General features: G+C 70.2%; 85 protein-coding genes, 1 tRNA gene, 3 rRNA genes and 2 pseudogenes (2 of these 91 only partly in view). 27 read left to right on the top strand and 64 right to left on the bottom strand.

What is annotated here, in order from left to right:
- From CGL27_RS34225 to CGL27_RS34215, 3 genes are all read right to left on the bottom strand, one after another.
- Window positions 1-257, bottom strand: the 5' end (the start) of a protein-coding gene (locus CGL27_RS34225; RefSeq protein WP_119991723.1) for an ATP-binding cassette domain-containing protein. It extends 1,942 nt beyond the left edge of the window; only the first 257 of its 2,199 coding nucleotides appear in the window; it begins with the start codon at window positions 255-257; its stop codon lies off the left edge, out of view.
- Window positions 258-387: 130 nt separating this feature from the next.
- Window positions 388-1,149: an NUDIX domain-containing protein gene (locus tag CGL27_RS34220; RefSeq protein ID WP_014055381.1), complete on the bottom strand. Its 762-nt coding sequence runs from the start codon at window positions 1,147-1,149 to the stop codon at window positions 388-390.
- A gap of 256 nt (window positions 1,150-1,405) precedes the next feature.
- A complete protein-coding gene (locus CGL27_RS34215) occupies window positions 1,406-2,938 on the bottom strand; it encodes a DUF4192 domain-containing protein (RefSeq protein ID WP_119991722.1) in 1,533 nt (510 codons plus the stop codon).
- A gap of 110 nt (window positions 2,939-3,048) precedes the next feature.
- Between CGL27_RS34215 and CGL27_RS34210 the strand changes: the two genes are divergently transcribed.
- Window positions 3,049-5,214: a RecQ family ATP-dependent DNA helicase gene (locus tag CGL27_RS34210; RefSeq protein ID WP_119991721.1), complete on the top strand. Its 2,166-nt coding sequence runs from the start codon at window positions 3,049-3,051 to the stop codon at window positions 5,212-5,214.
- Between the two features lie 228 nt (window positions 5,215-5,442).
- Entirely contained in the window at window positions 5,443-6,060 is a 618-nt protein-coding gene (locus tag CGL27_RS34205; protein WP_119991720.1) for a hypothetical protein, read from the top strand.
- A 130-nt stretch (window positions 6,061-6,190) separates the two neighbouring features.
- On the opposite strand, the gene CGL27_RS34200 is transcribed toward CGL27_RS34205, so the two are convergent.
- The 5 genes from CGL27_RS34200 to abc-f form a co-directional block, all read right to left on the bottom strand.
- Window positions 6,191-6,850: a hypothetical protein gene (locus CGL27_RS34200; protein WP_119991719.1), complete on the bottom strand. Its 660-nt coding sequence runs from the start codon at window positions 6,848-6,850 to the stop codon at window positions 6,191-6,193.
- A gap of 68 nt (window positions 6,851-6,918) precedes the next feature.
- Complete coding sequence (locus tag CGL27_RS34195; RefSeq protein ID WP_119991718.1) at window positions 6,919-7,620, bottom strand: ribonuclease HII; 702 nt, start codon at window positions 7,618-7,620, stop codon at window positions 6,919-6,921.
- Window positions 7,621-7,810: 190 nt separating this feature from the next.
- The gene (locus CGL27_RS34190; RefSeq protein ID WP_078644200.1) at window positions 7,811-8,704 is read right to left on the bottom strand and encodes an ADP-ribosylglycohydrolase family protein; all 894 of its coding nucleotides are present in this window, start codon (window positions 8,702-8,704) and stop codon (window positions 7,811-7,813) included.
- Between the two features lie 11 nt (window positions 8,705-8,715).
- On the bottom strand, window positions 8,716-9,375 hold the full coding sequence (locus CGL27_RS34185; RefSeq protein WP_078644198.1) for a histidine phosphatase family protein: 660 nt from the start codon (window positions 9,373-9,375) through the stop codon (window positions 8,716-8,718).
- A gap of 9 nt (window positions 9,376-9,384) precedes the next feature.
- The gene (gene abc-f, locus CGL27_RS34180; RefSeq protein WP_119991717.1) at window positions 9,385-11,031 is read right to left on the bottom strand and encodes a ribosomal protection-like ABC-F family protein; all 1,647 of its coding nucleotides are present in this window, start codon (window positions 11,029-11,031) and stop codon (window positions 9,385-9,387) included.
- A 121-nt stretch (window positions 11,032-11,152) separates the two neighbouring features.
- On the opposite strand from abc-f, the gene CGL27_RS34175 reads away from it, so the two are divergent.
- On the top strand, window positions 11,153-11,779 hold the full coding sequence (locus CGL27_RS34175; RefSeq protein WP_119991716.1) for a TetR/AcrR family transcriptional regulator: 627 nt from the start codon (window positions 11,153-11,155) through the stop codon (window positions 11,777-11,779).
- 95 nt (window positions 11,780-11,874) lie between these two features.
- Here CGL27_RS34175 and CGL27_RS34170 read toward each other — a convergent pair whose 3' ends face one another.
- From CGL27_RS34170 to nrdR, 3 genes are all read right to left on the bottom strand, one after another.
- Window positions 11,875-12,483 carry a YdbC family protein gene (locus CGL27_RS34170; RefSeq protein WP_078644192.1) on the bottom strand — a complete coding sequence of 203 codons (609 nt, stop codon included), beginning with the start codon at window positions 12,481-12,483 and terminating at the stop codon, window positions 11,875-11,877.
- A 156-nt stretch (window positions 12,484-12,639) separates the two neighbouring features.
- A complete protein-coding gene (locus tag CGL27_RS34165; protein ID WP_119991715.1) occupies window positions 12,640-15,501 on the bottom strand; it encodes a vitamin B12-dependent ribonucleotide reductase in 2,862 nt (953 codons plus the stop codon).
- Between the two features lie 114 nt (window positions 15,502-15,615).
- A complete protein-coding gene (gene nrdR, locus CGL27_RS34160; RefSeq protein ID WP_059141612.1) occupies window positions 15,616-16,137 on the bottom strand; it encodes a transcriptional regulator NrdR in 522 nt (173 codons plus the stop codon).
- 442 nt (window positions 16,138-16,579) lie between these two features.
- Here nrdR and lexA point away from each other — a divergent pair, with 442 nt between their 5' ends.
- Complete coding sequence (gene lexA / locus CGL27_RS34155) at window positions 16,580-17,383, top strand: transcriptional repressor LexA (protein WP_078644189.1); 804 nt, start codon at window positions 16,580-16,582, stop codon at window positions 17,381-17,383.
- A 176-nt stretch (window positions 17,384-17,559) separates the two neighbouring features.
- On the opposite strand, the gene CGL27_RS34150 is transcribed toward lexA, so the two are convergent.
- From CGL27_RS34150 to CGL27_RS34135, 4 genes are all read right to left on the bottom strand, one after another.
- Window positions 17,560-19,560, bottom strand: a complete 2,001-nt coding sequence (locus CGL27_RS34150; protein ID WP_119991714.1) for an ATP-dependent DNA helicase — start codon at window positions 19,558-19,560, stop codon at window positions 17,560-17,562.
- Between the two features lie 237 nt (window positions 19,561-19,797).
- Window positions 19,798-20,496 (bottom strand): GNAT family N-acetyltransferase, encoded by a 699-nt coding sequence (locus CGL27_RS34145; protein ID WP_119991713.1) that lies wholly within the window; start codon window positions 20,494-20,496, stop codon window positions 19,798-19,800.
- A gap of 77 nt (window positions 20,497-20,573) precedes the next feature.
- Entirely contained in the window at window positions 20,574-22,448 is a 1,875-nt protein-coding gene (locus CGL27_RS34140; protein ID WP_240451029.1) for an IucA/IucC family protein, read from the bottom strand.
- A 651-nt stretch (window positions 22,449-23,099) separates the two neighbouring features.
- Complete coding sequence (locus CGL27_RS34135) at window positions 23,100-24,821, bottom strand: diaminobutyrate--2-oxoglutarate transaminase family protein (RefSeq protein ID WP_119994685.1); 1,722 nt, start codon at window positions 24,819-24,821, stop codon at window positions 23,100-23,102.
- Between the two features lie 260 nt (window positions 24,822-25,081).
- On the opposite strand from CGL27_RS34135, the gene CGL27_RS34130 reads away from it, so the two are divergent.
- Complete coding sequence (locus tag CGL27_RS34130; protein WP_078644183.1) at window positions 25,082-26,254, top strand: hypothetical protein; 1,173 nt, start codon at window positions 25,082-25,084, stop codon at window positions 26,252-26,254.
- A gap of 135 nt (window positions 26,255-26,389) precedes the next feature.
- On the opposite strand, the gene hflX is transcribed toward CGL27_RS34130, so the two are convergent.
- The 6 genes from hflX to miaA all read right to left on the bottom strand — a co-directional run bounded on the left by hflX (window position 26,390) and on the right by miaA (window position 34,702).
- The gene (gene hflX, locus CGL27_RS34125) at window positions 26,390-27,892 is read right to left on the bottom strand and encodes a GTPase HflX (RefSeq protein ID WP_078644181.1); all 1,503 of its coding nucleotides are present in this window, start codon (window positions 27,890-27,892) and stop codon (window positions 26,390-26,392) included.
- Between the two features lie 120 nt (window positions 27,893-28,012).
- On the bottom strand, window positions 28,013-29,593 hold the full coding sequence (locus tag CGL27_RS34120; protein ID WP_240450728.1) for a M1 family metallopeptidase: 1,581 nt from the start codon (window positions 29,591-29,593) through the stop codon (window positions 28,013-28,015).
- 85 nt (window positions 29,594-29,678) lie between these two features.
- Window positions 29,679-31,931: an HD domain-containing protein gene (locus CGL27_RS34115; RefSeq protein ID WP_119991711.1), complete on the bottom strand. Its 2,253-nt coding sequence runs from the start codon at window positions 31,929-31,931 to the stop codon at window positions 29,679-29,681.
- Window positions 31,932-32,068: 137 nt separating this feature from the next.
- Complete coding sequence (gene dapF / locus CGL27_RS34110; protein ID WP_119991710.1) at window positions 32,069-33,001, bottom strand: diaminopimelate epimerase; 933 nt, start codon at window positions 32,999-33,001, stop codon at window positions 32,069-32,071.
- 156 nt (window positions 33,002-33,157) lie between these two features.
- Window positions 33,158-33,655 carry a hypothetical protein gene (locus CGL27_RS34105; RefSeq protein WP_119994683.1) on the bottom strand — a complete coding sequence of 166 codons (498 nt, stop codon included), beginning with the start codon at window positions 33,653-33,655 and terminating at the stop codon, window positions 33,158-33,160.
- Between the two features lie 108 nt (window positions 33,656-33,763).
- Window positions 33,764-34,702 (bottom strand): tRNA (adenosine(37)-N6)-dimethylallyltransferase MiaA, encoded by a 939-nt coding sequence (miaA, locus tag CGL27_RS34100; protein ID WP_078644173.1) that lies wholly within the window; start codon window positions 34,700-34,702, stop codon window positions 33,764-33,766.
- Between the two features lie 183 nt (window positions 34,703-34,885).
- Here miaA and CGL27_RS34095 point away from each other — a divergent pair, with 183 nt between their 5' ends.
- Complete coding sequence (locus CGL27_RS34095) at window positions 34,886-35,146, top strand: hypothetical protein (protein ID WP_078644171.1); 261 nt, start codon at window positions 34,886-34,888, stop codon at window positions 35,144-35,146.
- A 24-nt stretch (window positions 35,147-35,170) separates the two neighbouring features.
- Window positions 35,171-35,413, top strand: coding sequence for an antitoxin (locus CGL27_RS34090; protein WP_078644170.1), 243 nt, complete (start codon window positions 35,171-35,173; stop codon window positions 35,411-35,413).
- A gap of 112 nt (window positions 35,414-35,525) precedes the next feature.
- Here CGL27_RS34090 and CGL27_RS34085 read toward each other — a convergent pair whose 3' ends face one another.
- Window positions 35,526-36,284: a class III extradiol dioxygenase subunit B-like domain-containing protein gene (locus CGL27_RS34085; protein WP_119991709.1), complete on the bottom strand. Its 759-nt coding sequence runs from the start codon at window positions 36,282-36,284 to the stop codon at window positions 35,526-35,528.
- 22 nt (window positions 36,285-36,306) lie between these two features.
- Window positions 36,307-37,758, bottom strand: coding sequence for a tRNA (N6-isopentenyl adenosine(37)-C2)-methylthiotransferase MiaB (gene miaB / locus CGL27_RS34080; protein ID WP_237299984.1), 1,452 nt, complete (start codon window positions 37,756-37,758; stop codon window positions 36,307-36,309).
- Window positions 37,759-37,940: 182 nt separating this feature from the next.
- Here miaB and CGL27_RS34075 point away from each other — a divergent pair, with 182 nt between their 5' ends.
- The 3 genes from CGL27_RS34075 (at window position 37,941) to CGL27_RS34065 (ending at window position 40,428) form a co-directional block, all read left to right on the top strand.
- Window positions 37,941-38,663: an IclR family transcriptional regulator gene (locus CGL27_RS34075; RefSeq protein WP_119994682.1), complete on the top strand. Its 723-nt coding sequence runs from the start codon at window positions 37,941-37,943 to the stop codon at window positions 38,661-38,663.
- A 106-nt stretch (window positions 38,664-38,769) separates the two neighbouring features.
- A complete protein-coding gene (locus CGL27_RS34070; protein WP_119991708.1) occupies window positions 38,770-39,759 on the top strand; it encodes a TAXI family TRAP transporter solute-binding subunit in 990 nt (329 codons plus the stop codon).
- A gap of 66 nt (window positions 39,760-39,825) precedes the next feature.
- Window positions 39,826-40,428, top strand: coding sequence for a class I SAM-dependent methyltransferase (locus CGL27_RS34065; protein ID WP_119991707.1), 603 nt, complete (start codon window positions 39,826-39,828; stop codon window positions 40,426-40,428).
- Between the two features lie 56 nt (window positions 40,429-40,484).
- On the opposite strand, the pseudogene CGL27_RS34060 reads toward CGL27_RS34065, so the two are convergent.
- Window positions 40,485-41,929 (bottom strand): annotated as a pseudogene (locus CGL27_RS34060) (HAMP domain-containing sensor histidine kinase).
- Between the two features lie 19 nt (window positions 41,930-41,948).
- Window positions 41,949-42,659 carry a response regulator transcription factor gene (locus tag CGL27_RS34055; RefSeq protein WP_078647705.1) on the bottom strand — a complete coding sequence of 237 codons (711 nt, stop codon included), beginning with the start codon at window positions 42,657-42,659 and terminating at the stop codon, window positions 41,949-41,951.
- Window positions 42,660-42,965: 306 nt separating this feature from the next.
- Between CGL27_RS34055 and CGL27_RS34050 the strand changes: the two genes are divergently transcribed.
- From CGL27_RS34050 to CGL27_RS34020, 8 genes are all read left to right on the top strand, one after another.
- A complete protein-coding gene (locus CGL27_RS34050) occupies window positions 42,966-43,742 on the top strand; it encodes an amino acid ABC transporter ATP-binding protein (protein WP_078644159.1) in 777 nt (258 codons plus the stop codon).
- Window positions 43,743-43,823: 81 nt separating this feature from the next.
- Window positions 43,824-44,735: a glutamate ABC transporter substrate-binding protein gene (locus tag CGL27_RS34045; protein ID WP_078647704.1), complete on the top strand. Its 912-nt coding sequence runs from the start codon at window positions 43,824-43,826 to the stop codon at window positions 44,733-44,735.
- Window positions 44,736-44,808: 73 nt separating this feature from the next.
- On the top strand, window positions 44,809-45,456 hold the full coding sequence (locus CGL27_RS34040; protein WP_078644157.1) for an amino acid ABC transporter permease: 648 nt from the start codon (window positions 44,809-44,811) through the stop codon (window positions 45,454-45,456).
- Entirely contained in the window at window positions 45,453-46,397 is a 945-nt protein-coding gene (locus tag CGL27_RS34035; RefSeq protein ID WP_078644156.1) for an amino acid ABC transporter permease, read from the top strand. The genes CGL27_RS34040 and CGL27_RS34035 overlap by 4 nt, the downstream gene beginning before the upstream one ends.
- Window positions 46,398-46,632: 235 nt before the next feature.
- On the top strand, window positions 46,633-48,381 hold the full coding sequence (locus CGL27_RS34030; protein WP_119991706.1) for an FAD-dependent monooxygenase: 1,749 nt from the start codon (window positions 46,633-46,635) through the stop codon (window positions 48,379-48,381).
- Between the two features lie 147 nt (window positions 48,382-48,528).
- A complete protein-coding gene (locus CGL27_RS53625; RefSeq protein ID WP_309471148.1) occupies window positions 48,529-48,618 on the top strand; it encodes a putative leader peptide in 90 nt (29 codons plus the stop codon).
- Window positions 48,619-48,712: 94 nt separating this feature from the next.
- Window positions 48,713-49,255 (top strand): cysteine dioxygenase, encoded by a 543-nt coding sequence (locus CGL27_RS34025; protein WP_119994681.1) that lies wholly within the window; start codon window positions 48,713-48,715, stop codon window positions 49,253-49,255.
- 5 nt (window positions 49,256-49,260) lie between these two features.
- Entirely contained in the window at window positions 49,261-49,647 is a 387-nt protein-coding gene (locus CGL27_RS34020; protein ID WP_078644152.1) for a rhodanese-like domain-containing protein, read from the top strand.
- Between the two features lie 188 nt (window positions 49,648-49,835).
- On the opposite strand, the gene recX is transcribed toward CGL27_RS34020, so the two are convergent.
- The 4 genes from recX to CGL27_RS34000 all read right to left on the bottom strand — a co-directional run bounded on the left by recX (window position 49,836) and on the right by CGL27_RS34000 (window position 53,206).
- On the bottom strand, window positions 49,836-50,447 hold the full coding sequence (gene recX / locus CGL27_RS34015; RefSeq protein WP_078644151.1) for a recombination regulator RecX: 612 nt from the start codon (window positions 50,445-50,447) through the stop codon (window positions 49,836-49,838).
- A 3-nt stretch (window positions 50,448-50,450) separates the two neighbouring features.
- On the bottom strand, window positions 50,451-51,590 hold the full coding sequence (gene recA / locus CGL27_RS34010) for a recombinase RecA (protein ID WP_078644150.1): 1,140 nt from the start codon (window positions 51,588-51,590) through the stop codon (window positions 50,451-50,453).
- 136 nt (window positions 51,591-51,726) lie between these two features.
- Window positions 51,727-52,932: an AI-2E family transporter gene (locus CGL27_RS34005; protein WP_119991705.1), complete on the bottom strand. Its 1,206-nt coding sequence runs from the start codon at window positions 52,930-52,932 to the stop codon at window positions 51,727-51,729.
- A gap of 79 nt (window positions 52,933-53,011) precedes the next feature.
- Window positions 53,012-53,206: a DUF3046 domain-containing protein gene (locus CGL27_RS34000; RefSeq protein ID WP_078644148.1), complete on the bottom strand. Its 195-nt coding sequence runs from the start codon at window positions 53,204-53,206 to the stop codon at window positions 53,012-53,014.
- Window positions 53,207-53,285: 79 nt separating this feature from the next.
- On the opposite strand from CGL27_RS34000, the gene CGL27_RS33995 reads away from it, so the two are divergent.
- Window positions 53,286-54,278, top strand: a complete 993-nt coding sequence (locus tag CGL27_RS33995; RefSeq protein WP_119991704.1) for a hypothetical protein — start codon at window positions 53,286-53,288, stop codon at window positions 54,276-54,278.
- A 19-nt stretch (window positions 54,279-54,297) separates the two neighbouring features.
- On the opposite strand, the gene CGL27_RS33990 is transcribed toward CGL27_RS33995, so the two are convergent.
- Genes CGL27_RS33990 through CGL27_RS33980 form a run of 3 tightly spaced genes read right to left on the bottom strand, consistent with a single transcriptional unit; the run spans window position 54,298 to window position 56,190 of the window.
- Window positions 54,298-54,600 carry an AzlD domain-containing protein gene (locus CGL27_RS33990; protein WP_059146753.1) on the bottom strand — a complete coding sequence of 101 codons (303 nt, stop codon included), beginning with the start codon at window positions 54,598-54,600 and terminating at the stop codon, window positions 54,298-54,300.
- The gene (locus CGL27_RS33985) at window positions 54,597-55,310 is read right to left on the bottom strand and encodes an AzlC family ABC transporter permease (protein ID WP_107439157.1); all 714 of its coding nucleotides are present in this window, start codon (window positions 55,308-55,310) and stop codon (window positions 54,597-54,599) included. The genes CGL27_RS33990 and CGL27_RS33985 overlap by 4 nt, the downstream gene beginning before the upstream one ends.
- Window positions 55,311-55,338: 28 nt before the next feature.
- Window positions 55,339-56,190, bottom strand: coding sequence for an AraC family transcriptional regulator (locus tag CGL27_RS33980; protein ID WP_119991703.1), 852 nt, complete (start codon window positions 56,188-56,190; stop codon window positions 55,339-55,341).
- A gap of 80 nt (window positions 56,191-56,270) precedes the next feature.
- Here CGL27_RS33980 and CGL27_RS33975 point away from each other — a divergent pair, with 80 nt between their 5' ends.
- The gene (locus CGL27_RS33975; protein WP_119994680.1) at window positions 56,271-60,935 is read left to right on the top strand and encodes an ATP-dependent helicase; all 4,665 of its coding nucleotides are present in this window, start codon (window positions 56,271-56,273) and stop codon (window positions 60,933-60,935) included.
- A 120-nt stretch (window positions 60,936-61,055) separates the two neighbouring features.
- Entirely contained in the window at window positions 61,056-61,862 is an 807-nt protein-coding gene (locus CGL27_RS33970; RefSeq protein WP_119994679.1) for a DNA-formamidopyrimidine glycosylase family protein, read from the top strand.
- Here the strand turns inward: CGL27_RS33970 and CGL27_RS52415 are convergent.
- The 10 genes from CGL27_RS52415 to CGL27_RS33920 all read right to left on the bottom strand — a co-directional run bounded on the left by CGL27_RS52415 (window position 61,796) and on the right by CGL27_RS33920 (window position 76,795).
- On the bottom strand, window positions 61,796-62,095 hold the full coding sequence (locus CGL27_RS52415) for a hypothetical protein (protein ID WP_014055329.1): 300 nt from the start codon (window positions 62,093-62,095) through the stop codon (window positions 61,796-61,798). The two genes, CGL27_RS33970 and CGL27_RS52415, sit on opposite strands and share 67 nt — an antisense overlap.
- A 351-nt stretch (window positions 62,096-62,446) precedes the next feature.
- Window positions 62,447-62,929 carry a DNA starvation/stationary phase protection protein gene (locus CGL27_RS33960; protein ID WP_119991702.1) on the bottom strand — a complete coding sequence of 161 codons (483 nt, stop codon included), beginning with the start codon at window positions 62,927-62,929 and terminating at the stop codon, window positions 62,447-62,449.
- 139 nt (window positions 62,930-63,068) lie between these two features.
- Window positions 63,069-63,455: a helix-turn-helix transcriptional regulator gene (locus CGL27_RS33955; RefSeq protein WP_014055327.1), complete on the bottom strand. Its 387-nt coding sequence runs from the start codon at window positions 63,453-63,455 to the stop codon at window positions 63,069-63,071.
- A 109-nt stretch (window positions 63,456-63,564) separates the two neighbouring features.
- The gene (locus tag CGL27_RS33950; RefSeq protein WP_078644139.1) at window positions 63,565-64,083 is read right to left on the bottom strand and encodes a CinA family protein; all 519 of its coding nucleotides are present in this window, start codon (window positions 64,081-64,083) and stop codon (window positions 63,565-63,567) included.
- Complete coding sequence (gene pgsA / locus CGL27_RS33945) at window positions 64,080-64,712, bottom strand: CDP-diacylglycerol--glycerol-3-phosphate 3-phosphatidyltransferase (protein WP_078644137.1); 633 nt, start codon at window positions 64,710-64,712, stop codon at window positions 64,080-64,082. Before pgsA ends, CGL27_RS33950 begins: the two co-directional genes overlap by 4 nt.
- On the bottom strand, window positions 64,709-66,205 hold the full coding sequence (gene rimO, locus CGL27_RS33940; protein WP_119991701.1) for a 30S ribosomal protein S12 methylthiotransferase RimO: 1,497 nt from the start codon (window positions 66,203-66,205) through the stop codon (window positions 64,709-64,711). The genes pgsA and rimO overlap by 4 nt, the downstream gene beginning before the upstream one ends.
- Window positions 66,206-66,268: 63 nt before the next feature.
- Window positions 66,269-67,099, bottom strand: coding sequence for a helix-turn-helix domain-containing protein (locus CGL27_RS33935; RefSeq protein WP_078644134.1), 831 nt, complete (start codon window positions 67,097-67,099; stop codon window positions 66,269-66,271).
- 189 nt (window positions 67,100-67,288) lie between these two features.
- Complete coding sequence (locus CGL27_RS33930; RefSeq protein WP_119994678.1) at window positions 67,289-70,111, bottom strand: DNA translocase FtsK; 2,823 nt, start codon at window positions 70,109-70,111, stop codon at window positions 67,289-67,291.
- Between the two features lie 176 nt (window positions 70,112-70,287).
- On the bottom strand, window positions 70,288-70,965 hold the full coding sequence (locus tag CGL27_RS33925) for a response regulator (protein WP_020868040.1): 678 nt from the start codon (window positions 70,963-70,965) through the stop codon (window positions 70,288-70,290).
- 274 nt (window positions 70,966-71,239) lie between these two features.
- Window positions 71,240-76,795 (bottom strand): HAMP domain-containing protein, encoded by a 5,556-nt coding sequence (locus tag CGL27_RS33920; protein WP_119991700.1) that lies wholly within the window; start codon window positions 76,793-76,795, stop codon window positions 71,240-71,242.
- A 250-nt stretch (window positions 76,796-77,045) separates the two neighbouring features.
- Here CGL27_RS33920 and CGL27_RS33915 point away from each other — a divergent pair, with 250 nt between their 5' ends.
- Entirely contained in the window at window positions 77,046-79,673 is a 2,628-nt protein-coding gene (locus tag CGL27_RS33915; RefSeq protein WP_119991699.1) for a SpoIIE family protein phosphatase, read from the top strand.
- Between the two features lie 89 nt (window positions 79,674-79,762).
- Here CGL27_RS33915 and CGL27_RS33910 read toward each other — a convergent pair.
- From CGL27_RS33910 to thyX, 8 genes are all read right to left on the bottom strand, one after another.
- Window positions 79,763-79,835, bottom strand: a tRNA-Thr gene (locus tag CGL27_RS33910).
- Window positions 79,836-79,896: 61 nt separating this feature from the next.
- Window positions 79,897-80,595, bottom strand: coding sequence for a DegT/DnrJ/EryC1/StrS family aminotransferase (locus tag CGL27_RS33905; protein WP_078647700.1), 699 nt, complete (start codon window positions 80,593-80,595; stop codon window positions 79,897-79,899).
- A 105-nt stretch (window positions 80,596-80,700) separates the two neighbouring features.
- Window positions 80,701-80,817: ribosomal RNA gene (rrf, locus tag CGL27_RS33900) — 5S ribosomal RNA — on the bottom strand.
- Between the two features lie 95 nt (window positions 80,818-80,912).
- A 23S ribosomal RNA gene (locus CGL27_RS33895) occupies window positions 80,913-84,034 on the bottom strand.
- Window positions 84,035-84,318: 284 nt separating this feature from the next.
- Window positions 84,319-85,845, bottom strand: a 16S ribosomal RNA gene (locus CGL27_RS33890).
- The 16S, 23S and 5S rRNA genes sit together here, the layout of an rRNA operon.
- A gap of 510 nt (window positions 85,846-86,355) precedes the next feature.
- Window positions 86,356-88,041 carry a ribonuclease J gene (locus CGL27_RS33880; protein ID WP_078644128.1) on the bottom strand — a complete coding sequence of 562 codons (1,686 nt, stop codon included), beginning with the start codon at window positions 88,039-88,041 and terminating at the stop codon, window positions 86,356-86,358.
- 124 nt (window positions 88,042-88,165) lie between these two features.
- Window positions 88,166-89,065: a 4-hydroxy-tetrahydrodipicolinate synthase gene (dapA, locus tag CGL27_RS33875; RefSeq protein ID WP_078644127.1), complete on the bottom strand. Its 900-nt coding sequence runs from the start codon at window positions 89,063-89,065 to the stop codon at window positions 88,166-88,168.
- A 198-nt stretch (window positions 89,066-89,263) separates the two neighbouring features.
- A complete protein-coding gene (gene thyX, locus CGL27_RS33870; RefSeq protein ID WP_078644125.1) occupies window positions 89,264-90,004 on the bottom strand; it encodes an FAD-dependent thymidylate synthase in 741 nt (246 codons plus the stop codon).
- A gap of 178 nt (window positions 90,005-90,182) precedes the next feature.
- Between thyX and CGL27_RS33865 the strand changes: the two genes are divergently transcribed.
- A complete protein-coding gene (locus CGL27_RS33865; RefSeq protein WP_078644124.1) occupies window positions 90,183-90,425 on the top strand; it encodes a hypothetical protein in 243 nt (80 codons plus the stop codon).
- Between the two features lie 65 nt (window positions 90,426-90,490).
- On the top strand, window positions 90,491-91,042 hold the full coding sequence (locus CGL27_RS33860) for a PH domain-containing protein (protein ID WP_119991698.1): 552 nt from the start codon (window positions 90,491-90,493) through the stop codon (window positions 91,040-91,042).
- 27 nt (window positions 91,043-91,069) lie between these two features.
- On the opposite strand, the gene CGL27_RS33855 is transcribed toward CGL27_RS33860, so the two are convergent.
- The 9 genes from CGL27_RS33855 to CGL27_RS33815 all read right to left on the bottom strand — a co-directional run bounded on the left by CGL27_RS33855 (window position 91,070) and on the right by CGL27_RS33815 (window position 105,866).
- Window positions 91,070-91,531, bottom strand: a complete 462-nt coding sequence (locus CGL27_RS33855; protein ID WP_078644121.1) for a tetratricopeptide repeat protein — start codon at window positions 91,529-91,531, stop codon at window positions 91,070-91,072.
- A gap of 10 nt (window positions 91,532-91,541) precedes the next feature.
- Window positions 91,542-92,294, bottom strand: a complete 753-nt coding sequence (gene dapB, locus CGL27_RS33850) for a 4-hydroxy-tetrahydrodipicolinate reductase (protein ID WP_078644119.1) — start codon at window positions 92,292-92,294, stop codon at window positions 91,542-91,544.
- Between the two features lie 39 nt (window positions 92,295-92,333).
- Complete coding sequence (locus tag CGL27_RS33845; protein WP_078644117.1) at window positions 92,334-93,713, bottom strand: pitrilysin family protein; 1,380 nt, start codon at window positions 93,711-93,713, stop codon at window positions 92,334-92,336.
- Complete coding sequence (locus tag CGL27_RS33840; protein WP_119991697.1) at window positions 93,710-95,965, bottom strand: polyribonucleotide nucleotidyltransferase; 2,256 nt, start codon at window positions 95,963-95,965, stop codon at window positions 93,710-93,712. Before CGL27_RS33840 ends, CGL27_RS33845 begins: the two co-directional genes overlap by 4 nt.
- Before the next feature lie 394 nt (window positions 95,966-96,359).
- Window positions 96,360-96,647, bottom strand: coding sequence for a 30S ribosomal protein S15 (rpsO, locus tag CGL27_RS33835; protein WP_014055308.1), 288 nt, complete (start codon window positions 96,645-96,647; stop codon window positions 96,360-96,362).
- Window positions 96,648-96,875: 228 nt separating this feature from the next.
- Window positions 96,876-98,933, bottom strand: coding sequence for a PQQ-binding-like beta-propeller repeat protein (locus CGL27_RS33830; RefSeq protein ID WP_119991696.1), 2,058 nt, complete (start codon window positions 98,931-98,933; stop codon window positions 96,876-96,878).
- Window positions 98,934-98,988: 55 nt separating this feature from the next.
- Window positions 98,989-101,157 (bottom strand): serine/threonine-protein kinase, encoded by a 2,169-nt coding sequence (locus CGL27_RS33825; protein ID WP_119991695.1) that lies wholly within the window; start codon window positions 101,155-101,157, stop codon window positions 98,989-98,991.
- Between the two features lie 5 nt (window positions 101,158-101,162).
- Window positions 101,163-103,358, bottom strand: a complete 2,196-nt coding sequence (locus CGL27_RS33820) for a PQQ-binding-like beta-propeller repeat protein (protein WP_119991694.1) — start codon at window positions 103,356-103,358, stop codon at window positions 101,163-101,165.
- 9 nt (window positions 103,359-103,367) lie between these two features.
- Window positions 103,368-105,866 (bottom strand): PQQ-binding-like beta-propeller repeat protein, encoded by a 2,499-nt coding sequence (locus CGL27_RS33815; RefSeq protein WP_119991693.1) that lies wholly within the window; start codon window positions 105,864-105,866, stop codon window positions 103,368-103,370.
- A gap of 318 nt (window positions 105,867-106,184) precedes the next feature.
- Here CGL27_RS33815 and CGL27_RS33810 point away from each other — a divergent pair, with 318 nt between their 5' ends.
- Window positions 106,185-106,415: a DUF397 domain-containing protein gene (locus tag CGL27_RS33810; RefSeq protein ID WP_119991692.1), complete on the top strand. Its 231-nt coding sequence runs from the start codon at window positions 106,185-106,187 to the stop codon at window positions 106,413-106,415.
- Window positions 106,416-106,487: 72 nt separating this feature from the next.
- Here CGL27_RS33810 and CGL27_RS33805 read toward each other — a convergent pair whose 3' ends face one another.
- The 3 genes from CGL27_RS33805 to CGL27_RS33795 are packed head-to-tail and all read right to left on the bottom strand — an operon-like array spanning window position 106,488 to window position 109,302.
- The gene (locus CGL27_RS33805; protein ID WP_119994677.1) at window positions 106,488-107,297 is read right to left on the bottom strand and encodes a hypothetical protein; all 810 of its coding nucleotides are present in this window, start codon (window positions 107,295-107,297) and stop codon (window positions 106,488-106,490) included.
- 44 nt (window positions 107,298-107,341) lie between these two features.
- Window positions 107,342-108,751: a putative T7SS-secreted protein gene (locus CGL27_RS33800; protein WP_119991691.1), complete on the bottom strand. Its 1,410-nt coding sequence runs from the start codon at window positions 108,749-108,751 to the stop codon at window positions 107,342-107,344.
- Window positions 108,751-109,302: a hypothetical protein gene (locus CGL27_RS33795; RefSeq protein ID WP_119991690.1), complete on the bottom strand. Its 552-nt coding sequence runs from the start codon at window positions 109,300-109,302 to the stop codon at window positions 108,751-108,753. Before CGL27_RS33795 ends, CGL27_RS33800 begins: the two co-directional genes overlap by 1 nt.
- 305 nt (window positions 109,303-109,607) lie before the next feature.
- Here CGL27_RS33795 and CGL27_RS33790 point away from each other — a divergent pair, with 305 nt between their 5' ends.
- Window positions 109,608-110,081 (top strand): hypothetical protein, encoded by a 474-nt coding sequence (locus CGL27_RS33790; protein ID WP_119991689.1) that lies wholly within the window; start codon window positions 109,608-109,610, stop codon window positions 110,079-110,081.
- A 79-nt stretch (window positions 110,082-110,160) separates the two neighbouring features.
- On the opposite strand, the pseudogene CGL27_RS33785 reads toward CGL27_RS33790, so the two are convergent.
- A pseudogene (locus tag CGL27_RS33785) lies at window positions 110,161-110,256 on the bottom strand (DUF397 domain-containing protein); the annotation flags it as partial.
- A 62-nt stretch (window positions 110,257-110,318) separates the two neighbouring features.
- Window positions 110,319-111,788: a type VII secretion integral membrane protein EccD gene (gene eccD, locus CGL27_RS33780; RefSeq protein ID WP_119991688.1), complete on the bottom strand. Its 1,470-nt coding sequence runs from the start codon at window positions 111,786-111,788 to the stop codon at window positions 110,319-110,321.
- 165 nt (window positions 111,789-111,953) lie between these two features.
- On the opposite strand from eccD, the gene eccCa reads away from it, so the two are divergent.
- Window positions 111,954-115,343, top strand: the 5' portion of a protein-coding gene (eccCa, locus tag CGL27_RS33775) for a type VII secretion protein EccCa (protein ID WP_119991687.1). The gene runs 561 nt beyond the window's last position; the window shows 3,390 of its 3,951 coding nt (coding positions 1-3,390); it begins with the start codon at window positions 111,954-111,956; the stop codon falls past the right edge of the window.

Below are 115,343 nucleotides of genomic sequence, written 5' to 3'. Positions count from 1 at the left end.
TGGCCGGGGACGTCCTCGAGGAGAACGCCGATCTCATGAGCCGGGCGCCGGATGCGGTGCAGGGGGCGGCCCCGGAAGAAGGCGGAGCCATGGCCCCGGTCGAGCTGCAGCAGAAGCCGCAGCACGGTGGTCTTGCCCGCGCCTGGGCCGCCGAGCAGTGCGGTGACCCGGCCCGCCGGGGCCTCGAAGGTGAGGTCGTCGACAACGGGCGGCTGGTTGCGGCGGGGGGTGCTGGTCAGTCCGGTGGCCTGGATCATGGCTTCTCCCGCGGGGCATGGAACCGCTCGATGGCACGTGGGGACTGGTGGCGTACCGGAGCACGTTAACCCGCTATGTCCTATTTCTTCGGGACATAGCCCTCCCGTGGGTTCGTCGTGTCACGGCTCGTCACACCTCGGGACGGAGCATGGGCGGATTGAGCAGCGTCGCTCCTCCGGCCCGGAACAGCTGGGCGGGACGGCCGCCCTGACGGGTCGTCGTACCGCCCGTGGGCACCAGGAATCCCGGGGTGCCGGTGACCTTGCGGTGGAAGTTGCGCGGGTCCAGGGCCACGCCCCACACCGCCTCGTACACCCGGCGCAGCTCGCCGACCGTGAACTCCTGCGGGCAGAAGGCGGTGGCCAGCGAGGAGTACTCAATCTTGGAGCGGGCGCGCTCGACCCCGTCCGCGAGGATGCGGGCATGGTCGAAGGCGAGCGGGGCGGCCAAATCGCCGTCGCGGCCGAAGGCCCCGTCCTGGTCGAGCAGCGATCCGACCGGGGCCCAGCGCACACTGTGCGCGTCGCCTCCGGCCCGAGGCGCGGGCAGATCGGGCGCCAGCGCGAGGTGCGCCACGCTGACCACGCGCATGCGGGGGTCCCGCTTCGGATCGCCGTATGTGGCGAGCTGCTCGAGATGGGCAGCGTTCGGAGGGACCGGAAGCGTGGGGTCATGGGCGAGCAGCCCGGTCTCCTCGGCCAGCTCCCTGGCAGCGGCGGCGGCGAGATCCTCATCGGCCCGCACGAAACCGCCGGGTAGCGCCCACCGCCCCTTGAAGGGCGCCTCCCCGCGTCGGACGGCCAGCGCACACAACGAATGCCGCCGCACGGTGAGCACGACCAGATCAACGGTGACGGCGAACGCCGGAAAGGCCGACGGGTCGTAGGGCATGACGCGATCATAGTCGTCTGCCTGACGATAATCAGGCCCTTGAGCATGATCACCAATGTTCGGGAAATCGCTCTCTCAAGCGCTCGCCTGCACGAATCCCGTACCTCCTTCCGAACGCCTCCGAGCCGCCCCACGCCCCGGACCACCGCCCCCGACCCACCCACCGGCCGTCCACCGGCCGTCCACCCCAGGCCACGCTCCAGGGCTCCCCCATCGCCCCTGGCCCCCGCCCCACGGCTCTCCTCGCCGGTCCGGGTCAGCGGCGGCTGCGCGTCCCCCGTCCACCGGTCCGGCGCCGGGCGCGCGGCCGCCCTTCCGGACGACGCCTGCCACTTGGGGCGGCCGCTCCGGCCGGGCCGCTCTTCCCACCCGAGCCCACGGTCCCGCCCGGCCACTCCCTTGCAGACTGCCGCTCTTCCTTGGCTTCTGCTTCAGCCAGTTCCTCCGTCTCCGCTGGCTCCTCCGTCTCCTCGGCCTCCTCGGCCTCCTCGGCCTCCTCGGCCTCCTCGCGGGTGGCCCGCTCGGCGGGCTCAGCCGACTCGACCGCTCCGGCCGTCTCCAACGGCTCGGCGTCCGCCGGGTCGCCGAGCCTCTCCAACTCCGCGTGCACTGCCGCGTGCACAGCGCGGTCGGCACGGTCGGCACGCTCGGCGGGGTCGGCCCCGTCGGAGTCCTCCCGGCGCAGGCACTGGCGCAGCAGCTTCGGATGGACCCCCTCATTGCACGCCTGATGCAGCAGCCTGGCGAAGAGGTAGTCGGGATCGACCCGCAGGGCACGGCCGAGCGCCACTCGCGCAGTGAGCTCATCACCCGCCGACCAGGCGACCCACCCCGCCAGGGTGAGCGGCGCCGCCGCATGCTCCCCGTACGAGCCGACGCAGCGACGGGCCAGCGCGCGCCACAGCCGCAGCGCCGCGTCGGCGTCCACTTCCTCCATGCACCCGGCCGCCCGGTCCCGAGTCCGTCGGTCCTGCAGTCCGATGATCACCACGGCCGCTTCCCGATCGTCGAGCAGCCGGTCATCGTGAAGATCGGCCGCACACGCGTCGGCGGCCGACGGCGCGGACTGGAAGGTGTCCAGCATCCGGCCCACCAGACCGAGGGTTTGCGCACATACCGTCGTGGATTCAGCACCGTCCAGAATCCTCGGCACGAGCTCGGCCCCGGCCGCGTCCAGCGCCCGCTCCTGCCCGTCGGCCCGGGGTGCGCCGAGCGGGGCGAGCCTGGCCTCCATCTCGCGCAGCGAGCCGCGCACCTGGACCCCCGCGAACGTCGCCGCCGCGGCCATGACCGAGGTGCCGGGCAGGGCGAGGGGAACGCCTTCCGGCGGGCAGCAGCGCCGGTCGGGACAGACATACGACCAGAACCGGCCACCGGAGATGCACAGCGCCTCGAACACCGGCACCTCCAACCCGCCGCACGCGGTGCGCAGCCGCTGCGCGAGTGGCCGCAGCCGCTCCATCGCCTCCTCCCCCGACTCGCCCTCGGCCGGCTCCTGGCACAGGAACAGAACGACTCCGTCCGGCCGCCCGCCACGCCGCTCGCTGCCGCTGATCAGGCATTCGGCGAGCTGGTCGCAGACTTCGGGCCACTCCTCCGGGATCCGGGGAATGCCGAGCCTCAGCCTGCCGCCGAACCGGCCGCGGGAGCCGTGCAGCGCGATCATCACGATGCTGTCGTCAGGCTGAAAGCCCAGGACATAGGGCAGGGCATCGGCGAGCTCGGCCGGGCTGCGGAGGGTGACCTGCTCTTCGCCGGGCAGACCGGCCGCTTCGTTGTGTCGAGTCATGGCCCGACGGTCCCTCAGCCCCGTCGACCCCGCCACCCCTGTGGATAACGTTATCCACAGGCTGCCCGGACCATTGGCGCGATGTCGGCGGGATCGGGTTGCATGGGGGCATGAGCCACGAAGATCTGCGTACCTCGGCCGACCGCGTCCTGGCCCGCCTCGTAGGGGACACCACCGGCTCCGCCCGGCTCCGGGAGGATCAATGGCGGGCGATCGAGGCGCTGGTCGCCGAGCGCCGCCGGGCGCTGGTCGTGCAGCGCACCGGCTGGGGCAAGTCGGCGGTGTATTTCGTCGCCACCGCGCTGCTGCGCGAGCGCGGCAGCGGTCCGACCGTGATCGTCTCCCCGCTGCTCGCGCTGATGCGCAACCAGGTCGAGGCCGCCGCGCGCGCCGGTATCCAGGCCCGCACCATCAATTCCGCCAACACCGAGGAGTGGGACACCATCCAGGCGGAGGTGGCCGAGGGCGGGGTGGATGTGCTGCTGGTGAGCCCGGAGCGGCTCAACAACCCCGATTTCCGCGACACGGTGCTGCCACAGCTGGCCGCCGCCACCGGCCTGCTGGTCGTGGACGAGGCACACTGCATCTCCGACTGGGGCCATGACTTCCGGCCCGACTACCGCAGGCTGCGCACCATGCTCGCCGATCTGCCCCAGGGCGTGCCCGTACTCGCCACGACCGCGACCGCGAACGCACGGGTCACGGCCGATGTGGCCGAGCAGTTGGGCACCGGTGAAGGGACGGCGAGGGCGCTGGTGCTGCGCGGGCCGCTGGATCGGGAGAGCCTGCGGCTGGGCGTGCTGCCGCTGCCGGACGCCGCGCATCGGCTCGCCTGGCTCGCCGAGCACCTCGATGAGCTGCCGGACTCCGGGATCATCTACACCCTCACCGTCGCCGCGGCCGAGGAGGTGACCGCGTTCCTGCGGCAGCGCGGCCACACCGTCACCTCCTACACCGGCAAGACGGAGAACGCGGATCGCCAGCAGGCCGAGGAGGACCTGCTGGCCAACCGGGTCAAGGCGCTGGTCGCCACCTCCGCGCTGGGCATGGGCTTCGACAAGCCGGACCTCGGCTTCGTGGTGCATCTCGGTTCGCCGTCCTCCCCCATCGCCTACTACCAGCAGGTCGGGCGTGCCGGGCGCGGTGTGGAGCACGCCGAGGTGCTGCTCCTGCCCGGCCGCGAGGACGAGGCGATCTGGCGGTATTTCGCCTCGCTCGCCTTCCCGCCCGAGGAGCAGGTGCGCCGCACCCTCGAGGTGCTGGCGGCGTCGGACCGGCCGGTGTCCCTGCCCGCGCTCGAGCCCCAGGTCGAGCTGCGGCGGTCACGTCTGGAGATCATGCTCAAGGTGCTCGATGTGGACGGCGCGGTGCGGCGTGTGCGCGGCGGCTGGACCGCGACCGGGCAGCCCTGGGCGTATGACGCGGAGCGGTATGCGTGGGTGGCGCGCCAGCGGGAGGCCGAGCAGCAGGCCATGCGGGAGTACGCCTCGACGGGCGACTGCCGGATGGAGTTCCTGCGGCGGCAGCTGGACGACGAGAAGGCGGCACCCTGTGGCCGCTGTGACAACTGCGCGGGGGCCCGGTTCACCACCGAGGTGTCCGACGCCTCGCTGGACGCGGCGCGCGGCGAGCTGGGGCGGCCCGGTGTCGAGGTGGAGCCGCGCCGTATGTGGCCGACCGGGCTGCCCGCCGTGGGCGTCGACCTCAAGGGCCGCATTCCGGCGGATGAGCAGGCCGCCCCGGGCCGGGCCCTGGGCCGTCTCTCCGACATCGGCTGGGGAAACCGGCTGCGGCCGCTGCTGGCCCCGCAGAGCCCGGACGCCCCGGTGCCCGACGATGTGGCCGGTGCGGTGGTGACGGTGCTCGCCGACTGGGCCAAGGGCCCCGGCGGCTGGGCCTCGGGCGCGCCGGACGCCGCGAACCGCCCGGTGGGAGTTGTCACGGTCGCCTCGCGCACCCGCCCGCAGCTGATCCGGACACTTGGCGAACGGATCGCCACCGTCGGCCGGTTGCCCCTGCTCGGGAGCATCGCGTACCACGACGGCGAATTCGACACCCGGGTGCCGCGTACCAACAGCGCCCAGCGGCTGCGAGCGCTGCACGGCGCGCTGACCGTGCCTCCCCCGCTGGCCGCGGCCCTTGCCGAGGCGGGTGGGCCGGTGCTGCTGGTGGACGACATGGCAGACACCGGCTGGACCTTGGCCGTCGCCTCCCGGCTGCTCCGCCGGGCCGGAGCGGCTGGAGTGTTTCCGCTGGTCCTGGCCGTGCAGGGGTAGGGGCGGCCGGGGCCGCGGCGGGGCATGAACCGGTCAGGAATATAGAAGGCACATCCAGGTAAAACGGTCAGTGGGACCAACTGCTCATTGCCGCACGCGGGCGCGACCGCAAGAATTGTCCGTAGCTCCCCCGCCCCCGGTCCGTCCGTGGTCCGACGGGGCTGTGTCGTGGCCCGCGCCCGTGCCCGACCCTTCGCACGGACCGTGGGCGCAGACGAAGGGAGGACCGTGACCTTCGGCTTCGCTCCGCCACCGTCCGCCGATTCCGTTTCCCGGGTCGGCCGGATGCTCCAGCCCGCCGAGTGGGCGGCAGCGGGGATCCCGCTGCTGCGCAATCCACGCGAGGTGGTCACCGGACTGCACAGCCGTCATCTGCCGACGCCCTCAACCGTCGTCGTCGCGGTCCTCGATCCGGACGAACGGCTCACGGCGAGCGCCTCGTTCGTCCGCCGCACCGCCGCCGTCGACGGCTGGGACTTCCGGAACGCGCTGCTGGCACAGTTGCGCCGGGTGATCCCACACGATCTGCGGCGCCGCACACCGATCCGCACCGCCGTGCTGCTCTACTGCCGCGAGGGCGAGAGCCGGTGGACGGACGAGGACGGTGCCTGGATGTGGGGGTTGCGCGACGCCTGCACCCTGCACGGCCTGCGCTGCGGCGCGTACATCACGCTGACCCGTGACGGATGGCGGGTCCTCGGGGAGGGGCGGGGCGGCCGTCGGCCGCACTCCGCTTCGCTGCCCACCGAATTGGACGTGGCCGTCGAGGGCGGCGGTGACCCGAAGGCGCTGCCACGGCCCCACCTCGGAGCGCGTACGGCGCTGAGTCACTCCGCCGCCGTCTGACCGGTCGCCGGGCACCCGCGTCCGACCGGTCGCGGGGTGCCCGTGGCCACCGCCGTCCGTCCGGACGCCGGACAGCTCCGCCACGGGGGACAGAGCCTGCCGGACACCGGGCGTTCGGGGACGTGCGGCCTCAGGCGCCCGGACCGATGAGGGCGTTGATGCGCTTCGGGTCGCCGCAGACGATCAGCAGCATCCCGGCACGTCCCATCGCCTCGGGCAGCACGCGGGCCACGACGTCGTTCGCACCGCCGTTGACGGCGACGACCACGACCGGGCGGCCCTTGACGCGGTCGGCATCCGCACCGGCGTAGAAGACATCGTCTCCGGCGTCGTGCTGCGCCCAGTACGACGCCTCGCCGAAGGACAACTCATGCGCCGCCCACGGATGCTGCTCCCCGGTGGTCAGCACCAGGATGTCAGTGGGGGCCCGGCCGGAATCCAGCAGCAGGTCGACCGCCTCGTCGGCCGCGTCCAGCGCGCCGTCCACCGTGGCGGGGATCAGCTGGAGCTGGGGACCGGCCTTCGCGGCGGCGGGTGCGGCCTTGGCAGCCGAAGCCGCCGGGGCGGTCGGCAGGGGCTTCGTCGCATCGCTCGTGGTGCGCTGCGACTGAGCCGACGAGGTTCCGGCGGAGCCACGGTTGGGACCGGGGCTTCCGGGCCGCCGCGGTGCGGGCCGGGGGCCGGGACCAGGGACAGGACGAGGGGTCGGCGCGGTACGGCCTGCGGCCGGTGTCGCGCGGGGACCCGGGACACTCTCGTGAATCTGAGGCTCCTCGGGGATGAGAGGCATGGGCTGATGTCTATCAAACGTCGGTGCGAGTCGCATCGGCGGGTGGCGGTTTTGACCGCTTGGTCTGCTCAGAAGTCGAAGCCGAGTTGGCCTTCGTCCTCCAGCCCGACCGGTTCGGGGGTGCTGCGGACCCGCTTCAGGTGCCGCCAGCGGGGCAGCCCGTCCATATAGGCCCAGGACAGCCGGTGGTGGGGCGTGGGCCCCAGTTCCCGCAGGGCGGCGCGGTGCACGGGGGACGGATATCCGGCGTTGTCCTCGAAGCAGAAGTCCATGTGCTCGGCTCCCAGTTCGGCCATCATCGCATCCCGGCGCACCTTGGCGATCACCGAGGCGGCGGCGACGGACACGCAGGACTGATCGCCCTTGATGACCGTACGGACCGCCCAGGGAGCGCCGAGGTAGTCGTACTTCCCATCGAGGATCACCGCGTCCGGCCGGACCGGCAGCGCGTCCAGCGCACGCGTGGCGGCGAGCCGGAGGGCGGCCGTCATCCCCAGGCCGTCGATCTCCTCGGGGGAGGAGTGACCCAGGGCGTGCGCGGTGACCCACGAGTGCAACTCCTGGGCCAGGGTCGTGCGCTTCTTGGGGCTCAGCAGCTTGGAGTCGGTGAGCCCGGTCGGCGGACGGCGCAGACCGGTGACCGCCGCGCAGACCGTCACCGGACCGGCCCATGCCCCGCGCCCGACCTCGTCGATACCGACGACGATCTTGGCTCCCGTCGTGGCGCGAAGCGAGCGCTCGACACTGTGAGTGGGCGGTTCATATGCCATGGCGAGGACAACATTACGCCGCTCTTACCTGCGTTCGGAACCCGGATCCTCGGCAGCGGTCCCCGGCTCATCCGGGCGGCCCCGTCCCCGAAGATTCGGGTGGCCGATTCGCCTCAACACAGCGCGGCGGAGGGCCGGTTCACCGGTGGGGCAAACCGGGCGACGCACCGCATCACGCCCGCGGGAGGGGTCAGTCGGCCTGCGCCGGGACCCACTCCGGCAGCGCCTCGGTGCGGTCCTGCCAGTCGGCGGGCGGCGCACCGGCGGCAGCGGCCGCGACCACTCCCCCGACGATGGCGCAGGTGGTGTCCACGTCCCCGCCGGCCGAGGCCGTCCTCCAGAACGCCTCCTCGAAGGAGCCCAGGTGGCGGGCGGCCGCCCACAGGGCGAACGGCACGGTGTCATGGGCGCTGGTGCGCCGGCCGCAGCCGAGCACCGCGGCGACGGTCCCGGCGTCCGCGTAGTCGAGCATGTCGCGGGCGCGGCGCAGCCCCGCCTGGACCGCGCTGCGCGGCACCACCTCGACCACCCGGTCCAACAGCTCCTCCGGCCCGCCGTGGCCCGCCGGATCCGCCACCAGCGCCGCGGCCGCGGCCACCGCCATGGCTCCCGCCACGGCCTCGCGGTGCTGATGCGTGGTGTACGCCGAGATCTCCGCCTGATGCGTCGCCTGCTCCACATCGCCCGCGTACCAGGCTCCCAGCGGGGCGATCCGCATGGCGGCGCCGTTGCCCCACGACCCCTGCCCCTGGAACAACCCGGCGGCCAGGTCACGCCAGTCGCCGCCCTCCCTGATCAGGCGAAGCATCCGGTTCACGGCGGGGCCGTAGCCCCGGTCGAAATCATGGTGGTCGGCGAAGGACCGGGCGAGATGGTCCTGGTCGATCCGGCCGTGGTTCACCAGGATTGCCAGGATCGAACAGGCCATCTCGGTGTCGTCGGTCCACTGCCAGTGGTCGGGCGGCAGCTCGCGACGCTTGAGGAACGGATAGTTGGCGGGGACGAAGAACTGGGAACCGAGGGCGTCGCCCACGGCCAGCCCGCGCAGACTCCGAAGAGCCCGATGGAAACGGTCAGCGGTCATCGCTGCGCACTCTAACCGGTGCGGCCGTAGGGCTTGGGGGTGCACCAGCGTTCGAAGGGCCGGTCCAGGTGGTAGCGCCCGTCGGAGCCGAGCAGCAGGGCCCGTGATTCGCCGTTGCCGGGGTTCGACAGCGACTCGAATTCGGCGACGTTCCAGTGCAGCCACCGCATGCAGAACAGCCGCATGGTCAGCCCATGGGTCACCAGCAGGACGTTCGGCGGATGTGCCGGGTCCTGGAAGCTGCGCCACAGACTCTCCAGGAACGCGTCCACCCGGTCGTAGACGTCGGCGCCCGACTCACCCTGCGCGAACCGGTAGAAGAAGTGCCCGTAGGCGTCGCGGTACGCCATCTGTTTCCGCACGTCCTCGCGGTCCTGCCAGTTTCCCCAGTCCTGCTCCCGCAGCCGCGGCTCCTCCCTGACCCGGGTGCGCGTGGGGTCGAGATCGAGCAGCCTCAGGGTCTGGTGGGTGCGGCGGTACGGCGACACATAGATCGACACGCGCTCGTCGCCGAAAGCGGCGCGCAGTCGCTCGCCCGCCTCCGTCGCCTGCCGACGCCCGGTCTCGGTCAGCTTCAGAGCATGGTCGGGCACCCTTTCGTACACCGAGTCATCAGCATTCCCCTCTGATTCTCCGTGCCGCAGGAGGACGATGCGCCGGGGTCGTGCCATGGCGCCACCCTAGATCGAGGCCGCGGCCGGTGCCGCATCCCCCTCCAAGGCCATGGGCCGACCTCCTCGTATTTCGCACCGGCGCCCGGTGAAGCGGCTGCGCAGTAGCCGGTCGTGCGACACCACCACCAGCGCCCCGGTCCACTGGGCCAGCGCCTCCTCCAGCTCCTCCACCAGGCCGAGGGCGAGATGGTTGGTCGGCTCGTCGAGCAACAGCAGATCGGCGGGACGGGCCAGCAGCCGGGCGAGCGCCAGCCGGCGGCGCTGGCCCGCGGAGAGCGATCCCACCGGGACGTGGAGATCATCCGTGCGGAACAGTCCGTACGACAGCAGAAGGGCGCCCTGCTCCTCCGGTGTCCCCGGCAGCCCACGGCCGAAGGCCGACAGCAGCCGCTCCCGGGGCCTGGCAACCGGTATCTCCTGGGCGAGATAGCCGATCCTGCCCCGGCGGGTCGCCCGGCCCGCATCGGGTGTCTCCCATCCCGCCATGACCCGCAGCAGTGTGGATTTGCCCGCGCCATTGGCGCCGTGGACGAGCAGTCTCTCCCCGGTCGCCACAGTGAGCCGGTCGACCGCCAGCCGCTCCCCCACGCGGACGTCGTGGAGGTCGATGAGCACACCGTCCGCCGTACCCGCGGCGGGGAGCGCAGAGAACCGCAGCGGCTCCGGCGGGCGCGGCACCGGGTCCTCCTGGAGTCTGCGCAGTCTCTCCCTGGCGTTGCGCACCCTGCTGGACACCGAGGACTGCACACGTCCCCTGTCCCGGTCGTAGGCCAGCTTGTTGCCGTCCTTCATGCCGCGGCCCGGGGCGACCCGCCGTGCGACGGTGGTGGCGGCCTCCGTCAGCGCGGCCGTCTCCGCGCACCACTCCTCGTACGCCTGCTCCCAGCGGCGGCGCGCGGCGGTCTGCTCGGCGACGAATCCGGCGTACCCCCCGCCGTACCGCACCAATTCTCGCCGGTCGGCGTCCACCTCGACGATCGCGGTCGCCACCCGCTCCAGGAAGACCCGGTCGTGGGAGACCGCGAGGACGGTGCCCGAATGCCCCCGCAGCGCCTCCTCCAGCCAGCTGAGCGCGGCACCGTCGAGGTGGTTCGTCGGCTCGTCCAGCAGCATCACCTCAGGGGCAGCGGCGATCAGGCAGGCGAGCCCGAGCCGGGCCTGCTCACCGCCCGACAGACTGCCGAGCCGCCGCTCGTACCCGATGCCTCCGAGCCCCAGACCGTGCAGGGCCTTCTCCACTCGGGCGTCCGCCTCATAGCCGCCGCGGGCCTCGAACGCGGTCAGCAGATCGCCGTACGCCGCGAGCGTGCCGGGGGCGCCACCGCCGAGATCCGCCTCCAGCTCGCGCAGCCCGCGCTCCATCGCGCGCACCTCGGCAAGGGCCGCGTCCACCGCGTCGCGCACCGTGTGGTCCGGGGGCAGCTCGGACGTCTGGCCGAGGTGACCGATGCCGCCATCGGCCACCGTCACCACGGCGCCGTCGTCCGGTGACTCGCTCCCGGCCAGCAGCCGCAGGAGGGTGGATTTGCCCGCCCCGTTCTCCCCCACCACGCCGACCCGCTCCCCGGGCCGGACCGCGAAGGACACGTCGTCGAGCAGCAGCCGGTCGCCCCGGGACAGCGCGACGCCTCGGAGTGAGATCTGCGTGGGCACAGGGGCGCACCTCCAAGCACGCGAGCACGTGGGCCATCCGGACCGCACGCTCCAAACACAACTACAGTTGCGTTACCCTCATCATGACACAGGAAACTCGCTAACACAACTGGAGTTGCACTTGTCCGCAGAGAGCGCCGCCCCGACACCGGGCACCGTCCGCCCCGGCGGGCGCACCGCGCGCACCCGCTCGGCGGTGCGCGACGCCGTGCTCACCGGCCTCGCCGCGCACGGCTATCCCGGCCTGACCGTGGAGTACGTGGCCGAACGCTCCGGCATCCACAAGACGACCGTCTACCGGCGCTGGGGCAGCGTCGAGGGGCTTGTTGCGGACGCGCTCGACCTCGCGGGCGAGGACGCCTGGACACCGCCCGACACCGGAAGCCTGGAGGGCGATCTGCGCGCCCTCGCCCGCGAGGTGACCGAGACCTTCGGCAGCGCGCCGACCGCCGCCGCGCCGACCGCCTTCATCGCGGCCGCGTTCCAGTCGGAGCGCGCGGCCGAGGCGCTGCGCGACTTCTACACCGAGCGCTTCGCCCGCTGCGAGTCCGTGGTGCGGCGGGCCGTCGACCGCGGTGAGGCCCCGTCCGGCACCGACGCCGCGGCGGTCGTACGCGCCGTCTCCGCGCCCCTGTTCTTCCGGGCGCTCATCACCCGTGAGCCCATCGACGCGCCGCTCGCCGACCAGACTGCGGCCGCCGTCGCCGCCGCGATCCGGGCCGGGGCGTATTCCCCTGCCCGCCGGTGATCAGGCCACCTCCTGAGCGAAGGCCCGCCTCCTGAGCGCATAGCCACCTCTTGAGCGCAGGACCGCCTCTCGCCGGCCGAGGGCTCATCCCGTCCTCACACCACCGTCCAGGCGGACTCGACCCGTACGACATCGCCGGCGATCGCCGCCACATCCGCCTCCGTCTGCGCGCGCAGGCCGAGCCGCTCGACCCGCTCCACGCGGTACTTCCCGTGCTCGGCCGCCGAATCCCACATCGACAGCACCAGGAACTCGTTCCCCGGCGCCTCGCCGAACACCCCGCGCAGCATCCCGGGCGACCCGGCCATAGCCGGATTCCACACCTTCTCCTGCACCAGCGTGAAGTGATCCACCCGGTCGGGGCGCACACGGCAGTGCGCGACGCGCACCACGTCCGCGTCGGAGAACCGCGGCTCGAAGCCGACCTTCACATCGAATCGGTGCTCGAACAGCCGGACTTGCATATCCCGGTACGTGCCCGACTGCGCGGCCGCCAGCCGGTCGTGCGAACGCGCCATGAAGGAGTCGTAGAACGCCCGGCTCTCCCAGAACGCGAAGACATGCGCCACATCCGGGCGCCCCCGGCTCCAGCCACCGCCCTGCCCCCGGAATCCCGGTTCGCCGGGCAACCCCGCCCACTTCCGCTGCCCCCGCTCGAAACCCGGGCGGTCCACCACGGTGCAGCGAATCCACTTGACCAGCACCGCGCCATCCTACGGCCGTACGGTGGCCCCCATCACATACCGGAGAGTCCGCCCCCGGTTCGGCATCGCACCGTACGACGCCCGGAGACGACGGCGGCGGGGCGCGAGCCCGAAGGCCCGCGCCCCGCCGCTGATGTCATCCGTAAGGATCTGCGATCAGCTGCAGCCGCTCGTCGAACCGCAGCCCTCGCACAGGTAGCAGCTACCCGCGCGGCGCATCTTGGTGCCGCAGGAGAAGCAGAGCGGCGCGTCCGCGTTCATCCCCAGCTGGATCTCGACCAGTTCGGTCGAGCTGTGGGCCTCCCTCGCCGACTCGGGCGTGGTCCGCGGCTGGGACGTGCTGCTCTTCTGAGCCTCCACATGGCGCGGCGCCGACTGGGCCAGGCCCTCGACATCCATCTCGTCGTCGCTGGACTCGTAGGACCCCGTCTCCAGGTGGCGCTGGCGCTCCTCGGCGGAGTGGATGCCGAGCGCCGAGCGGGTCTCGAAGGGCAGGAAGTCCAGCGCCAGCCGGCGGAAGATGTAGTCGACGATCGACTGCGCCATCCGCAGGTCCGGGTCGTCCGTCATACCGGCCGGCTCGAAGCGCATGTTGGTGAACTTCGAGACGTAGGTCTCCAGCGGCACGCCGTACTGCAGACCGACCGAGACGGCGATCGAGAAGGCGTCCATCATGCCCGCCAGGGTCGAGCCCTGCTTGGACATCTTCAGGAAGACCTCACCGAGACCGTCGTCCGGGTAGGAGTTGGCGGTCATGTAGCCCTCGGCGCCGCCCACCGTGAAGGAGGTGGTGATGCCGGGACGGCCCTTGGGGAGCCGCTTGCGGACCGGGCGGTACTCGACGACCTTCTCGACCTCGGGCTCGGCCTGTGCCTTCTCCTCCTTCTTCTTGGCGGAGAGCGGCTGGCCGACCTTGCAGTTGTCGCGGTAGATCGCCAGCGCCTTGATGCCGAGCTTCCAGCCCTCGAAGTAGATCTCCTCGATCTCCTCGACGGTGGCCGACTCCGGCATGTTGACCGTCTTGGAGATCGCGCCGGACAGGAACGGCTGGGCGGCCGCCATCATCCGCACATGCCCCATCGGCGAGATGGAGCGCTCGCCCATCGCGCAGTCGAAGACCTCGTAGTGCTCGGGCTTCAGCCCCGGCGCGTCGATCACATTGCCGTGGTCGGCGATGTGGGCGACGATCGCCTCAACCTGCTCCTCCTGGTAGCCGAGCCGCTTGAGCGCCTTGGGGACCGTGTTGTTCACGATCTGCATGGAGCCGCCGCCGACCAGCTTCTTGAACTTGACCAGGGCCAGGTCCGGTTCGACGCCCGTGGTGTCGCAGTCCATCATCAGGCCGATGGTGCCGGTCGGCGCGAGCACCGACGCCTGGGCGTTGCGGAAGCCGCTCTTCTCGCCGAGGCGCAGCACGTCCTGCCATGCCTCGGTGGCCGCGGCCCAGACCGGGGTGTCCAGGTCGTCCATGCGCTTGGCGATGGCGTTGGCGTCCGAGTGCTGCTTCATGACGCGCTGGTGGGCGTCCGCGTTACGGGCGTAGCCGTCGTACGGGCCGACCACGGCGGCGAGCTCCGCGGAACGCTTGTACGAGGTGCCGGTCATCAGGGAGGTGATGGCTCCGGCCAGGGCCCGGCCGCCTTCGCTGTCGTAGGCGTGGCCGGTGGCCATCAGCAGGGCGCCCAGGTTGGCGTAGCCGATGCCCAGCTGGCGGAAGGCGCGAGTGGTCTCGCCGATCTTCTCGGTCGGGAAGTCCGCGAAGCAGATGGAGATGTCCATCGCGGTGATGACCAGCTCGACGACCTTGGCGAAGCGCTCGGCGTCAAAGCGCTGGTTGCCCGCGTCGTCGTCCTGGAGGAACTTCATCAGGTTGAGCGAGGCGAGGTTGCACGAGGAGTTGTCCAGGTGCATGTACTCGCTGCACGGGTTGGAGGCGGTGATCCGGCCCGATTCCGGCGAGGTGTGCCAGTGGTTGATGGTGTCGTCGTACTGGATGCCCGGGTCGGCGCAGGCCCAGGCCGCCTCGGCCATCTTGCGGAAGAGGGACTTGGCGTCGACCTCTTCGATGGGCTCACCGGTCAGCCGGCTGCGCAGCCCGAACGAGGAGCCGGACTCCACCGCCTTCATGAACGTGTCGTTCACGCGGACGGAGTTGTTGGCGTTCTGGTACTGGACGGACGTGATGTCGTCGCCGCCCAGGTCCATGTCGAAGCCCGCGTCGCGCAGGGCGCGGATCTTCTCCTCCTCCTTGACCTTGGCCTCGATGAACGCCTCGACATCCGGGTGATCGACGTCGAGCACGACCATCTTGGCGGCCCGGCGGGTGGCGCCGCCCGACTTGATCGTTCCGGCGGAGGCATCGGCGCCGCGCATGAAGGAGACGGGGCCGGAGGCGTTGCCGCCCGAGGAGAGCAGCTCCTTGGAGGAGCGGATACGGGAGAGGTTCAGGCCGGCGCCGGAGCCGCCCTTGAAGATCATCCCCTCTTCCTTGTACCAGTCCAGGATCGACTCCATCGAGTCGTCCACGGAGAGGATGAAGCAGGCGCTGACCTGCTGCGGCTGCTTGGTACCGACGTTGAACCAGACAGGCGAGTTGAAGCTGAAGACCTGGTGCAGCAGCGCATAGGTGAGCTCGTGGTCGAAGATCTCGGCGTCCGCGGGCGAGGCGAAGTAACCATTGTCCTCACCGGCCTTGCGGTAGCTGCGCACCACGCGGTCGATGAGCTGCTTAAGGCTCGCCTCGCGCTCCGGGGAACCCACCGCGCCACGGAAGTACTTGCTCGTGACGATGTTGACCGCGTTCACCGACCAGAAGTCGGGGAACTCCACGCCGCGCTGCTCGAAGTTGACCGAACCGTCGCGCCAGTTGGTCATGACGACGTCACGACGCTCCCAGACCACCTCGTCGTACGGATGCACGCCGGGGGTGGTGTGGATGCGCTCGATGCGCAGACCCTTGTTCGCCTTGCTTCCCTTGGAGCGGGAGCCTCGTGCCGGGCCGCTCGTCGTCTCTGTCATTCCGCCTCCCTGGTACGGGCGAAAACGCCCTGATGTGCCCATTTCTTCCCCGGGCACGTATCTGTCTTTCACCCGGATGCGGCAAGCGCCCCGGGTAGGTGTGTGGGTCGCCGGTCAGTCGGCGGCGACGGCCGGCGCGGGGGCCTCCGCGGCCCCTTCGGCGCCGGACCCGCGGTCGTGCGCGGGAGGCCGTTGCTGGTCACGCAGCTCCGCCACGGCCGCCTCGAAGTCCTCGAGGGAATCGAAGGCGCGGTAGACGGAGGCGAAGCGGAGGTAGGCGACGAGGTCGAGCTTCTGAAGCGGGCCGAGTATGGCGAGCCCGACGTCATGGGTGGACAGCTCGGCGCTGCCGGTGGCCCGGACCGCCTCCTCCACCTGCTGACCGAGCTTGGCGAGGGCGTCCTCGGTGACCGGACGGCCCTGGCACGCCTTGCGCACACCCGAGATGACCTTGTCGCGACTGAAGGGCTCGGTGACCCCGCTGCGCTTGATCACCATCAGTGACGCGGTCTCCACGGTCGTGAAGCGACGCGAGCAGTCGGGGCACTGGCGGCGCCTGCGGATCGAGCAGCCGTCGTCGGTGGTGCGGCTGTCGACGACACGGCTGTCGGGGTGCCTGCAGAAGGGGCAGTGCATGACTCCGAACCCTCCCTCACCCTCAAGAACGGCGCATGCCTGAACATGCCTGACTAGCCCCGATCGGGCCGGGAGGCCCGCCGGGACGGCCACAAGCATAGGCGAAAACCTTGGCAGCGAATCCACCAGGGACCACAACTTGTGGGTGGCTTGCATCCATCAAACCACTAGATCTGGTGGCTGGCACTCAACCGAGCCGGATGGCGTGTCACGGCTGGGGAGCAGGCACGAGACTACGCGAGCCCCACGCGTCCCGGATTCACGGGGGTCGGGATGCAAGACTGGGGCCGTCCCCACGGCGGCCGGATCAAACGGTCCATACACCTAACCCTGTGATCACGTCAGCCCATCTGCGAAATTTCACTCGAACGTGTGTTTGGCGCAACCTTTCGAAAGCAACTACCGTTGTCCAACTAGGGAGAACATCTCGAGAGGGGCCGTCGTGACCACCACCGCAGAGAGCGCCACCGTTACCGCCCAGGAGCGCTCCCAGAGCCGACTCGAACAGACACACTCGATGAACCAGACCCACCCGATGAACGACGACGCCACGAACCCGGAAGGACAGAAGCCCACGCGCTCGCTACCAGGGCGACCTCCAGGCATCCGGGCGGACAGCTCAGGGCTGACCGACCGGCAGCGGCGCGTCATCGAGGTCATTCGCGACTCTGTGCAGCGGCGTGGTTACCCGCCGTCCATGCGGGAGATCGGCCAGGCGGTGGGCCTCTCCAGCACCTCGTCCGTCGCCCATCAGCTGATGGCTCTGGAGCGGAAGGGCTTTCTGCGGCGCGACCCCCATCGGCCCCGGGCCTACGAGGTCCGCGGCTCCGACCAGCCCAGCGCCCAGCCCACGGACACCGCAGGCAAGCCCGCCGCCTCCTATGTGCCGCTCGTCGGCCGGATCGCGGCCGGTGGGCCGATCCTCGCCGAGGAGTCGGTCGAGGATGTTTTCCCGCTCCCCCGGCAGTTGGTCGGCGACGGTGAGCTCTTCGTGCTGAAGGTGGTCGGCGACTCCATGATCGAGGCCGCCATCTGCGACGGGGACTGGGTGACGGTGCGCCGTCAGCCCGTCGCCGAGAACGGTGACATCGTCGCCGCGATGCTCGACGGCGAGGCCACAGTGAAGCGCTTCAAGCGTGAGGACGGCCATGTGTGGCTGCTCCCGCACAACGCCGCCTACCAGCCGATTCCCGGCGACGAGGCCACCATTCTGGGCAAGGTGGTCGCGGTGCTGCGGCGCGTCTGAGCGCACCGGATCGAGGTGCGCCCTGAGCGTGCCCCACGACCGGGCCCCGGGACCACTGCGCCGGTTCCGGGGCCCTGCTGTATGTGCCGACCATCGGGGCGGGCCGCCCTGTCGCATGTGGCGACCGTGGCGGCCTTGGGGCGCGACGCCCCGCCGGCCGCCCGGTCCTTGGCCCGCTAGGCCCCCTGGGCCTTGGCCGCCGCGTCGATGGCGGCCAGCGAGCGGCGCACCTGGTTGCGGTCGGTCGTGTACCAGAAGTCCGGCATGGACTTACGGAGGAACGAGCCGTAGCGGGCCCGCTCGACCCGCGGATCCAGGACGGCGACGATCCCCCGGTCGTCCGAAGCGCGCACGAGCCGGCCCGCGCCCTGCGCCATCAGCAGCGCGGCATGGGTCGCGGCGACGGCCATGAAGCCATTACCCCCGGCCTCCTCCACCGCCTTCTGGCGGGCACTCATCAGAGGGTCGTCGGGGCGGGGGAAGGGCACCCGGTCCATCACCACCAACTGACAGCTGGGCCCCGGCACATCGACGCCCTGCCAGAGGGACAGCGTGCCGAACAGGCAGGTCCGGGCATCGGCGGCGAAGGCACGGATCAGCCCGCCCAGCGTCTCCTCGCCCTGGAGGAGGATGGGCGCATCGAGACGCCCGCGCAGCTCCTCCGCGGCCGCCTGGGCGGCACGCATGGACGAGAACAGCCCGAGTGTGCGACCGCCCGCGGCCTCGACCAGCTCGGCGAGCTCATCGAGCATATCGGCGCGGCTGCCTTCGCGGCCGGGCTGGGCGAGATGCTTGGCGACGTAGAGGATCCCCTGCTTCGAGTAGTCGAAGGGCGAGCCGACGTCGAGGCCCTGCCAGCGCGGCGCGGTCTCCTCCCCGCCCTCCGGATCCTGCGGGCTCTCCGGGGCGAGACCGAGTGAGGCCGCCACCCCGTTGAAATCCCCGCCCAGCTTGAGCGTGGCGGAGGTGAGGACGACGGACCGGTCCTCGAACAGCTTCTCGCGCAGCAGCCCCGACACGGAGAGCGGGGCGACCCGCAGCGAGGCGCCGAAGCGGTCGTGCCGCTCGTACCAGACCACGTCGTACTCGGAGCCCTCGACGATCCGCTCGGCCACCTGGTGGATGTTCTCCACGGAGCCCAGGGCCTGCTTGCGGATCGCGTCCTCGTCCTTGACCGAGGCGTCCCGCGTGGCGCCGAGCGCCGAGATCACCGTGCGGGCCGCGTCGCGCAGCGCCATCAGTGCATAGCCGAGGTCCTCGGGGATCTTCTCGAGGCGGCCGGGCAGCGCGAGCTCCATCAGCCGCTCGAAGCCCTCCGAGGCGGTCTGGAGGGCGTCCGCCGCCTGCTCGTTGACCAGCTTCGCGGCACGCCGCACGGCGCGGTTGACCTGGCCGGGGGTGAGCTCCCCGCTGGCAACGCCGGTGACCCGGGAGACCAGCTCATGAGCCTCGTCGACGATCAGCACCTCATGGCTGGGCAGCACGGGGGCGCCCTCGATGGCGTCGATGGCGAGCAGCGCGTGATTGGTGACGACGACGTCGGCGAGCTTGGCCCGCTCGCGGGCGGCCTCGGCGAAGCACTCCGCGCCATAGGCGCATTTGGACGCGCCGAGGCACTCCCGGGAGGTGACCGACACCTGGGACCAGGCGCGGTCCGAGACACCGGGGCTCAGATCGTCCCGATCGCCCGTCTCGGTCTCGTCCGACCAGTCGCGCAACCGCAGCAGGTCCTTGCCGAGCTTGCTGGTGGGCGTGGCGGCCTCGAACGGGTCGAAAAGGCCGGCTTCATCGGCGTCCTCCTGCGGGACGCCCTCGTGGAGCCGGTGCAGGCACAGATAGTTGGAGCGGCCCTTGAGCATGGCGAACTCGGGGCGGCGGCGCAGCAGCGGGTGCAGGGCCTCCACGGTGCGGGGCAGGTCTCGCTCGACGAGCTGCCGCTGCAGGGCAAGGGTCGCCGTGGCGACGACGACACGCTCGCCGTGGGCGAGGGCGGGCACCAGATAGCCGAGGGACTTCCCGGTGCCGGTCCCGGCCTGAACCAGCAGGTGGGAGCTGTCGTCGATCGCCTCCGCCACGGCTTGGGCCATGGCGGTCTGACCAGGGCGCTCGGTGCCGCCGACGGTGGTTACGGCGGCCTGCAGCAGATCGGCGAGTGGAGGCGAGGACGATTCAGTCATAGGGCTGCCAGCCTACGGGGCGGCACCGACATCACTCCCGTCGGTGTGGTCGGTGACGGACGGTTTCGGCGAGCGCGGGGCTCGGGCGGATCCCCGTCTCCTGGGACGGACGGACCCCGCTTTCGTGGGACGGCCATCCTCGCTGCGTGGGAACCGGGACCGGGCGAGCGGTGTATCAACAGTGAAGTCTCGCATCGAAGCAGGCACATCACCGGGGGCACGGATGGTTGCGGAGGATCACAGGACGTGTCGCAGGGCACGGTCGCGCAGCATCAGCGCGGCGCGTTTGCCGGGGGGTTCGACTTCCGCGGAGAAGCGGAATCCGGCGCCGAGGAAGGCGGCGACGGAGGGGGTGTTGCGAAGATCCGGTTCGGCCACGACCCGTGTGCAGGACGGACGGTGCTCGAGGACGAGGTCGGCGGCGGCGCGGAGCAGGATCGTCCCCAGGCCACGGCCACGATCGCCGACCCGGCCGATGAGCAGGTGGATACCCGTGTCGTGCGGCCGGGCCGGGTAGTGCCGTGCGAGCGGGTCCAGATCGGCGCGGTACACCTCCCAATAGCTCATCGGGGCGCCGTCCAGGACGCCCAGACAGGGCACGCTGCGGCCATCGCCGTCGAGCTGATCCCCGAGGTGGCTCGCGGTGGTCTCATCGGGGCCGTCGAGCTCCCAGAAGGCGGCGACGGAGGGGTCGTTCATCCATTGGGCGATGAGCCGCAGATCGCGCCCGATGCGGACCGGGACGAGCTGGAAGGTGCCCAACGGGGTGCTGGTGGGCCGCCATTCGACGATGTGGTCGAGCAGATCCGCCCGGCCGTCGGCCTCCCGTCCGGTGGCGTCCAGGCCGATGAGTCGTGCGATGTCCTCTTCCTGGCGCAGCCGCATGTCGATGGTGTCGTCGGTGCTGGAGCTCGTACTGGAGTCGGTGTGCGGCACGGCGACGCTCTCCTCTCAGGGGACTCGGCACGTCGTGAGGGATGTGGGGGTGAGGGGCGTGATCGCGGGTCGCGGAGTCAAGCCATGGGGGTGACAGCTGGGATGCCGTAAGGAGAGACAGAAGTGACGAGGGGGTTGGCGATGGTCACATAGACGGACTGGGTGTCCACTGGTCCCACGAGTTCGTCCAGGCCGCGCAGCCGCGTGAGCAGGTTGGCCTTGCAGCGCAGAGTGGGCGTCTCCAGGAGCCGGGCGGGAAGCGGTGAGCGGGTCCTGCCGGGGCCGGACGCGGCCTCGGTGAGAAAGCGGCGGAACGCGGCCAGCAGGACGCGCTCGTCGACGAGTCGCTGGGACCCGAAGGCGCCGATCATTCCGAGGACGTTGTTGACACCCAGGTAGTAGGCGAACCGCTCGTCGGTGACCTCGTCGGGGACGAAGGTGTCGCTGCGGCCGCCGATACCGGGCAGTCGGCGCTGGAGTTCGGCGTGCCGGGACGCGCGGAAGTAGTAGCCCTGGTTGTCCCGGTAGCGGCCGCCGATCGGCCAGCCGTCGGGGTCCAGCAGCACCAGGGTGTTCTGCTGGTGCGCCTCGAGCGCGATACCGGCTTCTCCGTCCAGCCAGAGCACGGGGCGTACGACCGTGTGCAGATAGCGCAGGAACCACTCCGCGCCGACGGCCGCGGTGGAACGGCCGGTGCGAGCGGCGAGCCGGGCGACGAGGTGGGCGAGACGGGAGCGCATCACGGGCTGTCCGCGCCAGGGGCGCAACGCGAGGAGTCCGGCGACGCAGACGGCGTCGTCGCCGGGGCCGAACGGATTGTGCCGGATGACGACGTCGAGGCCGGAAACGGGTTCGCCATCCGGTCCGTCGACGGCCAGCCAGGCCGGGTCCCGGACGATGTCGAAGCCCGGGAATCCGGGGAAGGCCGCCCGCCACTGCTCGGCCAGTCCGCTGCGGAGCAGCCGGTGCACCTCGACACCGCGGCGGAGTTCCTTACGGAGGTTCTCACGACGGGAGTTGGTGATCCGCAGAGCGAGGGAGAGTTTCAGCATGGCAGGAGCGCCGGGCCGGTAGACGGTGCGGACCGAGGAGGTGGGGTGCCAGTGTCCGCCGGACGGCCCGAGGTCGTGCAACAGGCCGGAGTCGAAGAGCGCGGCTGCGTCCGGACGGTGCCGGATCTCGCGAGCCTGCCAGGGATGCAGCGGCAAGGGGACGGTCCCGTCCGGCAGTTGGAGGCCGCTGCCCGCCAGGGAGAGGGCGAGCCGCTCGGCGGGCACGGTCCGGCCGCGCTCCGTCCAGGCCGACTCGCAGGCCAGCACGGACCGGGCGACCGCGATCCAGTGAAGGGAGAAGGAGCCACGCGATTCCGGTGAGCAGACGGTGGATTCGCTGTCGGAGAGGCCCTCGCGGCTCTTCGGCGTGGGATGCAGGGGGTGACCGAAGAGGAGGGACTGCTCCGCGTTGAGAAACGGGGTGCTCGTGCTGGGATCGGCGGGCGCCGCACGGCGGTGGGCGAGGAAGAGGGCGGTGCGTCGTACGGAGTCCGCGACACGGCCGACGAGTTCGGTGGCGTCCGCGTCGGGGTCGTCCCGCCGTGCGCTGTAGGCCGCCTCGCGGGTGAGGAGGGCCGCGAGGGTGACCGCCCCGACGGCGGGCGCGTCGTGGGGGCCGTGCTCCAGCAGCGGCGGGCCGAAGCGGTGCCAGCCGGTGGGCGACCAATAGCGCACCGGGACGAGGAGGACGGTTCCGCTGGCGGCGAGGGGGATACGCAGGGTGTCCCCGTCGGGGTGCGCGAGGCCGCTCTCCCGTACCCAGCAGCGCAGCAGGTTCTCGACGGCCGCACCATCGGCCGCGATCTGCGGGTCGGGGTCGTCGAGTGGATCCACGCCGACCACACGGGCACGGTCGGCGGGCGCTTCATAGCTGTCGCGGTCCTGCCGAGGGACGGCCATCGCGGGGAGGGGCAGCCCCTGGGTGGGCAGTTGCGGCACGGACGGCTCCTCCGCCAATGGCTCTGGGACGGAGAGCCGGGGTGCTCTCGCTTCCGGACTCGCTTCCGCCGCGCTGACGAGCGGCGCCGTGGCGGGCGACCCTGCCAGGGGCAGTGGCTCCACCGCAGAGCGTGGCGGCACCGCCGCCGGGGATGGCGGCACCGCCGCCGGGGGAAGTGGCCCTGCCGCCGCCGGTGATGGCACCGCCGACCGGGGTGGCACTGCCGCCAGGGGTGGTGGCGCCGCAGCGAGGGTTGGTCGCGGTGCTGGGGGCTCCGCCTGGTCTCCGGCGGCCGTCATGGCGGTGGACGGTGCCCTGACCGTCGGGACCGCCGCGGGTGGGACAGGCGGGGCGGGCGGTCTGGTCGTCCCGGCCGGGGGAGGCGCCGTGTGGGGCGGGTACGGGAGGGGCGGCGGGGGCCCGGGGTGGGCGGATTCGCCGGAGTCGGTCAGGGCGCCGGGCACGGGCTGCGGTCGGGGAGACAAGGGGGCTCCCCCGGGGGTGTGCGGCATGGTGGGTGTGGCGCGGGCATCACGGCGTTCACGTCCTGGGCCCGGCGCCTGCCTCCTTCGGTGGTGCGATGGCGGTGCGGTCGTACGGTGCGGGGCACGTCAGCGTCGGTTTCCGGCGGACGGTGGGGCGAACGGGGCAGCGGTGGGCGGGAGTTCACCGGAGCGGGTTCCGGAGGTGCGGATCGCCGCGTCCAGGGCGTCGGCAAGCCGGTCCAGAACGGCCTCTGTCTGCTCGTCGGTGATGGTGAGTGGAGGGAGGAGGCGGATCACCGCGTTGTGGCGTCCGCCGAGTTCGACGATGAGCCCGCGCCGCAGGCACTCCTGCTGGACCGCCGCCGCGAGCGCGGGAGCGGCGGGCGGAGCGGCCGTACGCGCGACACCGGCGTACGACGCTTCCCCGCCCGGGGTTTGGCGCACACCCCCGCCCAGGGCTCCGCGCGCGCCCTCGCCCTCGGCGCCCGTCGGCCAGGCTCCTTCGCACGGGGTCACTTCGTCCAGGGCCACCTCGCTCTGGGATGCCCCGTACGGGGTTGCACCGCCCGGGACCCCCTCCCAGGCTGCGTCCACGACAGGCCCGACCCGCGCTGCGGGCCCGACCCGCGCTACAGCCCCGGCCTGCCCGGCCTCCGCCATGGCCCCCGCCTCTGCGATGGGTCCCGTCTCCGCGATGGGTCCCGTCTCCGCGATGGGCCCGGTCTCCGGGGCGACCAGTTCCAGGCCGATCATGAGGCCGCGGCCGCGTACCTCCCCGATCTGCGGGCGCCCGGCGGCGAATCGGCGCAGCCGCTCCAGCATCCGTCGGCCGACGACCGCCGCCCGCTGGGAGAGGTGGTTCTCCCGGACGTACGCGAGGGTGGCCGTGCCCGCGGCCATCGCCAGCTGGTTGCCGCGGAAGGTGCCCGCGTGGGCTCCGGGGGGCCAGATGTCGAGCTCCTCCCGGTAGACCACGACGGCCAGCGGCAGGCCGCCACCGATGGCCTTCGAGAGCACCATCACATCGGGCACCACCCCGCTGTGGTCGACCGCCCAGAAGGCCCCGGTGCGCCCGACGCCGGTCTGCACCTCGTCCGCGATGAGCGGGATGGAGCGGGCCGCGGTGATCTCGCGCATCCGGCGCAGCCAGCCGTCCGGGGCCGGGATCACCCCTCCCTCGCCCTGTACGGGTTCGAGGATCATCCCGGCCGGGTCGGGCACCCCGCCCTTCGGGTCGTCGAGCAGCGTCTCGGCCCAGCGCGCGGAGAGTTCGGCACCGCGCTCCCCGTCGACCCCGAACGGGCAGCGGTAGTCATACGGAAAGGGCAGCCGGGTCACCCCGGCCGCAGAGGCCCCGCCGGAGGCGGCCAGCGCACCGGCCGTCATCCCGTGGTAGGCCCCGGAGAAGGCGAGCAGGCCATCGCGCCCCGTGGCGATCCGCACCAGCTTGAGCGCGGCCTCGACCGCGTCCGTGCCCGCCGGTCCGCAGAACTGCACCCGCGCGCGGGCGGCGAGTCCGGGCGGAAGAGTCGCGAACAGCTCATCCGTGAAGGCGTCCTTGACCGGTGTCGCCAAATCCAGGACCTGCAGCGGCGCTTCCGAGTCCAGAACGGCCCGGATCGCGTCCAGCACCACCGGGTGGTTGTGCCCCAGGGCCAGCGCCCCGGCCCCGGAGAGGCAGTCGAGATAACGGCGGCCGTCGGCCCCTTCGACCGTCATCCCCCGGGCGCGCACCGGAACGATGGGCAGCGCCCGGGCATAGGTGCGGGCGGCCGACTCACGCAGCGCCTGGCGCCGCAGAATTCCCTGGGTGGCGCCACCGTCGTCGGAGACGGCGGACAGGGCCATCGGCGGGAGCTGGGTCACGGCCACGAGTCTCGGTCCTCCTGCTGCTGAACGCCCTCCGGCTGTCCCCCGTACGTACCAACGACGCGTGACGCTCTGGATCACGGGCTGAGCGAAGATCCTTGCGGCCGGGAACCAAGGACCCGCTCGCAGCCGTCGTAGGCGGCACCGGCATAGTGGGATACCACCCCATTGCCGGGGCGGTGCATGACAATTCCAGATAGGCCGTAGAGCAGATCAGTACCTCAGGGGGAGTTCCGCCCATGCCATCCTCACGCCGACCCGCACTGGCCGTGGCCGTCATAGCCTCGGTTCTGGCGCTCACCGCCACCGCGTGCGATTCCTCGGACGACAACACCGACGCCAGGCCGACCGCGTCGTCGGAGCAGGGCGTGGACGACATCAAGCTGCCCGACAACCTCAACGACAAGTTGAAGAACCTCGGCATCGATCTGGACCAGTGGAAGAACGGTGCCTGGAACAAGTGGGACCGGGACGACTGGCTGCGCGAGGCCGGTGACTTCATCAACCCGATCATCAAGGGTCTGTGGAAGCCGGACCGGATGCGCGACGCGCAGGAGCCCGACAAGCCGGTCGACGACAGCGACATCGCGGACGACCAGGGTGTGACCGACCCCGATCCGCAGCCTGTCCCGGCCAAGGAGGTCACCAGCCCGTACAGCTCCAAGGTCCCCTACGCGGGCAAGGTCTTCTTCGACGGCCCCGAGGGTTCGATGGTCTGCTCCGCGACCGTGGTCGAGGACCCGGCGCACCCCGGCAAGTCCAACCTGGTGTGGACGGCGGGCCACTGCGTCCACGCGGGCAAGGGCGGCGGCTGGTACAAGAACCTGATGTTCGTCCCCTCCTACAACGACGCGGGCAAGTCGCAGGCGGAGCTGGAGAACGCCACCAAGGAGGAGCTGGCTCCCAAGGGTGTCTGGTGGGCCGACTGGGCGCAGACCTCCTCGCAGTGGATCGACAGGGGCGCGGCCGTGGGCGGCAAGGGCGCTCCGTACGACTTCGCGGTGATGCATGTGAAGCCGGAGGTCAGCGGCGGCAAGTCGCTCGAGGAGATGGTGGGCGGCGCGCTGCCGGTCGACTTCAACGCCCCGGCGGTGAAGTCCATCGACGAGATCACGGCCACCGGCTACCCGGCCGCCCCGCCGTTCGACGGCCAGAAGATGAACCAGTGCGCGGACAAGCCGGGCCGGCTCTCCCTGGACGCCAAGCAGCCCACGATGTACCGCATCGGCTGCACCATGACCGCGGGTTCCTCCGGCGGTGGCTGGGTCGCCGAGGGTGCGGACGGCAAGCCCGCGCTGGTGTCCAACACATCGATCGGCCCATCCAACGCGACCTGGCTGGCGGGCCCGCACCTGGGCCCCGAGGCGAAGGGCGTCTACAACGCCGTCAGCAAGAAGTTCGCGAGCCAGTGACCGGCTGAGCCGGTAGCCGTCAGGCAACCACAACGGCGAGGGCCCGCCCCCGGAAGTCCGGGGGCGGGCCCTCGCCTTATGCCTGTCGTGCCCTCGCCGTGTGACCGTCGTGCCCTCGCCGTGTGCCGGTCGTGGCTAGTGCTGTCCGGCGGCCGCGGCCGGGACGAAACGCCGCAGCTCCGCCGCGAGCTCCTCGTGCACCCGTGCCTTGAGCAGCGTGCCCTCGGGGGTGTGCTCCTCGGAGAGCACCTCACCCTCGACGTGGGTACGCGCGACCAGCTTGCCGTGGGTGTACGGCAGCAGGACCTCGATCTCGACCTGGGGCCGGGGCAGCTCCTCGTCGATCACCGCGAGCAGCTCGTCGATGCCCAGTCCGCTGCGGGCCGACACCGCCATGGCGCGCCGCTCCATGCGCAGCAGCCGCTGCACGACCAGCGGATCGGCCAGATCCGCCTTGTTGATCACGACGATCTCGGGCACGTCGACCGCGCCCACATCGCGGATCACCTCACGCACGGCGGCCAACTGCTCCTCCGGCGCCGGATGCGAGCCGTCCACCACATGGACGATCAGATCGGCGTCGCCGACCTCCTCCATCGTGGAGCGGAACGCCTCCACCAGGTGGTGCGGCAGGTGCCGGACGAACCCGACGGTGTCCGCCAGTGTGTAGAGGCGCCCGCTGGGGGTCTCGGCCCGGCGCACGGTCGGGTCCAGGGTGGCGAACAGTGCGTTCTCCACCAGGACGCCCGCACCGGTGAGCCGGTTGAGCAGCGAGGACTTGCCCGCGTTGGTGTATCCGGCGATGGCGACGGAGGGGACCTTGTGGCGTCGGCGCTCCTGCCGCTTGATGTCGCGGCCGGTCTTCATCTCGGCGATCTCGCGGCGCATCTTCGCCATCTTCTCGCGGATGCGGCGCCGGTCCGTCTCGATCTTGGTCTCACCGGGACCACGGGTGGCCATACCGCCGCCCGAGGATCCGGAGCCACCGCCACCCATCTGCCGGGACAGCGACTGACCCCAGCCTCGCAGCCGCGGCAGCATGTACTGCATCTGGGCGAGCGAGACCTGTGCCTTGCCCTCTCGGGACTTGGCGTGCTGGGCGAAGATGTCGAGGATCAGGGCGGTCCGGTCGACCACCTTCACCTTGACGACGTCCTCGAGATGGATCAGCTGGCCGGGGCTCAGCTCACCGTCGCAGACCACGGTGTCGGCACCGGACTCGACCACGATGTCGCGCAGTTCCTCGGCCTTGCCGGAGCCGATGTAGGTGGCGGGATCCGGCTTGTTGCGCCGCTGGATCACGCCGTCGAGCACCAGGGCACCGGCGGTCTCGGCGAGCGCGGCCAGCTCCGCCAGGGAGTTCTCCGCGTCCTGCGCCGTACCGGAGGTCCATACGCCGACCAGCACCACGCGCTCCAGGCGCAACTGCCGGTACTCGACCTCGGTGATGTCCTCGAGCTCGGTGGACAGCCCTCCCACACGCCGCAGCGCGGCACGGTCGGAGCGGTCGTACTGGTCGCCGTCACGCTCCTCGTCGATCTCGTGACTCCAGGCGACGTCCTCTTCCATCAGGGCGTCGGCCCGAAGGCTCTCGGCGGGTCGCTGCCGGTCCTGCGGAAGGGAAGAGGAGTGGGTCAAAGGAATCCTTACGTCGTGGAATACCGTCACTGTCGACAACGCGTGGCGAGCCCGCGGGATTCCCCGCCGGGGCCGGCCGCGACGCCGACTCCTTGATGGTCGCACGCGGCGGCCGGGCCGTCACCCTGGTTTCACGGCCCATGGCACCGCGTAACGCACCGCATGCCGCCCCGCCCGGGCGCCCGGCAGCGCGGCGCCCTTCGTGCTCTCCTTCGCCGTCGGCCGCCAGTCGGGGTGTCCCGGCATCGGCGGCATCTTCTTGCCGTACAGCCAGGGGTGGAGGAATCCGCTCAGATCGCGCCCTGCCACCTGGGAGGCCAGCCGGATGAAGTCGGCGGTCGAGGCCACACTGTCGCGGTGGCGGACCACCCATTCCCGCTCCAGGCGGTCGAAGGCGGCGCGGCCGATCCGCTGCCGCAGTGCGTACAGCACCAGCGCGCTGCCGTCGTAGACGACCGGGCGAAAGATGCCGATCTGCTGGCCGGAGTCGGCCGGCTTGGGGGCCGCGGGCGGCCCTCCCTCGGCCCGCCAGGCGTCGGACTGCTCGTATGCCTTGCGCATCCGCCGCTTCAGGCTCGCCTTACCGCGCTCATCGGCGTACAGCGCCTCGTACCAGGTGGCGTGGCCCTCGTTGAGCCACAGATCCGACCAGCGGCGCGGGCTGACGCTGTCGCCGAACCACTGGTGCGCCAGCTCGTGCACCATGATCGATTCGATGTACCACCGGGGCAGCTCCTTGCTGGTGAACAGATCGCGCTCGAAGAGGGAGAGCGTCTGTGTCTCCAGCTCGAAGCCGGTGGTGGCGTGGGCGATCAGGACGCCGTAGTTCTCGAAGGGGTAGCGTCCGGCCTTCTTCTCCATCCAGGCCAGCTGTCCGGGAGTGCGCGCGAGCCACTTCTCCAGCCGTGCGCGGTCCGCCACGGGTACGACGTCGCGCACCGGCAGCCCATGGGGCCCGGTCCGGCGCGGCACGGCGGAGCGGCCGATGGAGACCTGCGCCAGCTCGGTGGCCATGGGATGGGCGAGGCGGTACGTCCAGGTGGTCCGCGATCCCTTGTGGACGCGCTGTCCGGGAAGTCCGCCCGCGACGACCGTAAGGGTCTTCGGGGCCGTGATCCGGAAGGTGAAGCGGGCCTTGTCGGCGGGGTGATCGTTGCAGGGGAAGACCCGGTGGGCGGCGTTGGCCTGGTTGGCCATGACCAGCCCGTCGCTGGTGCGAACCCAGCCGCCGTTGGTGCCGCCCCGCGGATCGCTGGTGTGGTGGACGGTGACCCGGAAGGCGGCGCCCTTACGGAGCGGGTCGGACGGCGTGACCACCAGGTCCTCACCGGCCCTCACGAACCGGGCCCGCGCTCCGTCGACCCGCACCGAGTCCACGACGCCCTGGGCGAAGTCGAGATTGACGGTGCGCAGGGGGGCGGTGGCGCGGGCGTCGATGGTGGTGACGGCGTCGAGCGGCCGGTCCTGACGGCGGTAGTCGAACGCGATGTCGTACGCCGTGACGTCGTACCCGGGGTTGCCGAGCTCCGGGAAGAGGGGGTCGCCGATGCCCAGCGGCCTGGGGTGCGTGGACGATACCGTCCCCGCGGCGGAGGAGGGGCCGACCGCGAGGAAGACGGCGGCCATGGCCGCGGCCACCAGCGCGGTCCTGCGGCGCCCGGTGCGCGGCGGCCAGGGGCGGCGCCCCGAAGAAAACGTCATGACCTACGGCTACCAGCGCCCCGGCGCCGGCGCAGTCGCTCCCGGCTTTGATCCACCCGAAGGAGTTCACGCGGCCCGGCTGCGTTCAGGAACGCGCCGCGGCCATGCTGCGGCCCTCGCGTGTCACGTCGTAGACCCCGGGGACGTTGCGCATGGCCCGCATCAGCGCCGGCAGCCTGCCCGCGTCGGGCAGCTGGAGCGTGTAGGTGTGCCGGACGCGCTGCTCACGGGGCGGTTCGACGGCGGCCGCGACCACCTCCGCGCCCTCGGCGGCGATGGCCTCGGTGAGATCCGCGAGCAGATGCGGCCTGCTGAACGCCTCCGCGAAGAGGGTCACGCGATATTCGCCGCCCCCGTCCCCGTCGTCCTCGTCCGCCCAGCGCACCGCGACGGCCGTGCGCCCGGCCGCGGTCATCCGCGCCACCCCGGGGCACCGCTCACGGTGCACGGTGACGGCCCCGCCGCGCACCGCGAAGCCGGTGACCGCGTCGGGCGGCACGGGGGTGCAGCAGCGGGCCAGCCGTACGGTCGCGCCGGGCCGGTCGACGACGATGCCCGCCTCGGGGCGGACCGCCCCGGCCGCGGGGACGGAAGCTTCGCCACCCTGCGAAGCCTGCGCGTCCTGCCCGTCCTGCCCGTCCTGCCCGTCCTGCCCGTCCTGTCCGTCCTGTCCGTCCTGTCCGGAGAGGGTGGAGGCGGACTCCGCCTCCGGCTCCCGGACCGCGTCCCGGGACTCCTGCGGGGAAGGCTGCGGCGCCGGGTGGGCGGCCAGCCAGCGGTTGATGGCGATGCGGGCGGCCGGGGTGCGGGCGTGGTCGAGCCACTCGGGCGAGGGGCCGTGCGAGGCGGCGTCCCGGGTGTCGCCGGCCATCAGGAGCTGCAGGGTGTCGCCGTCGCGCAGCACCGTGCTCAGGGTCGCGATCCGGCCGTTGACCCGGGCGCCGATACAGGAGTGCGCGTCCTCGCCGTACAGGGCGTACGCGGCGTCCACGCAGCTCGCGCCCGCGGGCAGGCCGAGCGTCCCGCCGTCGGAGCGGAAGACCGTGATCTCGCGGTCCTGGGCGAGGTCGTCGCGGAGCGAGGTCCAGAAGAGGTCGGGGTCGGGGGTGGCGCTCTGCCAGTCGAGCAGCCGGGACAGCCAGCCGGGGCGGGTCGGGTCGGCCCGCTCGCCCTCAGGGGCGTCGGCGCCCTCCGTCGGGGTGTACGGATTGCCGAGGGCGATCACTCCGGCCTCCGCGACCCGGTGCATCTGATGAGTGCGGATGAGGACCTCGGTGACCTCGCCGTCGCGCCCGGCCACGGCCGTGTGCAGCGACTGGTAGAGGTTGAACTTGGGGACCGCGATGAAGTCCTTGAACTCCGAGATCACCGGGGTGAAGCAGGTGTGCAGTTCGCCCAGGACCGCGTAGCAGTCCGCGTCGTCGGAGACGAGGACGAGGAGGCGGCCGAGGTCGGTACCGGTCAGCTCGCCGCGCTTGAGCCCGACCCGGTGGACGGAGACGAAGTGCCGCGGCCGGACCAGGACTTCGGCGGTGATGCCCGCCTCGTGGAGCACGCCCCGTACGTCCTCGGCGGCGCGGGCCAGCGGGTCGGGGCGCCCGGCGTGGGCCTGGAGGAGCTCGCGGGTCCGCGCGTACTCATCGGGGTGGAGGATGGCGAAGACCAGGTCCTCCAGCTCGGTCTTGAGCGCCTGCACGCCCAGCCGCTCGGCGAGCGGGATCAGCACATCGCGGGTGACCTTGGCGATGCGCACCTGTTTCTCGGGGCGCATCACGCCGAGGGTGCGCATGTTGTGCAGCCGGTCGGCGAGTTTGATCGACATCACCCGGACGTCGTTGCCCGTGGCGACGAGCATCTTGCGGAAGGTCTCGGGCTCGGCCGCCGCGCCGTAGTCGACCTTCTCCAACTTGGTGACGCCGTCGACGAGATAGCGGACCTCCTCGCCGAACTCCTCGCCCACCTGGTCGAGGGTCACCTCGGTGTCCTCGACGGTGTCGTGGAGCAGCGAGGCGGTCAACGTCGTGGTCTCGGCGCCCAGTTCGGCGAGGATCAGCGTGACGGCCAGCGGATGGGTGATGTACGGCTCACCGCTCTTGCGCATCTGGCCGCGGTGGGAGGACTCGGCCAGCACATACGCCTTGCGGAGCACATCCAGATCGGCTCCGGGATGGTGTGCGCGGTGGACCTTGGCCACATGCTCGATCGCGTCCGGCAGCCGACCGCGGGAGGTCGGCCCGAGCAGGGCCGCCCGGCTGAACCTGCGGAGATTGCGCAGGTCGATGCGGGGGATGCCGCGCCTGCGGCCGAACGGGGCCTGGTCGGTGGCCTCTGCGCTCATGGGCAACCTCCGGCGGCGTCGAGCGTCAACCGGCGTGGGTACTCCCCCGGGGCCGGTGCTTGATGCTATCGAGCCCATCACGCACGGCCGACCGGCTCTCGCCCAGAGTGAAACGGATCACCCATTCGAGGGAAGTGTCAGCCGAGGTCCGTGCCCAGCCAAGCGGAATCCAGTTCCCCCTCGGCCACGATCACGGCAGGGCCGGTCATCTCCACCGTACCGTCTGGCCGTTCACTGATCACAAGGCGCCCTCCGGGAACGTCCACGGTGTACGTGACGGGATGGCCGGTGACCGCCGGGTCGGCCCCGTCACGGCGCGCGGCGGCCACCATCACGGCGCAGGCTCCGGTGCCGCAGGAGCGGGTCTCACCGGAGCCGCGCTCATGCACGCGCATCGCGACATGGCGCGGTCCGCGGTCGACGACGAACTCGACGTTGGTGCCGTGGGGATACGCGGACGCGGGGCGCACGGCGGGGGCCGCGAGCAGATCACCGGCCTGGGCGAGGTCGTCGACGAAGGCGACCGCGTGCGGGTTGCCCATGTTCACGTTGCGCGCGGGCCAGCTGTGCTCACCGACCGTGACCGTGATCTCCGCCTCGGGGCCGGGCCCGGGCAGCGTGGCCTCGCCCATCACGACGGTGATCGGGCCGTCGGGCCCCGCCGTGGCCTCGCCCGGCTGTGCGGCGTCACCGGCGTCCTTGGCGATGTGGACCCGGCGTACTCCGGCCCGGGTGGCGACCACGAGATCGCCCTCCTCGGCGAGACCGGCCCGCTGCAGATACCGGGCGAAGACGCGGACTCCGTTGCCGCACATCTCGGCGATGCTGCCGTCGCTGTTGCGGTAGTCCATGAACCATTCGGCCTGGTCGGCCATGGCCCGCGCCTCGGGGTGCGCCGAGGACCGCACGACGCGGATCAGCCCGTCACCGCCGATACCGGCACGGCGGTCGCAGATCCGGGCGACGGCGGCCGCGGAGAGTTCCAGGCTGCCGTCCAGGTCGGGGACGATGACGAAGTCGTTCTCGGTGCCGTGACCCTTGAGGAAGGACAGCCGTGGTGCGGTGCTCATCCCTCGATCCTACGGGGCACCGCGTGCGCCGTCCCTCCGCGCCCGGACCGTCGGCGCCGGGCGGGCCGCAGAGCCGCGACGAGCGCACCGCCGCGAGCCGCCGTGCCGGGCGCTGTGCCAGGCGCCGTAAGGCCGCGAGGATCCGTCGGAGGGGGCCTAGCGGAGGCGGGCGACCCGCCAGAAGGTGAGGGCGGCCAGCAGGGCCACGATCGCTACGTAGAGGACGACGAAGCGCCAGTCCGGGCGGCGTCCGGAGCCTCTGGGGGGAAGGCCGGGCCAGGTGTAGCCCACCCGGCGGGCGGCCATCAGGCCCCAGCCCGCCGCGCAGCAGCTCAGCAGCAGGCCGAGCATGGCCACGACCGCCCCTCCGTCGCCGAACTCGAAGGCGAGCGGGAAGGCGAACATCAGCGAGCCGAGGATGGCGAGGCCGACGATCGGCGCGATCTGCCAGATCCGCAGCCGGCGCGGCGGGCGCAGCTCCCGGAAGGACTCCCCGGAGACGGATCCCGCGCCGTCCGGGTCCTCGGATCCGTCATCGAGGACCGGTGCGCCGGTCTCGTGGAGCGCTCCGGCCTCATCGGGGCCGTCGGGGGTCAGCGACCCCGCGTCTCCGTGCGGCGATTGCTGCGATGCGTCGCGAGGGCCGGCCTCCATCGCCACACGCCCTCCCAACTCCAGACACCACGGCACGATCGGAGCTTGATGATGGCATGCCCGCCGGGGCCCGAATGACGAGCTGAGCGTCCCGATGCCATGACGTGATCAGGCTGTGACCGCCCGTTCAACCAACGCGAGCGCGCTCGCCAGGAGTTCCCCTCTGCGGTCGGCGGCTCCGCTGAGCCAGTGGACCCGGGGATCGCGGCGGAACCAGGAATCCTGGCGGCGCGCGAACCGCTTGGTGGCGCGCACGGTTTCGGCTCTCGCCTCCTCCTCGGTGCACTCCTCCGCGAGCGCGGCGAGCACTTGCTGATAGCCGAGGGCACGGGAGGCGGTACGGCCGGAGCGCAGCCCGGCGGCCTCCAGCAGGCGGACCTCCTCGACCAGCCCGGCGTCCCACATCCGGTCCACCCGCAGGGCGATCCGCTCGTCCAGCTCGGGCCGCTCGACGTCGACGCCGATCTGGAGCGTGTCGTAGACCGCCTCATGCCCGGGCAGATTGGCGGTGAAGGGGCGGCCCGTGATCTCGATGACCTCCAGCGCCCGGACCACCCTGCGGCCGTTGCTGGGCAGGATCGCCCGGGCTGCCTCGGGGTCGGCGGCGGCGAGCCGGGCGTGCAGGGCCCCGGAGCCCCGCTCCTCCAGCTCGGCCTCGAGCCGGGCCCGGACGGCGGGGTCGGTGCCCGGGAACTCGAGCGCGTCGATGGCCCCGCGGATGTAGAGGCCGGAACCACCGACCAGGACGGGGGTGCGGCCCTCGTCGAGCAGGCGGTCCATCTCGGCGCGGGCCAGCCGCTGGTACTCGGCGACGCTCGCGGTCTGGGTGACGTCCCAGATGTCCAGCAGCCGGTGTGGCACCCCCTGCCGCTCGTCCTCCGTCAGCTTGGCGGTGCCGATGTCCATGCCCCGGTACAGCTGCATGGAGTCGGCGTTGACGACCTCGCCGTCGAGATGTCTGGCGAGCGCGACGCCCAGATCGGACTTTCCGGCCGCGGTGGGGCCGACGACGGCGATGACTCGCGGCGGGTGGCCTGCAGTATTCACCGGGCCAGTCTCGCAAACGCCGGGGGCCTCCTCGAATGAGCGACGTGACGGGGCACTGCCGGGTTCGTTGCCCGCTTGCGAGGTTCCGAGGGCCGGTTCACGGAATCGGCCTCCGCGCGCGGCGCAAGGGAACGCTCCGAGCGGCACGGGATTTCGCCCGCACGAGTAAGGTATGGAGTAGATATGGGCGTGTTTTCCAGGTTTCGTCGCGATCGTCATGTGCCGAAGGAGGCGAGCCGCTCGTCCGAGAAGGCACCGTCCGCACAGGACGCCCAGGTCACGGCCGACGCCATGACGGCGGAGGCCGTGTCCGGGAAAGGCGACGGGGCTGAGACCGCGCGGAGCGGGAAGGAGAACCCGGCGGGTGAAGGCGCCGGGATCCCCAGGCAGCAGTCCGCCGCCGAGGCGGCCGACAGTGAGACCGGTGAGAGCGCCCGCACATAGGCAGCCGACGAGGGTAGGTGGCACATGGGCCTGATGGACAATCTCAAGGCCAAGGCCGGTCAGATGAAGGGCAAGGCCGGCAGCCTTGCGCAGCAGCACGAGGCCAGGATCGAGCGGGGCCTGGAGAAGGCGGCCAAGACGGTCGACACCAGGACCAAGGGCAAGTACAGCGCCAAGATCGAGACTGGCAGGGGCAAGGCGAAGGGCGCTCTCAACCGCCTCTCGCACATGGACGAGGACAAGCCCAAGCGCAAGCGCGACGAATAAGGCCGGCCAGGCCAGGACGGCGCCCAGAACGGGGGCGGGCGACGCCGGGCCCCGACCGGCCGGCCCCGCCGGTACGCGGCCGTGGAGCGGACGCTCCACGGCCGCGAGCGGTCTATGAAGACCAGCTCGCCACGAAATACCCCACGCCGTACGGCGCTTCGTCATACCGCAACTCCCCCTTCAGGGGCGCCCCCTCGGCCGCCCCCGCGAGCACCTGCAGCGGCGCGCGGCCCGCCGCCTTGAGCTCGTACGCCAACTCCTCGTCGAGCGCGGCCAGCGCCCCGGTGTCGGCGGCCGCCAGCGCCCGCGCCACCTCGGCGTCGAACGGGGCCGCCCGCTCGTCGAGATAGCCCGGCGCCTTCAGCGTGCGGCATGCGGTGCCGTCGCCCATCACCAGCAACGCGATCCGCTCCGCCCGCCCGGCGAGCTCCCTTCCAACTTCAATACACCGCTCGGCCGCGAGAGGTTCCCCCACACCCAGCCCCTCGACGGGCACCGCCGGGTCCCACCCCGCGTGCTCCAGCAGCCAGGCGGCGACCGCCAGCGACAGTGGCAGCGAAGGCGGGGGCGAGGGGCTCCGCCCCGCGGCATCGTCGCCGCCGGACGCCCCGTCCGCCGCCGGCGCCGCCAGCCGCACATCCAGCTCCACGCCGAAGCCGCGGAACGATCCGGACGCGCCCTGCGCATGCGGTCCGCGCCCGGCAGGCTCGGCCGGCCCCACCACGATCAGGCACTCCGGACGCGCCGCCGCGAGGGCGCGGACGGCCTCGGCGCATGCCGCGCGCAGCCCTTCCAGCTCGGGAGCGGCTCCGGCGGCGACCTCGGGCACCAGCAGCGGCGGACACGGGCAGACGGCGGCGGCGATCAGCATGATCGTCAGCCTAGCCGTGCGCTCAGTCGCAGCCGCAGCCCGCGGCGGGCGCGGCCGGCAGCGGCGGCGGGGCGCCCACCGTCGGCAGGCCCAGCATCACACCCGCGGGCTTCTTCTCCCCGGCTGCGTTCCGCCGCTCCCAGGCGTCTCCGGCGCGGGTGCGCCGCACGCCCCGGGCCGGGCCCTCGGCCAGCAGATGGTGCGGAGCGGCGTAGGTGATGTCGACGGTGACGACGTCGCCGGGGCGCACCGGCTCCTCGGGGCGCGCGAAGTGCACCAGGCGGTTGTCGGCGGCACGGCCGGACAACCGCCGCGTGGCGTCGTCCTTACGGCCTTCGCCCTCGGCGACCAGCACCTCCAGCGTGCGGCCGACCTGCTTCTTGTTCTCTTCCCAGGAGATCTCCTCCTGGAGGGCGACCAGCCGCTCGTAGCGCTCCTGGACGACCGCCTTGGGCACCTGGCCCTCCATCTCGGCGGCGGGCGTCCCGGGCCGCTTGGAGTACTGGAAGGTGAACGCCTGGGCGAAGCGTGCCTCGCGCACCACGTGCAGCGTCTGCTCGAAGTCCTCCTCCGTCTCACCGGGGAAGCCGACGATGATGTCGGTGGAGATGGCGGCGTCCGGCATCGCGGCGCGCACCTTCTCGATGATGCCGAGGTAGCGCTCCTGCCGGTACGAGCGGCGCATCGCCTTGAGCACCGTGTCCGAGCCGGACTGCAGCGGCATGTGCAGCTGCGGCATCACGTTCTCCGTCTCCGCCATGGCGGAGATCACGTCGTCGGTGAAGTCCCGCGGATGCGGCGAGGTGAACCGGACCCGCTCCAGGCCCTCGACCTTCCCGCAGGCGCGCAGCAGCTTGCTGAACGCCTCGCGGTCGCCGATGTCGGAGCCGTACGCGTTCACGTTCTGGCCGAGCAGGGTGATCTCGGTGACGCCCTCGGCCACCAGCGTCTCCACCTCGGCGAGGATGTCGCCGGGGCGGCGGTCCTTCTCCTTGCCGCGCAGCGCCGGGACGATGCAGAAGGTGCAGGTGTTGTTGCAGCCGACCGAGATGGAGACCCACGCGGCGTACGCGGACTCGCGCCGCGTCGGAAGGGTGGAGGGGAAGGCTTCCAGGGACTCGGCGATCTCGACCTGGGCTTCCTCCTGGACGCGGGCGCGCTCCAGCAGCACCGGCAGACTGCCGATGTTGTGGGTGCCGAAGACCACATCGACCCAGGGGGCCTTCTTGACGATGGTGTCGCGGTCCTTCTGGGCCAGACAGCCGCCGACGGCGATCTGCATGCCCGGCCGCCGCGCCTTGATCGGTGCGAGTCGGCCGAGGTTGCCGTAGAGGCGGTTGTCGGCGTTCTCCCGCACCGCGCAGGTGTTGAAGACGACGATGTCGGCCTCGCCCTCACCGGTGCCCTCCGGCGCGCGGACAAAGCCCGCCTCTTCCAGTAGGCCCGAGAGCCGCTCGGAGTCGTGGACATTCATCTGGCACCCGTAGGTGCGGATCTCGTAGCTCTTGGTCGCTTGAACGTCCACTGCCGGGCTCCGGTCGCTGCTGATGGTCACGCATCAAGGGTAGGCGCTCACAGAAGCCCCCCTGCCTGGCGGTGGACCGGGCACCCCGCGGCACACTGTGTTCCATGACACGGAACAGCTCCCAGGGCAACATGCTCGACAAGGCAGTGGCGGTCCTCGACTGCTTCCGGCCCGACGGCGGCGCGTTCCGTCTCACAGAACTGTCCGCGCGTACGGGGCTGGCCAAGACCACCGTGTTCCGGCTCTGCGCCGATCTGGTCCGTCTCGGCCTGCTCGAACGTGACGCCGAGACCTATCGGCTCGGAGGCGCTCTGTTCGAGCTGGGCTCACTCGTCCCGCGCCGACGCGACCTGCGAGAGGCCGCGCTGCCGTTTCTGCAGGACCTCTTCGAGGCCACCCACGAGACCGTGCACCTCGGGGTCCGCGAGGGCCACGAGGTGGTCTATGTCGAGCGCATCCACGGCCACGACGCCCTCCGGCTGCCGTCCCGCATCGGCGGCCGGCTGCCCCTGACCTGCACCGGCGTCGGTAAGGCGCTTCTGGCGTTCTCGGGCTCCGAGCTGGTCGAGGACGTCCTGGCCGCGTCCCTGCCCCGCCTCACCCCCCACTCGATCATCGATCCTGACCGGCTGCGCACGGCCATCGAGCAGGCCCAGGTCGCGGGTCTGGCCTACGAGGAGGAAGAGGCGGCTTCGGGGGTCAGCTGCATCGCCGCTCCCGTCTTCGACGGACCGACCGCGGTGGCGGCGCTGTCGGTGGCCGTACCCCGCAGCCGTTTCCGGCCCGCGCAGCTGGCGCCGGCCGTCCGGACCGCGGCCCTGGGGCTGTCGAGGGCCCTGCGGTCCGGCACGTGACCGAGTGCCCGGGGCGCCGATGTGGTGGTCCGCCGGGACTACGAGGTGGGCGGGATCCGCGGCTCGCCCCTCCCCTCCCGGGAGCGGGGCTGGCAGGATCCTCGCCATGGCCGTCACCCTTCCGCGCCTGGACCGGCGCCGTGCCCTGCAGTCCGCCGCCGCGGGCCTCGTCGCCCTCGGGCTGCTGCTGTGGTGGCTGCTGGCGATGGGCGGCGGTCCCTCGCCCAGCGGCCGGGTGACCTTCGCGACCGGGGTCTCCACCGGGGTCTACGACACCTATGGCCGGATGCTCGAGCGGGACCTCGCCCGGGACCTCCCCGATGTCGATGTGCGGCTGGAACAGACCAGGGGGTCCCCGGACAACGTCCAACGGCTGGCCCGGGGCAGGGCCACCTTCGCCATCGCCGCCACCGACGCCGTCGCCGCCTACCAGGGGGAGGGAGCCGGGCGGCTGCGGGCCTGCGCCCGGCTGTACGACGACTACATGCAGCTCGTCGTGCCTAGGGGCTCGTCGGTGCGATCGGCCCGCGACCTGAAGCATCTACGGGTGGGCGTGGGAGACGACGGCTCGGGCGTGCAGCTGATCACCCGGGCGCTGATCAAGGCCGCCGGGCTCGACTTCGACCGGGACATCCGGGCAGAGCGGGTCGGCATCGACACCATGCCGAAGCTGCTACGGCAGGGCAAGCTCGACGCCTTCTTCTGGTCGGGCGGGCTGCCGACCACCGCGGTGCGCACCCTGGCCCACGCCTACCCGATCCGGCTCGTCCAGCTCGGCGACCTCACCGGCCCGCTGCACCGGCAGGGCGGGGTGACGCGCTACTACCGGGCGGCCACCGTGCCCGCCGACGCATACGAGGAGATACGCAGGCCGGAGCCGGTCAAGACGATCGCGGTACCGAACCTCCTGGTCACCACGGACCGGGTGGACCCCGATCTGGCGGAGGGCGTCACCCGTACGGTGATAGAGAACCGGGACCGCATCGGGGCGAAGGTGCACGCCGCCCAGAAGGTGGACCTGCGGACCGCCGTCTTCACCGATCCGCTCGCCCTCCACAAGGGCGCGGCGCGCTATTACCGCTCGGTCAAGCCGTAGCCGGGCTACGTCCGAGGTCGGCCGAACCGGCCGAGGCCCCGCTGGAAGGTCCGGCAGGATCCTCATATGACAATGAAGAACGGCAGGCGGTGGAACAACAACATCCACTACCACCCCCGTATCCTCAGCGCGGTTCCCGACGGCGCCCAGCGCGCCCTCGATGTCGGCTGTGGCGAGGGCATGCTCGCCCGCGAACTCCGGCAGGCCGTGCCGCACGTCACCGCCATCGACCTCGACGCGGCCAGCGTCGATCTGGGCCGCGCGTACCGGGACGATGTCGACTACATCCTCGGCGACTTCCTGAGCCATCCCTTCGAGCCCGCCTCGTTCGACGTCATCGCGTCGGTGGCCGCCCTGCACCATATGGACGGCGCCACCGGGCTGGCCCGCATGCGGGACCTGCTGCGGCCCGGCGGTGTCCTGGCCGTCGTCGGCCTCGCCCGTAACACCCTGCCCAAAGACCTGCCGCACGTCCTCGCCGGTGTGGCCGTCGGCAGCGTCCACCGCGCCATGAAAGGGCTGTGGCACCACCCGTCGCCCATCGTGTGGCCACCGCCGGTGACGTACCCGGAGATGCGGGCGATGGCCGCCGAGATCCTGCCCGGCTCGCAGTACCGCCGTCATCTCCTGTGGCGTTACAGCATCATCTGGCGCAAGCCGCAGAGCTGAGCAACGGTGTCTCTCCGCCGCCCGTCCTTACGGTCTTCCGCACGTCCTTACGGCCTTCACGTTCTCACCGGGCCCGGTCCCTTCACATGCTCACCGGGTCCGGTGCGCGGGACGGTGATGGTCACGCGCAGCCCGCGGGGCTCGTTGGGGGCGTAGTCGATCGTGCCCCCGCCCGCCGCGAGCAGGGCGCGGGTGATGGACAGCCCCAGGCCCGAGCCCGAGATGTTCTGGTGGCGGCTGCTGCGCCAGAAGCGGTCGCCGACCCGGGCGAGTTCGTCCTCGGTGAGGCCCGGGCCGCCGTCGGCGACGACGATCGCGACGGTGTCGCCGTCCGTGCGCGCCGAGACCTCCACATGCGCCCCCTCGGGCGTGAACTTCAGGGCGTTGTCGACGACGGCGTCCAGCGCGCTGGACAGGGCCACCGGGTCGGCCCAGCCGGTGATCGCCGCGGGGCCGGTGTAGGCGAGCCCGACCTCCTCCCGCTCGGCCACCAGAAGCCAGGCGTCCACCCGGTCGGCCGCCAGCTCCGCGATATCGGTGAGCCGCAGATCGGCGGCGGAGTGCTCGGCCAGGGCGAGGTCGAGCAGATCGTCCAGGACGCTGGCCAAACGCTTGCCCTCCGCGCGCACCGAGGCGATCTCCTCATGGCCGTCCGGCAGGTCGAGCGCCAGCAGCTCGATGCGCAGCAACAGCGCGGAGAGCGGATTGCGCAGCTGGTGGGAGGCGTCGGCGACGAACGCCCGCTGCTGCTCCAGGACTTGTTCGACGTTGTCGGCCATCTCGTTGAACGAGCGGGCGAGCCGCCGCAGTTCCGGGGGCCCCGAGGCGGCCGCGACACGCGACTGCATCCGCCCGGTCGCGATGTCGTGGGTTGCGGTGTCCAGGACGCGCACGGGCCGCAGCACCCATCCGGTCAGCCGGAAGGCGGCCCCCACGGCCAGCAGCATGGCGGCGCCTTCGCCCGCGCCGATGACCAGCCAGCCGTGCAGGGTCCGCGACCGCATCTGGCCGGTGGGCGAGTCGGTGACGACGACGGCCACCACGTCCCCGTCGCGGACGACGGGGGAGGCGACGGTGAGCCTGCCCCGCTGCCAGGGCCATACCTGGGGCGGATCGTGGCTGCGGCGCCCGGCGAGGGCCTCGTCGAAGGCCCGGGCGCTCTCGCCCGTGTCCGGCAGCCGCCAACTGCCGGGCGCCTCGGCCATGGGCGGCGCGTCCCGGTCCCGGTAGAAGACCCCGGCCCGGATGCCGTACAGGTCGTGGTAGCGCTTCAGCTCCGCGCGCAGGGTGTTCAGCCGCTCGCCCCCTCGGCGCCGGCCGCCCCCGTCGGCCCGGCGGTGACGAACTGGGCGAGCGCGGCGAAGCGCGCGGTGTCGTCGATCCGGTCGACGACCACCCGCTGCTGCTCCCGGGCGGCCACGCTCCCGGCGAGCGGGAAGCCGAGCGCGAGCAGCACGCCCGCCATAAGGACGATGAGAAGCGGGAGGAGTCGGGTGCGCACCTTAAGGAGCCCCGGTCGCTCAGCGGGCCGGGGCGACGAGGCGGTAGCCCACCCCGCGCACGGTCTCGATCAGGGCGGGCATCCGCAGTTTGGAGCGCAGGGAGGCGACATGGACCTCCAGGGTGCGCCCCGTCCCCTCCCAACTGGTGCGCCAGACCTCGCTGATGATCTGCTCCCGGCGGAAGACGACACCGGGGCGCTGGGCGAGCAGTGCGAGCAGATCGAACTCCTTACGGGTGAGCGAGACGGTCGTGCCGTTGACCGAGACCTGGCGGGTGGGCAGTTCGATCGTCACCGGGCCGAGCCGCAGCGGCGGATGGGGGCCGTCCGGGCCCTCGTCGGCGCCATGGCCCGTGTCCTGGGGGGCGGTGCGGCGGCTGACGGCGTGGATGCGGGCGAGCAGCTCCATGGTGTCGTACGGCTTGACCACATAGTCGTCGGCGCCGAGGTTGAGCCCGTGTATGCGCGAGCGCACATCAGCGCGCGCGGTCACCATGATCACGGGGGTGGCGGTGCGCTTGCGGATCTTGCCGCACACCTCGAAACCGTCCTGGTCGGGCAGGCCGAGGTCGAGGAGTACGACGCCGAAGGGGGCGCCGGAGTCGGGCAGCAGCGCCTGCAGCGCCTCCTCGCCGCTGCGGGCGTGGGTGACCTCGAAACCGTGCCGGGAGAGGATGGCGGACAGGGCCGCGGCGACGTGGTTGTCGTCCTCGACGAGCAGCAGTCTCACCAGCCCCTCCGCCACCTTCCCGTACCAGCGGAGACGCGCCCCGTACGCGCCCCCGTCACCATGGCTTCGAATACGGCCACGAACATGGCCACAGGGCATCCACTCCGATCGAGGGGCACCCGTCAAGACGCATTCGGTCACACACCGGTTTCCGTTATGCAGCCGGTACAGCCCGCGTCGTCTCGTTCACGCAGCGTGTCACGCCGCAGCCATATCGTTATCCTCAATTTCAGCTCAGATGTAATGACGCTGGTCGCGGCCGGTCACTACTGTCCTCCCAACCGAGGAGGACGGAGCGAGACGCCGATGAGCGAAGTATCGGTGACCAAGGACGCCGCACCGGTGGCGGACGCGTTGGTTGCGCTGTCAGGGGTCAACAAGCACTTCGGCGCGCTGCATGTGCTCCAGGACATCGACCTGACCATCAGCCGGGGCGAAGTGGTCGTCGTCATCGGGCCGTCCGGGTCCGGGAAGTCGACGCTGTGCCGCACGGTCAACCGGCTGGAGACGATCGACGCCGGGTCCATCACGATCGACGGCAAGCCGCTGCCCCAGGAGGGCAAGGAGCTCGCCCGGCTGCGCGCCGACGTCGGCATGGTCTTCCAGTCCTTCAACCTCTTCGCGCACAAGACGGTGCTCGAGAACGTGATGCTGGGCCAGGTCAAGGTCCGTAAGACGGACAAGAAGGCCGCCGAGGAGAAGGCCCGCACGCTGCTCGACCGGGTGGGCGTCGGTGCCCAGGCGGACAAGTACCCCGCCCAGCTCTCCGGCGGCCAGCAGCAGCGCGTGGCGATCGCGCGCGCCCTGGCCATGGACCCGAAGGTGATGCTCTTCGACGAGCCGACCTCGGCGCTGGACCCGGAGATGATCAACGAGGTGCTGGAGGTCATGCAGCAGCTCGCCAGGGACGGCATGACGATGGTCGTCGTCACGCACGAGATGGGCTTCGCCCGCTCCGCCGCGAACCGGGTGGTCTTCATGGCCGACGGCCGGATCGTCGAAGAGGCCGAGCCGGAGCAGTTCTTCAGCAACCCCCGCAGCGACCGGGCCAAGGACTTCCTGTCGAAGATCCTTCACCACTGAGTCCACGCCGGCCCGGCAGACCGCCGGCACGTTCGCCACTGCGTATCTGGACCACGTACTGAACACAGAGGGATGGGCACCATGAGGATTCGTAAGACGGCCGCGGCGGCCACGGTGGTTCTCGCGCTGGCCGCGACGGCGACCGCCTGTGGCGGCGAGAAGGGCACCGCCGGGGACAAGCCGAAGGGCGGCGAGGTCTACAGCGGCGACTACACGGTCGCGAAGGACGTGAAGATCGACTCGTCGACCCTGAAGGCGGCGCAGAAGCGCGGCAAGATCGTCATCGGCGCCAAGGCCGACCAGCCCTTCCTCGGGTTCCAGGACACCGAGGGCAAGCGCTCCGGCTTCGACATCGAGATCGCCAAGATGGTCGCCGCGGACCTCGGCTTCTCCGCGGACAAGATCACCTTCAAGACGGTGGACTCCAACGTCCGCGAGACCTCGATCTCCAAGGGCCAGGTCGACTACTACGTCGGCACGTACACCATCAACGACGAGCGCAAGAAGCAGGTCGGCTTCGCGGGCCCGTACTACCAGGCCGGTGCCGACCTGCTGGTCCGCGCGGAGGACAAGGGCAAGATCACCGGCCCGGACAGCATCAAGGGCAAGAAGGTCTGCTCCATCGTCGGCTCCACCCCGCTCCAGGAGATCAAGAAGCCGAAGTACGGCGCCAAGACCACCGAGCTGAGCAAGTACTCGCTCTGCGTCAAGCAGCTCCTCGACGGCCAGGTCGACGCGGTCACCACCGACGACGCGATCCTCAAGGGTTACGCCGCCCAGCGCTCGACCAAGCTGCACGTGGTCGGCAAGCCGTTCACCGAGGAGCCGTACGGCATCGGCATGAACAAGAACGACAAGGCGCTCCGCGACGCGATCAGCGACTCGCTCGAGAAGCACATCAAGAACGGCGACTACAAGAAGGCGTACGAAGGCACGCTCGGCAAGTCCGGCTCCTCCTACGTCGCCCCGAAGACCCCCCTGCCCCGCTACTGAGCAGGATTCCCCGTTCGCCTGGAAGCCGGTGCGCTCCGCACGCCGCTGACCTGACCGCTACCGCGGAGAATCGATGAACGTACTCCTCGATCATTTGCCCCAGTTCCGTGAGGGGTTCCTGGGAACCCTCTCCATCACGGCGGCCAGTGCGGCGCTGGCTCTCGTCCTGGGCATTGTCATAGCCGGCTTCCGGGTGTCGCCCATACCGCCGCTGCGGGCGTTCGGGACGGCCTGGGTCACCCTGCTGCGCAACACCCCGCTGACCCTGCTGTTCCTGATCGCGTTCTTCGTGATCCCGCAGATCTTCTTCCCCGGAACGAGCCCGTTCGTTCTCGCCATGGGGGCGCTGGGCTGCTACACGTCGTCCTTCGTCTGCGAGGCCGTGCGGTCCGGTATCAACACCGTGCCGCTCGGCCAGGCGGAGGCCGCCCGCAGCCTGGGGATGACCTTCTTCCAGACCCTCCGGCTGATCGTGTTCCCCCAGGCCACCCGGTCCGTGATTCCCCCCATGAGCAGCATCTTCATCGCGCTCACCAAGAACTCGGCCATCGCCGGGGCGTTCAGCAACACCGAGCTGTTCAATGTCTCGAAGCTGCTGAGCGACAAGGGCTTCGCGATCGGCTGGATCTTCCTGTGGATCGCGCTGTGCTATCTGGTCATCACCTTCGCCATCAGCGGTCTCTTCCGACTGCTGGAGAGCCGCCTGGAGGTGGCCCGATGAGCTCGAGCGTCCTGTACGACGCCCCCGGCCCCAAGGCCCGCGTCCGGAACCGCATCTACTCCGTCGTCGGCGGCCTGGCCGTCCTCGGGCTGATCGTCTTCGCCGTGGTGCGGCTGAACGACAAGGGTCAGTTCGCGCCCGAGATGTGGGACATCTTCAACTACGCGGGCGTACGGACCAGCATCCGCGACGGTGTGGTCACCACCTTGAAGGTGTTCGCGGTCGCGGCGGTCCTCTCGCTGGCCCTCGGCGTCCTGCTCGCCGTCGGCCGGCTCTCGGACCACAAGGCCGTCCGCTGGTTCGCGACCGGTTTCATCGAGCTGTTCCGGGCCGTCCCGCTGCTGATCACCATCTACGTGCTGTGGGTGCTCTTCCTGACCTACCGGTCGGACCTGGGGCTCAGCGGTGACAACACCGGCTTCTGGGCGCTGGTCATCGGACTGACCGTCTACAACGGCTCGGTCCAGGCCGAGGTGTTGCGGGCGGGCATCAACTCGGTGCCCAGGGGCCAGCGCGAGGCCGCCTACGCCCTGGGCATGCGCAAGACCCAGGTCATGTTGACGGTCCTGGTGCCGCAGGCCGTACGGGCGATGCTGCCGACCATCATCAGCCAGCTGGTGGTGACGCTGAAGGACACCTCCCTCGGCTATGTCATCACCTACCAGGAGCTGCTGTTCCAGCTTCAGCAGCTGGCCGGGAACATCGTCGTCAACGACGACAACCCCTACGTTCCGGTGATCATCGTCGGCGGCGCCATCTACATCGCGATGTGTCTGGCCCTCTCCGCCCTCGCCACCTGGATCGAGCGGCGCGGCCGGCGCGCCAAGACCGGCATCCGGGTCGCGGACGCGGGCCAGCCGCTGGCGGCCACCGACGCGCTCGACGTCGTCGACCACTCCACGGTCTCCGCCCCGGACGCGCCCACCGGCAAGACGAACTGAGGGGCCGTCCGGGGGGCCGGGCGGACGAGCGACCGGGCGACCGGGCGGAGGTCCGTCCGAGGGGCCGGGCGGACGAGTGAAACCCTTACCAGGGCGGTGGCGCACGCGCCACCGCCCTTCGTCGCTTGACGCGGGCAGCGGCAGTGGGTTGCATGCTTTCTGTGATCGCTCACCGGGTTTCAACTGCCAATTTCCGTACGTCACGTACGACCCGCAGGGCCACAGGAACCGCACCGTGGACCCGGTGATCGTCGCCGGGGCGGGCCCGGTCGGCCTCACCCTGGCCCTCGCCCTGGCGCGCCTCGAGGTGCCCGTCATCCTGCTGGACGAGTCCACGGGCGGTGACGAGAGCCGACTGGCCCGCACCGTCGTGCTGCGCCCGGACGCCGCCGCCCTGCTGGAGCGGCTGGGCTGCCGGGTCACCGCCCGGACGCGGCCGTGGACCGGATGGCGCACGATGCGGCGGCGGCAGCTGGTACGGCAGGTGGCCCTCACGCCCGGCAGCCTCTTCGGCGGCGGGCGCGGCACCGGCGGTCCCTTCCGCGGCGAGCGTGGCGGCGGCTGGGACGGCGGCCTTACGGAGGCCATGGACTCCCCCGGCGCTGACGGGCCGGAGGACGAGGCGGCACCGGCGCCGACGGCCTCACCGGTGCATCTGCCCCAGCATGAGCTCACCCGGGCGCTGCGGGGCTCATTGGCCGCCATCGGCGACGAGGACCTCGTCCGCATCGTCTCCGGAAGCCGGATCGACAGCCTGGAGCAGGACGACCACGGGGTCGGGGTGCGCACCCGGGGCGCCCAGGCCACCTGGTGGCGGGGCAGCTATCTGGTGGGCTGCGACGGGCCGCGCTCCACCGTCCGCAAGCTCCTGGGCGTGCGCTTCCCGGGCCGTACGGCCGTGGAGCGGCACGCCGTCGCGGCGCTGCGCGCCGAACTCCCCTGGCCCGGCGAGGCCGTGCTGCACCGCTCCCCGCCCTGGCGCAGCATCGACGCGGAGGTGACCGCACGGCCGCTGCCGCACAGCCTGTGGCGGGTCGACTGGCTGCTGCCGCCCGGCCGCGATCTCGTCACCCCCGATGCCCTGCTGGTGCGGGTGCGCGACACCCTCACGGGGTGGTGCGGGGATTCTGAGCCCCCCTACGAGCTGCTGGACACCGGCGTGCACACCGTGCACCACCGGCTCGCGTTGCGCTGGCGCGTGGGGCGTGCCTTCCTGGCCGGGGACGCCGCCCATCTGCTGGGCGCTCTCGGCACCCAGGGGCTCGAAGAGGGGCTGCGGGACGTCGACAACCTCGCCTGGAAGCTGTCCCTGGCCTGGCACCACGGGGCCTCGGAGGCTCTGCTGGACAGCTATCAGGCGGAGCGGCGCGGAGCCGTGGGGGCCCGGCTGCGCGCGGCGGACCAGGCGCTGCCGCTGGTGCGGGCGGCCGGCGGCTGGCACGCGGTGCGGCGCACCGTGCGGCCCGGCGGGGCACGCGGGCACGACGCGCTGCTCACCGACGGTCACCTCGGACAGGGTCCGCTGGGCGCGCCGCCGGTCTACGACCGTTCGCCACTGGCCCCGGCGGCGGCGCCGGATGGCTCGATCACGGTGGGCACGCCGCCCGGGGCGCCGGTCGCCGATGTGCCGGTGACCGCGCCGGACGGCTCGGTCGTACGGCTGCGGGAGCGGCTCGGCCGGGAGTTGCTGGTCGTGCTGGTCGCCCCCGGCACCGGGGTGTGGGACCGCCGCCACTGGATGCGCGCCGGGCTGATGCCGAGGCTCGCGGCGGCCGTCGCGGCGCTGCCCATGCGCACCGAGCTGCTGGTCGCCGAGGCGTATCCGGGAGCCCCGGCGCACACCGTGCTGCTGGTGCGGCCGGACGGCCATCTCGCCGCGGCGCTGTCCGGGGTGCGGCCGAGCGCGCTGTACGCGTGCGCGGACGCGGCCCGGGGCGGGAACGCGGCCAGGGGCCTACCGGCGGAGGCGAGCGCGCGGCGGTAGTGCGGGATCGACCAACGACGCCGCACCGGGGTCGCGCTCGGGCGTGCGGCTTGCGTCCGGGCGTGCGGTCCGTGTCAAGGCGTGCGTGGTCCGGGCGCGAGCCGGTGAGGTTGACCTTCCTTTCCGGCGCATGATTCACTTCACAGCGTGACTGACACCTGCTTGCCTCGCTTCTGGCGGAGGGTCCATCTGGACCTGGTCCGCTACGCGGGCTGTGTCTGTCGTCCGTCCTGTTGATCCGTTTCTTTCCCGCGCGGTGCGGCCGCGCCTCTTTCGCGATCACCCAGGACGGTTCTCTGTGCCCGACGTACGCACTTCCACCCCCGGTCCCGTGCGCCCTTCCACGGACGTCATCACGGACCCGGCATCCGGCCCGGCCGCTCCGCCCAGCGCCGCGGAACTGCTCGACTTCGCTCGCCGGACCGCCGCCGACGCCGAACTCGTCGCCTCGCTTCCGCTCGATCCGGAGGGCCGCACCTGGCTGCGCCTCGACGGGCCGGGCGGCAGCGAAGCCTGGCTGATCGGCTGGCCTCCGGGCACCGGCACCGGCTGGCACGACCACGGCGGCTCCCATGGCGCCTTCGTCGCGGCGGCGGGTGAGCTCAACGAGCAGTCACTCACCGCGCGTCTCCCCACCGAGGGCTGGAAGACCCTTGAGCTGGCCGACGATGTGGACCGCGAGCGGCGGCTGCCCGCCGGGCAGGGCCGGGCCTTCGGACCGCATCATGTGCATGAGGTGATCAATCCGTCCGACACCGAGCATGCGGTGTCGGTGCACGCCTACTATCCGCCGCTGCCGCTCATGCGGCGCTACAGCCGCACCGGTCTTACGCTGCGGCTGGAGCAGGTCGAGCGGCCCGAGGAGTGGGGATAGACACGATGGGCACGACCAAGCGGAGCGTGGACGAGCTGCTGGCCGAGGCCCGCGAGGAACTCGACCGGCTGGAGCCCCTGGATGCCGCGGCGGCGCAGGTCCAGGGCGCGTTGCTGGTGGACATACGGTATGCGGCGCTCCGGGAGCGCGACGGCACCATCCCGGGGGCGCTGATCGTCGAGCGGAACGAGCTGGAATGGCGGCTCGACCCGCAGTGCGACCACCGGCTGCCCGAGGCCACCCATCACGATCTGCGGGTCGTGGTGGTGTGCAACGAGGGCTACGCGTCCAGCTTCGCCGCCGTCTCGCTGCGTCAGCTGGGCCTGGAGCGGGCGACCGATCTCATCGGCGGCTTCCAGGCATGGCGCGCGGCGGGCCTCCCCGTGCGCTAGCGCCACCGGGCCCGGGGGCCGCACGTCTCGGGTGCCGCACTCGGGTATTGCACTCGGGGGGCACCCGTCTTAAGGGTCGGGCGTCTGCCGCGCGGCCGCACATCGCTCGTTCTCGGTAACCGGCTTCACCGGATTGGCCCCAGGGCCCGTCACAGCCCACAGCCCCGCCGCGGCAGAGCCGCTGGGGCTCAGAGGTCAGGAATGTGGTGCTCCAGGAGCTCCGAGTCCTCTCCCTCCTCCTCCAGTGCGCGCCGCACCACCCGCAGCGCCAGCCCCTCGGAGTAGCCCTTGCGGGCCAGCATCCCGGCGAGGCGGCGGATCCGCTTCTCCCGGTCGAGGCCACGGGTGGCCCTCAGCTTGCGCTCGACCAGCTCCTGCGCCGTCCGCTCCTCCTGCTCGGCGTCGAGCTGTCCCACGGCGTCGTCGATCAGGGCGGAGTCCACGCCCTTGGTGCGCAGCTCACGGGCGAGCGCCCGCCGGGCGAGCCCACGGCTGTGATGCCGGGACTCCACCCATGCCTCGGCGAACGCCGCGTCGTCGATCAGGCCGACGCCCTCGAACCGGGACAGCACCTCCTGCGCCGCGTCATCGGGGATGCCCCGGGTGCGCAGCGCGTCCGCGAGCTGCTTACGGGTGCGTGGGGTCCCGGTGAGCAGGCGCAGGCAGATCGCCCGCGCCTGCTCCTCCGGGCCGGGCGGCGGCCCCTGCTCGGCCCTCGACAAGGAGGGGGCGCCGCTGTCCGGACGGTCCGGGCGCTCCGGACGGCCTGGGCCGTCCGGCCATTCGGTCCGCCGTGTCATGGATCAGCTCTTGGCCGCGGCGGCCTTGGCCGCCTTCGCCCCGGTCTTGGCCGCCGGGGCGGCCACGGCCTTAGCCGGCGCGGCGTCGGTCACGCCCGCGGCACCAGCCGCGTCCGCGGTGGGTGCCGCGGCCGCCGGGTCCTGGGGCTTGACTCCGATGCCGAGCTTTTCCTTGATCTTCCTCTCGATCTCATTGGCGAGATCGGGATTGTCCTTCAGGAAGTTGCGGGCGTTCTCCTTGCCCTGGCCGAGCTGGTCGCCCTCGTAGGTGTACCAGGCGCCGGACTTGCGGACGAAGCCGTGCTCGACGCCCATGTCGATCAGGCCGCCTTCGCGGCTGATGCCCTGGCCGTAGAGGATGTCGAACTCGGCCTGCTTGAAGGGCGGCGCGACCTTGTTCTTGACGACCTTGACGCGGGTGCGGTTGCCGACCGCGTCGGTGCCGTCCTTGAGGGTCTCGATGCGGCGGATGTCGATGCGCACCGACGCGTAGAACTTCAGCGCCCGGCCACCGGTCGTGGTCTCCGGCGAGCCGAACATCACGCCGATCTTCTCGCGGAGCTGGTTGATGAAGATCGCGGTGGTCTTGGACTGGTTGAGCGCGCTGGTGATCTTGCGGAGCGCCTGGCTCATCAGCCGGGCCTGGAGGCCGACGTGGGAGTCGCCCATCTCGCCCTCGATCTCCGCGCGCGGCACCAGGGCGGCGACGGAGTCGATGACGATGAGGTCGAGGGCGCCGGAGCGGACCAGCATGTCCACGATCTCGAGCGCCTGCTCGCCGTTGTCCGGCTGGGAGAGGATCAGTGAGTCGGTGTCCACGCCCAGCTTCTGCGCGTAGTCCGGGTCGAGGGCGTGCTCGGCGTCCACGAAGGCGACGGTGCCGCCGGCCCGCTGGGCATTGGCCACCGCGTGCAGGGTCAGGGTCGTCTTACCGGAGGACTCGGGGCCGTAGACCTCGACCACCCGGCCGCGCGGCAGACCGCCGACGCCGAGGGCGACGTCGAGAGCGGTCGACCCGGTGGGGATGACCTCGATCGGCTCGTTCGGCCGATCGCCCATGCGCATCACGGCGCCCTTGCCGAATTGCCGTTCAATCTGTGCGAGCGCGGCGTCGAGCGCCTTCTCGCGGTCGGTTCCTGCCATGGGTCCCACCCGGTTTGCTTGAGTCGATCGCTTCACGTCCATGACGCTAGCGCCTGCCACTGACAAGCGGCCCTGACGTCCCCGGCCTGTGGATAACCTGTCGGGCCTCCATCAGAATGGATGTTCGATTTTTATGTCAACTACGCCGCGCCAACGCGGCGCGCATCCGCGCGAGGGCCGACATGCCGCGCCGCCGCGTGCGCCCGTGCACCCGCAGATCGTCGGCCACGTCATACCGCTTGATGTACGCGCCGAGGAACGCCTGCAGCGTCGCGGTCGCCGGAATCGCGATCAGCGCGCCCACCGCGCCCAGCAGCGCGGTGCCCGCTATCACCGATCCGAAGGAGACGGCCGGGTGGATGTCCACCGTCCTGGCGGTGATCCTCGGCTGCAACAGATAGTTCTCGAACTGCTGGTAGATCACGACGAAGACCAGGACCCACAGCGCGTACCAGGGGTCGATGGTGAACGCGATCAGCATCGGCAGGGCCCCGGCCAAATAGGTGCCGATGGTCGGGATGAACTGCGAGATCAGCCCCACCCAGACGGCGAGCGCCGGGGCGTAGGGCACGCCCAGGGCCTCCAGCAGGATGTAGTGGGCGACACCGGAGATCAGAGCCATCAGCCCGCGGGAGTAGATGTAGCCGCCGGTCTTGGCGACCGCGATCTCCCAGGCGCGCAACACCTCGACCTGCCGGGTCGGCGGCAGCACCGAGCACAGGGCGCGGCGCAGCCGGGGCCCGTCGGCGGCGAAGTAGAAGGCGAACAGGGTCACCGTCAGTGTCTTGAACAACCCGCCGAGCACCTGTGCGGAGACGTCCAGCACATTGTCGGCGCTGTTCTTGACGTAGCTCTGCAGCCAGTCGGAGTGCACCAGGCTGTCCTGGATCTCCAGACGCGACAGATGGGTGTGGAACGTGTCGTTGATCCACCTGACCACGTTGTCGAGGTACTGCGGGAAGTCCTGGACCATGGTGATGATCTGATCGGCGAGCATCGAGCCGAGCAGGGTGAAGAAGCCCGCGGTGCCGATGAGGATCGCGAGAAAGACCAGCCCCGTGGCCAGCCCCCGGCGCATACCGCGGGCGGCCATCCGGTCCACGGCCGGTTCGATCGCGAGCGCCAGGAAGAACGCGATCAGGATGTTCAACAGCAGCCCGGTCAGCTGATCGAAGGCCCAGGTCGCAAGGCGGTAACAGGCCACCAGCGCGAGTGCGAGCACCATGGCGCGCGGCAGCCAGCGCGGCATGCGCGCGGCGGGTTGCGGGGAGTCCGAGGAGGCCCGAGCGGCGCTCGGGGTGTCGTCGGCGTCGGAGGAGAGGGTCTCTTCGGTCGGGGCCACGGAGCAAGTGTGGCGTACACCGGACGAAGAAATCCGGCCACCCCGGGAAGCTGGTGCACCCGGGGCAGCCAGGGGCCGCTCAGCGCCTGCTGTCGGGGATCTCCATCGCGGCGCAGACTGCGCGCCAGACGTCCTTGGCCTCCCAGCCGTCCGTCAGTGCCTCGTGCACCGTCCGGCCGCCGAGTTGCGACATCACATGATCGCGCGCGAAGGAGTCGGCGTACGCCGCGCCGAAGTGGTCCGCCATTCGCTGCCAGAAGTCCGTCAACCGCATGTGCCCAGTATCGCGCTCCCGGGGGTGCACCCAGGCGTGAGCCCCCTACCGACCGTGTCTCGCGGCCTACGGTCTGTCCATGGATCGATCCGCAAGCCTCCCCTCCTCGCCCTCCCTCCCCACGCCCGGGTCCGCCGAGCCGGCGCAGCCGGCCGAGTCCTCCGCGCTCTCCCGCGCCGAGCGGTTCGTCTGGCTGACGGCCCGCGTGCTGGAGCAGCGCAGATTCGCTTATCACTTCCTGGCCGGCGGCGCCGAGGCGGTCGAGACCGCGCTGGCCGCGTATCTGGGGACCGACGGGGGCTACGGCCATGCGCTGGAGCCGGATCTGCGCGGCCCGGTGAGCCAGCCGCTGCATGCCGTGCACGCCTTACGGGTGCTCGACGGGATCGGGCGCTGCGGCGGGCAGCGGGTGGAGCGCCTGTGCCGCTATCTGACGTCCGTGTCCACCCCGGACGGCGCACTGCCCGCCTGCCACCCCTCGTTGCGCGGCTATCCGGCGGCCCCCTGGGTCCCGTCGGCGGACGATCCGCGCAGTGATCTGCTGACCACCGGGCCGGTAGTGGGGCTGCTGCACCGTAACGAGGTGTGGCATGCGTGGCTCTTCCGGGCCACGGACTTCTGCTGGGCGGCGGTCGCCGCCCTGGGGGAGGGCGGCGCGACGAGGCGTCCGTACGAGGTCGCGGCGGCCGTCGCCTTCCTCGACGGGGCGCCGGACCGGGCACGCGCCGAGGCGGCGGCCGAGCGGCTCGGCCGCCGGGTGCGGGAGGAGTGGCTGATCGGGCCGCCGGCGGCCCCCGAGCGCACCGAGGACCGTCCCCTGTCGCCGGGGCAGGGCCCCGGTGAGCCCTTCCAGGTGCACGACATCGCCCGTACGCCCGGCTCGCTGGCGCGCCGGTGGTTCACCGACGCCGAGGTGGAGCGGTCCCTGGACGTGCTCGTGGCCGCGCAGCAGGAGGACGGCGGCTGGCCGCCGCACCGGCGCCCATGGACACCTGGCGCCACGCTGGAGTGGCGGTCGGTGGCGACCGTCGAGGCGCTGCTGACGCTGCGGGCCTACGGACGGCGGATCTGAGCGGGGGCGTCCGCGGCGGTCACAGGGCCCGGACACCGGCCGTGACGACGACGGCCACGGCGACCACCACCAGGAAGGGGGCGCGGAGCACCAGCGCGAGCGCCGCCGCCCCCACCCCGGCCGCCCTCGCGTCCAGGAGGAGATGCTGGCCGTCGCTGAAGGTCTGCTGGGCGGTGAGGGCGGCGAGCAGGGCCACGGGCAGCAGCGCGGCCAGACGCCTGACGAGCGGGCGCTCCAGGACTCCGGCGGGCACCGAGAGGCCCAGCAGCTTGACGAGATAGCAGCCCGCCGCGGTGACGCCGATGGCGATCCAGATGGTCATCGGCGCTCACCGGGCTCCGTGCCGCGCGTCATGCGCCCGTGCACCGTAAGGACTGCGGGGGCGGCGAGCGCCGCCACCAGGACCGGGACCCCGGCGGGCAGCACCGGCTGGCACAGGAGCACCAGCAGGACGCCGAGACCGGCCACGGCCCGTTCGACGGTGCCGCTGAGCATGGGGGCCAGCAGGGCGAGGAAGACGGCGGGCCCGGCGGCGTCCAGGCCCCAGGCGTCGGTGTCGCCGAGCGCGGACGCCCCCAGGGCACCGATCAGCGTGGTGAGGTTCCACAGGACGTACAGCGTCAGCCCGGTGATGGTGAACCCGAGACGCGCGGTGCGCCGGTCGGGCTGGGCGAGGGCGACGGCGGAGGTCTCGTCGATGACCCAGTGGGCCGCCAGGGGGCGCACCGCGCGCGGCAGCCCGAGGAGTCCGGACAGCCGCAGCCCGTAGAAGGCGTTGCGTGCTCCGAGGAAGAACGCCCCGGCGGCGGCGGTGAACGGATTGCCGCCCGCCGCCAGCGCGCCCACGAGGGCGAACTGCGATGCCCCGGTGAAGACGAGCAGGCTGAGCGCGCAGGTCTGCAGCAGGCCGAGTCCGGCGCCCGCCGACGTCACCCCGAAGGCGAAGCCGGAGAGCCCCACGGCGACACCGACGCCCAGGGCGTCGCGGACAACGGCCGAGTCCGCCGGAGGTGCGGGGGGATCGGTTCGCATCTCTATCTGTTCTGACACACCGCGCACGTTAGGAGAGCGCTTCAGGTCCGGTCTTGTACGTTCTTGCGCGCTCCCGCTGGTAAGCGCCCGGTGGCACCCCCACGATGCGGGTGAAGTGGCGGTTCAGATGGGACTGGTCGGTGAAGCCGACGGTGACGGCCGCCTCGGCGGGCGCGGTCCCGGCGTCCAGCAGCCACCGGGCCCGGCGGACCCGGGCGTCGGTGAGCCAGGTGTGCGGCGGCATCCCGTAGACCGTACGGAAGGCACGCAGCAGGGCGAAGGGACCGGTCTCCAGCTCGGCCGCCAGCCGTTCCAGGGACGGCGGGTCGGTCATGCGCTCCTGGAGGATCGCGCGGGCGCGCGCCGCCCCTCGCGCACCCGCGGTGCGCGCCGTGCGCTCGGGGAGCGGGCCGCCATGGTCGCGCAGCAGCCGGGCGAGGGCGATGCGCAGCAGGCTGTCGGCGGCCAGCGCGTTGCCCTCCTCGGCGGCCCGGTGCACCGCGGTGACCAGCCGCGCGCCCTGGGGGTCGTCGACGGAGGGGGTCCGGAATCCGGCCGTGCCACGGAGCGTGGTCGTCTCGGCGGCGACACCGGCGACCAGGTCCGCGGCCGGGTACAGCACGCTGTACGCCCACCCCTCGGGCGCCCCCGCCCGTCCGGTGTGCGGTACCTCCGGGTTGATGAGCGCGAGCCCGCCGGGCCCGGTGCGCTCGACGGCGCCGCGGTGGTGGAACTCCTCGACGCCCTCGGTGATCGCGGCGATCACGAAGGACTCATGGGTGTGCCACACGAAGGTCTTGTGGATGTAGCGGGCCCGCAGCAGATCGACGCCCGGAAGCTGGGGGTACCGCCAGTGCCGCGCGCTCTCCCCGTTTCCCATGGCACCATTGTGCGCCCCGCCCGGGCCCCGCTGACCTGCGACTCCGTCCATTGTCAGTGGTCAGGTGCACGATGGAGGGCATGGCAGGCTCGGCGCTCGACGCATTCTCCCCGGCCACCCGCGGGTGGTTCACGGGCGCCTTCACCGCGCCCACGCCCGCGCAGGAGGGCGCGTGGCGGGCGATCGGCGAGGGCTCGGACGTCCTGGTGGTCGCCCCCACCGGCTCGGGCAAGACCCTGGCCGCCTTCCTGGCGGCCCTGGACAGGCTGGCCGGTGAGCCGCCGCCCGCCGAGGCGAAGAAGCGCTGCCGGGTGCTGTACGTCTCCCCGCTGAAGGCCCTGGCGGTGGATGTCGAGCGCAATCTCCGCAGCCCACTGACCGGCATCCGCCAGGAGTCGGTGCGGCTGGGCAGGCCCGAGCCGGAGATCCGGGTGGGCACCCGCTCGGGCGACACCCCGGCCGCCGAGCGCCGCGCTCTGGCCTCCCGCCCGCCGGACATCCTCATCACCACCCCCGAGTCGCTGTTCCTGATGCTCACCTCCGCCACCCGAGAGGCGCTGCGCGGGGTGGAGACCGTGATCCTCGACGAGGTCCACGCCGTCGCGGGGACGAAGCGGGGCGCCCATCTCGCGCTGTCCCTGGAGCGCCTCGACGAGCTGCTCGATCACCCCGCCCGGCGCATCGGGCTGTCCGCGACCGTGCGGCCGGTGGACGAGGTGGCGCGGTTCCTGTCGCCGCGGCGCAAGGTGGAGATCGTCCAGCCGCCGTCGGGCAAGGAGTTCGACCTGTCGGTGGTCGTGCCCGTGGAGGATCTCGGCGAGTTGGGCGGCTCCCCCGCCCAGGAGGGCGAGACGGGCGAGCGGCCGTCGATCTGGCCCCATGTGGAGGAGCGGATCACCGATCTCGTCCAGGCCCATCGCTCCACCATCGTCTTCGCCAACTCCCGCCGCCTGGCCGAGCGGCTGTGCAACCGGCTGAACGAGATCGCCTACGAGCGGGCCACCGGTGAGGCCCTGCCCGAGGACCACTCCCCCGCCGAGCTGATGGCGGAGGCCGGTGCGGCCCGCGGCGCGCCCCCGCTGCTGGCCCGCGCGCACCACGGCTCGGTGTCCAAGGAGCAGCGGGCGCTGGTCGAGGAGGACCTCAAGGCCGGCCGGCTGCCCGCCGTCGTCGCCACCTCCAGCCTCGAACTCGGCATCGACATGGGCGCGGTCGACCTGGTCGTCCAGGTCGAGTCACCGCCCTCGGTGGCCTCCGGTCTGCAGCGGGTGGGCCGGGCCGGCCACCAGGTGGGCGCGGTCTCCACCGGCGTCGTCTTCCCGAAGTACCGCGGGGATCTGGTGCAGGCCGCGGTGGTCACCGAGCGCATGCGCGAGGGGGCCATCGAATCGCTGCGGGTGCCCGCCAACCCGCTGGACGTGCTCGCCCAGCAGCTGATCGCCATCACCGCCATGGACACCTGGGACGTGGACGAGCTCCTGGCCCTGATCCGCCGAGCCGCGCCGTTCGCCTCGCTCCCGGAGTCGGCGTACACCTCGGTCCTCGACATGCTCGCGGGCCGCTACCCCTCCGACGCCTTCGCGGAGTTGCGGCCGCGCCTGGTGTGGGACCGCGTCGCCCATACGGTCACGGGCCGCCCCGGGGCGCAGCGGCTCGCGGTGACCTCCGGCGGCACCATCCCCGACCGCGGGCTCTTCGGCGTCTTCCTGGCGGGCGCCGACCCCAAGAAGGGCGGCGGCAGGGTCGGCGAGCTCGACGAGGAGATGGTCTACGAGTCGCGGGTGGGCGATGTGTTCACCCTGGGCACCACCTCATGGCGGATCGAGGACATCACCCGCGACCGGGTCCTGGTCTCCCCCGCCCCCGGCGTCCCCGGCCGGCTGCCGTTCTGGAAGGGCGACCAGCTCGGCCGCCCCCTGGAACTGGGCCGCGCCCTGGGCGCGTTCCTGCGCGAAGTCGGCGCGCTGCAGCCCGAGGACGCCCGCCTGCGGCTGCTGGCCGCCGGTCTGGACGCCTGGGCCGTCGAGAACGTCATCGGGTATCTCGACGAGCAGCGCCGTGCCTGCGGGCATGTGCCGGACGACCGCACGATCGTGGTGGAGCGGTTCCGCGACGAGCTGGGCGACTGGCGGGTGGTGGTCCACTCCCCCTTCGGCGCGCAGGTCCACGCCCCGTGGGCGCTCGCCCTGGGCTCCCGTCTGTCCGAGCGGTACGGCATCGACGCCCAGGTCATGCACGCCGACGACGGCATCGTGCTGCGGCTGCCCGACGCCGATCTGATGAGTCTCGACCTCCTCGACGCCGACCCGATGCGCCAGGGCGTGGAGTACGACACCGATCAGTCCCCGGTGGGCGCGGCCGATGTCGCGTTCGACAAGGGCGAGATCAACCAGATCGTCACCGACCAGGTCGGCGGATCGGCGCTGTTCGCCTCCCGGTTCCGCGAATGCGCCGCCCGCGCGCTGCTGCTGCCCCGCCGCGACCCCGGCAAGCGCACCCCGCTGTGGCAGCAGCGCCAGCGCGCCGCGCAGCTCCTCCAGGTGGCGAGCGAGTTCGGTTCCTTCCCGATCGTCCTCGAAGCCGTCCGCGAATGCCTCCAGGACGTCTTCGACGTCCCCGGCCTCACCGAGCTGATGGGCGACATCGAGGCCCGCCGGGTCCGGCTGGTGGAGGTGACCACCCCCGAGCCGTCCCCCTTCGCCCGCTCGCTGCTCTTCGGCTATGTGGCGCAGTTCCTCTACGAGGGCGACTCCCCGCTCGCCGAGCGCCGCGCCGCCGCCCTCTCCCTCGACGCGCGGCTGCTGGCCGAGCTCCTGGGCCAGGCCGAGCTGCGCGAGCTGCTCGACGCCGACGTCCTGGCCGAGCTGGAGCACGAGCTGCAGTGGCTCACCGAGGACCGCCGGATCAAGGACGCCGAGGGCGTCGCCGACGTCCTGCGGCTGCTCGGCCCGCTCACCGCCGCCGAGCTGGCCGAGCGCGGTGCAGAGCCCGGATGGGCCGAGCACCTGGCCGGGGCCCGGCGCGCCATCCGGGTCCGGATCGCGGGCGAGGACCACTGGGCCGCGGTGGAGGACGCGGGGCGGCTGCGGGACGCCCTCGGCACGGCGCTGCCGGTCGGCGTCCCCGAGGCGTTCACCGAACCGGTCAAGGACCCCCTGGGCGATCTGCTGGCCCGCTATGCCCGCACCCACGGCCCGTTCACCTCGACTCAGGCCGCCGCCCGCTTCGGCCTCGGCGTGGCCGTCACGGAGGGCGCCCTGCACCGCCTGGCCGCCGACGGCCGCGTCGTCCAGGGCGAATTCCATCCCTCGGGCATCGGCCAGGAATGGTGCGACGCCACCGTGCTGCGCCGGCTGCGGCGCCGCTCCCTGGCCGCGCTGCGCCATGAGCTGGAGCCCGTACCGCCCTCGGCGCTCGCCGCCTTCCTCCCGCAATGGCAGCATCTGGGCACCCACAGCCTGCGCGGTATCGACGGGCTGGTGCGCGCGATCGAGCAGCTCCAGGGCGCCCCCGTGCCCGCCTCCGCCCTGGAGAAGCTGGTCCTGCCGTCCCGGGTGAGCGATTACGCGCCCACGATGCTCGACGAGCTCGCCGCCTCCGGGGAGGTCGTCTGGGCCGGGGCCGGAGCGCTGCCGGGGAAGGACGGCTGGGTCACCCTGCACCTGGCCGACACCGCCCCGCTGCTGCTGCACACCCCGCACCCCCTTGAGGCGGGCCCCCTCCACCAGGCCGTCCTCGACTCACTGGCCGGGGGGTACGGGCTGTTCTTCCGCCAGATCGCCGAGCAGGTCCGCGCCGCCGGGCACGAGTTCCAGGACCCCGAGCTCGCCGATGCCCTGTGGGACCTGGTCTGGTCCGGCCGGGTCACCGGTGACACCCTCACCCCGCTGCGTTCCCTGCTGGGCTCGGGCCGTACGGCGGGCTCCACCGCCCACCGTGCCAAGCGCACGGTCCCCCGGGGGCGCTACGGCGGCCTTACGGGCCGCACCGGCCGGCCCACGGCGTCGCGCAACGGCCCGCCCACCGTCGCCGGTCGCTGGTCCCTGCTGCCGGAGCGCGAGCCCGAGCCCACCCACCGCGCCCACGCCCTGGCCCGCACCCTGCTCGACCGGCACGGCGTGGTCACCCGCGGGGCGGTTGCCGCCGAGGGGGTCGAGGGCGGCTTCTCCGCCGCCTATCGGGTGCTGTCCGCGTTCGAGGAGACCGGCCAGGCGCGCCGCGGCTATGTGGTCGAGGGTCTCGGCGCCGCACAGTTCGCGATGGACGGCGCGGTGGACCGGCTGCGCGCGGTCAGCACGGCCCGCGACCGCACGGCGACCCCCGCCTTCGACGGACAGCGGGGGCAGTCCCGGCGCGCCTTCGTGCTCGCCTCGGCCGACCCCGCCAATGCCTACGGCGCCGCGCTCCCCTGGCCCGATCCGCCCGCGGACGCGGGCCACCGGCCGGGCCGTAAGGCGGGAGCGATGGTGGTGCTCGTCGACGGAGAGCTCGCGCTCTATATGGAGCGGGGCGGCAAGACCCTGCTCGCCTGGCCCTCGGGCGAGGCCGAGGCCGCCTCCCCCGAGGACGACGTCCGGCTGTGGACGGCGGTGGAGTCGCTGGCCGAGTCCGCCCGCGCGGGTGCGCTCGGCTCCGTCACCGTCGAGCGCGTCAACGGCGTCCAGGCGCTCTCGTCCCCGATCGGCAAGCTCCTGGAATCGGCGGGCTTCCACCCGACCCCGCGGGGCTTCCGGCTACGTCCCTGATCGCAAACGCCCCCGGCACCATGTAGCGCCCCTCGTGGCGCCCTTGATCCAACGGGGGCTCCGCACCGGACGAAGACTGAGCGCTCCCACCTGCCCGCGCCCACCGGCATCATGGATGCCATGCCCGAAGGAGACACCGTCTGGCAGACCGCACAGCGCCTTCACCAGGCCCTCGCCGGTTCCCCGCTCACCCGCAGTGACCTGCGCGTCCCCCGCCTGGCGACCGTCGACCTCACCGGCCGCCAGGTCCTCGAGGTCGTCCCGCGCGGCAAGCATCTGCTGACCCGTGTCGAGGGCGGGCTGACTCTCCACTCCCATCTGCGGATGGACGGATCCTGGCAGGTGTACGGGCCGGGCGAGCGATGGCGTGGCGGCCCGCACCACCAGATCCGGGCCATCCTCGCCACCGCCGCCCACACCGCCGTCGGCTACCGCCTCCCCGTCCTCGAACTGCTCCGCACCGGCGACGAGGACAAGGTCGTCGGGCATCTCGGCCCCGATCTCCTCGGCCCCGACTGGGATCCGGACGAGGCACTGCGCCGACTGCTCGCCGACCCGTCCAGGCCCCTGGGCGAAGCGCTGCTGGACCAGCGGAACCTCGCCGGGATCGGCAATGTCTACAAGTCCGAGCTGTGCTTCGTGCTGCGTGTCTCGCCCTGGCTGCCGATCGGCGAGGTGTCCTCCCCCGAGCGCCTGGTGGCCCACGCCAAGAAGCTGCTGGAGGCCAACAGGAACCGGCGCGCCCGGGTCACCACGGCCGAGCCACGCCCCGACCGGCGGCTGTGGGTGTACGGGCGCCCGGGGCGGCCCTGCCTGCGCTGCGGTACGCCGGTGCGCGCCGCCGACCAGGGCCGTGCGGGTCAGGAGCGCTCGACCTTCTGGTGCCCGAGCTGCCAGGCGGGACCGCAGGGGCCCGCCCCGTCCTGACGCGGAGGGCCTCCCCTGCGGGCGCCGCCCCTTCTGGGCGAGGGACCGCAGTGCACCGGCAGCAGGCTCAGCCCCCAACCGCCGACCGCTAACGCCCCCTCCACCGGCCCGGCCTCTCCCGGCTGTATCGCCAGCCGCAGCACGGACCACCACCAGACACCGCCCAGAGCGAGCGCCAGCACCCACCGGACCGGCCTGAGGCCCTGGGCGTCGGCCCCTCCGACGGCTGCCATGACTGCCTCCTTCGGCGACGCTAGACGCCTGTTCGCATACGGCGGGAGGGCGCACAGGAAGCACGTCGGCGCGTGTCGGACACTCGCGATCCCCCCAGTGTGCCCAGCCGGGCCGAACTGCGCACCCAGAGCGGGCCGCCGAGCCAAAACGCCAGGTCGAAGGGGGCGGAAATGAAAATCGCCCGGTATCGGGGCGGGCCGACCACCACGGTCGCCCACCCCGAAGCCAGGCTGTCACCCGCTCCCGCGCCCGGTCGGCCTCAGCACGGCCGAGCCCCGGCTCAGCGCCTCAACAGGCAGCTCAGCCGACACCTACGACGCCTCAAGCCGGCCCGGGCCCGGCTCAGCGCCTCAGGCTCGATGGCCGCCGTTCTCGGCCTGGAACATCCAGTGGTGCTTCTCCAGGTCACGGGTGAGCTCGATGAGAATGTCCTGGGTCACCGGGTCCGGTTCGTCGGTCGCGCGGATCCGCTCCCGCATCCGCGCGATCACCGCTCCAAGTGCGTCCACGAGCGTCCGGATGGCCTGTGTGTCATCGGTCCAGCCGTCCTTGACCGTGTCGACACCGCTGGTCGCGGCGACCGTCTGGGCCCGTCCGTCGGGCGCCACTCCGAGCGCCGAGGCCCGCTCCGCCACCGTGTCGGCATGATCCCTGGTCGTCGCCACGACCTCGTCGAGCTGCAAATGGACCGTGCGGAATCGCGGGCCCACGACCGTCCAGTGGATCTGCTTGCCCACCAAGTGAAGGTCGACGAGATCGACGAGGGCGCCTTGCAGCGCGTCAGCGACGACCTTGAGGTGTTCCTCCGGCAGCGGGCTCCTCACCACAGACATCCGGTTCCTCCTGTTCGACCGTTTGGCCCCTCTTGATTACCTCTCCTCATCTGGGGTGACCTGAATCCGGCCGGACAAACATCGAGGCCCCGGCCGGTACGGCTACCGGCCGGGGCCTCGAAGAACTCTGGTCAGGCCCTCAGGCCGCCACCACGTCCACAGCTTCCTTGGGGGACTTGATGGTCACCCGCTCCTCCGGAACGCCCGTCACGGACGTCACAGAGACGGGATTGAGCACGGGCCGCATGGGCGCCGGGACCTTCTCAGTGGTGGACGCGGCCGACTCGGCCAGTTCGGCGAGCGACAGCTCGTCGCTGACCTCACGCATGACCTGCGACATCCGCACCTCAAGGGCGTCGCAGATCGCCGACAGCAGCTCGGACGAGGCTTCCTTCTGGCCGCGCTCGACCTCTGACAGATAGCCGAGCGACACCCGGGCGGAGGAGGAAACCTCGCGCAGAGTACGGCCCTGGCGCTGGCGCTGCCGGCGCAGCACGTCACCCAGCAGGCGACGGAGCAGAATCATCGCTGGCTCCCTCCTCGGACCTCGGATCCGGATCCTTCACGCCCCACCGTACCGCCTCGGGCTGCGCCCGTGCGGGGAGCGATGTCGTGTTCACTCAGGGCTGCAAACATCAAAACTCGTCGTGTTGTTCCGTATCCTTTGCCCCTGCTGTCGCGATCAATTCGCTGAACAGCAGCTTGACTGCGGCGCGGACGGTCTGTCCGCGAATTCCGGCACGGTCTCCTTCGAGCCGCAGCGCTGCCGCGGCCACCGCCTCCCGGGGCCCCGCGACCGCCACATGAACGGTGCCCACGGGCTGACCGTCCTGCGGTGTGGGACCCGCCACACCGGTGGTGGCCACGCCCCAGTCCGCGCCCAGCGCACGCCGTACGCCGCGGGCCATCTGCCGGGCCACCTCGGCGTCGACCGCGCCGCGCTCGGCCAGCAGGGCCCCGTCCACGCCCAGCAGCTCGTGCTTGAGGTCGGTGGCGTACGCCGTCACCGAGCCGCGGAAGGAACGGGAAGCGCCGTCCACAGCGGTCAGCTCGGCCGCCACCAGACCGCCGGTGAGCGATTCGGCGACGGCCAGGGTCTGTCCGCGCCGCTCCAGCAGCGCCAGCACCTCGGCCGCCGTCCCGGCGCCGCTCACGTCGTGGCCTCCTCCGCCGCCCGGCCCGCCCGGCGCAGCACGATCGCCTGCCGGACGTAGTCGAGGCCGGTGACCACGGTAAGGATCACGGCCACGGCCATCACCCAGAACCGCAGCGTGGCCAGCGGCCCGGTGAGCGCCAGGATGTACATCCCTACGGCGGTGCCCTGCGCGAGCGTCTTCAGCTTTCCGCCCCGGCTGGCCGGAATGACCCCGATCCGGATCACCCAGAACCGCATGAGTGTGATTCCGATCTCACGGAAGAGAATCACCCCCGTCACCCACCAGGGGAGGTCGGACAGGGCCGACAGACAGATCAGCGCCGCGCCCATGATCGCCTTGTCCGCGATCGGATCGGCGATCTTCCCGAAGTCGGTGACCAGGTTGTACCGGCGGGCCAGATGACCGTCGAAGAGATCGGTGATCATGGCGATGGCGAACGCCGCCCACGCGACGGAGCGCCACGCCGGGTCGTACCCGCCGTTGTGCAGCATCAACAACACAAACCCGGGCACCAGGAGCAGCCGCACCATGGTGAGGATATTGGCGATGTTCCACAAACCGGCGGGCCTGACAGCGGCCGCCGGGCGGCGGTGACCTCCCGCGGCGGAGGCCGGGACACCCGTCATCTGTCCGCCTTCCCGGTGGGCTCGCCGCCACCCTGCCGCTCCAGCGGCTCAAGCGGCTCCGCGACGAGGTCCACTCCCTCCGTCGCGATCACCTTCGCTTCGACCATACGGCCCACCTCCGGCTCCCCGTCGGTGCTGAGCAGCGTCTGGCCATCGGTCTCCGGCGCCTGGTGGGCGCCTCGGCCCAGAACCGCCCCGGTGTCGTCGATCTCCTCCACCAGCACCTCGACGACCTCGCCGAGCCGCTCCTCCGCCCGCTGGGCGGTCAGCTCCTCCGCGAGGCGCGAGACGCGCTCCAGACGCTCGGCGACCACCTCGGGGTCGACCTTGTTCTCGTAACCGGCGGCCTCGGTGCCGTCCTCGTCCGAGTACCCGAAGACACCGATCGCGTCCAGCCGCGCCTCACTGAGGAAGCGCTCCAGCTCCGCCAGGTCGTCCTCGGTCTCGCCGGGGAAGCCGACGATGAAGTTCGACCGGGCGCCGGCCTGCGGCGCCTTGCCTCTGATCGTCTCGAGCAGTTCCAGGAAGCGGTCGGTGTCGCCGAAGCGGCGCATGGCGCGCAGCACCCCGGGCGCCGAGTGCTGGAAGGACAGATCGAAGTACGGCGCGACCTTCTCGGTCGAGGTGAGCACGTCGATCAGCCCGGGACGCATCTCGGCGGGCTGCAGATAGCTGACCCGGATCCGCTCGATGCCGTCCACCGCGGCCAGCTCCGGCAGCAGCGTCTCCAGCAGCCGGATGTCCCCGAGGTCCTTGCCGTACGAGGTGTTGTTCTCGGAGACCAGCATGATCTCCTTCACCCCCTGCTCGGCCAGCCAGCGGGTCTCGCCCAGCACATCGGAGGGGCGGCGCGAGATGAAGGAGCCGCGGAAGGACGGGATGGCGCAGAACGAGCAGCGCCGGTCGCAGCCGGAGGCCAGTTTCACCGAGGCGACCGGGCTGCTGTCCAGTCTGCGGCGCAGCGGGGCCCGCGGCCCGGAGGCCGGGGCCACCCCCTCGGGGAGGTCCTCGGGCGCGGTGTCCTGGGCGTGGCCGGGCAGCGCCACCGACGCGGCGTCCTGCCGCTCGGCCGGACTGATCGGCAGCAGCTTGCGGCGGTCGCGAGGGGTGTGGGAGGCGTGGACGCCGCCGGCGAGGATGGTCCGCAGACGGTCGGAGATGTCGGCGTAGTCGTCGAAGCCGAGCACCCCGTCGGCCTCGGGCAGCGCCTCCGCGAGCTCCTTGCCGTACCGCTCGGCCATGCAGCCGACGGCCACCACGGCCTGGGTACGGCCGTGGTCCTTCAGGTCGTTCGCCTCCAGCAGGGCGTCGACCGAGTCCTTCTTGGCGGCCTCCACGAAGCCACAGGTGTTGACGACGGCGACGTCCGCCTCGGTGGCTTCCTCGACGAGCTCCCAGCCGTCCGCCGCCAAGCGGCCTGCGAGCTCCTCCGAGTCCACCTCGTTACGGGCGCAGCCAAGGGTGACAAGGGCGACGGTGCGGCGTTCGGGCATGGGGTCAGACTACTTCGTCCCCACGACAGCCCCCGCTGGCAGGGCTCCCGATCTTGCTACGGCTCAGCCCGCTTCGGGGTCTCCCTTGGTGTAGCTCAGCCGCTGGACGGCCCCGCTGGTGCCCACGTTCTTCACTTCCTTGCCGTTCACGAACAGCTTGATCGCCCCGGCGTTGCCCAGCACCAGGTCGATGCGCCTGCTGTCGCTGAAGGTCTTGGAGTCGCCCTCGCGCAGCACGCCCTCCTCGATCAGCCGGCCGTTGTGATCCTGGGCGGAGATCCAGCTCTGGCCGTCCTCGGCGGTCAGCTTGACGGTGACCTTGTCCGCCGGGACGCCCGCGATGGCACTGTCGGACGGGTCGGGCTTGTTCGGGGTGGCGGGCTTGGAGGGGGCGGCGCTGTTGGTGGGCGCGGAGGCGCTGGGCTTGGGCGAGCCGGTGTCCTCGGCGACCGTCGAGCCGTCGCCGTTGCCGCCCCTGAAAAGAGTGAAGCCCACGAATCCGACGACGGCGACGATCGCCGCGACCATCGCGGCCGTCCAGTTGGGGCGCCGGGGATCGGGGCGGATCCGCTCGGCCTCGAACAGCGGCGCCGGCGCGGTCGGCGTGGGCCGGCCGCCGTGTTCGGCGTCGAACTGTGCGATCAAGGACTCCGGATCGCAGCCCACGGCGCGCGCGAGCACACGGATGTGTCCGCGGGCGTAGACATCGCCGCCACAGCGCGAGAAATCGTCCTGCTCGATGCCCCGCACGATGGGGGTGCGCACCCGGGTGGAGGAACTGACCTCGTCGACGGTCAGCCCCGCGGAGATACGGGCCTGCTGGAGGGCGCGACCGATGGAAACCCGGTCGTCTTCGGGGGAGTTGCCGTCTTCGGGAAGGTTGCCGATGGACACGGGGGCGCCTTTCGAGCGTGAGCCACCTGCCGGGGGTTCAGTCTAGGGGTGGGGCGAAAGGGTCGGGCAAGCGGGAGGACGGAGTTTGTCCGCCATCGGGATTGCCGTTCGATCACGATTCTGGGGTCTCACTCCGCCACCTCCCTCAACTTGACGTTTCGGTAGGGGAAACGGTTGCCCGCCAAACCCTTATGAGTGAGCCTTACCGCGGATCACGTCGAGCACGCCATCCAATTCATCCGGCTTGACGAGCACATCGCGCGCCTTGGATCCCTCGCTCGGGCCGACGACGCCCCGCGACTCCATGAGATCCATCAGCCGCCCCGCCTTGGCGAAACCCACCCGCAGCTTGCGCTGCAGCATCGACGTCGAGCCGAACTGGGTGGAAACCACCAGCTCAGCGGCCTGGCAGAGCAGATCGAGATCATCGCCGATCTCCTCGTCGATCTCCTTCTTCTTCGACGACCCGACCGTCACGTCCTCGCGGAAGACGGGTGCCATCTGCGCCTTGCAGTGCGCGACGACCGCCTCGACCTCGGCCTCGGTGACATAGGCGCCCTGCATCCGGGTGGGTTTGTTCGCGCCCATCGGCAGAAAGAGGCCGTCGCCCTTGCCGATCAGCTTCTCGGCGCCGGCCTGGTCCAGGATGACGCGGCTGTCGGCCAGCGAGGAGGTGGCGAAGGCGAGCCGTGAGGGCACATTGGCCTTGATCAGACCGGTGACGACGTCCACGGAGGGCCGCTGGGTGGCCAGCACCAGGTGGATACCGGCCGCGCGCGCCAGCTGTGTGATCCGCACGATCGAGTCCTCGACATCGCGCGGTGCGACCATCATCAAATCGGCCAGCTCGTCGACGATCACCAGGAGATACGGATAGGGCTTGAGCTCGCGCTCGCTCCCCGCGGGCTCCTTCACCTTGCCCTTGCGGACCGCCGCGTTGAAGTCGTCGATATGGCGGAAGCCGTACGCCGCGAGGTCGTCATAGCGAAGATCCATCTCGCGGACGACCCACTGGAGCGCCTCGGCGGCGCGCTTGGGATTGGTGATGATCGGTGTGATCAGATGCGGAATGCCCTCGTAGGCGGTCAGCTCCACGCGCTTGGGGTCGACCAGCACCATCCGCACATCGTCCGGAGTGGCACGGGCCATGACCGACGTGATCAGACAGTTGATGCAGGACGACTTGCCGGAACCGGTCGCGCCCGCCACCAGCACATGCGGCATGGTGGCCAGATTGGCCGCCACGTAGCCGCCCTCGACGTCCTTGCCCAGCCCGACGAGCATCGGATGGTCGTCGCCGACGGAGTCCGCCGAGCGCAGCACATCGCCCAGGTTGACCATCTCGCGGTCGCTGTTGGGGATTTCGATGCCGACGGCCGACTTGCCGGGGATGGGGCTGATGATCCGCACATCGGGGCTGGCGACCGCGTAGGCGATGTTCTTGGTCAGCGCGGTGATCCGCTCGACCTTGACGGCCGGGCCCAGTTCCACCACGTAGCGGGTGACCGTCGGGCCGCGGGTGAAGCCGGTGACGGCGGCGTCCACCTTGAACTCCGTGAACACCTTCGTCAGCGAGTCCACGACCGCGTCGTTGGCCGCGCTGCGCGTCTTGCCGGGACCGCCGCGCTCCAGCAGCTCGAGCGAGGGCAGGGAGTAGGTGATGTCGCCGGAGAGCTGCAGTTGCTCGGCGCGCGGCGGCAGCGGCTCGCTCGTCTCGGTCACGGGCCGGGTGAGGTCGGGGACCTGGGCCGGGTCCGCCTCGCCGGCTCCGTCCTTACGGCCCTTCCCGCCCGCCGCCGTGCCCCTGGCGCCGCTCGTCCCGGACTCCTTGTCGGCGTCGCGCGCGACCGGCACCCCGCCGCTGGCGGCCCCGTCCTCGCGCTCGCCCGAAATCCCGCTGCTGAGCCCGGCGACGAGCGGCGAGGGCTGCACACCGTGCAGCACGGCCCCGTCCAGCGAGGCGGCGGCCGCGGCCGCCACGTCCACGGCGTCCATGGGCCGGTCGAGCGGCGGTTGGGTGGACGACGAGCGGCGCGAGCGCCGGCGCTTGCGCAGCGCCTCCTCCTCGGCCCGCTCCGAGCCTCCGGCACCGTCCGGGTCCTCTTTGGCGAGCGAGGTCCTGCGAGCCCGTCTGGCGGGCGTCTCGCGCCATTCGTCGGCGTACTCCCCCGCGTCGTACCCGGCCTCCGAGGCGTACGCGTCCTCGTCGTCCCGGACCAGGCCGAGCCGGACGCCCAGCTGCCGCAGCCGCTGCGGAATGGCGGCGACCGGCGTCGCCGTGACCACCAGCAGCCCGAAGACGGTGAGCAGCACCAGCAGCGGTACGGCCAGCACGTCGCCCATCAGGTAGATCAGCGGCCGGGAAACGGCCCAGCCGATCAGGCCGCCCGCGTCCTGTATCGCCTCGGTGCCCTGGCCGCGTCCCGGGGCGCCGCAGGCGATGTGGACCTGCCCCAGGACGCCGATGACGAGCGCCGAGAGCCCGATGACGATCCGCCCGTTGGCCTCCGGCCGCTCCGGGTGGAGGATCAGCCGGGCGGCGATGGTGCCCAGCAGTATCGGCACCACCAGGTCGAGACGGCCGAAGGCGCCGGTGACCAGCATCTCGACCAGACTGCCGACCGGCCCGTCCAGATTGGACCAGGTGCCCGCCGCGACGATCAGGGCGAGGGCGAGCAGCAGCAGGGCGCTGCCGTCCTTACGGTGGGCGGGGTCGAGTCCCTTGGCGCCGCGTCCTATGCCGCGGAACATCGCCGCGACGGCGCGCGCCGTGCCCATCCACACGGCGCGCACGGCGCGGTACACGCCGCTGGTGGGATTCGGTGCGGGAGCGGGCGCCGCCTTCTTCGCCGCGGCCTTCTTCGCGGGCGCGGCGGACTTCTTGGCGGGTGCCTTCTTCGCGGGCGCCTTCTTGGCGGCCGTCTTCTTCGCAGCGCCTCCGGACTGCCCGGCGCGCTTCTTCGAGGTGCCCGCCGTGCTCTGGGAACCCTTGCCGGACGTACGAGAGGCCATGGAGGCGAGATTACCCGCGTCCGCCGTACGGAGCACGCATGGCGGGGGTATCAGGCGCCCCGGACGTCACACCGGTGCCGCTGCACAGTCGAGACGGTGAGGCGGCCGTGACGGCACGTCAAAGTGCGGGTGACCGGTCGGCGATGACCGACCGACGGTGACGGTGGAGTGACCGCTCAGTTCTGCGAGGGGACCTGGCCGGCCCCGCTGCCCGCACCCGGCTCCAGCGCGTCCAGCGCCCGCCGCAGACCGGTCAGCTTGCGCTCCAGATGGGCCGCGGTGGCCACGGCGGCGGCATCGGCCGACTCGTCCAGCTGCTTGGAGAGTGCCTCGGCCTGCTCCTCGACGGCGGCGAGCCGCGCGGACAGCTCCGCGAGCAGCCCCGCCGACTCCTTCGCCTCCCCGGCGGCGGGCTGACCGCCCTCCAACTGCAGCCGCAGCAGCGACGCCTGCTCCCGCAGCTGGCAGTTCTTCATGTACAGATCCACGAAGACCGAGACCTTGGCTCTGAGCACCCAGGGGTCGAACGGTTTGGAGATGTAGTCCACCGCGCCGGCCGCATAGCCCCGGAAGGTGTGGTGGGGGCCGTGGTTGATCGCCGTGAGGAAAATGATCGGGATGTCGCGGGTCCGCTCCCGGCGCTTGATGTGCGCCGCGGTCTCGAACCCGTCCATGCCCGGCATCTGGACGTCCAGCAGAATCACCGCGAAGTCGTCCGTCAACAGCGCCTTGAGCGCTTCCTCCCCTGACGATGCCCGCACCAGGGTCTGATCGAGCGCGGAGAGAATGGCCTCCAGCGCCAGCAGATTCTCCGGCCGGTCATCGACCAGGAGGATCTTGGCCTTCTGCACCATGCCCCGTCCTCCTCGTCCCGGCTTGGGGTCTCCCCAGCTCGAAGAGCTGGGGGAAGCACCGGGCGCCGCCCCAGGGGACGGCTCCCTTGTGCCGCCCGTCCTTGTGCCGGTCATGGTAGCCGCACCCCGCTGTTCGCCACACCCTGTCACCGCGATGTCACTGTGCACGTAGCAGAAACGCGGTGGGAGACCAGAAGGTTCCCCGAATACCGCGTTCCCACACGTGTTCGGCGACACTCAGTCAACACCACGGCCGCCCCGGCCGTGCCGCGGGTCACTCAGTCGACATCCAGTGCTCCATCACCGTAAGGAGATGATCGGTGTCGACCGGCTTGGTGACGTAGTCCGACGCACCCGCTTCGATGCTCTTCTCCCGGTCGCCCTTCATCGCCTTCGCGGTGAGGGCGATGATCGGCAGCCCGGCGAACTGGGGCATCCTGCGGATCGCGGCCGTCGTGGCGTACCCGTCCATCTCCGGCATCATGATGTCCATCAGGACGAGCACGACGTCGTCGTGCTGCTCCAGGACCTCGATGCCCTCCCGGCCGTTCTCCGCGTACAGGACCTGCAGCCCGTGCTGCTCCAGCACGCTGGTCAGCGCGAAGACATTACGGATGTCGTCGTCGACGATCAGCACCTTCTCGCCGTGGAAGCCGCCCACCGGCTCCGGCACCACCAGGTCCTGGCCGCCCAGCAGCCACGGCTCGGGAGCCTGCGACTGCCGTCCCGGGCGGCGGGCGGACGACCGGGCGCTCAGCTCCGCCTGCGGCGGCGACTGCCCCTCGTCGGCCCGCGACGCCTCCTGCTCGGTCCGCTGACGCCGCCGGAACAGCCCGGAGCCGCCACGGCCACGCGCCGCCGAGGAAGCGTCGGAGGCGTCCTGTGCGCCCTCCTGCTCCGCCCCGGCCCCGTCCTCCACGGTCTCCTCCACGCCGCTGGGGAGCGCCGCGAGCGCCAGCGGGCCCGGCCGCGAGCTGCTCGGGGCGAGCTGCGGGTAGCCCTGCGGCGGCAGCTCGCTGGGGTGCAGCGGCAGATAGAGCGTGAAGGTCGAGCCGCGGCCCGGTTCGCTGGCCGCGTGGATCTCGCCGCCGAGCAGCCGGGCGATCTCCCGGCTGATGGACAGGCCGAGCCCGGTGCCGCCGTACTTCCGGCTGGTGGTGCCGTCGGCCTGCTTGAACGCCTCGAAGATCACCCGCATCTTGCTGGCCGCGATGCCGATACCGGTGTCGGTGACCGAGAAGGCGATCATGTCAGCGTCCGCGTCGCGCAGGGCACCGTGCTCCAGCAGCTGCTCCCGGATGGCGTGCGGCACGTCCGCGCCCGCCGGCCGGATGACCAGCTCCACGGCGCCGCTGTCGGTGAACTTCACCGCGTTGGACAGCAGGTTGCGCAGCACCTGCAGCAGCCGCTGCTCGTCGGTGTGCAGCGTCGCCGGAAGCTCCGGCGACACCCTTACGGAGAAGTCCAGGCCCTTCTCCGCGGTCAGCGGCCGGAAGGTGGCCTCCACATAGTCGACGAGCTGGACCAGGGCGATACGGGTCGGGCTGACGTCCATCTTGCCCGCCTCGACCTTCGACAGGTCCAGGATGTCGTTGATCAGCTGCAGCAGGTCCGAGCCCGCGCCGTGGATGGTCTCGGCGAACTCCACCTGCTTCGGCGAGAGATTGCCGTCGGCGTTGTCGGCGAGCAGCTTGGCCAGGATCAGCAGCGAGTTGAGCGGCGTGCGCAGCTCATGCGACATGTTCGCCAGGAACTCGCTCTTGTAGCGCATCGAGACGGCGAGCTGCTCGGCGCGCTCCTCGAGCACCTGCCGGGCTTCCTCGATCTCGGTGTTCTTGACCTCGATGTCGCGGTTCTGGCGGGCCAGCCGCTCGGACTTCTCCTCCAGCTCCGCGTTGGACGCCTGGAGGGCCTTCTGCCGGTTCTCCAGCTCGGCGGACCGCTCGCGCAGCTGCTCGGTCAGCTCCTGCGACTGCTTCAGCAGCACCTCGGTCTTGGTGTTGACGCTGATGGTGTTGACGCTGGTGCCGATCATCTCGGCGATCTGGTTGAGGAAGTCCTTCTGGATCTGGGCGAAGGGCTGGAACGAGGCCAGCTCGATCACGCCCAGCAGCTGCCCCTCGAAGAGCACCGGCAACACGATCACATGGGCCGGAGCCGCCTCGCCGAGCCCCGAGGCGATCTTGAGATAGCCCGGCGGCACGTTCTCCACCAGGATCGGGCGCTTCTCCTCGGCGACCGTGCCGATCAGCGTCTCACCGGCCTTGAAGCGGGTGGGCATCAAGCCGAGGGTGTAGCCGTAGGAACCGACCAGCAGCAGTTCGTAGCCGTCGTCGGAGGTGCTGTCCGCGACCACCTCGGTGCCCTCGCCCGGCGGTACGGCCAGGAAGAACGCGCCGTGCTGGGCGGAGACCACCGGGGTCAGCTCGCTCATGATCAACCGGGCGACGTCCTCCAGGTCGCGCCGTCCCTGCATGAGACCGGAGATCCGGGCGAGGTTGCCCTTGAGCCAGTCCTGCTCCTTGTTGGCGAGCGTCGTCTCGCGCAGGTTGGCGATCATGGTGTTGATGTGGTCCTGGAGGACCTGGATCTCGCCCGAGGCGTCCACATCGATCTTGAGGTTGAGATCACCGCGGGTCACCGCGGTGGCGACCTCGGCGATGGCGCGCACCTGACGAGTCAGGTTGCCGGCCATCTCGTTCACCGACTCGGTCAGGTCCTTCCAGGTGCCGGCCACGTCCCGCACCCGCGCCTGGCCGCCCAGCTGGCCCTCGGTGCCCACCTCACGGGCCACCCGGGTCACCTGGTCGGCGAACGACGAGAGCTGATCCACCATCGTGTTGATGGTCGTCTTCAGCTCGAGGATCTCGCCACGCGCCTCGATGTCGATCTTCTTGGTCAGATCACCCTGGGCGATGGCCGTGGTGACCATCGCGATGTTGCGGACCTGTCCGGTCAGGTTGGACGCCATCGAGTTCACGGACTCGGTGAGGTCCTTCCACGTCCCCGAGACGCCGGGCACCCGCGCCTGGCCGCCCAGGATGCCGTCCGTGCCCACCTCGCGGGCCACGCGGGTGACCTCGTCGGCGAACGAGGACAGCGTCGTCACCATCGTGTTGACGGTGTCGGCCAGCGCCGCGACCTCGCCGCGCGCCTCGACCGTCACCTTCTTCGTCAGATCGCCGTTGGCTACCGCGGCCGAGACCTGCGAGATGTTCCGCACCTGGATGGTCAGGTTGTTGGCCATCAGGTTGACGTTGTTGCTCAGGTCCTTCCAGATACCGGTCACGCCCGGAACCCGCGCCTGACCGCCCAACTGCCCCTCGGTGCCCACCTCACGGGCCACCCTGGTGACCTGCTCGGCGAACGACGACAGCTGGTCCACCATCGTGTTCACGGTGGTGACCAGCTCCAGGATCTCGCCCTTGGCATCGACGGTGATCTTCTTCGACAGATCGCCCTTGGCGACCGCCGTCGTCACCTCCGCGATCGAACGCACCTGGGACGTCAGGTTGTTGGCCATGCTGTTGACGGACTGGGTGAGGTCCTTCCACGTCCCGGAGACGCCCTGCACCTCGGCCTGGCCGCCCAACTGGCCCTCGGTGCCCACCTCGCGGGCGACCCTGGTGACCTCCTCCGCGAAGGACGACAGCTGGTCGACCATCGTGTTCAGGGTGTTCTTGAGCTCCAGGATCTCGCCGCGCGCATCGACGTCGATCTTCTGGGAGAGGTCACCGCGCGCGACCGCCGTGGCGACCTGCGCGATATTGCGCACCTGGGCGGTCAGATTGCCCGCCATGCCGTTCACCGAGTCGGTCAGATCGCGCCACACACCCGCCACACCGGGCACCTGCGCCTGACCGCCCAGCCGACCGTCCGTACCCACCTCGCGGGCCACGCGGGTCACCTGCTCGGCGAAGGCGGAGAGCTGGTCGACCATCGTGTTGATGGTGTTCTTCAGCTCCAGGATCTCGCCGCGCGCGTCCACCTCGATCTTCTGCGACAGATCACCGCGCGCGACCGCCGTCGTCACCTGGGCGATACCGCGCACCTGCGCGGTCAGGTTCCCCGCCATGGAGTTGACGGAGTCGGTCAGGTCCTTCCAGACGCCGCTGACCCCGTCCACCCGGGCCTGACCGCCCAGCCGGCCCTCGGTGCCCACGTCCCGCGCCATCCTGGTGACCTGGTCGGCGAACGAGGACAACTGGTCCACCATGGTGTTCACGGTGTTCTTCAGCTTGAGCATCTCACCGGAGACATCGACGGTGACCTTCTGCGACAGATCGCCGTTCGCCACCGCCGTCGTCACCTGGGCGATGTTGCGCACCTGTCCGGTGAGGTTCCGGAAGGCCGTGTTCACCGAATCGGTGAGGTCCTTCCACGTTCCCGCCGCACCCGGCACCTGCGCCTGGCCGCCCAGCTCGCCCTCGACGCCGATCTCCCGGGCCACCCGCGTCACCTCGGCGCCGAAGGACTGCAGCTGGTCGACCATCGTGTTGGTGGTGTTCTTCAGCTCCAGCATCTCGCCGGCCACATCCACGGTGACCTTCTGCGACAGATCACCGTTCGCCACCGCCGTCGTCACCTGCGCGATGTCCCGCACCTGCGCGGTGAGGTTCCGGAACGCGGTGTTCACCGAATCGGTGAGGTCCTTCCACGTCCCCGCCGCACCCGGCACCTGCGCCTGGCCGCCCAGCAGCCCCTCGGCGCCGACCTCGCTGGCCACCCGCGTGACCTCGTCCGCGAAGGTACGCAGCGTCTCGGTCATGGTGTTGATCGTGTCGGCCAGCTGCGCGACCTCGCCGCGTGCGCTCACCGTCACCTTCTGCGACAGATCACCATTGGCGACCGCAGTGGTGACCTGGGCGATCCCGCGCACCTGCGCGGTCAGGTTCCCCGCCATGAGGTTGACGGAGTCGGTCAGGTCCTTCCAGACGCCCGCGACGCCCGGAACCTTCGCCTGGCCGCCCAGCTCGCCCTCGGTGCCCACCTCACGGGCGACCCGGGTCACCTCGGAGGCGAACGAGGAGAGCTGGTCCACCATCGTGTTGACGGTTTCCTTCAGCTCGAGCATCTCCCCGGACACATGAACCGTGACCTTCCGGGACAGATCACCCTTGGCCACCGCCGTCGTCACGAGAGCGATATCACGCACCTGGGCGGTGAGCCGGGAGGCCATCGTGTTGACGGACTCCGTGAGGTCCTTCCACGAACCCGACATTCCACGCACTCGGGCCTGGCCGCCCAGCTTGCCCTCGGTGCCGACCTCACTCGCGACCCGCGTCACCTCGTCGGTGAACGCCGAGAGCTGGTCCACCAGGCCGTTGACCGTGCGCCCCACCTTCAGGAACTCGCCCCGCAGGGGATGCCCCGATCCATCGGCGCCCTGCGCCCGCAGGTCCATGCGCTGCTCGAGATCGCCCTCGGCGACCGCCGACAGCACCCGGCCCACCTCGGACACCGGCCGCACAAGATCGTCCACCAGGGCGTTGGACGCGTCAATGGCCGCGGCCCACTGGCCCTCACAGGCGCCGGTCTCCAGCCGCTCGGTGAGCTTGCCCTCGCGGCCGACCACCCGCCGCACCCGGGTCAGCTCACCGGTGAGCTGCAGATTGCGATCCGCGACCTCGTTGAAAACCGCGGCGATCTCGGCCATCACGCCCTCGCCCGAGACCGTGAGCCGTTTGCGGAAGTTCCCGTCCCGCATCGCCGTCATCGCGGTCAGCAGCCGGTTCAGGGCCGCCGTATCCACTTCAGTCGTCCCATTGCTCCGGGACCGTCCGCCTTTCGCGCGCGTATTCGTGCCCCGCGCCGCTGCGCCAGACTCCACCGTGTCCCTCCCGCAGGGTTGACCATCCTCGTCGGGTTCTTCTTCCAGCTTGCCCAGTGTTTCACCATGCCCCAACCAGGCCATAACAGTTCGGCAGCATCCCACACCCCGAACGCCCACTCTGGGGGGAATCGAGGCCGACCGGCATTCGCGCGGGCGCCGGTGGTAAGTAACCTGGCAACCGGCCAGGGCATCGGAGGGGCGCTGCGACATGGGTGAGCAGTTCGCCGAGACACATATGAGGAGACCTGTGATCACCGCGCGGGCAGCCGCCACCTTCGAGCCGGTGGGACGCTCGGTCGCCGCCGCCCGCACTTTTGTCCGGGACACCCTCCAGGGGTGGGGCCTCACCGACATCGTGGACGACGCCGTCGTCCTGACCAGCGAACTTGTCACCAACGCGGTGGTGCACGCCGGTACCACCGCCGATGTGGTGTGCATCCGCGCCGACACCGGCGTGCGCGTCGAGGTCGCCGACCGCTACCCCGAGCGCGAGGTCCCGCTGCAGAGCAACGGCGGCCACCACTTCGGAAACCCCGACCGCGAGGGCGGCCGCGGCCTGCTGCTGTGCGCGGCCCTCGCCGGCCGCTGGGGCGTCGAGTACACCGCAACCCACAAGCAGGTCTGGTTCCAGCTCGATTTCCCCGACCGCCCGGCCGGGACCCGAGCGGCCGGGCCCGCCCTGCCCTCCAGCGCCCTGCCCATCGCCGACGCCCGGGTCCGGGTCGGGGTCGTCCAGGTCGACAGCGGCGGTCTGATCAGCTCCTGGAACGACGACGCCCAGGAGCTGTTCGGCTACCCACCGGAGCAGGTCATCGGCAAGCCGCTGACCGACCTCGCGGCGTGGCCGCACACCCCCGGCACGGGCACCGGCGTCGCCGAGGCGCTCCTGCTCTCACGCTGGGAGGGCTCCTACGGCATCCGCGGCGCCGACGGCCGGGTCGCCCCCGTCTACGCCTCCCATCTGCGCATCCGCGACGCCGAGGGCGAGCCGTCCACCGTCTGTCTGCTGGTGGGCGAACGCGAGCGCGCCGTACTGCAGAGCCCGATGCGCGGTACGAATGCCGACACCGCCGACACCTCTGACCGGGGCCAGGCCACCGACGCCTTCGAGGTCTTCATCGGCTCCCCGGCCCCCGACGACCTCGACGGTCTGCTCCAGCGCACCGTCGAGCGGGCCCGTGACATGCTCGACGGCGACGCCGCCTATCTGCTGCTCGCCACCGACGACGAGACCGAGTTGGAGGTCCGCGCCTCCACCGGGCTGCCCTCCGCCCGCCAGCGCTTCGCCCGCGTCCCCGTCGAAGCGGGCACCGGCCGCTACGGCTCGGCCCGGATGCCCGCGGTCCACGAGGATCTGTCCGCGGTGCCCGGCGCCGTTCCACTGCTGGTGAACACGGGGATGCGCTCCGTCGTCACCGTCCCGCTGAAGGTCGAGGGCCGGCTCACCGGCTCGCTCGGCGTCGCCGCCGAGTCCCCGGCCCGCTACAGCAACGAAGAGGCCCTGCGGCTGCAGTTCGCCGCCGACCGCATCGCCCTCGCCGTCGAGCGCGCCCGCCTCACCGAGCTGGAGCGGCTGCGCCGCGGCTCGCTGTCCTTCCTCGTCGAGGCGTCCGACCTCCTCGCGGGCACCCTGGACCGCGACCAGACGCTGGCGCTGATGGCCCAGATGACGGTGCCCACGCTGGCCAGTTGGTGCGCCGTCTATACGGTCGCCGACCAGGCGTCCGAGCCCGAGCTGTCGTACGTCCTGCACGAGGACGAGGACCGCATCGACGGCCTCAAGGCCCTGCTGATGAAGATCGACCCACCGGAGCAGGTTCCCACCGGCGGGGCCCGCAGCTGGTCCGGCCCCTATGACGCGGCCCACGCCGCCGCCCTGCGCACCTCGCTGCGCAGCCTCAGCCTCGGCGACTCCGCCCGCCCCTCCTCCGGCCCCGGCGCCTCGCTCGCGACCGCCTCCGCGGTCGGCGGGGAGACGGTCGTACTGCCCCTGGTGGCCCGTAACCGCGTCATCGGCATGCTCATCCTCGGCAAGCCCACCGACGAGCACTTCCGCCAGGAGAACCTGGAGCTCGCCGAGGACCTCTCCCGCCGGGCCGCGCTCGCGCTGGACAACGCGCGGCTCTACTCGGAGCGCACCGCCATCAGCCAGTCCCTGCAGCGCAGTCTGCTGCCGCCCGAGCAGCCCGAGGTCCCCGGAGTCGAGGTCGAGGTCATCTACCGCGCGGCGGGCGAGGGCAATGAGGTCGGCGGCGACTTCTACGACCTCTTCCCGATCCGCGACGGGGCGTACGGCTTCGCCATCGGCGACGTCTGCGGCACCGGACCGGAGGCCGCCGCGGTCACCGGACTCGCCCGGCACGCCCTGCGGCTGCTCGCCCGCGAGGGTTTCGGGGGCCCGGCGGTCCTGGAGCGGCTCAACGCGGCCATTCTCGACGAGGGCGCCCGCAGCCGCTTCCTGACCCTCCTCTACGGGGAGTTGTGGCCGCAGCACGACGGCAGCGCGGTGCTCAAGGTCGTCTGCGCCGGACACCCCCTGCCGCTCCGGCTGCGCCAGGACGGCAGCGTGGAGGCGGCGGCCGAGCCCCAGCCGCTGCTCGGCGTCATGGAGGACCTCGAGCTGTACGAGCAGACGGTGACGCTCGACCCGGGCGATGTGCTGCTGTGCGTCACCGACGGGGTGACGGAGCGACGCGAGGGCACCAGGATGCTCGGCGACGACGGCCTTATCGACGTCCTCACGACCTGTACCGGCCTTACGGCGGGCGCGGTGGCCGCCCGGGTGCTGCGGGCCGTGGAGCGCTTCGCGGCGGAGCCGCCGTCGGACGACATGGCGATCCTGGCGATGCGCGTGCCCGAGCCCGCCGATTCCTGAGGCGGGGGCCGGGGGGGACTGGGAGCCCCGGCGCAATGCCCGAATATGACGAAAGGCCCCCGCCATATGGCGGGGGCCTTTCGCAGGAGAGCCCCAATACGGAATCGAACCGTAGACCTTCTCCTTACCATGGAGACGCTCTGCCGACTGAGCTATTGGGGCGCGTCGACGGGATAGATCATACCCGAACTCGGGTACGCTCCCGACCACTCGCCCCCGTGCCTCAGGCGGCTGACTGCAACAGCCCGCCCAGCGCGTTGCAGGCCGAGACCACGCGCTGCAACTCCCGCCGCGACATGGTCGGATCGACGGGCAGTGCCAGGCATTCATCGGCCGCCCGCTCGGTCTCCGCGAGCCACAGATCGCGCCGGAAGCGCGCGGTGCGATGCGCGGGTGTCTGCACGGGCACATGGCATACGACGCCGCGAGAACGCAGCGTGCGGGCGAAGGCGTCCCGGTCCGGCCGGCCGTTGCCGGGGACCCTGACGACGTACTGCTGATAGGTGTGTTCCACGCCGGGCGCGACCGGCGGCGTGAGAACTCCGCGCAACTTTCCGTCCAGATAGGCCGCGTTGGCCTGCCGCCGCAGAATCTCCCCGGCGGGCTCACCGGCCGACCCGTATCCGATCACCAGCACGCCGTGCCGCTGACCCAGGTCGGTGAGGGCCCCCATGTCGGCGGGATGTCCGAAGGTGTGAATGGCCACGATGGCCGCGGTCCGGGGCGTCAGCGCCTCGGCCACCGCAGCCGGGTCTATGCAGTAGGTATGGGCGTCGATGTCCACGAACACTGGCCTGGCACCGGCCAGCAGCACCGCTTCAGCGGCCTCAGGAGTGCCGTAGGCCGGCACGATTACCTCGTCGCCCGGCCGCACACGCGCCCGGGTCAACTCATGCAGCAGCTCATCCGTAGGTGTCCCCATGAGCGGCATGTTGCCCAGGCAACATGAACACCGAGTAGCCCACAACACAACAGCAGAAGAGCCCTGTCGGTGACCGAAGTCCCGACAGGGCTCTTTGCAATATTTGTTCGGCGGTGTCCTACTCTCCCACAGGGTCCCCCCTGCAGTACCATCGGCGCTGAAAGGCTTAGCTTCCGGGTTCGAAATGTAACCGGGCGTTTCCCTAACGCTATGACCACCGAAACACTATGAAACTGAACCGGAACCACACCCCAAACAAGAAGGGGGGTTCAATACGGTTCATTGCTTCAGAACCAACACAGTGGACGCGAGCACCTGAGGACAAGCCCTCGGCCTATTAGTACCAGTCAACTCCACCAGTTACCCGGCTTCCATATCTGGCCTATCAACCCAGTCGTCTACTGGGAGCCTTAACCCATCAAGTGGGTGGGAGTCCTCATCTCGAAGCAGGCTTCCCGCTTAGATGCTTTCAGCGGTTATCCCTCCCGAACGTAGCCAACCAGCCATGCCCTTGGCAGGACAACTGGCACACCAGAGGTTCGTCCGTCCCGGTCCTCTCGTACTAGGGACAGCCCTTCTCAAGACTCCTACGCGCACAGCGGATAGGGACCGAACTGTCTCACGACGTTCTAAACCCAGCTCGCGTACCGCTTTAATGGGCGAACAGCCCAACCCTTGGGACCGACTCCAGCCCCAGGATGCGACGAGCCGACATCGAGGTGCCAAACCATCCCGTCGATATGGACTCTTGGGGAAGATCAGCCTGTTATCCCCGGGGTACCTTTTATCCGTTGAGCGACGGCGCTTCCACAAGCCACCGCCGGATCACTAGTCCCGACTTTCGTCCCTGCTCGACCCGTCGGTCTCACAGTCAAGCTCCCTTGTGCACTTACACTCAACACCTGATTGCCAACCAGGCTGAGGGAACCTTTGGGCGCCTCCGTTACCCTTTAGGAGGCAACCGCCCCAGTTAAACTACCCACCAGACACTGTCCCTGATCCGGATCACGGACCCAGGTTAGACATCCAGCACGACCAGAGTGGTATTTCAACAATGACTCCACCACAACTGGCGTTGCGGCTTCACAGTCTCCCACCTATCCTACACAAGCCGAACCGAACACCAATATCAAGCTATAGTAAAGGTCCCGGGGTCTTTCCGTCCTGCTGCGCGAAACGAGCATCTTTACTCGTAGTGCAATTTCACCGGGCCTATGGTTGAGACAGTCGAGAAGTCGTTACGCCATTCGTGCAGGTCGGAACTTACCCGACAAGGAATTTCGCTACCTTAGGATGGTTATAGTTACCACCGCCGTTTACTGGCGCTTAAGTTCTCAGCTTCGCCACACCGAAATGTGACTAACCGGTCCCCTTAACGTTCCAGCACCGGGCAGGCGTCAGTCCGTATACATCGCCTTACGGCTTCGCACGGACCTGTGTTTTTAGTAAACAGTCGCTTCTCGCTGGTCTCTGCGGCCACCACCAGCTCAAGGAGAAAATCCCATCACCAGCAATGGCCCCCCTTCTCCCGAAGTTACGGGGGCATTTTGCCGAGTTCCTTAACCATAGTTCACCCGAACGCCTCGGTATTCTCTACCTGACCACCTGAGTCGGTTTAGGGTACGGGCCGCCATGAAACTCGCTAGAGGCTTTTCTCGACAGCATAGGATCATCCACTTCACCACAATCGGCTCGGCATCAGGTCTCACCCTTCAATGAGGAACGGATTTACCTACTCCTCGGGCTACACCCTTACCCCGGGACAACCACCGCCCGGGCTGGACTACCTTCCTGCGTCACCCCATCACTCACCTACTACAGGTCTGGACCGTCGGCTCCACCACTCCCCTCAACTCCGAAGAGATCAGGGCGGCTTCACGGACTTAGCATCGCCTGGTTCGACGTTGGCGCTTCAAAGCGGGTACCGGAATATCAACCGGTTGTCCATCGACTACGCCTGTCGGCCTCGCCTTAGGTCCCGACTTACCCTGGGCAGATCAGCTTGACCCAGGAACCCTTAGTCAATCGGCGCACACGTTTCCCACGTGTGTATCGCTACTCATGCCTGCATTCTCACTCGTGAACCATCCACAACTCGCTTACACGGCTGCTTCACCCGGCACACGACGCTCCCCTACCCATCACAGCGATCGTTAGACCACATGCTGCAATGACACGACTTCGGCGGTACGCTTGAGCCCCGCTACATTGTCGGCGCGGAATCACTTGACCAGTGAGCTATTACGCACTCTTTCAAGGATGGCTGCTTCTAAGCCAACCTCCTGGTTGTCTCTGCGACTCCACATCCTTTCCCACTTAGCGTACGCTTAGGGGCCTTAGTCGATGCTCTGGGCTGTTTCCCTCTCGACCATGGAGCTTATCCCCCACAGTCTCACTGCCGCGCTCTCACTTACCGGCATTCGGAGTTTGGCTAAGGTCAGTAACCCGGTAGGGCCCATCGCCTATCCAGTGCTCTACCTCCGGCAAGAAACACACGACGCTGCACCTAAATGCATTTCGGGGAGAACCAGCTATCACGGAGTTTGATTGGCCTTTCACCCCTAACCACAGGTCATCCCCCAGGTTTTCAACCCTGGTGGGTTCGGTCCTCCACGAAGTCTTACCTCCGCTTCAACCTGCCCATGGCTAGATCACTCCGCTTCGGGTCTTGAGCGCGCTACTAAACCGCCCTATTCGGACTCGCTTTCGCTACGGCTTCCCCACACGGGTTAACCTCGCAACACACCGCAAACTCGCAGGCTCATTCTTCAAAAGGCACGCAGTCACGACCGTGCTCCGAAGAACACGGCGACGCTCCCACGGCTTGTAGGCACACGGTTTCAGGTACTATTTCACTCCGCTCCCGCGGTACTTTTCACCATTCCCTCACGGTACTATCCGCTATCGGTCACCAGGGAATATTTAGGCTTAGCGGGTGGTCCCGCCAGATTCACACAGGATTTCTCGGGCCCCGTGCTACTTGGGAAATGAACAAGCAAGCCACTACGATTTCAGCTACGGGGGTCTTACCCTCTACGCCGGACCTTTCGCATGTCCTTCGCCTATCGCAATGGTTTCTGACTCACCCAGCCGCCGGCAGACGACTGAAGTTCACTCCCACAACCCCGTATGCGCAACCCCTGCCGGGTATCACACACATACGGTTTAGCCTCATCCAGTTTCGCTCGCCACTACTCCCGGAATCACGGTTGTTTTCTCTTCCTGCGGGTACTGAGATGTTTCACTTCCCCGCGTTCCCTCCACATACCCTATGTGTTCAGGTATGGGTGACAGCCCATGACGACTGCCGGGTTTCCCCATTCGGACACCCCCGGATCAAAGCTCGGTTGACAGCTCCCCGGGGCCTATCGCGGCCTCCCACGTCCTTCATCGGTTCCTGGTGCCAAGGCATCCACCGTGCGCCCTTAAAAACTTGGCCACAGATGCTCGCGTCCACTGTGCAGTTCTCAAACAACGACCCGTACCCCGTCACCCACACTCACCGTGCGGTTCACCGGGACCGGCCGAAGGAACAGGCAACTTTCCAGCCCGTACCCTCAGACACCCAACAGCGTGCCCGGCATCATTTTTCTGCTCACTCTGTGGTCCACGCCGAAGCAGTACTAACAGAGAAGAGCATCCAGACGATACCGAATAGTCAACGTTCCACCCATGAGCAAACCGTGCGAGACATGCGCTCGCAGTCGGCTATGTGCTCCTTAGAAAGGAGGTGATCCAGCCGCACCTTCCGGTACGGCTACCTTGTTACGACTTCGTCCCAATCGCCAGTCCCACCTTCGACGGCTCCCCCCACAAGGGTTGGGCCACCGGCTTCGGGTGTTACCGACTTTCGTGACGTGACGGGCGGTGTGTACAAGGCCCGGGAACGTATTCACCGCAGCAATGCTGATCTGCGATTACTAGCGACTCCGACTTCATGGGGTCGAGTTGCAGACCCCAATCCGAACTGAGACCGGCTTTTTGAGATTCGCTCCACCTCACGGCTTCGCAGCTCATTGTACCGGCCATTGTAGCACGTGTGCAGCCCAAGACATAAGGGGCATGATGACTTGACGTCGTCCCCACCTTCCTCCGAGTTGACCCCGGCAGTCTCCTGTGAGTCCCCATCACCCCGAAAGGCATGCTGGCAACACAGAACAAGGGTTGCGCTCGTTGCGGGACTTAACCCAACATCTCACGACACGAGCTGACGACAGCCATGCACCACCTGTACACCGACCACAAGGGGGCCCCTGTCTCCAGAGGTTTCCGGTGTATGTCAAGCCTTGGTAAGGTTCTTCGCGTTGCGTCGAATTAAGCCACATGCTCCGCCGCTTGTGCGGGCCCCCGTCAATTCCTTTGAGTTTTAGCCTTGCGGCCGTACTCCCCAGGCGGGGAACTTAATGCGTTAGCTGCGGCGCGGACAACGTGGAATGTCGCCCACACCTAGTTCCCAACGTTTACGGCGTGGACTACCAGGGTATCTAATCCTGTTCGCTCCCCACGCTTTCGCTCCTCAGCGTCAGTGTCGGCCCAGAGATCCGCCTTCGCCACCGGTGTTCCTCCTGATATCTGCGCATTTCACCGCTACACCAGGAATTCCGATCTCCCCTACCGAACTCTAGCCTGCCCGTATCGAATGCAGACCCGGAGTTAAGCTCCGGGCTTTCACATCCGACGCGACAAGCCGCCTACGAGCTCTTTACGCCCAATAATTCCGGACAACGCTTGCGCCCTACGTATTACCGCGGCTGCTGGCACGTAGTTAGCCGGCGCTTCTTCTGCAGGTACCGTCACTCTCGCTTCTTCCCTGCTGAAAGAGGTTTACAACCCGAAGGCCGTCATCCCTCACGCGGCGTCGCTGCATCAGGCTTTCGCCCATTGTGCAATATTCCCCACTGCTGCCTCCCGTAGGAGTCTGGGCCGTGTCTCAGTCCCAGTGTGGCCGGTCGCCCTCTCAGGCCGGCTACCCGTCGTCGCCTTGGTAGGCCATCACCCCACCAACAAGCTGATAGGCCGCGGGCTCATCCTGCACCGCCGGAGCTTTCCACACGCATCCCATGCGGGAGCGTGTCATATCCGGTATTAGACCCCGTTTCCAGGGCTTGTCCCAGAGTGCAGGGCAGATTGCCCACGTGTTACTCACCCGTTCGCCACTAATCCCCGGCCGAAACCGGTTCATCGTTCGACTTGCATGTGTTAAGCACGCCGCCAGCGTTCGTCCTGAGCCAGGATCAAACTCTCCGTGAATGCTTCCGGGATATCCCGGTCACACAGTCACGAGAGCGGAGCAGACCGGAGGAATAATCCAGTCCGCTCACAGCGTCCTCGCTGTGTATTTTTCCAAAGGAACCTCGTCCGAGATGGACGGGGTATCAACATATCTGGCGTTGACTTTTGGCACGCTGTTGAGTTCTCAAGGAACGGACGCTTCCTTTGAAACCGTTTCACCGGTCTCTCCGGGCGCTTCCCTTCGGTGTTTCCAACCTTACCAGATCCGTTTTCCGTTCCGTTTCCGGTCCGAATTCCGTTTCCGGTGGCCGTTGGAGGGCCTTCCCTTTCGGTGTCCCCGACTTTATCAGAATTTCTCTGAGTCGATTTCCACCCCCGCCGGTGGGCTCCTCCGGAGACCGTTGAGTCCTCCGGGTTCCCCTCTGGCGGAGCCGTAAACGTACTGGAGCGGGGCTCCTCGATGCAAATCGAGGAGCCCCGCCGGGTGTTCAGCGCCGGTGTGGTGCTGAGGAGGTGTCAGACCAGACGTCAGACCTCGACGACCACAGGAAGGATCATCGGGCGCCGTCGGTAGCTGTCGGAGACCCACTTACCGACCGCGCGCCGCGCCAACTGCTGGAGCTGATGCGCGTCCACGACCCCGTCGGAGGCCGACTTCACCAGGGCATCCTCGATCTTCGGGATGACCGCGGTGAAGGCCGAGTCCTCGATCCCGGAGCCCCTTGCGTGGATATGCGGGCCACCCACGACCTTGCCGGTCGAACTGTCGACGACCACGAAGATCGAGATGATGCCCTCCTCGCCGAGGATGCGGCGGTCCTTGAGCGAGGATTCCGTGACATCGCCGACCGAGAGGCCGTCCACGTACACGTATCCCGCCTGCACCTTGCCGACGATCTTGGCGATGCCGTCCACAAGGTCGACCACGACACCGTCCTCGGCGATGACGCAACGGTTCTTCGGAACCCCGGTCAAGGCGCCCAGCTCGGCGTTGGCGCGCAGATGGCGCCATTCGCCGTGCACCGGCATCAGGTTCTTGGGCTTGCAGATGTTGTAGAAGTACAGCAGCTCGCCGGCCGAGGCGTGGCCGGAGACATGGACCTTGGCGTTGCCCTTGTGGACGACCGTGGCGCCCCATCGCGTCAGTCCGTTGATGACCCGGTAGACCGCGTTCTCATTGCCGGGGATCAGCGACGAGGCCAGGATCACCGTGTCGCCCTGGACGATCCGGATCTGGTGATCGCGGTTGGCCATCCGGGACAGCGCGGCCATCGGCTCGCCCTGGGAGCCCGTGCAGACGAGCACCACCTCGTCGTCCGGTAGGTCGTCGAGGGTCTTCACATCCACCACGAGACCGGCCGGCACCCGCAGATAGCCGAGGTCACGTGCGATGCCCATGTTGCGGACCATCGAGCGGCCGACGAAGGCGACCCTGCGTCCGTACTCATGCGCCGCGTCGAGGATTTGCTGGATGCGGTGCACATGGCTGGCGAAGCTGGCGACGATGATGCGCTTCTGCGCGTTGCCGAAGACCTGGCGCAGTACGCCGGAGATATCGCGCTCGGGCGGTACGAACCCGGGGACCTCGGCGTTGGTGGAGTCCACCAGGAGCAGATCGATGCCCTCCTCGCCGAGCTTGGCGAAGGCGGGCAGATCCGTGAGGCGGCCGTCCAGCGGCAGCTGGTCCATCTTGAAGTCGCCGGTGTGCACCGCCATGCCGGCCGGGGTGCGGATGGCGACCGCGAGGGCGTCCGGGATGGAGTGGTTGACCGCGATGAACTCGCACTCGAAGGGGCCGATCCGCTCGCGGTGCCCCTCCTCGACCTCGAGGGTGTACGGGCGGATCCGGTGCTCCTGCAGCTTCGCCTCGATCAGGGCGAGGGTCAGCTTGGAGCCGATCAGCGGGATGTCGGGCTTCTCGCGCAGCAGGAAGGGGACGCCGCCGATGTGGTCCTCGTGCCCGTGGGTCAGGACGATGCCGTCGATGTCGTCGAGGCGGTCCCGGATGGATGTGAAGTCCGGCAGGATCAGGTCGACTCCGGGCTGCTCCTCCTCGGGGAAGAGCACCCCGCAGTCGACGATCAGCAGCCGGCCACCGTACTCGAAGACCGTCATGTTCCGGCCGATCTCACCGAGGCCGCCGAGCGGGGTGATACGCAGGCCGCCCTCGGGGAGCTTCGGCGGAGGGCCAAGCTCAGGATGCGGATGACTCAAAAGACTCTCCTCACCACACACGCCACATGCCCCCTGGGCACATGGCGCGCGTGACATTCGTGCACTTGCTGATGTGTCTGTATGCAGTTGTGAAGTATGAAGGTGCGACCAATCGCCTCTTTGCTTAGAGCTGTACCCCGCCCGCGGCGAGATCGCGCTTCAGCTGTTCCGTTTCCTCGGCGGTCAGCTCGACCAGCGGCAGGCGCAGCGGCCCGGCGGGCTGGCCCTGAAGGGCGAGCGCGGCCTTGGCCGTGATCACTCCCTGGGTGCGGAACATGCCGGTGAAGACCGGCAGCAGCTTCTGGTGGATCTCCGTTGCCTTCGCGACGTCGCCCGCGAGATGGGCCTCCAGCATCGCCCGCAGCTCGGGGCTGACCAGGTGGCCGACCACGGAGACGAAGCCGACCGCGCCGACCGACAGCAGCGGCAGGTTCAGCATGTCGTCGCCGGAGTACCAGGCGAGGCGCGAGCGGGCGATGGCCCAGCTGGCGCGTCCGAGGTCGCCCTTGGCGTCCTTGTTGGCCACGATGCGCGGGTGCTCGGCGAGCCGGACGATGGTCTCGGTGCCGATCGGGACACCGCTGCGGCCCGGGATGTCGTAGAGCATGACCGGCAGGCCGGTGGCGTCGGCGATGGCGGTGAAGTGCCGGAGGAGACCTTCCTGCGGAGGCTTGCTGTAGTACGGCGTGACCGCCAGCAGCCCGTGGGCACCGGCCTGCTCGGCCGCGCGGGCGAGCTCGACACTGTGCCGGGTGTCATTGGTACCGGCTCCGGCCACGACGTGGGCGCGGTCCCCGACCGCCTCCACCACGGCGCGTACGAGCTGGGCTTTCTCCGCATCGCTGGTGGTCGGGGACTCGCCGGTGGTGCCGTTGACGATCAGGCCGTCATTGCCGGCGTCCACCAGATGAACGGCGAGTCGCTGGGCGCCATCGAGATCGAGTGCGCCGTCAGCGGTGAATGGCGTGACCATGGCGGTCAGCACCCGCCCGAAAGGGGTCTGCGATGTGGATGTCGGTGCCATGGGGCCCACGCTACTCGTAGCGTGCCCCACGGCGCTCGCTCGGGGCGGCGGACGGAGCGAAGAGATGGGACCCGGCACTGCCTGCTCGGGGGTTCAAGCAGTGCCGGGCCCGTTTGTTCAGCCTAGATGAACTTCTCGAAACGCCGCAATACGGACACTTCGCCCGGTGATCCGTCCGGGGAGCGGGCCCGGCCCGGGCTACGGGGCCACTCGGCCGTTGGCGTTGAAGGCCGCGTGGGTGAGCGGCATCAGCCGCGACCAGGCCGCCTCCATCTTCTCGCCCACCATCTCGATCTCCCGCTGCGGGAACGAGGGCACCGCTGCCTGCTCGTGCTGGGTGCGCAGGCCGAGGAAGTGCATCAGCGAGCGGGCGTTGCAGGTCGCGTACATCGAGGAGAACAGGCCGACCGGCAGCACCGAACGGGCCACCTCGCGGGCCACTCCCGCGGCCAGCATCTCCTGGTACGCCTCGTACGCATGGCGGTACGCGTCCTCCATCACCCGGCCGGTCAGCTCGTGCTGCGCCGCGGTGCCCTCGACGAACTCGTACTTCCCCGGGCGGCCCTGCTGGACCAGCTTGCGCGCCTCCCCCGGCACGTAGAACACCGGCTCCAGGCGGCGGTAGCGGCCGGACTCCTCGTTGTACGACCAGCCCACGCGGTGCCGCATGAACTCGCGGAAGACGAAGATCGGGGCGCTGATGAAGAAGGTCATCGAGTTGTGCTCGAACGGGCTGCCGTGGCGGTCCCGCATCAGGAAGTTGATCAGCCCCTTGGAGCGCTCCGGGTCCTTGGTGAGCTCCTCGAGGGACTGCTCGCCCGCGGTCGACACCCGCGCGGCCCACAGCACATCGGAGTCGGCGGCGCTGTGCTTGACCAGCTCGACGGTCACATCGCTGCGGAAGCCGGCCTTCTCGGTCTCGGCGGGGATCTCGGTCACGCGCGGGTCCTTCCGTGGTGCATCGCTCGGGGCGGCGCCCAGCTTACGGGCCACCACCGACAGTCCCGCTCCGCCAAACTTTCTGACAGAAAGTGGACGGATCAGGGCACCCAATCGCTGATTCACACGTCCTACACATTGAAGTACTCACGTTCGAGGTTCCAAGGAGAGCCCGCAGATGTTCCGCCGGCGAGAGCCCGTGCCGTTCGCCTTCGTCGCCGAAGCCGACCGTTTCCGCAGCAATGTCACCCCACCGTCCCGCCCCCGCGCCACACCGTCCCAGATAGCCGGGCGGACTCTGATCGGGCTCACGATCATCGCGGGGTTCATCGGCTCGCTGATGTTCGGGATGCCCGCCCTCGACAGCCAGTCGCACCCCACCCAACAGATCCAGCGGCCCGAGGCGTCCGACGGACGCTGACCGGCGCTGGGATAGCCTCACCCAGCACAGGCCCATCCGGACATGTGTGTGAGTGAGGACCTTCCGTGCCCCTGCCCTTCCTGACCGCCGACCGCGCCCACGATGAAGACGCGGCGGCCGGAGCGGACCCGCTCGGCTACGAAGACCGGGACCGCTGGCGCCGTCCTTACCGACCGGGGCCCTGGAGGGTCGGGGGCACCGCTCTTCTGCTCCTGCTCGCCTCGTACGTCCTCTTCTCCGCCATGATCATCGCGATGGCGGGATCGCTGCCCGCGGCGGGCATCTGCGTCGCCGTCGGGGCTCTGATGATCGTGACAGCCGTAAGGCTGGTGCGCATCGGCGTCGAGGTGAGCGCCCAGGGGTTGCGCCGGATCGGCCTCGTCCGCAGCACCACCGTGCGGTGGCAGGACATCGCCGCGATACGCACGGTCCAGCAGCCGGTCCGGTGGCTGGGCCTGCCGCGGACCGTCCAGGGCCAGGCGGTGCTGCTCGAACCGGTGCGCGGCGGGGCGCCGGACACCATGTTCACCACCCATGGCGCCGACTTCCTGGGCCATGTGGAGAGCTTCGAGCGGGCCGCCGACACGATCGAGGGCTGGGCCGCCGCCCACCGCTGAGCCGTACCGCCGCGGGTGGCCCCGGGGTCAGCCCCCGGCCGCCCGCACCGGCTTGCCGTCGTGCAGGGCGATGGCGCGCTGCATCGCCTTACGGGCGCGAGCGGTGTCCCGGGCGTCGTGGTACGCCACGGCGAGCCGGAACCAGGACCGCCAGTCGTCCGGCGACTGCTCCGTCTCGGCCCGGCGCTTGGCGAAGACGGCGTCCGCCGAGTCCCGGTCGATCCGCCCGCCGGGCGTCCGTACCAGCTCGTCGACCGGGAGGCCGCCCTCCGCCTCCAGCTCCCGGGCGAGCTGGTCCGCGCTCCGCGCGAACTGCGTGGTCTGCCACAGGAACCAGACGCCGATGAGGGGCATCACCAGCACCGCCAGGCCGAAGACGATCGTGACCGGGGTGCCCTCCCGGATCAGCAGCACCCCGCGGTCGCCGACCAGCACGAAGTAGACGACCAGGACGGCCGCGAGAACGAAATACGTGATCTTTGCGCGCACCGCTGTGCCCTCAGTCCAGATCCAGGAAGTGTTCCAGGCCGAAGGTCAGGCCGGGGGTGGTCACCACGCGGCGGACGCCGAGCAGGATGCCGGGCATGAAGCTGCTGTGGTGGGTGGAGTCATGGCGGATGGTGAGCGTTTCGCCCTCGCCGCCCAGCAGGACCTCCTGATGGGCGAGGAGCCCGCGCAGCCGCACCGAGTGCACCGGCACCCCGTCCACGTCGGCGCCCCGCGCGCCGTCGAGCGCCGTGGTGGTGGCGTCCGGCTGCGGGGCGCAGCCGGCCTCCCGCCGGGCCTCGGCGATGAGCTGCGCGGTGCGCGCGGCCGTACCGGAGGGAGCGTCCACCTTGTTGGGGTGGTGCAGCTCGATGACCTCGACCGATTCGAAGAACCGGGCGGCCTGGCGGGCGAACCGCATGGTCAGCACGGCACCGATGGAGAAGTTCGGCGCGATGAGCACGCCGGTGGTCGGCGAGGCGTCGAGCCAGCCGCCCAGCCGCGCCAGGCGCTCGTCCGTCCAGCCGGTGGTGCCGACGACGCCGTGGATGCCGTGGCGGACGCAGAACTCGAGGTTGTCCATCACCGAGGCCGGTTCGGTGAGCTCGACCGCCACCTCGGCGCCCGTCTCGACCAGGGTCTCGAGCCCGTCGCCCCGCCCCAGCGCGGCGACCAGCTCCAGGTCCTCGGCGGCCTCCACGGCTCGTACGGCCTCGGCGCCGATCCGGCCCTTGGCGCCGAGGACGGCCACACGCAGCTTGCTCATCGATCCTGTTTCCTTCGATCCGGGAGGCTTCGGCACGGGCTAGGCGACGGCCTCGTCCAGACGGGCCGCCTGCTTCTCCTTCAGCGGGCCGATGACGGACAGCGAAGGACGCTGTCCCAGTACATCGCGCGCCACCTCGCGCACCTCGTCCGGGGTGACCGCCGCGATCCGCTCGAGCATGTCGTCCACCGACATCTGCTCGCCCCAGCACAGCTCGCTCTTGCCGATCCGGTTCATCAGCGCGCCGGTGTCCTCCAGGCCCAGCACGGTGGAGCCGGCGAGCTGGCCGACGGCGCGCCGCAGCTCCTCGTCGCTCAGGCCGTTCTCCGCGACCTGGGTGAGCTCGTCGCGGCAGATCTTGAGGACGTCGTGCACCTGGTTCGGACGGCAGCCGGCGTAGACGCCGAAGAGTCCGCAGTCGGCGAAGCTGGAGGTGTAGGAGTAGACGCTGTAGGCGAGCCCGCGCTTCTCCCGGACCTCCTGGAAGAGCCGGGAGCTCATACCCCCGCCGAGCGCGGTGTTGAGCACCCCGAGCGCCCAGCGGCGGTCGTCGGTGCGCGGGATGCCCGGCATGCCGAGGACGACATGGGCCTGCTCGGTCTTGCGGTTCAGCAGCCCGACCTTGCCCGCCGTACGGATCGCACGAATGCCTGAGCGCGGGGCGACCGGGACCGCGTCGGTACGGGACAGGGCGCCCGCCCCGTCGAACGCCGCGTGCACCTGGCGCACCACGTCGTCGTGGTCCACATTGCCCGCGGCGGCGACGACCAGGTGTGTCGGGTCGTAGTGCTTCCGGTAGAAGCGGGCGATCTGGTCGCGGCCCAGGGCGTTGACGGTGTCGACGGTGCCCAGGACCGGGCGGCCGAGCGGGGTGTCGCCGAGCATGGTGTGGGCGAACAGGTCGTGCACACAGTCGCCCGGGTCGTCCTCGGTCATCGCGATCTCTTCGAGGACGACACCGCGTTCCGCGTCCACGTCCGCCGCGCCGATCACCGAGCCGGTCAGCATGTCGCAGACGACGTCGATGGCCAGCGGCAGATCGGTGTCGAGTACCCGCGCGTAGTAGCAGGTGTACTCCTTGGCGGTGAACGCGTTCATCTCGCCGCCGACCTCGTCGATGGCGGCGGAGATGTCCAGCGCGCTGCGCCGCCGGGTGCCCTTGAAGAGCAGATGCTCCAGATAGTGGGTGGCCCCGCCGAGCGTCGGGGTCTCGTCGCGCGAGCCGACGTGCGCCCAGATGCCGAAGGTCGCCGAGCGCACGGACGGGAGGGTCTCGGTGACGACGCGCAAGCCCCCGGGGAGGGTCGTCCTGCGGACCGTGCCGATGCCGTTCTCGCCCTCGAGAAGCGTTTGGGTACGGGCGACGGCCCGCGCCTCCGAGGAGGTGCGGGCCGTCGTCTCGTCGTCGCGGGACGTCACTTGGCGGCTTCGTCCTTCGTCTGGGGCTGCGCTTCGGCGCTCGCCTCGTCCGCATCCGCGTCCGAGCCCTCTTCGCCCTCGAGGACCGGGATGAGGGAGAGCTTGCCGCGCTGGTCGATCTCGGCGATCTCGACCTGGACCTTGGCGCCGACCTTCAGCACGTCCTCGACGTTCTCCACGCGCTTGCCACCGGCCAGCTTGCGGATCTGCGAGATGTGCAGCAGGCCGTCCTTGCCCGGGAGCAGGGAGACGAAGGCACCGAAGGTGGTGGTCTTCACGACCGTGCCCAGGTAGCGCTCGCCGACCTCCGGCATGGTCGGGTTGGCGATGCCGTTGATGGTCGCGCGGGCGGCCTCGGCGGCCGGGCCGTCGGCGGCACCGATGTAGATGGTGCCGTCGTCCTCGATGGTGATGTCGGCGCCGGTGTCCTCCTGGATCTGGTTGATCATCTTGCCCTTGGGGCCGATGACCTCACCGATCTTGTCGACCGGGATCTTGACGGTGATGATCCGCGGCGCGTTGGGGGACATCTCGTCCGGGACGTCGATGGCCTCGTTCATCACATCGAGGATGTGCAGCCGGGCGTCGCGGGCCTGCTTGAGGGCCGCGGCCAGCACGGACGCCGGAATGCCGTCCAGCTTGGTGTCCAGCTGCAGCGCGGTGACGAACTGCTTGGTGCCGGCGACCTTGAAGTCCATGTCGCCGAACGCGTCCTCCGCACCGAGGATGTCGGTGAGGGTGACGTAGTGGGTCTCGCCGTCGATCTCCTGGGAGATCAGGCCCATGGCGATGCCCGCGACCGGCGCCTTCAGCGGCACACCGGCGTTGAGCAGCGACATCGTCGAGGCGCAGACCGACCCCATGGAGGTCGAGCCGTTGGAGCTGAGCGCCTCGGAGACCTGGCGGATGGCGTACGGGAACTCCTCGCGCGTCGGCAGCACCGGCAGCAGCGCGCGCTCGGCCAGGGCGCCGTGGCCGATCTCGCGGCGCTTGGGGGAGCCGACGCGGCCGGTCTCACCGGTGGAGTACGGCGGGAAGTTGTAGTTGTGCATGTAGCGCTTGCGCGTCTCGGGCGCGAGCGTGTCCAGCTGCTGCTCCATGCGGAGCATGTTCAGCGTGGTGACGCCCAGGATCTGGGTCTCGCCGCGCTCGAACAGCGCCGAGCCGTGGACCCGCGGAATCGCCTCGACCTCGGCGGCGAGCGTACGGATGTCCGTGACGCCGCGGCCGTCGATGCGCTTCTTCTCCTTGATGACGCGCTCGCGCACCAGGGTCTTGGTCAGCGCGCGGTACGCGGCGGAGATCTCCTTCTCGCGCCCCTCGAACTGCGGCAGCAGCTTCTCGGCGGCCAGGCCCTTGACCCTGTCCAGCTCGGTCTCGCGCTCCTGCTTGCCGGCGATGGTCAGCGCCTGGGCCAGCTCGTCGCGGACGGCGGCGGCCAGCGCCTCCAGGATGTCGTCCTGGAAGTCGAGGAAGATCGGGAACTCGGCGGTCGGCTTGGCCGCCTTGGCGGCGAGGTCCGCCTGCGCCTTGCACAGGACCTTGATGAAGGGCTTGGACGCCTCCAGGCCGGCGGCGACGATCTCCTCGGTGGGAGCCTCGGCGCCATCCTTGACCAGCTGGATGGTCTTGTCGGTGGCCTCGGCCTCGACCATCATGATCGCGACATCGCCGTCTTCCAGCACCCGGCCGGCGACGACCATGTCGAAGACGGCCTCCTCCAGCTCGGAGTGGGTCGGGAAGGCCACCCACTGGCCCTTGATCAGAGCGACGCGGGTACCGCCGATGGGGCCGGAGAAGGGCAGCCCGGCGAGCTGCGTGGAGCAGGAGGCGGCGTTGATCGCGACCACGTCGTAGAGGTGGTCGGGGTTGAGCGCCATGATCGTCTCGACGACCTGGATCTCGTTGCGCAGGCCCTTCTTGAAGGACGGGCGCAGCGGGCGGTCGATCAGACGGCAGGTGAGGATCGCGTCCTCGGAGGGACGGCCCTCACGGCGGAAGAACGAGCCGGGGATGCGCCCCGCCGCGTACATCCGCTCCTCGACGTCGACCGTGAGCGGGAAGAAGTCGAGCTGGTCCTTGGGGTTCTTGGAAACGGTGGTGGCCGACAGCACCATGGTGTCGTCGTCCAGGTAGGCCACGGCCGAACCGGCGGCCTGACGGGCCAGGCGGCCCGTCTCGAAACGGATGGTGCGGGTGCCGAAGGTGCCGTTGTCGATGACTGCTTCGGCGTAGTGGGTCTCGTTCTCCACCAGGGAAATCTCCTCTTCTGCGTCCCTCGTCCGTGTGACGGTGGACGGTGGTGGAGCAGCGCCCCTGGCCTTGCGGGCCGGCGGCCGGGCCGGTCTTCGATCGAAGCCACCGGAATTGCCAGTTCCGGGAGCCACTACCGAGGACCGGCTCCTGTGGCGCCGGTGCGGCGGGAATGAGGCGCTCCTCCTCGTTCGTTATGGCGTTGTCTGGGACCAGACTACAAAGCTTCGGCCGTCATCACGACGGCTGTGCTCTCCGGCCCCTACGGTACGTAGCGAGCACGCTACGCACCGGTGCGAAGGCCGTACGGGTCACCTTTGGCTGAAACCGTACGGCGCCATGTATGGCAAAGGGAGCGGCCCCCATAGCGGGAACCGCTCCCTCCGTGGCGTCTTACTTGGCGCCCGCCGCACCCCGGCGGATACCCAGGCGCTCGACCAGCGCACGGAAGCGCGTGATGTCCTTCTTCGCCAGGTACTGCAGCAGCCGGCGGCGCTGGCCGACCAGGAGCAGCAGACCACGGCGGGAGTGGTGGTCGTGCTTGTGGGTCTTGAGGTGCTCGGTGAGGTCGGAGATGCGGCGCGTGAGCAGCGCGACCTGGACCTCGGGGGAGCCGGTGTCGCCCTCCTTGGTGGCGAACTCGGTCATGATCTGCTTCTTCGTAACGGCGTCGAGCGACACTCGGTACTCCTTGTTCGTATCAGCCGCCGAGTGCCCCTGGTCGTTGTCTCAGGGGATCTTCCGTGACTCGGGAGGCGGGGTCCGCTGGGCGCTGTCTCCCGAGACTCGAAGCCTCCGGGGACGCGTACGCAAACGGCCAGCACACACAGTACCAGCGTCTTGGCGGGGGGTGGGCGGGGGCCGGTGGGGGTGGCCGGGTGGGGGCCTGGTGGGGCCGGGGCGGTGAGGCTAGAAGACGGGCATGGCGGTCAGGGTGCCGTTGTGCAGCATGAAGACGCGGTTGCCGGCCGCGGACAGCGCCCAGCGGCCCTCGGTGCCCTGGGTGTACGGCCAGGCGAGCCTTCCGCCGCGGGTGTCCACCGCCGCGACGCCGCGTGAACCTGCCGCCCCGGCGCCCGCCCAGACGCCGTTCCCCGCGATCACCGGGGCGTCCTGCGGACTGTCCTCGGAGGCGAACGTGAGCGTCCAGGCGTCCGTTCCGTCGTCCGTACGGCGGGCCGAGAGATCGGTGGCGTCCACGGCGTAGACGACGTCCTTCGCGACGACCGGTGCGCCCCAGCCGCGCCCGCCACCACTGGGCCGGGACCATTTCTTCTCGCCCGTGGACACTGTGAGCGCGGTAAGGGAGCGGCCGCCCAGGTAGACGGTGCCGTCGGCGACGGCGGGCGCGAGGGCCGTGGTTCCGTGCCGTGCGGGCCCCCAGAGGGTCTTTCCACGGGCGGTGTCGAGTGCCACGACCTGGCCGTCCTCGCCGCAGACCACCAGATGACCGTCGGCCGCCGCGGCTGCCGCCGGGCGCTTCTCGGAGGTCCTTACCGGCGAGGGCACCGTCCACAGGGATGTACGCGACGTCAGCGCCACGGCGCGCAATTCACCCGCACGGGTGGCTATATAGACGGCCTTGTCGTCCACCGCGAGCAGGGTCGCCGCGTCCGCTGCGGGCGCCTTCCACCGCTCCTTGCCGTTCTGGGCGTTCAACGCGCGCAGCACGCCCTTGCTGTCGACCGTAAGGACGGTGTCATCGAATACGGCGAGGGGGCGCCCGGTCAGTCCGGCTGTCCGCGAGGTCCAGCGGGCCCGGCCGGTGCGGACGTCGCAGGCCCGCAGACGGCCGCCCTCGGCCGGAGCCACGACGAGGTCGTGGACGGGGAGCGGGGCCGGTATCCGCGCATCGGCGACGCCGATGGAGCCGAGGTCCACGGGTCCCCACAGAGGCGCCGGGGCCGTCCCCTCGTTGTAGTGGGCCAGCGGCTCGGCCTCCCAGGGCCGCCCGCCGGCCTCCGCCTCGTCGCCGCGCAGCAGCCACCACGCGACGCCTCCACCACCCGCCGCGAGCACGGTGCCGCCCGCGGCAATAGTGCCGATGAGCCGCCGCCGGGAGGGGCCCGTACGGTCGCCGGGCAGGGCGGCCATGCGCCGGGCATCCGCCTCGCGCCGTGCGATGTCCTGCGCGAGCGGTCCGCCCTTCCAGGCACGGTCCGCGCCCCGGGGCGGCGCCAGCGCCTGGCCGAGCCAGTCGAGACCGGGGCGGAGCCCGGGGTCCTTGGACAGACAGGGCTCGACCAGAGGCCGCAGCGCGCCGGGCACCGAGCCCAACTCCGGCTCGCCGTGCACCACCTGGTACTGCACGGCGGCCACATGGCCGCCCTCGTAGACCGGCCGTCCGCCCGCCGCGTAGGCGAGGACCACCCCGAGGGAGAACACATCACCCGCGGGGCCGGTCCGCTGCCCCAGGACCTGCTCGGGCGCGGCGTAGCCGGGGGTGGCGACGGTCTGTCCCGTGGTGGTCAGGGTCAGCCCGTGCTCGGGCCGGGCGATCCCGAAGTCGATGATCCTCGGGCCACGGGAGGTCAGCACGATGTTGGACGGTTTGAGGTCGCGGTGGACCAGCCCGGCACCGTGGATGTCGTGGAGCGTGCGGACCAGCGCGGCTCCCAACGCCCTTACGGCGGGCTCCTCCAGGGCGCCGTACCGCTCGATGGCCTGGTCGAGCGTGGGCCCGGCGAGGAACTCCGTGGCGATCCACGGCCGTCCGCCCTCGGCCTGCGCCGCGAGCACCCGCGCCACACCGTCGCCCCGCACGGCCTGGGCCGCGTGCGCCTCACGCACGAAACGCTGAGCCATCCTCGGGTCATGGGACAGCTCGGGCCGCAACACCTTGACCGCCACGGTCCGGCCCTCGGAATCCCGCCCGAGATAGACCTGACCCATGCCGCCCGCGCCGAGCACGCCGGTGAGGCGATACGGGCCGAGGCGCAGCGGATCGCCGGTGCCGAGAGGGTTCATGGACGGAGGCTCCTAGAGGGTGGGGCGGCGCGATGGGACAGGTCCGGGGTCCCGGTCATTCCAGGGGGATGGCACACACGGTGGACCCGCCCGCGATGATCAGCCGGCCGGCACCCCGATGGACGGTCATGGTGGGGTTGAGCGAGGACATGGCGGTGCCCGGGCCCTGAAATGTCCAGGCCGCCTTGTGGCCGCGGAGGTCGATCGCCGCCGCCCATTGATCGGTTCCGATGTCGGGGAATGCGTAGAGGTACTTCTTGCCGAGGGCGGGTGGGTACTGGAAGTTGAGCGCGGAGCCCGTGCCCTTCTTCTGTTCCCACAGCAGCTTTCCGCTCTTGGCGTCCACCGCGACCAGGCCGGTGCCCGTCTCGAGGCTGTGGACCACGCCGTCCTTGAGGAGGGGCGGTCCATAGCGCGGGGAGTCCGGCTCGTTCTTGTCGCCGGCCTTCCGTCCTTCGCCGAACCGCCAGGCGATCTCACCGTCGGAGAGCCGTACGGCGATGAGGTCTTTCCCGCCGACGAAGAGGAGTCCGCCCGAGAAGGTGTGGCGCTGCGTCCCGGGAAGGATGCGGTAGTTCTCCTTGGCCAGCATCTTCGACCATCGCCGCCTGCCGTCAGCGGCACCGACCACGGTGACCCGCTCACGGAAGGAGAGCACGAGCGAGGAGCCCGCGGGGGTCGCGAGGGGGTCCTGGAACTGGGGGGTGTCGCTGGCCCGGCGCCACCGCTCCTCCCCCGTCCGCGCGTCGACGGCGACACGCACAAGGCCCTTACGGCTCGTGCCTTCCAGGAAAACGACGTCCGAGGTGGCGGCGAGCAGTCGTACGTCGTCGACCTCCAGGTCCTTGACCGTGGCGAGCGGGGTCCGGAAGTTACCCGTTCCAGGATCCACAGGGGCGATCCGGACATGATCGGCGCTGGAGTCACAGGCGAGCAGCCGCCGGCCGTCGGAGACGGCGTACTGCGCCTTCGTCACCAGGTCGTTGGTACCGCGCCTGGCCCCGTTTTCGGCGTCGATCCAGTACAGCCCGGTGTCGGCGATGACCGCGGTGTGGTCCCCGGCGAGGAGAACCGCGCAGTCGGCCATGGAGGTGCTGGAAGGCGGGGTGAACTTCCAGGACATGCGTGGCGGGGTCCCGGGCGGACGTGTGGCGGGCGTGGGCGTCGGCGCCGCGGTACCGCCCGCCCCGCCGTCATGACCGAACCAGGCCCAAGCGGCGGCGGCCGCTACGGCCCCGCCTCCTCCGATCCTGACGACCTTACGGCGGGAGAGTCCGGTCGGCTTGGGCCGCTGGTCGGCGCCGACCGTGTCCTCCTCCACGGGCACGGGCATCCTGGACGGCTGGATCTCCCATACGGCCGTCCCGAGCCGGGCGATCTCCGCCAGGACGGGGTCCGGCAGATGATCGGCGAAGTGACCGCCTCCGGCGTACAGCAGCGGCCCGAGCTCGGCCGTACCGGGCCGCTGCCGGGGGTCCTTGACGAAGCACGGCTCCAGTACGGCGCGCAATCCCTCCGGCACCCCGGACAGGTCGGGGTCGGTGTACCGCACCCGGTAGAGCAGATCCGCGGGCTGTCCGCTGCCGAAGGGCGGGCGGCCGGTGGCCGCGAAGACCAGCACTCCGGCGAGGGCGAACACATCGCCCGTGGCCGCGTGTTCGCCTCCGGCCACCTGTTCCGGCGACATATAGGCGGGCGTTCCGGCCGCCGCACCCGTACGGGTCAGCCGGTCGTCGCCCGCCGCACGGGCGATGCCGAAGTCGATGACCTTGGGGCCGAGGGCGGTCAGCAGGATGTTGGAGGGCTTGAGGTCGCGGTGGACCACATCGGACCGGTGGAGTTGGGCGAGTGCGTCGCACAGGGCTGCTCCCAGCGCCCTTACGGCCCGTTCGGGCAGGGCGCCGCAGAGCGCGACCGCGTCGTCCAGCGGCGGGCCGAGGACGTACTCGGTGGCGAGCCAGGGGGTCGGGGCGAGCGTGTCCGCGTCGATGACCTGCGCTCCGTGCCGTCCACCGATGACCCGCGCGACGTCGGTCTCCAGCCGGAAGCGGGTGCGGAATTCCGTCTCCGCGGCGAACCGCGCGTGCATGGTCTTCAGGGCGACCGTACGACCACCGGATGAGCGGCCCAGGTACACCGTGCCCATGCCGCCACTGCCGAGACGGGCGACGAGTGTGTACGGACCGAGGCGCTGGGGGTCGTCATGGCTGAGGGGATGGGCCATCGGTATCAGTCCACCGGCAGTGCGTAGAAGGCTTGGTCATTCCTGATGAGAGCTACTCCGGGAGCACTGAGGACGGACCCGCTGAGGGCCCCGGCCGACGCTCCCTCGGTCGCGGGGGCGAAGCGCCAGCGCAGTGAACCGTCCGCCGTGTCCAGCGCCTCCACCTCCGAGGCGTTGATCTGGAACACGGTCCGGCCGGAGTGGCTCAGCGCTGTTTCGCTCTCCGACATGGGGGAGGCCGCGTCGACGGCCGCCCGGCGGCGCCAGAGAAGCTTGCCGTGGGCCACGTCGATGGCGTAGGTGACGGCGGCGCCGTCGGTTGCGTAGAGCGTCCGGCCGTGCAGCGCACCATCGGTGTACACAAGCTCGTTGAAGCTGAAGTGCCATCGCTTTCTGCCGCTGGATATCTCATGGGCGGAAACGACGTTCGAGGCGAAGGTGATCAGGAGATCCCCGGAGACGATCTCCGTCGGATCATCCGCGAAGGTAAGGACGCTTTTGTAGGTCCGCGTCCACAGCTTGGCCCCGTCGCGCCGGCCGAGAGCCAGATAGGTCCATGGGTTGTCGTGGGAGGACTCGCTGCGGTTCGACAGCAGGAGGGAATCCTTACGGAGCACCGCGGGGTGTTCCTCGGGGCCGCCGAAACCGCCGGGGACCGAGGTGCGCCACCGCTCCTTACGGGTCTTGAGGTCATAGGCGACGACGGTGGCGGTCTCCTCCTGGTCCTGGGCCAGGAACCAGAGGGTCTTCCCGTCGGCCGCCAGCGGATAGCGGAACCGCAGGCGCTTCTCGCCGTCGTAGCCCCTTTCCACCCACTTGACCTGCCCGGTGCGCGCCGACAGGGCGATGAGTTCCCTGAGTCCCGGCTTCAGCACCAGGCCACCACCGAGCGAGCTGAGATCGCCGATACCCCACACGTTGTCACGGGTCCACATCTTCTGCCCGTCACGGACCCTCACCGCCGTCACCTCGCCCGCACCCGGTACGAGCAGGTGGCTGTTTCCCCAGAGCAGTGGCGCGCCGTCGATCTCGGTCTCGATGCGGCGGCGCCACAGCGGAGCGGGGGCGACCCCTCTCAGGGCGAGGGGCTCGGGCACGGCGGGCGGATCGTCCGTCACGGCCCGCCACAGAGCCGCTCCGCCGATCCCCAGGGCCAGTCCGGCGGCGCCGGTGAGGGCGGTGACGGCCACGGAGCGCCGGGACGGCGCCCGGCCCGCGGAAGGAGAGTGGCCGACGGGTTGCGGGAGGTCCGGCGGCGGGGTGTCGGCGGGGTGGTGCGCGGCCTGCTCTGCGAGGGCCGCCCCGACGGCGTGGGGCACGCTGCCCAAGGAGACGGGTGCAGCGGCCCTGCGGAATTCCCGGGCGAGGGCGTCGGGTTGGGGGCGGTGTGCCGGGTCCCGGGAGAGACAGGCGGCGATGGGCTCGCGCAGCCCCGGCGGCAGGGCGGCGGGCCCGGCGTCGTCCTTACGGCCGGTCGCGGCGTAGGCCAGCACGGCGCCCAGCGCGTAGACGTCGCCGTAAGGGCGCGGTGGCTCACCGGCCCGCTGCTCGGGCGGCAGCCCGGCGGGGCCGCCTTCAGCCGCGGCAGGGTGGTTGGTGTGCGAGGCCACGGGACGGCCTCCATGGGGTGTGGCGGGGCGATTGCCGATGGCGGCCCGGAGGAGCCCGTATCCGGTCAGCCGTGGGCCGTCCGGCGTCAGGAGTACCGCCTGTGGCGATATCCCGGCGTGGACCAGGCCGTTGGCGTGCGCGGCCGCGAGGGTTTCGGCGAGAGCCGCGCCCAGCGCGCGCACGGTTTCCTCGGGGAGCGGCCCGCCGTGCGCGGCCAGTGCAGCGGGCAGCGTCAGGGCGGGGAAGCAGCCGTGGGCGACCCAGGGAAGCTCCGCGTCGGACGGGGCCACATCGACGACCGGTGCCACCCAGGGGCCGTGCAGCCGACGGGAGTTCTCGGCCTCGGCCCGGAACCGCACCCGGTATCCGGCGTCGTCGGCCGACGCCGGATACGGCAGGGTCAGGACGACGGTACGGCCCGTTCGCATGTCCCGGGCCAGGCAGCGGCGCGCGTCGTCGGCGTGCCCGGGCACATCCAGGGTGGCGAGGATTCGGTACGGGCCGATCCGCTGCCCCCGGTCGTGGTCGGTGCGCTGTGGAGGCTCGTGATCGGTCCGTGCCGTCCGGCGGCCCAGAATCGGCGGTTCCATGCGTCCTTCCTAATCGAGCGGCAGCGCGTAGAGGCTTCCGCTCCCGGCGACGACGACCCTGTCATCCGTCAACGCGACCTTACGGCGGGGCGATTGGGCGCGCGGGCTCGGATCCGCACCGGCGTCGGTGAAGCGCCACAGCAAGGAGCCGTCCTCGGCGTCGAACGCGTCCACCTCGGCGTCACCGGCCACCAGCACCCTGCGCCCTGCCGGGCTGACCAGAGTGTCGGGCGTGCGCGGCGCGGCAAGCACGTTCATCACAAAGCCATAGGCCCGCTGCCACTGGATCTCGCCGGACGCCGCCTCGATCGCGTGGAGGGCGAAACCACCGTCGGCCACGTAGGCGGTCTTCCCATGGACTAGCGGAAGCCCGAAGTCGGCGGGACGGCCATCGGCCCCCTTCCCCTTGGAACTGACGGACCACAGTGCGGCCTTGTCGTGGGCCGCGTCGAAGCCCCGCAAAGTGTTTCCGAGGGCCGCGATGAGCGTGCCACGGGCGTCGGTGGTGACAAGCCCCTTGGTGGTCATGCCCGGATAAACCCGCTGCCACAGCTTCTTCCCGTGGTCCCGGCTGAACGCGACGGCCCTCTTGGCACCCGTTCCGTCCTGGTCACCACCTGCCATCACCACCAGCGCGTCCTTCAGCAGATGTCCCTCGTCCAAACCCGCCGCCACGGGGCCGCGCCACAACTCCGCGCGCTCACGCACGTCATAGGCGACCACGACGCGATCACCGTTCGCGCCTCCGCTCTCGTTCCTTACCGTCGCCGTGAACCAGACGGTGCTCCCGGCCACCGCGAGCAGCCCCGTGAACGAACTCCGCGCACCCTGCCGGAAATCGCTCGAGTGCCACTGGATATGACCGGTCCGCGGCTCCAGTGCCACCAATCCGTCCCCCGGGACCACCAGCGCGTCCCCATCGGCCACCCAGGGTTGACCCGCAGGGCGCAGTCCGTCCCGCGTCCACAGCCGCTTACCCGTGCGGAGATCGATCCCCACGACCGCCCGCTTCCCCGTGAGGACGGCGACCGCATCACGCCAAACGAGCGGGGCATGGGTCGAAGCCGCCCCTTTGACGTCGTAGCGCCACAAGGGTGTGGGCGGCGCGCCCGGAAGCCGACGGCGAGGACGGTGGGCGGCGAGACGCTGGGCCGGAGTGAGCGGTTCCGGCGAGTCCGGGGCCGTCGCCAGCCACGTGGCGCCGCCGCCGATGGCGAGCCCGGCCGTACCACCGGCGACACCCAGCAGGAGCCGGCGCCGGGAAGGGCTGAGGGACGGGCCGAAGGTCTTCCGGGACGAGGCGCCTTCAGCCCCGGCCCCGATTCCGGCCTCATGCCGCGGCCCGGGCTCGGGTCCGGTCTCGGGCACAGCCGATGGTGCGGCGCCGTGCTCCGGCCACGCCCGATGTACGGCGGTACCCGGCCCCACCGGCACATTCGCCACCACCGGTGACGGCGCCTCAGCAGGTTCGATCTCCGCCGCCAACACCGCCGAGGACAGCTCGGACAGCGCGGCGATCACCCGCCCCGGCAGCCACCCCGGCCCCAGCGCGCCGACGGCCCGGCTGATGCCACCGGGGCCATCCAGGGCGGTCGATCCCGGGCCTGCTCCCGGCGCCGCGCCGCCCGTCGGACCCGCGGATCCCGCGTCGACAACCGTCGGCGAGGCACCCGTGGGCGCCCTCACTCCGCTTGGGGGAAGGGGGACGCTACGGGGGACGCTTACACCGCGCTTCAGCTCGTCCAGCAGGGCCCGCGCCGTCGGCCGGTTTGCCGGGTCCTGGGCCAGACACCGGACCACGGCGCCCCGCAACTCCTCCGGCAGATCGTCGGGCTCGGGCCGCCGTCGCCCGGTCGCCGCGTACGCCAGCACGGCCCCCAGCGCGAAGATGTCACCCAGCGGCCGCGGCCGCCCGCCCGCGGCCTGTTCCGGGGGCAGCGCGTCGTCCTCCAGCCCCGGCAGCCCCACCCGCGCCTCACCGTCCGCGGCGGCGGCCCGCACCGAGCCGTAGCCCATCAGCCGCGGGCCGTCCCCTGCCAGGTAGACCGTGCCCGGTGCGACACCCGCATGAGCGAAGCCCGCGGTGTGCACCTCCGCGAGCGTCTCGGCCAGGGCCGCTCCCAACGCCCTTACGGTGCGCACAGGAAGCGGGCCTCCTTTCGCCTCCAGCACCGCGGGCAGCGACAGCACCGGCAGAAACGGCGTGGCGCTCCAGGGCTGCCCCGTACCCCCGCCTGAGACCTCGACAACGGGAGCCAGCCACAGCGGAGGCCGCCCGCCACCGAGGAGGCGCGCGTTCTCCGCCTCCGCCAGGAAGCGCTCCCGGTACGTGACGTCGTCCGCGAGCTCGTGCGACGGCGCGGTGACAACAACCGTGCGGTCGCCCGCGACACTGCGCGCGATGAAGTGGCGGGCCGTGGCGGGAACTTCTCCCGAGTCCGGCCCAAGCCGGGCGATGACGTGATACGGGCCGAGCCGTCGAGGATCGTCCTGACTCAGCGGCTCCACAGACACCTCCTGTGGCTGCGGGGGCGATCCATACGACCGGGACGACGAACCGCCTCAGTCACGGCTCCGGCTCTCCGCGAGCTGTAGCCCGTACTCATCTGGAAGCCCCCGACCATTGGTCCATCGCATCGCCCGCCCGCGTCACACGTGCGGCGCCACCCTACCGGGGCCCTTATCCCCCATGTTCGATTGCCGCGTCACGCGCTGTGGACAACACTGTGAGATGTGGCGGGAGTCCGGGCGCAGTGGCCCGCCCTCGCCTTCCGCCCAAAGGCCGGGCGGGATGTTGTCCTCGGTATCCGAAGGGGTTCTCCACCAGTGGCCGACGCCAAAGAGAAGGAAGAGCTGTACGCCCTCGACATTTCCGGTGTCGAGTGGCTCAGCACACCTGGCAGCACCTCCGAAGACCGGGTGGAGATCGCCTATCTACCGAACGGGGCAGTGGCCATGCGGAATTCCACTGACCCCGCGACGGTGCTCCGCTACACGGAGGCCGAATGGCGTGCCTTTGTGCTGGGCGCACGGGACGGCGAATTCGATCTGCACTGAGGAGCACGCGGGCCGCGCACCGCTCGCGCGATGGCGGCCCGCTCAACGACGTAGCTACGGAAAGAGACGCGGTCACACCGGAAAAGCCATCATGTGGACGATCCGGTCCACGAGTGTCTGCCGACCAACGCGCCGCGCGGTCACACTCGTAGGAGCATCAGGTGCGTCGACTCTCACCGCCCACAGTTCCTCGGCAGTGGCGTACGTCATGAGCAACGGTCCGGGGAGGTCGGCGAGCAGAACCAACTGGCCGACCACGAGAGCGTTGTCGATGACGTCCTTCAAGGGCGGGGCTATCGCGTCGCGTTGCAGATCCTGTGGATCGAGTTCCTGAGATGAGCCATCGTGACCGGCGACCCCCTGGGGGTCAACCAACTGACGAATAGTCTCCGCTGCCTCCTCAACCGTGGCCACAAGGCTCAACGAATGCATACCGCCACCCGTGACCTGCTCGACCAGCAGCAGGTCACGGGTGTGCAGGTAGACATAGACGTATTCGGTGCCCGCAGAGGTGGTCCGCTCCACGGCCAGGACCCGGCCGGCCGTCCCACGCAAGGCGAGCGCGAGCTCCAGATCGGGTGAGAGTCGCATGTCCAGCTCCACCTCGTCGGAGCCATGTCCCTCGCGCAAGGCCACATCAAGTTCGGCCGCATTGGCGATCTCCGCGAGGTCCCTCGACACCAGCGACCGCAGCGCGGTCGCAAGCACCCACTCCCGCTCCTGAGCCGACATGCCCTCGAGGTGAGGAGCGGCGACGATCGACCTCTCAGCGGCCGCCGGATTCAGCACCGCGAGTTCCTCGTCCGTGAGCCGCAGTAACGGCCGCGAGCCTTCTTCCGCGAGGGCCTTGCCCAGCCCCTCGCGAACGTCTTCGAGCGTCACGCCGCCTTCGTACTGCTGTGGCACGGAGCCGACCTCTCTCTCCCTCACCAGAACTTCAATTTCTTAACCGAGTTGACCGTGCCGTCCACGACGTGCTCGGCTGCTTTCACCGCACCAGAGGGATGAAGCGCGGCGTTTACCGTCGCATCCACCGCCCCGCCCACGGTGTTTGTCACGGCATGCGACGTGGCGTTCCAGGCCGTCTTGGCACCAGCCGCGATATCGTCGCCCCATTTGTCATAGATGTAGCTGCCCGCAAAGTACGCCCCGGTGGCACCCAGCACGGCCCAGCCGGCAACCGGTACGGCCGCGGCGGCGGTCACGCCCACACCCATATAGACCGCCGCAGCCTCACCACCGAGCACTGCCGCACCGCCTGCCACTTGTGCGCCACCCACGAGGCGGTCCGCCACCCCGTAGCCGCCCCCGTGATCCGGGTTTATCACCTGTTTCAGACCACCGGCAATAGCAAAAGGCACCATGGCCTTGTTCAGCTTCGCCAGGGCTCCGGCTGCCCTGACTCCACCAGCACCCAGCCTGGACGCCCATGCTGGGTTTTCAAACTTTTGCACCCATTCTTGGATGGCATTTCCACCCTGACTGAACTGCTTCCAGAGGGCCACACTGGCAGTGACAGTTTGCCAGGCCTTAGGAATTTTCTTCAGTTTTTTATAACCCTCCTTATACTCCTGGAACTTTTTATATTGTTCGTTGTTCTTGATACTGTCCAGGAAATTCAGCTCGACCGATCCGGCCTCGGAAGATCTCGCTTGCCGTTTGTCGTACGTGCCCTTGATCGCCGTCTGAGCTCTGTCGTGTGCCGCATCGCGCTGACGGCGAGCCCCGGCCAGGACCTCTTGGGCCGTCTCCATATCCGCGGCACCGGGATCGTGAAAGGCGCCGGGAGCCTTGGGGGGCGACGCATACTCGGCGTCACCGGTGGAGGGCTTGCTGTTGTAAGCGTCAACTGCCTTGTTGTAGGCATGCACATCGGCGTTGTAAGCCTCGCGGGCCCGTTCCGAAGCGCGCTTTCCTCGACCATAGGTGTCGATTGCCTCCTGCGCCTCGCGTTGCGCCCACTCCACCGTGTGAGCGACATCATCCAGCGCTCCGCTCGCCTGCTCGCAGGCATGCGCGACCTGGAACCACTTCTTCGGCTCGACCGAGACGCGCTTGCGGAATGCCTCCGCCGTCTCCCCCTTGATTTCCTGGGAGTTCAGCTTCCGCAGCCCCTCACCGACAGCGGCGAGCCCCTTTGCCAAGCCTCTCAACTGTGCGGCGTTCGCACGGAGCTTGGCCGCGTCGCCGTGAATCAGCTCTTTCCGCTCTTCTGTCTGCCCCAGCTCCAGCTCTCCCGAGCCCCAGCCCAAGGCCTTCTCAACCCAGGCATTGGCCAGGCCGGCGTTCCTGGCCGCGGGGTCCACAGCGGTCGAGGCAGGGTTGTTGCCCGCCATCACTCCTCGCCCCCACCAGCGGCCGCGTTTCGGCCGGCTCCATTACTGTCGATCCCGAAGTGATCCAAAATCGACGGCTTCCCGGACTTGACGCCCTCCCCGAAGTCAATCCCCGGCCCATACTGCGGATAGGGACCGGTAGAAACGGACGCATCGGAAGGACCGCCGAACCTGCCGAGAACGCCGCCCGCTCCCACCGCAGCCGCGCCTCCCACGGCACCGAGGGCGGCCCTGAGCGCACCCGCCCGGCTCCGGTCCTCATCCCAGATGACGCCCGCCGCCTGGCTCAGCTGAGACCCGAGAGAGTTGGCCGTCTGCTCCAGCATGTTGATGCCCACCTGCCAGAACTCGCAGAAATCCGCGAAAGTACTGGCAAGTCCAGCACCGCTGGCCTCTACTGCCGACAGACTCATGTTGCCGAGGCTGCCGCGCTGAGCGGAACCTTTACCGTTCCCGGCCCCTTCCAGACCCTGCAACGCTGATCGCAGGCTTCTGGTGATCCGCTCTTCGGCTTCCTTGGTGATTTTCAGTTCGTCCTGGTTGGCCGCCACCGGCGCCCCCTTCCCCCGTGCCACCGCTCGCGGTGGCATTTAAAAAGCTTGACGGGAGGCGACCACAGTGCCCCCTCCCACCGCCGTCAGCGTGTAGCGCTCATACGGACCCAGGACGCTATCTCACGACCGCAGAGACTCCAAGCGGCTCAACCCACCAACTACGGTATGGGGGCAGTCCACCCGTGGGCCCCGTTTTGTGCGGACTTCAACACTGCGAGCTTCTGATGGCGCCGGGAAGGCGACGGGGCACGGCCGGGCGAGACGCGGCGACGTGGGGCAAACCGTCCGGATAGCCTGGCACCATGGTCGACTCGCATCCATCCATCTATGAGGCGCACTACACCCGAACCCCCTTCCAACTGGTGTTCGGTCAAGGCTGGAAGCGCCTGGTCGCATTCCGTGTCGACGACAAGGGAGTGACGCTCGGCGGAGCACCAGCCCGATACCTCAGCCAAACGGCGTTCGCACCCTGGGCAGACATCACGTCCGTGGTGATATGGCAGTGGCACTTGAAGGACGGTGCCCCTGGTTGGGTGCCCGCCGATCAGAGCAGGGACTACATCGGCGTAAGCCGTCACCCTGGAGCGCCGCTACTGCCCGGCCCGAACAGCACGTTGCAGCCGGAGCAAGCGAGGAAGCACGCCCCCCATATCGATCACCAACTTCTTCTCGCGAGCCGTCCGGTCATCGCCTGGCGCCCGGACCTCGACCGCCTTCGTACGGCGGTGAGCACATTCGCCCCTCATATACCGGTACATGACGTGCGGCACATGTAGCCTCCTTGACCCGTTCAAGCGCGTAGCTACGAGGTTCGCCGGGCGGCAGGGGCGATCACCGTCAGCGCCAAGGCGAATGTCAGCTCAGGTCGAACTCGCCGTCCCGCGCGCCCAGAACGAAGGCACGCCACCCGGCTTCTGTGTAGCGCAGCACGGTGTCCGGGTCGGCGGAAGACCACCCTGCACGGAGGGGGCGCGCGCTAATCCGTGCACACCCCCACAGGCCGTTCCCGGCTATCAACTCGTCATGCTCCGCGCATACGAATACACGTCCAGGACAGCCAGGCAAAGAGGCACAAGCGACAGCAGGAGAGCCCCTTCGGCGAGGTCCGAGAACCTGCCCCAGAAGGGGGTGAGCCCCTTCTTCGGGATGATCAATCCAATGGCGATGATCAAAGCGGCGCCGGCCGCGACGGCAGCCGCCATCCAGATCGTACGGATATCCATGTCACCGGAGTGACCCAGAACCAGTTGCCGCACCGAAGAGGCAGGCGGGTTCAGTGAGAGGCCGAGAATGAGCAGCCCCACGGAGACGATGCCGGCCACGAGTACGCACACCACCTGTGAGGTGTAGCGGAACAACCGCGCGCGGATGAGTATCGCCATGCCGCCGGCGAGGGCGAGCAACTGCGCCCAGACAGACGACGAGAAGCCGAGTACGGCCGCCGAACCAACCACGACCGCGGAACAGCCGCCCACCAAGCCGAGCAACAGGTCATGCCCCCGCCGCGCCTGGACAGCGATGCGGTCGGCGTCAACGGGCTCCACGAGGGCCGGGCTCTCTGGATCCGCGTCGAGATCAGTCCTGTGGGCCGGCCCGCGAGGCGCTACGTAAGCGATGGGCAGCCGGGCGACTCGGGTGGAAAGGCCGGGGAGAAAGCCGATGGCGCCAATGGCGACAGCCGCGCTGACGGCCGCCGTGTCCGTGGCGTCTGCCTCAGTGACGATCTGGCAGAACGAAGCGAGAGTGCCGAAGGCGGAAAGGAAGACCGCGGCGACGAACGGGGCATCGCCGGTCGGCATGACCGCGACCAGCGCGACCGAGATGACGAGAACACAGACGCAGCCGAGCAGGAACTGCAGCCTTCCGATGCCCTCACCGGGATCCAGCGGGAGGATGCCCGAACCAGCGATCATGGCATGCGGCAGTGCGGCCAGGCCAAGACTGACCGCGGATGCCAGATCGCGGTACACCCGGCCACGTATGCCCGCGAACGCCGTCAGGAGCACGCTGATCACGCCGGCGATGATGCCGGGCAGGCTGTGCATGTCGTGCTTCACAGGGTCCGCGAACCACACAACGAAGCCCATGAGGACCAGAAGCAGAGGACCGCCGACAAGGCCGGAGAGGCGCAGGAACCGCTCGTCCCACAGAGTCCGGTCGCGAGCGACGGCGGATGCGATGGCGTCGGAGACGTCGTCATGGACAGCGGGCGGCAGCGACTGCGAGAAAGGCCGCATGAACAGCAGATCGCCATCAAGAGTCCGCTGAGCCGCGAGTGAGCGGTGACCGTCGAGAACAATGCCGTCCCGGCGCACCAGGTGATATCCCACCGGGGCGCCCACATCCTGCGTCTGACCCGTCAGCCGGAGGATTTCCGGGTACAGGTCCGCCACGGCGATATCATCCGGAAGAGCGACATCGATCCGGCTGTCGGGCGCGACGACCGTCACTCGGCAGAAGCCAGTCGTAATGGTCGAATTCATCTGCAGGGCCCCCTTACTCCGCTGTCGCGCACACTGCGGGAACTCACCCTACCGGGGTCCACACCGGCCCTGTACACGTAGGATCGCTCTGCGTCGCACGCGAGGTGCCGCCACGGGGGCGCCGGTCCACAACTGTCCACCCCACGCCAAGGGATTGATACGCCGGTGAGTCAGATCGTCGTGAAGCGACCGCCTCGGGCCACTCCGCCCGAAGTGCCCACGAATGAGCTGCGCCTCGAGCCGCCTCCCGAACTTTCCCGCTCCCAGCGGGAGGGCATGGCGATGCAGCTCCTGCCGATGCTCGGCATGGGTTCGTCGGTCGTGTTCTTCTTCATGCCGAATTCGGCCCCGTTCATGAAGATCATGGGCGGGATGATGCTGATATCGACGGTCGCCATGGTCATCGCGCAGGTGGTCAGGGTACGCAAGGACTCCCAGGGAGAAGCGGTCCAGGGCCGCCGCGATTACGTCAAGTATCTGGCGAACGCCCGCCGGAGGGTGCACCGTACGGCGCGCGCTCAACGGGACATCCAGTTCTATCTGCACCCCAACCCCGACCAGCTATGGTCCCTGGTCGCCGAGGGCAGCCGCCTGTGGGAACGCCGGATCGGCGACGAGGACTTCGGACAGGTCCGCATCGGCCTGGGCCCGCAAGAGTTGTGGACACCACTGGTGGCACCGGAGACGGCTCCAGTGGACGAGCTGGAGCCATTGTCCGCGGGAGCGATGCAGCAGTTCCTGGCGGTTCACGGTTCGCTCGACGACTTGCCGATGGCCGTGTCGCTCCGCGCCTTCTACCACATGACCATTTCGGGCGAGAGGGAGTCGGTATTCGGAGCCGCGCGCTCACTGGTCGCGAGCCTCGTCGCACTGCACTCTCCCGAAGACCTCGTCGTCGCCGTCGTGACAGCAGCGGGGACAGCGGACAAGTGGGACTGGTCCAAGTGGCTGCCGCATACGCAGGTCCCCGGCTCCGTCGACGGAGCGGGGACCAAGCGCCTGTTCAGCGATAACCTGCCGGAAGTCGAAGACCTGCTCAAAGGCTGGCTCGACGGGCGGTCGCGGTTCAACCCCGAGGGACAGGCACTGCTGGACCAGCCGCACGTGGTGGTCATCCTCCAAGGGTGCTCGGTGCCACCGGACTCCCTCCTGGCCGCTCAGGAGGGGCTCCAGGGCGTGACCGTGGTGGAGGTCGTGCCGGAACCGATGGACGAGCCCCGGGGCGGGTTGTCGCTGGTCGTCCACCCGGACAGGCTGAGGGTGGAAGCGGGCGCGGCCGTCTACCGCGGCAAGCCGGACGCTCTGTCCCTCGAGGCCGCCGAAGCTCTGGGACGTCAGCTCGCACCGCTGCGGATGAGCGTGGGCGGCGAGGATGACGAGCCGTTGCTCGCCAACCTCGAATTCACCGATCTGCTGGGCCTGGGCGACGCCGCCGCGGTGGACACGAACGTCACCTGGCGCCCCAGGTCCACCGCGGAGCGACTGCGTGTACCGATCGGGGTCGGCGAGGACGGCTCACCGGTCATGCTCGACCTCAAGGAAGCCGCCCAGGAAGGTATGGGCCCACACGGCCTGTGCGTGGGAGCGACCGGCTCGGGCAAGTCGGAGCTGCTGCGCACGCTGGTGCTGGGCCTGGCCGTCACCCACTCCTCCGAAACCCTGAACTTCGTACTCGCCGACTTCAAGGGCGGTGCGACGTTCGCCGGGATGGCGGCGATGCCCCATGTCGCGGCCGTCATCACCAACCTCGCGGACGACCTCACCCTGGTCGACCGTATGCGGGACTCGATCACCGGCGAACTGCAGCGCCGCCAGGAGTTGCTGCGCGCCTCGGGCAATTACGCGAACCTCCATGACTACGAGAAGGCCCGGGCCGCGGGGGCGCCCTTGGAGCCGCTGGCCTCCCTCGTCCTGGTCATCGACGAGTTCAGCGAACTCCTCACCGCCAAGCCCGACTTCATCGACATGTTCATCCAGATCGGGCGGATCGGCCGCTCGCTGGGAGTTCATCTGCTGCTGGCCTCGCAGCGGCTGGAGGAAGGGCGGCTGCGCGGCCTCGACACGTACCTCTCCTATCGGATCGGTCTGCGTACCTTCTCCGCCGCCGAGTCCCGCGCCGCCATCGGTGTGCCCGACGCCTACCACCTGCCTTCGGTGCCGGGGTCCGGCTATCTGAAGTTCGGTACGGAGGAGATGGTCCGCTTCAAGGCCGCCTATGTGTCCGGCACTTATCGGGCCACCACGACGTCGCTCATCGGAAGCGGCCCCCTCCCCACCGACCGTCGTCCGGTGCTTTTCACCGCCGCGCCGGTGCCGGTCCGTTACGTCGAGCCCGATCCGGACTTCTCCTACACGCCGGAGCGCACCGATGACGCGCTCGCCGACACAGTCCTCGACGTGATCGTGCGGGGTTTGGAGGGCCAGGGCCCCGCTGCCCATCAGGTGTGGCTGCCGCCGCTCAACGACGCTCCCGCCCTCGACCAGATCCTGGCCACGCTCGCCGTCTCGCCCGAGCGCGGACTCCATGTCTCGGACTACCCGCGCAGCGGTGGTCTGGTCGTCCCCCTTGGCATCGTCGACAAGCCCTTCGAACAGCGGCGGGAGATTCTGTACCACGACTTCTCGGGCGCTGCCGGCCACATGCTGATCGTGGGGGGACCCCGCTCCGGCAAGTCAACCCTGCTCCGGACGCTCATCAGCACCTTTGCGCTGACCCACACGCCGTATGAGGTCCAGTTCTACGGACTCGACTTCGGCGGCGGTGGCATGATCGCTATCGATGACATGCCGCATATCGGCGGAGTGGCATCCCGTCTGGACCCCGAGAAAATCCGCCGCACCATCGCCGAGGTCACCGGCATCCTCAATCAGCGCGAGGAATTCTTCCGGGACAACAACATCGATTCAATCGGCACCTACCGCCAGCTCCGTGCTTCCGGACAGCTTCCCGGTGAGGCATGGGGCGATGTCTTCCTGATCATCGACGGCTGGCAGTCCTTCAAGATGGACTACGAACTGCTGGAATCGATCGTCGCCGACATCGCCACGCGTGGTCTTGGCCTCGGTGTCCATCTGGTTGCCACGGTCACCCGGTACATGGAGATGCGAGCGGCACTCAAGGATCAGCTGCTGGGCCGCCTGGAATTGCGGCTGGGTGACCCCCTGGACTCCGAGTTCGACCGCAAGGTCGCGGCAAATGTGCCCGTCGGCACACCGGGTCGTGGCCTCACCCCCGAGAAGCTCCACTTCCTCGGCGGTCTGCCACAGCTTGAGAGCTCCCCGGCGGACGACCACGCCGCGGCCACCGCTGCATTCGTCAAGGCGGTGGGCGACAACTGGTCCGGACCGCACGCACCACAGGTTCGGATGCTGCCGCGCATGCTTCCCGTCCGGGACATCCCTGGCGGCGCTGCCGAGCCGCACCGCGGGGTCGCGATCGGCATCGACGAGATGCATCTCGAACCGGTCTTCATCAACTTCGGCAACGATCCGTTCTTCGCGGTGTACGGCGAGACGGAGTCCGGGAAGACCGCGCTGCTGCGGCTGCTGATCAAG

Origin of the sequence: Streptomyces sp. 11-1-2, from assembly GCF_003595545.1 — a bacterium.
Lineage (GTDB): Bacteria > Actinomycetota > Actinomycetes > Streptomycetales > Streptomycetaceae > Streptomyces > Streptomyces hygroscopicus_B.
Note: the sequence above shows the minus strand (reverse complement) of the source record. Positions and strands in the feature narration are given on the sequence as shown.

Coding starts and splice junctions, on each gene's coding strand:
- CGL27_RS34220 (WP_014055381.1), bottom strand. CDS start 1,149: ATGCCCTACGACCCGTCGGCCTTTCCGGCGTTCGCCGTCACCGTTGAT.
- CGL27_RS34215 (WP_119991722.1), bottom strand. CDS start 2,938: ATGACTCGACACAACGAAGCGGCCGGTCTGCCCGGCGAAGAGCAGGTC.
- CGL27_RS34210 (WP_119991721.1), top strand. CDS start 3,049: ATGAGCCACGAAGATCTGCGTACCTCGGCCGACCGCGTCCTGGCCCGC.
- CGL27_RS34200 (WP_119991719.1), bottom strand. CDS start 6,850: ATGCCTCTCATCCCCGAGGAGCCTCAGATTCACGAGAGTGTCCCGGGT.
- CGL27_RS34195 (WP_119991718.1), bottom strand. CDS start 7,620: ATGGCATATGAACCGCCCACTCACAGTGTCGAGCGCTCGCTTCGCGCC.
- CGL27_RS34190 (WP_078644200.1), bottom strand. CDS start 8,704: ATGACCGCTGACCGTTTCCATCGGGCTCTTCGGAGTCTGCGCGGGCTG.
- CGL27_RS34185 (WP_078644198.1), bottom strand. CDS start 9,375: ATGGCACGACCCCGGCGCATCGTCCTCCTGCGGCACGGAGAATCAGAG.
- CGL27_RS34165 (WP_119991715.1), bottom strand. CDS start 15,501: ATGACAGAGACGACGAGCGGCCCGGCACGAGGCTCCCGCTCCAAGGGA.
- nrdR (WP_059141612.1), bottom strand. CDS start 16,137: ATGCACTGCCCCTTCTGCAGGCACCCCGACAGCCGTGTCGTCGACAGC.
- CGL27_RS34150 (WP_119991714.1), bottom strand. CDS start 19,560: ATGACTGAATCGTCCTCGCCTCCACTCGCCGATCTGCTGCAGGCCGCC.
- CGL27_RS34140 (WP_240451029.1), bottom strand. CDS start 22,448: ATGGCCGTCCCTCGGCAGGACCGCGACAGCTATGAAGCGCCCGCCGAC.
- CGL27_RS34135 (WP_119994685.1), bottom strand. CDS start 24,821: ATGGCCCTGTCCGCCGTCTCCGACGACGGTGGCGCCACCCAGGGAATT.
- CGL27_RS34130 (WP_078644183.1), top strand. CDS start 25,082: ATGCCATCCTCACGCCGACCCGCACTGGCCGTGGCCGTCATAGCCTCG.
- CGL27_RS34120 (WP_240450728.1), bottom strand. CDS start 29,593: ATGACGTTTTCTTCGGGGCGCCGCCCCTGGCCGCCGCGCACCGGGCGC.
- CGL27_RS34115 (WP_119991711.1), bottom strand. CDS start 31,931: ATGAGCGCAGAGGCCACCGACCAGGCCCCGTTCGGCCGCAGGCGCGGC.
- dapF (WP_119991710.1), bottom strand. CDS start 33,001: ATGAGCACCGCACCACGGCTGTCCTTCCTCAAGGGTCACGGCACCGAG.
- CGL27_RS34105 (WP_119994683.1), bottom strand. CDS start 33,655: ATGGAGGCCGGCCCTCGCGACGCATCGCAGCAATCGCCGCACGGAGAC.
- CGL27_RS34095 (WP_078644171.1), top strand. CDS start 34,886: ATGGGCGTGTTTTCCAGGTTTCGTCGCGATCGTCATGTGCCGAAGGAG.
- CGL27_RS34090 (WP_078644170.1), top strand. CDS start 35,171: ATGGGCCTGATGGACAATCTCAAGGCCAAGGCCGGTCAGATGAAGGGC.
- CGL27_RS34085 (WP_119991709.1), bottom strand. CDS start 36,284: ATGCTGATCGCCGCCGCCGTCTGCCCGTGTCCGCCGCTGCTGGTGCCC.
- miaB (WP_237299984.1), bottom strand. CDS start 37,758: ATGAATGTCCACGACTCCGAGCGGCTCTCGGGCCTACTGGAAGAGGCG.
- CGL27_RS34075 (WP_119994682.1), top strand. CDS start 37,941: ATGCTCGACAAGGCAGTGGCGGTCCTCGACTGCTTCCGGCCCGACGGC.
- CGL27_RS34070 (WP_119991708.1), top strand. CDS start 38,770: ATGGCCGTCACCCTTCCGCGCCTGGACCGGCGCCGTGCCCTGCAGTCC.
- CGL27_RS34065 (WP_119991707.1), top strand. CDS start 39,826: ATGACAATGAAGAACGGCAGGCGGTGGAACAACAACATCCACTACCAC.
- CGL27_RS34050 (WP_078644159.1), top strand. CDS start 42,966: ATGAGCGAAGTATCGGTGACCAAGGACGCCGCACCGGTGGCGGACGCG.
- CGL27_RS34045 (WP_078647704.1), top strand. CDS start 43,824: ATGAGGATTCGTAAGACGGCCGCGGCGGCCACGGTGGTTCTCGCGCTG.
- CGL27_RS34040 (WP_078644157.1), top strand. CDS start 44,809: ATGAACGTACTCCTCGATCATTTGCCCCAGTTCCGTGAGGGGTTCCTG.
- CGL27_RS34035 (WP_078644156.1), top strand. CDS start 45,453: ATGAGCTCGAGCGTCCTGTACGACGCCCCCGGCCCCAAGGCCCGCGTC.
- CGL27_RS34020 (WP_078644152.1), top strand. CDS start 49,261: ATGGGCACGACCAAGCGGAGCGTGGACGAGCTGCTGGCCGAGGCCCGC.
- recX (WP_078644151.1), bottom strand. CDS start 50,447: ATGACACGGCGGACCGAATGGCCGGACGGCCCAGGCCGTCCGGAGCGC.
- recA (WP_078644150.1), bottom strand. CDS start 51,590: ATGGCAGGAACCGACCGCGAGAAGGCGCTCGACGCCGCGCTCGCACAG.
- CGL27_RS34000 (WP_078644148.1), bottom strand. CDS start 53,206: ATGCGGTTGACGGACTTCTGGCAGCGAATGGCGGACCACTTCGGCGCG.
- CGL27_RS33995 (WP_119991704.1), top strand. CDS start 53,286: ATGGATCGATCCGCAAGCCTCCCCTCCTCGCCCTCCCTCCCCACGCCC.
- CGL27_RS33990 (WP_059146753.1), bottom strand. CDS start 54,600: ATGACCATCTGGATCGCCATCGGCGTCACCGCGGCGGGCTGCTATCTC.
- CGL27_RS33985 (WP_107439157.1), bottom strand. CDS start 55,310: ATGCGAACCGATCCCCCCGCACCTCCGGCGGACTCGGCCGTTGTCCGC.
- CGL27_RS33980 (WP_119991703.1), bottom strand. CDS start 56,190: ATGGGAAACGGGGAGAGCGCGCGGCACTGGCGGTACCCCCAGCTTCCG.
- CGL27_RS33975 (WP_119994680.1), top strand. CDS start 56,271: ATGGCAGGCTCGGCGCTCGACGCATTCTCCCCGGCCACCCGCGGGTGG.
- CGL27_RS33970 (WP_119994679.1), top strand. CDS start 61,056: ATGCCCGAAGGAGACACCGTCTGGCAGACCGCACAGCGCCTTCACCAG.
- CGL27_RS52415 (WP_014055329.1), bottom strand. CDS start 62,095: ATGGCAGCCGTCGGAGGGGCCGACGCCCAGGGCCTCAGGCCGGTCCGG.
- CGL27_RS33960 (WP_119991702.1), bottom strand. CDS start 62,929: ATGTCTGTGGTGAGGAGCCCGCTGCCGGAGGAACACCTCAAGGTCGTC.
- CGL27_RS33955 (WP_014055327.1), bottom strand. CDS start 63,455: ATGATTCTGCTCCGTCGCCTGCTGGGTGACGTGCTGCGCCGGCAGCGC.
- pgsA (WP_078644137.1), bottom strand. CDS start 64,712: ATGACGGGTGTCCCGGCCTCCGCCGCGGGAGGTCACCGCCGCCCGGCG.
- rimO (WP_119991701.1), bottom strand. CDS start 66,205: ATGCCCGAACGCCGCACCGTCGCCCTTGTCACCCTTGGCTGCGCCCGT.
- CGL27_RS33930 (WP_119994678.1), bottom strand. CDS start 70,111: ATGGCCTCTCGTACGTCCGGCAAGGGTTCCCAGAGCACGGCGGGCACC.
- CGL27_RS33925 (WP_020868040.1), bottom strand. CDS start 70,965: ATGGTGCAGAAGGCCAAGATCCTCCTGGTCGATGACCGGCCGGAGAAT.
- CGL27_RS33905 (WP_078647700.1), bottom strand. CDS start 80,595: ATGGGGACACCTACGGATGAGCTGCTGCATGAGTTGACCCGGGCGCGT.
- dapA (WP_078644127.1), bottom strand. CDS start 89,065: ATGGCACCGACATCCACATCGCAGACCCCTTTCGGGCGGGTGCTGACC.
- CGL27_RS33865 (WP_078644124.1), top strand. CDS start 90,183: ATGTTCCGCCGGCGAGAGCCCGTGCCGTTCGCCTTCGTCGCCGAAGCC.
- dapB (WP_078644119.1), bottom strand. CDS start 92,294: ATGAGCAAGCTGCGTGTGGCCGTCCTCGGCGCCAAGGGCCGGATCGGC.
- CGL27_RS33830 (WP_119991696.1), bottom strand. CDS start 98,933: ATGAACCCTCTCGGCACCGGCGATCCGCTGCGCCTCGGCCCGTATCGC.
- CGL27_RS33825 (WP_119991695.1), bottom strand. CDS start 101,157: ATGGCCCATCCCCTCAGCCATGACGACCCCCAGCGCCTCGGTCCGTAC.
- CGL27_RS33820 (WP_119991694.1), bottom strand. CDS start 103,358: ATGGAACCGCCGATTCTGGGCCGCCGGACGGCACGGACCGATCACGAG.
- CGL27_RS33800 (WP_119991691.1), bottom strand. CDS start 108,751: ATGGCGGGCAACAACCCTGCCTCGACCGCTGTGGACCCCGCGGCCAGG.
- CGL27_RS33790 (WP_119991689.1), top strand. CDS start 109,608: ATGGTCGACTCGCATCCATCCATCTATGAGGCGCACTACACCCGAACC.
- eccD (WP_119991688.1), bottom strand. CDS start 111,788: ATGAATTCGACCATTACGACTGGCTTCTGCCGAGTGACGGTCGTCGCG.